Annotated in this window: 111 protein-coding genes and 2 pseudogenes (1 of these 113 cut by a window edge); 62 read left to right on the forward strand and 51 right to left on the reverse strand. The window is 60.0% G+C overall.

Annotated elements, in window-relative coordinates:
* The 3 genes from tssH to WFM45_RS11065 form a co-directional block, all read left to right on the forward strand.
* Positions 1-79, forward strand: partial view of a type VI secretion system ATPase TssH gene (gene tssH, locus WFM45_RS11055; RefSeq protein ID WP_336955555.1) — the 3' portion only. It extends 2,579 nt beyond the left edge of the window; the window shows 79 of its 2,658 coding nt (coding positions 2,580-2,658); the start codon falls outside the window, past its left edge; its stop codon occupies positions 77-79.
* Positions 80-128: 49 nt separating this feature from the next.
* Entirely contained in the window at positions 129-1,574 is a 1,446-nt protein-coding gene (locus tag WFM45_RS11060) for a serine/threonine protein kinase (RefSeq protein ID WP_286093400.1), read from the forward strand.
* Between the two features lie 141 nt (positions 1,575-1,715).
* Positions 1,716-3,644: a type VI secretion system Vgr family protein gene (locus tag WFM45_RS11065; protein ID WP_015378296.1), complete on the forward strand. Its 1,929-nt coding sequence runs from the start codon at positions 1,716-1,718 to the stop codon at positions 3,642-3,644.
* A 188-nt stretch (positions 3,645-3,832) separates the two neighbouring features.
* On the opposite strand, the gene sbmC is transcribed toward WFM45_RS11065, so the two are convergent.
* Both sbmC and kynA read right to left on the reverse strand, forming a co-directional pair.
* Positions 3,833-4,300, reverse strand: a complete 468-nt coding sequence (gene sbmC / locus WFM45_RS11070; protein ID WP_336955559.1) for a DNA gyrase inhibitor SbmC — start codon at positions 4,298-4,300, stop codon at positions 3,833-3,835.
* A gap of 22 nt (positions 4,301-4,322) precedes the next feature.
* On the reverse strand, positions 4,323-5,165 hold the full coding sequence (gene kynA / locus WFM45_RS11075; RefSeq protein ID WP_004935005.1) for a tryptophan 2,3-dioxygenase: 843 nt from the start codon (positions 5,163-5,165) through the stop codon (positions 4,323-4,325).
* 296 nt (positions 5,166-5,461) lie between these two features.
* Between kynA and WFM45_RS11080 the strand changes: the two genes are divergently transcribed.
* The 4 genes from WFM45_RS11080 to WFM45_RS11095 all read left to right on the forward strand — a co-directional run bounded on the left by WFM45_RS11080 (position 5,462) and on the right by WFM45_RS11095 (position 9,256).
* Positions 5,462-6,499 carry a LacI family DNA-binding transcriptional regulator gene (locus WFM45_RS11080; RefSeq protein ID WP_261238686.1) on the forward strand — a complete coding sequence of 346 codons (1,038 nt, stop codon included), beginning with the start codon at positions 5,462-5,464 and terminating at the stop codon, positions 6,497-6,499.
* Positions 6,500-6,708: 209 nt separating this feature from the next.
* A complete protein-coding gene (locus WFM45_RS11085; RefSeq protein WP_336955564.1) occupies positions 6,709-8,004 on the forward strand; it encodes an MFS transporter in 1,296 nt (431 codons plus the stop codon).
* Positions 8,005-8,025: 21 nt separating this feature from the next.
* Positions 8,026-8,790 carry an SDR family NAD(P)-dependent oxidoreductase gene (locus tag WFM45_RS11090; protein ID WP_021505753.1) on the forward strand — a complete coding sequence of 255 codons (765 nt, stop codon included), beginning with the start codon at positions 8,026-8,028 and terminating at the stop codon, positions 8,788-8,790.
* A gap of 49 nt (positions 8,791-8,839) precedes the next feature.
* The gene (locus tag WFM45_RS11095) at positions 8,840-9,256 is read left to right on the forward strand and encodes an RbsD/FucU domain-containing protein (protein WP_060559840.1); all 417 of its coding nucleotides are present in this window, start codon (positions 8,840-8,842) and stop codon (positions 9,254-9,256) included.
* Between the two features lie 52 nt (positions 9,257-9,308).
* On the opposite strand, the gene WFM45_RS11100 is transcribed toward WFM45_RS11095, so the two are convergent.
* Entirely contained in the window at positions 9,309-10,652 is a 1,344-nt protein-coding gene (locus WFM45_RS11100; protein WP_336955567.1) for a colicin-like pore-forming protein, read from the reverse strand.
* A gap of 305 nt (positions 10,653-10,957) precedes the next feature.
* Here WFM45_RS11100 and WFM45_RS11105 point away from each other — a divergent pair, with 305 nt between their 5' ends.
* Entirely contained in the window at positions 10,958-12,037 is a 1,080-nt protein-coding gene (locus WFM45_RS11105) for a transketolase-like TK C-terminal-containing protein (RefSeq protein ID WP_015378304.1), read from the forward strand.
* On the opposite strand, the gene WFM45_RS11110 is transcribed toward WFM45_RS11105, so the two are convergent.
* Positions 12,038-12,475, reverse strand: coding sequence for a MarR family winged helix-turn-helix transcriptional regulator (locus tag WFM45_RS11110; protein WP_028128123.1), 438 nt, complete (start codon positions 12,473-12,475; stop codon positions 12,038-12,040).
* A 154-nt stretch (positions 12,476-12,629) separates the two neighbouring features.
* Here WFM45_RS11110 and aceE point away from each other — a divergent pair, with 154 nt between their 5' ends.
* Positions 12,630-15,305 carry a pyruvate dehydrogenase (acetyl-transferring), homodimeric type gene (gene aceE, locus WFM45_RS11115; protein ID WP_336955569.1) on the forward strand — a complete coding sequence of 892 codons (2,676 nt, stop codon included), beginning with the start codon at positions 12,630-12,632 and terminating at the stop codon, positions 15,303-15,305.
* Between the two features lie 27 nt (positions 15,306-15,332).
* Here aceE and umuC read toward each other — a convergent pair whose 3' ends face one another.
* The 6 genes and pseudogenes from umuC to WFM45_RS11145 form a co-directional block, all read right to left on the reverse strand.
* On the reverse strand, positions 15,333-16,649 hold the full coding sequence (umuC, locus tag WFM45_RS11120; RefSeq protein WP_250602462.1) for a translesion error-prone DNA polymerase V subunit UmuC: 1,317 nt from the start codon (positions 16,647-16,649) through the stop codon (positions 15,333-15,335).
* Positions 16,650-16,651: 2 nt separating this feature from the next.
* On the reverse strand, positions 16,652-17,086 hold the full coding sequence (gene umuD / locus WFM45_RS11125) for a translesion error-prone DNA polymerase V autoproteolytic subunit (protein ID WP_015378308.1): 435 nt from the start codon (positions 17,084-17,086) through the stop codon (positions 16,652-16,654).
* A gap of 188 nt (positions 17,087-17,274) precedes the next feature.
* A pseudogene (locus WFM45_RS24660) lies at positions 17,275-17,454 on the reverse strand (SOS response-associated peptidase family protein); the annotation flags it as partial.
* 313 nt (positions 17,455-17,767) lie between these two features.
* Entirely contained in the window at positions 17,768-18,139 is a 372-nt protein-coding gene (locus WFM45_RS11135) for a hypothetical protein (RefSeq protein ID WP_126171699.1), read from the reverse strand.
* 75 nt (positions 18,140-18,214) lie between these two features.
* A complete protein-coding gene (locus WFM45_RS11140; RefSeq protein ID WP_336955726.1) occupies positions 18,215-18,724 on the reverse strand; it encodes a resolvase in 510 nt (169 codons plus the stop codon).
* 152 nt (positions 18,725-18,876) lie between these two features.
* Positions 18,877-19,056 (reverse strand): annotated as a pseudogene (locus tag WFM45_RS11145) (DNA polymerase V); the annotation flags it as partial.
* A gap of 301 nt (positions 19,057-19,357) precedes the next feature.
* Between WFM45_RS11145 and fdhD the strand changes: the two are divergent.
* The 3 genes from fdhD to WFM45_RS11160 are packed head-to-tail and all read left to right on the forward strand — an operon-like array spanning position 19,358 to position 22,173.
* Positions 19,358-20,200: a formate dehydrogenase accessory sulfurtransferase FdhD gene (fdhD, locus tag WFM45_RS11150; RefSeq protein WP_048324064.1), complete on the forward strand. Its 843-nt coding sequence runs from the start codon at positions 19,358-19,360 to the stop codon at positions 20,198-20,200.
* Between the two features lie 58 nt (positions 20,201-20,258).
* Complete coding sequence (locus WFM45_RS11155; protein ID WP_004935069.1) at positions 20,259-21,176, forward strand: bestrophin family protein; 918 nt, start codon at positions 20,259-20,261, stop codon at positions 21,174-21,176.
* A 34-nt stretch (positions 21,177-21,210) separates the two neighbouring features.
* Positions 21,211-22,173, forward strand: coding sequence for a Dyp-type peroxidase (locus WFM45_RS11160; RefSeq protein WP_033632709.1), 963 nt, complete (start codon positions 21,211-21,213; stop codon positions 22,171-22,173).
* Positions 22,174-22,183: 10 nt separating this feature from the next.
* On the opposite strand, the gene WFM45_RS11165 is transcribed toward WFM45_RS11160, so the two are convergent.
* Entirely contained in the window at positions 22,184-23,017 is an 834-nt protein-coding gene (locus WFM45_RS11165; RefSeq protein ID WP_033632708.1) for an IclR family transcriptional regulator domain-containing protein, read from the reverse strand.
* 243 nt (positions 23,018-23,260) lie between these two features.
* On the opposite strand from WFM45_RS11165, the gene WFM45_RS11170 reads away from it, so the two are divergent.
* The 11 genes from WFM45_RS11170 (at position 23,261) to benD (ending at position 32,820) form a co-directional block, all read left to right on the forward strand.
* On the forward strand, positions 23,261-23,947 hold the full coding sequence (locus WFM45_RS11170; protein WP_021505764.1) for a 3-oxoacid CoA-transferase subunit A: 687 nt from the start codon (positions 23,261-23,263) through the stop codon (positions 23,945-23,947).
* Positions 23,948-23,957: 10 nt separating this feature from the next.
* Positions 23,958-24,638: a 3-oxoacid CoA-transferase subunit B gene (locus WFM45_RS11175; RefSeq protein WP_033632707.1), complete on the forward strand. Its 681-nt coding sequence runs from the start codon at positions 23,958-23,960 to the stop codon at positions 24,636-24,638.
* Positions 24,616-25,818, forward strand: a complete 1,203-nt coding sequence (gene pcaF / locus WFM45_RS11180) for a 3-oxoadipyl-CoA thiolase (RefSeq protein WP_015378317.1) — start codon at positions 24,616-24,618, stop codon at positions 25,816-25,818. The genes WFM45_RS11175 and pcaF (WFM45_RS11180) overlap by 23 nt, the downstream gene beginning before the upstream one ends.
* Positions 25,819-25,826: 8 nt before the next feature.
* Positions 25,827-26,588: a 3-oxoadipate enol-lactonase gene (gene pcaD, locus WFM45_RS11185; RefSeq protein WP_336955577.1), complete on the forward strand. Its 762-nt coding sequence runs from the start codon at positions 25,827-25,829 to the stop codon at positions 26,586-26,588.
* Between the two features lie 3 nt (positions 26,589-26,591).
* The gene (locus WFM45_RS11190) at positions 26,592-27,707 is read left to right on the forward strand and encodes a muconate cycloisomerase family protein (RefSeq protein ID WP_336955579.1); all 1,116 of its coding nucleotides are present in this window, start codon (positions 26,592-26,594) and stop codon (positions 27,705-27,707) included.
* A 17-nt stretch (positions 27,708-27,724) separates the two neighbouring features.
* The gene (gene catC, locus WFM45_RS11195; protein WP_015378320.1) at positions 27,725-28,015 is read left to right on the forward strand and encodes a muconolactone Delta-isomerase; all 291 of its coding nucleotides are present in this window, start codon (positions 27,725-27,727) and stop codon (positions 28,013-28,015) included.
* An 83-nt stretch (positions 28,016-28,098) separates the two neighbouring features.
* The gene (gene catA / locus WFM45_RS11200) at positions 28,099-29,028 is read left to right on the forward strand and encodes a catechol 1,2-dioxygenase (RefSeq protein WP_021505768.1); all 930 of its coding nucleotides are present in this window, start codon (positions 28,099-28,101) and stop codon (positions 29,026-29,028) included.
* A 107-nt stretch (positions 29,029-29,135) separates the two neighbouring features.
* Positions 29,136-30,500, forward strand: coding sequence for a Rieske 2Fe-2S domain-containing protein (locus WFM45_RS11205; RefSeq protein WP_261438165.1), 1,365 nt, complete (start codon positions 29,136-29,138; stop codon positions 30,498-30,500).
* Positions 30,497-30,994 carry a benzoate 1,2-dioxygenase small subunit gene (gene benB / locus WFM45_RS11210; RefSeq protein WP_033632703.1) on the forward strand — a complete coding sequence of 166 codons (498 nt, stop codon included), beginning with the start codon at positions 30,497-30,499 and terminating at the stop codon, positions 30,992-30,994. The genes WFM45_RS11205 and benB overlap by 4 nt, the downstream gene beginning before the upstream one ends.
* A gap of 15 nt (positions 30,995-31,009) precedes the next feature.
* Positions 31,010-32,035 (forward strand): benzoate 1,2-dioxygenase electron transfer component BenC, encoded by a 1,026-nt coding sequence (gene benC / locus WFM45_RS11215; protein WP_336955583.1) that lies wholly within the window; start codon positions 31,010-31,012, stop codon positions 32,033-32,035.
* Between the two features lie 2 nt (positions 32,036-32,037).
* Positions 32,038-32,820, forward strand: coding sequence for a benzoate diol dehydrogenase BenD (benD, locus tag WFM45_RS11220; RefSeq protein ID WP_060559844.1), 783 nt, complete (start codon positions 32,038-32,040; stop codon positions 32,818-32,820).
* A 22-nt stretch (positions 32,821-32,842) separates the two neighbouring features.
* On the opposite strand, the gene arsC is transcribed toward benD, so the two are convergent.
* The 3 genes from arsC to WFM45_RS11235 all read right to left on the reverse strand — a co-directional run bounded on the left by arsC (position 32,843) and on the right by WFM45_RS11235 (position 34,974).
* Positions 32,843-33,274, reverse strand: a complete 432-nt coding sequence (gene arsC / locus WFM45_RS11225; RefSeq protein ID WP_033632701.1) for a glutaredoxin-dependent arsenate reductase — start codon at positions 33,272-33,274, stop codon at positions 32,843-32,845.
* Between the two features lie 14 nt (positions 33,275-33,288).
* Complete coding sequence (locus WFM45_RS11230; RefSeq protein ID WP_004935077.1) at positions 33,289-34,578, reverse strand: arsenic transporter; 1,290 nt, start codon at positions 34,576-34,578, stop codon at positions 33,289-33,291.
* 69 nt (positions 34,579-34,647) lie between these two features.
* Positions 34,648-34,974 (reverse strand): metalloregulator ArsR/SmtB family transcription factor, encoded by a 327-nt coding sequence (locus tag WFM45_RS11235; protein WP_033632700.1) that lies wholly within the window; start codon positions 34,972-34,974, stop codon positions 34,648-34,650.
* 151 nt (positions 34,975-35,125) lie between these two features.
* Between WFM45_RS11235 and WFM45_RS11240 the strand changes: the two genes are divergently transcribed.
* The 4 genes from WFM45_RS11240 (at position 35,126) to WFM45_RS11255 (ending at position 38,096) form a co-directional block, all read left to right on the forward strand.
* Complete coding sequence (locus WFM45_RS11240; protein ID WP_004935083.1) at positions 35,126-36,235, forward strand: YbdK family carboxylate-amine ligase; 1,110 nt, start codon at positions 35,126-35,128, stop codon at positions 36,233-36,235.
* Between the two features lie 95 nt (positions 36,236-36,330).
* Positions 36,331-36,510 (forward strand): hypothetical protein, encoded by a 180-nt coding sequence (locus tag WFM45_RS11245; protein ID WP_004935085.1) that lies wholly within the window; start codon positions 36,331-36,333, stop codon positions 36,508-36,510.
* A gap of 213 nt (positions 36,511-36,723) precedes the next feature.
* Complete coding sequence (locus tag WFM45_RS11250; RefSeq protein ID WP_015378329.1) at positions 36,724-37,320, forward strand: hypothetical protein; 597 nt, start codon at positions 36,724-36,726, stop codon at positions 37,318-37,320.
* 2 nt (positions 37,321-37,322) lie between these two features.
* Positions 37,323-38,096 (forward strand): DUF3307 domain-containing protein, encoded by a 774-nt coding sequence (locus WFM45_RS11255; RefSeq protein WP_004935091.1) that lies wholly within the window; start codon positions 37,323-37,325, stop codon positions 38,094-38,096.
* A 48-nt stretch (positions 38,097-38,144) separates the two neighbouring features.
* Here the strand turns inward: WFM45_RS11255 and mgtA are convergent, their stop codons facing one another.
* Positions 38,145-40,844 (reverse strand): magnesium-translocating P-type ATPase, encoded by a 2,700-nt coding sequence (mgtA, locus tag WFM45_RS11260; protein WP_033632698.1) that lies wholly within the window; start codon positions 40,842-40,844, stop codon positions 38,145-38,147.
* Positions 40,845-41,088: 244 nt separating this feature from the next.
* A complete protein-coding gene (locus tag WFM45_RS11265) occupies positions 41,089-41,787 on the reverse strand; it encodes an MgtC family protein (RefSeq protein ID WP_004935097.1) in 699 nt (232 codons plus the stop codon).
* Positions 41,788-42,221: 434 nt separating this feature from the next.
* Here WFM45_RS11265 and WFM45_RS11270 point away from each other — a divergent pair, with 434 nt between their 5' ends.
* Both WFM45_RS11270 and WFM45_RS11275 read left to right on the forward strand, forming a co-directional pair.
* On the forward strand, positions 42,222-42,383 hold the full coding sequence (locus WFM45_RS11270) for a hypothetical protein (RefSeq protein ID WP_162837997.1): 162 nt from the start codon (positions 42,222-42,224) through the stop codon (positions 42,381-42,383).
* A 61-nt stretch (positions 42,384-42,444) separates the two neighbouring features.
* Entirely contained in the window at positions 42,445-43,830 is a 1,386-nt protein-coding gene (locus tag WFM45_RS11275) for a CoA transferase (protein ID WP_048324071.1), read from the forward strand.
* Here WFM45_RS11275 and WFM45_RS11280 read toward each other — a convergent pair.
* Entirely contained in the window at positions 43,827-44,702 is an 876-nt protein-coding gene (locus tag WFM45_RS11280; RefSeq protein ID WP_048324074.1) for a LysR substrate-binding domain-containing protein, read from the reverse strand. The two genes, WFM45_RS11275 and WFM45_RS11280, sit on opposite strands and share 4 nt — an antisense overlap.
* Before the next feature lie 101 nt (positions 44,703-44,803).
* On the opposite strand from WFM45_RS11280, the gene WFM45_RS11285 reads away from it, so the two are divergent.
* Entirely contained in the window at positions 44,804-46,219 is a 1,416-nt protein-coding gene (locus WFM45_RS11285; protein ID WP_033633632.1) for a pyridoxal phosphate-dependent decarboxylase family protein, read from the forward strand.
* Between the two features lie 13 nt (positions 46,220-46,232).
* Here WFM45_RS11285 and WFM45_RS11290 read toward each other — a convergent pair whose 3' ends face one another.
* Positions 46,233-46,874 (reverse strand): GNAT family N-acetyltransferase, encoded by a 642-nt coding sequence (locus WFM45_RS11290; RefSeq protein WP_079007628.1) that lies wholly within the window; start codon positions 46,872-46,874, stop codon positions 46,233-46,235.
* A gap of 797 nt (positions 46,875-47,671) precedes the next feature.
* Between WFM45_RS11290 and rcsA the strand changes: the two genes are divergently transcribed.
* Positions 47,672-48,301 (forward strand): transcriptional regulator RcsA, encoded by a 630-nt coding sequence (gene rcsA / locus WFM45_RS11295; RefSeq protein ID WP_004935115.1) that lies wholly within the window; start codon positions 47,672-47,674, stop codon positions 48,299-48,301.
* Positions 48,302-48,518: 217 nt separating this feature from the next.
* Here the strand turns inward: rcsA and dsrB are convergent, their stop codons facing one another.
* Complete coding sequence (gene dsrB / locus WFM45_RS11300; protein ID WP_004935117.1) at positions 48,519-48,719, reverse strand: protein DsrB; 201 nt, start codon at positions 48,717-48,719, stop codon at positions 48,519-48,521.
* A gap of 320 nt (positions 48,720-49,039) precedes the next feature.
* A complete protein-coding gene (gene cspE, locus WFM45_RS11305) occupies positions 49,040-49,252 on the reverse strand; it encodes a transcription antiterminator/RNA stability regulator CspE (protein WP_004935122.1) in 213 nt (70 codons plus the stop codon).
* Between the two features lie 377 nt (positions 49,253-49,629).
* Here cspE and WFM45_RS11310 point away from each other — a divergent pair, with 377 nt between their 5' ends.
* The 3 genes from WFM45_RS11310 to WFM45_RS11320 all read left to right on the forward strand — a co-directional run bounded on the left by WFM45_RS11310 (position 49,630) and on the right by WFM45_RS11320 (position 51,888).
* Entirely contained in the window at positions 49,630-50,007 is a 378-nt protein-coding gene (locus WFM45_RS11310; RefSeq protein ID WP_336955600.1) for a hypothetical protein, read from the forward strand.
* Positions 50,008-50,517: 510 nt separating this feature from the next.
* Complete coding sequence (locus WFM45_RS11315; protein WP_004935132.1) at positions 50,518-50,727, forward strand: hypothetical protein; 210 nt, start codon at positions 50,518-50,520, stop codon at positions 50,725-50,727.
* Positions 50,728-50,880: 153 nt separating this feature from the next.
* Complete coding sequence (locus WFM45_RS11320) at positions 50,881-51,888, forward strand: NAD(P)H-quinone oxidoreductase (RefSeq protein ID WP_044030943.1); 1,008 nt, start codon at positions 50,881-50,883, stop codon at positions 51,886-51,888.
* A gap of 44 nt (positions 51,889-51,932) precedes the next feature.
* Here WFM45_RS11320 and WFM45_RS11325 read toward each other — a convergent pair whose 3' ends face one another.
* Positions 51,933-52,985 (reverse strand): SDR family oxidoreductase, encoded by a 1,053-nt coding sequence (locus WFM45_RS11325; RefSeq protein WP_049277529.1) that lies wholly within the window; start codon positions 52,983-52,985, stop codon positions 51,933-51,935.
* 110 nt (positions 52,986-53,095) lie between these two features.
* Between WFM45_RS11325 and WFM45_RS11330 the strand changes: the two genes are divergently transcribed.
* The gene (locus tag WFM45_RS11330) at positions 53,096-54,028 is read left to right on the forward strand and encodes a LysR family transcriptional regulator (RefSeq protein ID WP_033632694.1); all 933 of its coding nucleotides are present in this window, start codon (positions 53,096-53,098) and stop codon (positions 54,026-54,028) included.
* Positions 54,029-54,031: 3 nt separating this feature from the next.
* Here the strand turns inward: WFM45_RS11330 and WFM45_RS11335 are convergent, their stop codons facing one another.
* The 3 genes from WFM45_RS11335 to WFM45_RS11345 form a co-directional block, all read right to left on the reverse strand.
* Complete coding sequence (locus WFM45_RS11335; RefSeq protein ID WP_004935144.1) at positions 54,032-54,424, reverse strand: YidB family protein; 393 nt, start codon at positions 54,422-54,424, stop codon at positions 54,032-54,034.
* A 95-nt stretch (positions 54,425-54,519) separates the two neighbouring features.
* Positions 54,520-54,768, reverse strand: coding sequence for a GlsB/YeaQ/YmgE family stress response membrane protein (locus tag WFM45_RS11340; protein ID WP_004935146.1), 249 nt, complete (start codon positions 54,766-54,768; stop codon positions 54,520-54,522).
* Positions 54,769-54,782: 14 nt separating this feature from the next.
* Positions 54,783-54,980, reverse strand: a complete 198-nt coding sequence (locus WFM45_RS11345; RefSeq protein ID WP_004935148.1) for a glycine zipper domain-containing protein — start codon at positions 54,978-54,980, stop codon at positions 54,783-54,785.
* A 629-nt stretch (positions 54,981-55,609) separates the two neighbouring features.
* Here WFM45_RS11345 and WFM45_RS11350 point away from each other — a divergent pair.
* Both WFM45_RS11350 and yjdN read left to right on the forward strand, forming a co-directional pair.
* A complete protein-coding gene (locus WFM45_RS11350) occupies positions 55,610-56,530 on the forward strand; it encodes a Kdo(2)-lipid IV(A) acyltransferase (protein WP_085336718.1) in 921 nt (306 codons plus the stop codon).
* 176 nt (positions 56,531-56,706) lie between these two features.
* Complete coding sequence (yjdN, locus tag WFM45_RS11355; protein ID WP_004935154.1) at positions 56,707-57,126, forward strand: VOC family metalloprotein YjdN; 420 nt, start codon at positions 56,707-56,709, stop codon at positions 57,124-57,126.
* Between the two features lie 15 nt (positions 57,127-57,141).
* Here yjdN and WFM45_RS11360 read toward each other — a convergent pair whose 3' ends face one another.
* Positions 57,142-57,336 (reverse strand): hypothetical protein, encoded by a 195-nt coding sequence (locus tag WFM45_RS11360; RefSeq protein WP_004935157.1) that lies wholly within the window; start codon positions 57,334-57,336, stop codon positions 57,142-57,144.
* Positions 57,337-57,496: 160 nt separating this feature from the next.
* Here WFM45_RS11360 and WFM45_RS11365 point away from each other — a divergent pair, with 160 nt between their 5' ends.
* Positions 57,497-59,050: a sensor domain-containing diguanylate cyclase gene (locus tag WFM45_RS11365; RefSeq protein WP_015378345.1), complete on the forward strand. Its 1,554-nt coding sequence runs from the start codon at positions 57,497-57,499 to the stop codon at positions 59,048-59,050.
* A gap of 479 nt (positions 59,051-59,529) precedes the next feature.
* The gene (locus tag WFM45_RS11370) at positions 59,530-60,423 is read left to right on the forward strand and encodes a Kdo hydroxylase family protein (RefSeq protein ID WP_048324083.1); all 894 of its coding nucleotides are present in this window, start codon (positions 59,530-59,532) and stop codon (positions 60,421-60,423) included.
* A gap of 43 nt (positions 60,424-60,466) precedes the next feature.
* Here the strand turns inward: WFM45_RS11370 and paaZ are convergent, their stop codons facing one another.
* Entirely contained in the window at positions 60,467-62,533 is a 2,067-nt protein-coding gene (gene paaZ, locus WFM45_RS11375; protein ID WP_085336719.1) for a phenylacetic acid degradation bifunctional protein PaaZ, read from the reverse strand.
* Between the two features lie 317 nt (positions 62,534-62,850).
* Here paaZ and paaA point away from each other — a divergent pair, with 317 nt between their 5' ends.
* The 13 genes from paaA to paaY all read left to right on the forward strand — a co-directional run bounded on the left by paaA (position 62,851) and on the right by paaY (position 74,144).
* A complete protein-coding gene (gene paaA / locus WFM45_RS11380) occupies positions 62,851-63,789 on the forward strand; it encodes a 1,2-phenylacetyl-CoA epoxidase subunit PaaA (protein ID WP_015378348.1) in 939 nt (312 codons plus the stop codon).
* Between the two features lie 21 nt (positions 63,790-63,810).
* Entirely contained in the window at positions 63,811-64,098 is a 288-nt protein-coding gene (gene paaB, locus WFM45_RS11385; protein WP_004935173.1) for a 1,2-phenylacetyl-CoA epoxidase subunit PaaB, read from the forward strand.
* An 8-nt stretch (positions 64,099-64,106) separates the two neighbouring features.
* Positions 64,107-64,865, forward strand: coding sequence for a 1,2-phenylacetyl-CoA epoxidase subunit PaaC (gene paaC, locus WFM45_RS11390; protein WP_033632688.1), 759 nt, complete (start codon positions 64,107-64,109; stop codon positions 64,863-64,865).
* A gap of 9 nt (positions 64,866-64,874) precedes the next feature.
* Positions 64,875-65,372: a 1,2-phenylacetyl-CoA epoxidase subunit PaaD gene (paaD, locus tag WFM45_RS11395; protein ID WP_015378350.1), complete on the forward strand. Its 498-nt coding sequence runs from the start codon at positions 64,875-64,877 to the stop codon at positions 65,370-65,372.
* 13 nt (positions 65,373-65,385) lie between these two features.
* The gene (gene paaE / locus WFM45_RS11400) at positions 65,386-66,444 is read left to right on the forward strand and encodes a 1,2-phenylacetyl-CoA epoxidase subunit PaaE (RefSeq protein ID WP_015378351.1); all 1,059 of its coding nucleotides are present in this window, start codon (positions 65,386-65,388) and stop codon (positions 66,442-66,444) included.
* Between the two features lie 8 nt (positions 66,445-66,452).
* Positions 66,453-67,226, forward strand: a complete 774-nt coding sequence (paaF, locus tag WFM45_RS11405) for a 2,3-dehydroadipyl-CoA hydratase PaaF (RefSeq protein ID WP_336955604.1) — start codon at positions 66,453-66,455, stop codon at positions 67,224-67,226.
* A 3-nt stretch (positions 67,227-67,229) separates the two neighbouring features.
* A complete protein-coding gene (gene paaG, locus WFM45_RS11410; RefSeq protein ID WP_336955607.1) occupies positions 67,230-68,021 on the forward strand; it encodes a 2-(1,2-epoxy-1,2-dihydrophenyl)acetyl-CoA isomerase PaaG in 792 nt (263 codons plus the stop codon).
* 2 nt (positions 68,022-68,023) lie between these two features.
* Positions 68,024-69,556 carry a 3-hydroxyacyl-CoA dehydrogenase gene (locus tag WFM45_RS11415; protein ID WP_260952733.1) on the forward strand — a complete coding sequence of 511 codons (1,533 nt, stop codon included), beginning with the start codon at positions 68,024-68,026 and terminating at the stop codon, positions 69,554-69,556.
* Positions 69,553-69,993, forward strand: coding sequence for a hydroxyphenylacetyl-CoA thioesterase PaaI (gene paaI / locus WFM45_RS11420; protein ID WP_015378355.1), 441 nt, complete (start codon positions 69,553-69,555; stop codon positions 69,991-69,993). The genes WFM45_RS11415 and paaI overlap by 4 nt, the downstream gene beginning before the upstream one ends.
* The gene (gene pcaF / locus WFM45_RS11425) at positions 69,990-71,195 is read left to right on the forward strand and encodes a 3-oxoadipyl-CoA thiolase (protein WP_336955612.1); all 1,206 of its coding nucleotides are present in this window, start codon (positions 69,990-69,992) and stop codon (positions 71,193-71,195) included. Before paaI ends, pcaF (WFM45_RS11425) begins: the two co-directional genes overlap by 4 nt.
* Before the next feature lie 15 nt (positions 71,196-71,210).
* Entirely contained in the window at positions 71,211-72,518 is a 1,308-nt protein-coding gene (paaK, locus tag WFM45_RS11430) for a phenylacetate--CoA ligase PaaK (protein ID WP_015378357.1), read from the forward strand.
* 78 nt (positions 72,519-72,596) lie between these two features.
* Complete coding sequence (paaX, locus tag WFM45_RS11435) at positions 72,597-73,535, forward strand: phenylacetic acid degradation operon negative regulatory protein PaaX (protein WP_033632684.1); 939 nt, start codon at positions 72,597-72,599, stop codon at positions 73,533-73,535.
* Between the two features lie 12 nt (positions 73,536-73,547).
* Positions 73,548-74,144: a phenylacetic acid degradation protein PaaY gene (gene paaY, locus WFM45_RS11440; protein WP_021505794.1), complete on the forward strand. Its 597-nt coding sequence runs from the start codon at positions 73,548-73,550 to the stop codon at positions 74,142-74,144.
* A gap of 37 nt (positions 74,145-74,181) precedes the next feature.
* Here paaY and WFM45_RS11445 read toward each other — a convergent pair whose 3' ends face one another.
* The 5 genes from WFM45_RS11445 to WFM45_RS11465 all read right to left on the reverse strand — a co-directional run bounded on the left by WFM45_RS11445 (position 74,182) and on the right by WFM45_RS11465 (position 79,075).
* On the reverse strand, positions 74,182-75,579 hold the full coding sequence (locus WFM45_RS11445) for an amino acid permease (RefSeq protein WP_021505795.1): 1,398 nt from the start codon (positions 75,577-75,579) through the stop codon (positions 74,182-74,184).
* A 20-nt stretch (positions 75,580-75,599) separates the two neighbouring features.
* A complete protein-coding gene (locus WFM45_RS11450) occupies positions 75,600-76,787 on the reverse strand; it encodes an amino acid aminotransferase (RefSeq protein WP_274850301.1) in 1,188 nt (395 codons plus the stop codon).
* A gap of 58 nt (positions 76,788-76,845) precedes the next feature.
* Positions 76,846-77,217 carry a RidA family protein gene (locus WFM45_RS11455; RefSeq protein ID WP_082996646.1) on the reverse strand — a complete coding sequence of 124 codons (372 nt, stop codon included), beginning with the start codon at positions 77,215-77,217 and terminating at the stop codon, positions 76,846-76,848.
* A 1-nt stretch (position 77,218) separates the two neighbouring features.
* Entirely contained in the window at positions 77,219-78,016 is a 798-nt protein-coding gene (locus WFM45_RS11460) for an alpha/beta hydrolase (protein WP_048324116.1), read from the reverse strand.
* Between the two features lie 147 nt (positions 78,017-78,163).
* A complete protein-coding gene (locus WFM45_RS11465; protein WP_033632680.1) occupies positions 78,164-79,075 on the reverse strand; it encodes a LysR family transcriptional regulator in 912 nt (303 codons plus the stop codon).
* A 98-nt stretch (positions 79,076-79,173) separates the two neighbouring features.
* Here WFM45_RS11465 and WFM45_RS11470 point away from each other — a divergent pair, with 98 nt between their 5' ends.
* Together WFM45_RS11470 and WFM45_RS11475 are read left to right on the forward strand one after the other, a co-directional pair.
* Positions 79,174-79,791, forward strand: a complete 618-nt coding sequence (locus WFM45_RS11470; RefSeq protein WP_033632679.1) for a glutathione S-transferase family protein — start codon at positions 79,174-79,176, stop codon at positions 79,789-79,791.
* A gap of 4 nt (positions 79,792-79,795) precedes the next feature.
* Positions 79,796-80,710 (forward strand): pyridoxamine 5'-phosphate oxidase family protein, encoded by a 915-nt coding sequence (locus WFM45_RS11475; protein WP_336955622.1) that lies wholly within the window; start codon positions 79,796-79,798, stop codon positions 80,708-80,710.
* Between the two features lie 37 nt (positions 80,711-80,747).
* Here the strand turns inward: WFM45_RS11475 and WFM45_RS11480 are convergent, their stop codons facing one another.
* The gene (locus WFM45_RS11480) at positions 80,748-80,963 is read right to left on the reverse strand and encodes a glycogen synthase (RefSeq protein ID WP_004935234.1); all 216 of its coding nucleotides are present in this window, start codon (positions 80,961-80,963) and stop codon (positions 80,748-80,750) included.
* A 210-nt stretch (positions 80,964-81,173) separates the two neighbouring features.
* Here WFM45_RS11480 and gabD point away from each other — a divergent pair, with 210 nt between their 5' ends.
* The 3 genes from gabD (at position 81,174) to WFM45_RS11495 (ending at position 83,555) form a co-directional block, all read left to right on the forward strand.
* Positions 81,174-82,649, forward strand: coding sequence for an NADP-dependent succinate-semialdehyde dehydrogenase (gene gabD, locus WFM45_RS11485; protein WP_015378365.1), 1,476 nt, complete (start codon positions 81,174-81,176; stop codon positions 82,647-82,649).
* Positions 82,650-82,750: 101 nt separating this feature from the next.
* On the forward strand, positions 82,751-83,164 hold the full coding sequence (locus WFM45_RS11490; protein WP_085336725.1) for a GyrI-like domain-containing protein: 414 nt from the start codon (positions 82,751-82,753) through the stop codon (positions 83,162-83,164).
* Positions 83,165-83,186: 22 nt separating this feature from the next.
* Positions 83,187-83,555 (forward strand): glyoxalase/bleomycin resistance/extradiol dioxygenase family protein, encoded by a 369-nt coding sequence (locus WFM45_RS11495; RefSeq protein ID WP_025159860.1) that lies wholly within the window; start codon positions 83,187-83,189, stop codon positions 83,553-83,555.
* Positions 83,556-83,561: 6 nt separating this feature from the next.
* Here WFM45_RS11495 and WFM45_RS11500 read toward each other — a convergent pair whose 3' ends face one another.
* Positions 83,562-83,957: a (R)-mandelonitrile lyase gene (locus WFM45_RS11500; RefSeq protein ID WP_015378368.1), complete on the reverse strand. Its 396-nt coding sequence runs from the start codon at positions 83,955-83,957 to the stop codon at positions 83,562-83,564.
* A gap of 173 nt (positions 83,958-84,130) precedes the next feature.
* Here WFM45_RS11500 and WFM45_RS11505 point away from each other — a divergent pair, with 173 nt between their 5' ends.
* The gene (locus WFM45_RS11505) at positions 84,131-85,024 is read left to right on the forward strand and encodes a LysR family transcriptional regulator (RefSeq protein ID WP_048325047.1); all 894 of its coding nucleotides are present in this window, start codon (positions 84,131-84,133) and stop codon (positions 85,022-85,024) included.
* On the opposite strand, the gene WFM45_RS11510 is transcribed toward WFM45_RS11505, so the two are convergent.
* Complete coding sequence (locus WFM45_RS11510) at positions 85,021-86,010, reverse strand: aldo/keto reductase (protein ID WP_049278899.1); 990 nt, start codon at positions 86,008-86,010, stop codon at positions 85,021-85,023. The genes WFM45_RS11505 and WFM45_RS11510 overlap by 4 nt on opposite strands.
* A gap of 305 nt (positions 86,011-86,315) precedes the next feature.
* On the opposite strand from WFM45_RS11510, the gene pqqU reads away from it, so the two are divergent.
* From pqqU to WFM45_RS11530, 4 genes are all read left to right on the forward strand, one after another.
* Positions 86,316-88,454, forward strand: coding sequence for a TonB-dependent receptor PqqU (pqqU, locus tag WFM45_RS11515; protein ID WP_443005604.1), 2,139 nt, complete (start codon positions 86,316-86,318; stop codon positions 88,452-88,454).
* Between the two features lie 147 nt (positions 88,455-88,601).
* Positions 88,602-90,974, forward strand: a complete 2,373-nt coding sequence (locus WFM45_RS11520; RefSeq protein WP_260952729.1) for a glucose/quinate/shikimate family membrane-bound PQQ-dependent dehydrogenase — start codon at positions 88,602-88,604, stop codon at positions 90,972-90,974.
* Between the two features lie 226 nt (positions 90,975-91,200).
* Positions 91,201-91,386, forward strand: coding sequence for a hypothetical protein (locus WFM45_RS11525; RefSeq protein WP_071796820.1), 186 nt, complete (start codon positions 91,201-91,203; stop codon positions 91,384-91,386).
* Entirely contained in the window at positions 91,383-91,562 is a 180-nt protein-coding gene (locus WFM45_RS11530; protein ID WP_004935260.1) for a hypothetical protein, read from the forward strand. The genes WFM45_RS11525 and WFM45_RS11530 overlap by 4 nt, the downstream gene beginning before the upstream one ends.
* A 30-nt stretch (positions 91,563-91,592) precedes the next feature.
* Here WFM45_RS11530 and WFM45_RS11535 read toward each other — a convergent pair whose 3' ends face one another.
* The 17 genes from WFM45_RS11535 to WFM45_RS11615 all read right to left on the reverse strand — a co-directional run bounded on the left by WFM45_RS11535 (position 91,593) and on the right by WFM45_RS11615 (position 114,084).
* Positions 91,593-93,026 (reverse strand): EmmdR/YeeO family multidrug/toxin efflux MATE transporter, encoded by a 1,434-nt coding sequence (locus WFM45_RS11535; protein WP_004935263.1) that lies wholly within the window; start codon positions 93,024-93,026, stop codon positions 91,593-91,595.
* Between the two features lie 114 nt (positions 93,027-93,140).
* A complete protein-coding gene (gspS, locus tag WFM45_RS11540) occupies positions 93,141-93,539 on the reverse strand; it encodes a type II secretion system pilot lipoprotein GspS (RefSeq protein WP_085336728.1) in 399 nt (132 codons plus the stop codon).
* Positions 93,540-93,615: 76 nt separating this feature from the next.
* Positions 93,616-93,816, reverse strand: coding sequence for a hypothetical protein (locus WFM45_RS11545; protein ID WP_015378375.1), 201 nt, complete (start codon positions 93,814-93,816; stop codon positions 93,616-93,618).
* Between the two features lie 116 nt (positions 93,817-93,932).
* Positions 93,933-96,068, reverse strand: coding sequence for a peptidase domain-containing ABC transporter (locus WFM45_RS11550; RefSeq protein ID WP_336955631.1), 2,136 nt, complete (start codon positions 96,066-96,068; stop codon positions 93,933-93,935).
* Positions 96,055-97,350, reverse strand: coding sequence for an HlyD family secretion protein (locus WFM45_RS11555; RefSeq protein ID WP_004935276.1), 1,296 nt, complete (start codon positions 97,348-97,350; stop codon positions 96,055-96,057). The genes WFM45_RS11550 and WFM45_RS11555 overlap by 14 nt, the downstream gene beginning before the upstream one ends.
* Before the next feature lie 73 nt (positions 97,351-97,423).
* The gene (locus tag WFM45_RS11560; protein ID WP_004935280.1) at positions 97,424-97,783 is read right to left on the reverse strand and encodes a hypothetical protein; all 360 of its coding nucleotides are present in this window, start codon (positions 97,781-97,783) and stop codon (positions 97,424-97,426) included.
* Positions 97,784-97,920: 137 nt separating this feature from the next.
* On the reverse strand, positions 97,921-98,862 hold the full coding sequence (locus tag WFM45_RS11565) for a fimbrial protein (protein WP_004935283.1): 942 nt from the start codon (positions 98,860-98,862) through the stop codon (positions 97,921-97,923).
* A gap of 42 nt (positions 98,863-98,904) precedes the next feature.
* The gene (locus tag WFM45_RS11570; RefSeq protein WP_033632667.1) at positions 98,905-101,481 is read right to left on the reverse strand and encodes a fimbria/pilus outer membrane usher protein; all 2,577 of its coding nucleotides are present in this window, start codon (positions 101,479-101,481) and stop codon (positions 98,905-98,907) included.
* Between the two features lie 54 nt (positions 101,482-101,535).
* Positions 101,536-102,219 (reverse strand): fimbrial biogenesis chaperone, encoded by a 684-nt coding sequence (locus WFM45_RS11575; RefSeq protein ID WP_033632666.1) that lies wholly within the window; start codon positions 102,217-102,219, stop codon positions 101,536-101,538.
* Between the two features lie 56 nt (positions 102,220-102,275).
* Positions 102,276-102,815 (reverse strand): fimbrial protein, encoded by a 540-nt coding sequence (locus tag WFM45_RS11580; protein ID WP_004935293.1) that lies wholly within the window; start codon positions 102,813-102,815, stop codon positions 102,276-102,278.
* A 638-nt stretch (positions 102,816-103,453) separates the two neighbouring features.
* Positions 103,454-104,962, reverse strand: a complete 1,509-nt coding sequence (locus WFM45_RS11585) for a PhoPQ-activated protein PqaA family protein (RefSeq protein ID WP_261238120.1) — start codon at positions 104,960-104,962, stop codon at positions 103,454-103,456.
* 70 nt (positions 104,963-105,032) lie between these two features.
* The gene (locus WFM45_RS11590) at positions 105,033-105,431 is read right to left on the reverse strand and encodes a hypothetical protein (RefSeq protein WP_015378381.1); all 399 of its coding nucleotides are present in this window, start codon (positions 105,429-105,431) and stop codon (positions 105,033-105,035) included.
* A gap of 84 nt (positions 105,432-105,515) precedes the next feature.
* Positions 105,516-105,749, reverse strand: a complete 234-nt coding sequence (locus tag WFM45_RS11595) for a hypothetical protein (protein WP_004935304.1) — start codon at positions 105,747-105,749, stop codon at positions 105,516-105,518.
* Between the two features lie 131 nt (positions 105,750-105,880).
* Entirely contained in the window at positions 105,881-106,708 is an 828-nt protein-coding gene (locus WFM45_RS11600) for a Cof-type HAD-IIB family hydrolase (protein WP_004935307.1), read from the reverse strand.
* Between the two features lies 1 nt (position 106,709).
* The gene (locus WFM45_RS11605) at positions 106,710-112,496 is read right to left on the reverse strand and encodes an amino acid adenylation domain-containing protein (RefSeq protein WP_336955641.1); all 5,787 of its coding nucleotides are present in this window, start codon (positions 112,494-112,496) and stop codon (positions 106,710-106,712) included.
* A gap of 34 nt (positions 112,497-112,530) precedes the next feature.
* On the reverse strand, positions 112,531-113,400 hold the full coding sequence (locus WFM45_RS11610; RefSeq protein ID WP_033632663.1) for a hypothetical protein: 870 nt from the start codon (positions 113,398-113,400) through the stop codon (positions 112,531-112,533).
* A gap of 108 nt (positions 113,401-113,508) precedes the next feature.
* Positions 113,509-114,084, reverse strand: coding sequence for a helix-turn-helix transcriptional regulator (locus WFM45_RS11615; protein WP_004935315.1), 576 nt, complete (start codon positions 114,082-114,084; stop codon positions 113,509-113,511).
* Positions 114,085-114,100: the final 16 nt, after the last annotated feature.

Below are 114,100 nucleotides of genomic sequence, written 5' to 3' on the forward strand. Positions count from 1 at the left end.
CAGCGCCAACGACCAGCGCTATCGCCAGCTGCATATCGCGCTGCAGAACCACGAATTCATTTGTCAATTTCAGGCATAACGCCGCGGCCGCCGAGACGGCGGCCCTTTGAACACAGAGAGTCATCACTATGTCGGGAACCGGGATAACCAAACCGAATTCGAACAGCCTGCCGAGCGGCTATCGATTCAACGAATTCGAGATCCAGGAAGCGATCGGCGAAGGCGGCTTCGGCATCGTCTACCGCGCCTACGATCACCAACTGGAACGCACCATCGCCATCAAGGAGTACATGCCGACCTCGCTGGCGAAACGCAACGACGATCTCAGCATCGGGCTGCGCGGCGAGCGCTTCGGCAAAACTTTCCAGGCCGGGCTGAACAGCTTTATTCAGGAGGCGCGTCTGCTGGCGCGCTTCTCGCATCCCGGCCTGCTGCACGTATTGCGCTTCTGGGAAGAGAACGGCACCGCCTATATGGGCACCCAGTTTTACAGCGGCACCACGCTGAAAAACCTGCAGGCGCAGCAGCCGGAAAAAATCGACGAGGCGTGGATCCGTCGGCTGCTGCCGCCGCTGTTCAGCGCCATCAACACCATCCATCAGGAAGGCTATCTGCACCGCGACATTTCGCTGGATAACATCCAAATCCAGGAGAGCCAGCTGCCGGTGCTGCTGGACTTCGGGTCGGCGCGCAAAGAGATCGGCAACCTGTCGGACGAAACGGAGATCATGCTCAAACCGGGCTTCGCGCCGATCGAGCAGTACACTGAGAACAGCGACGGCGAACAGGGGCCGTGGACCGATATCTACGCGCTCGGCGCCGTGCTGCACACGCTGATCGTCGGTTCGCCGCCGCCGGTCAGCGTGGTGCGCAGCATCGAAGACAGCTACCAGCCGCTGGCCGAGCGCCGCCCCGCCGGCTACTCGCCGGAGCTGTTGCGCACCGTCGATCGCGCGCTGGCGCTGAAGCCGGAAGACCGCCCGCAGACCATCGATGAAATGGCCGAGCTGTTGCATCTGCCGATCGCCGATGAAAACGAAATCATCAGCACCCCGGCCGCCGCGCCGGAGAACTTGCTGGTCGCCGCCAACCCGGCCGCCGCTGCGGCCGCCGCCGGCGCCGTTACCGCGCGCGGCACCCAATTCTCGCGCCCGATGATGGCCGGCGCCGGCGTCGCGGCGCTGCTGGTGATCGGCGCCGTCGCCTGGCTGAGCGGCGGCAAGGACGACGCCCAGGCCGTCGCCCAAAACACCGTAGCGTCACCGGCGCAGAAAACCCTGACGGAGCAGCCGAGCGCGCCGCAAACCGCGCAGCCTGCAGCGACAGAACCTGAAAAAGCGGCGCCGCCACCGCAGCCGGTGGCGCTGGTGTACTTCAAACTGCAACCGGGCGAACAGGTCAGCCTCGACGGCAAGCCGCAGCAGGTCACTGCGGGCGAAAACGGCTTCGCCAGCCTGAACCTGGCGCCGGGCCGTTATCAGTTGGAGATCCGCCACAACGATCGGCTGCGCCGCCAACAGCTCAGCATCGACACCGCCGGCACCTGGCTGGTCAACCCGGCCACCGCCGGTTAATCCCGTTCTGAAACTCCGCCACGGCGGGGTTTTCCCTATTTCATGAGACTGACGAGCAACTGCCCCCTCATTGGCCGCGCGGCAAGGCGGCTGCAACGCCGGAGTATGCAGGGCATGACGTCAATCACAGAGGATGTTCTCATGTTGGATCGCATTATTGCGCACACGCCGCTGGGCCAGGAGCAACTGCTGTTCCGCTCGCTGGACGGTATCGAAGCGCTTTCCACTCCTTTCGACTTCTCTATTGAATTGCTGAGCACCGACGCGCGGCTCGATCGCAAAGCGCTGCTCGGCCAACCGCTGACGCTGGAGATCCCTACCCAGGGCTTTCTCAGCGCCCCGCGCTACCTGAACGGCAAGATCACCGCCATCGCCGTCAGCAGCGAAGAGATCGGCGGCACGCGCTACGCGGTGTATAACCTGCACGTGCAGCCGGATCTGTGGCCGATGACCAAAGACCGAAACTTCCGCATCTTCCAGGAACAGACGGTGCCGCAGATCGTCAAGACCCTGCTGGCGGAGCACAACGTGCAGCTGGAAGATCAGCTGACCGGCGACTATCGCCTGTGGGGCTACTGCGTGCAGTACAACGAAAGCAGCTTCAACTTCATCAGCCGCCTGATGGAGCTGGAGGGCATCTATTACTATTTCAAACACGAGATGGGCAAGCACACGCTGGTGCTCGGGGATGCGCCCCACCACCACCAGCCTTATCCCGGCTACGAGATGATCCCCTACCATCTGACGCCGTCCGGCGGCAGCACCAGCGAGGAAGGCATCAGCCAGTGGACATTGTCCGATCGCGTCACGCCGGGCATCTACAGCCTGGACGACTATGATTTTCGCAAACCGAACGCCTGGCTGTTCCAGGCGCGGCAGAACCCGGTCTCCCCCACGCCGGGGCAGATCGACGTTTACGACTGGCCAGGCCGCTATACCGAACATCAGCAGGGCGAGTTCTACGCCCGCGTGCGCCAGGAAGCCTGGCAGGCCGAGCATCAGCAGATCCGAGGCACCGCCACCGCCATGGGCATCGCCCCCGGCAGCACCTTTACGTTGTATAACGCCCCGCACGCCGACGACAACCGCGAGTACCTGACGCTGCAGGCCAACTATCACCTGAAAGAGAACCGCTACGCCAGCGGCGACGATCAGAGTAGCGAACACCGTATCGACTTCACCGTGCTGCCGGCGGACGTGCCCTGGCACCCGCCGCAGCAGGCCAGCTGGCCGAAAACCCACGGGCCGCAGACCGCCCGGGTGGTCGGCCCGGCCGGCGAATCGATCTGGACCGATAAATACGGCCGCATCAAGGTGAAATTCCACTGGGATCGCTTCGGGCCGAAAGACGACGGCAGCTCCTGCTGGGTGCGCGTCTCCAGCGCCTGGGCCGGCCAGGGCTACGGCGGTGTGCAGATCCCGCGCGTCAACGACGAAGTGGTGGTGGACTTTATCAACGGCGATCCGGATCGGCCGATCGTCACCGGGCGCGTCTATAACGAAGCCAGCATGCCGCCGTGGGCGCTGCCGGCCGCCGCTACCCAGATGGGCTTTATGAGCCGCACCAAGGACGGCACCGCCGACAACGCCAACGCCCTGCGTTTCGAAGACAAGGCCGGCGCCGAACAGGTGTGGATCCAGGCGGAGCGCAACATGGACACCCAGGTGAAAAACGATGAAAGCCACACCATCGCTAACGACCACACGCATCTGGTGGGCGGTAACCAGATCAAACGGGTGGTGCTCAATCAGGCGACCGGCGTCAAAGGCGAATCCTCCGCGCTGACCGGCAAAACGCGCAGCGACGCCGTGGTCAATGCCTTTACCCTCGGCTCCGGCGAATCGCTGCGGCTCGAGTGCGGCGAAAGCGTGATCGAACTGCTGGCGGACGGCCAAATCAACATCACCGGCACCAGTTTCAATATCACGGTGAAAGAGGATGGCGCGATCAACACCGGCGGCCAGCTGGATCTCAACCAGCCTGGCGGCGCCGCACGCACCGCCGCACCGGGTGGCGGCCATCAGGCGGCAATCCAGAGCGCCGTCGATCAGTTGTTCCCTAAAGAGTAGGTAATTGGTACGCCGGGAAAGCCGGTTAACGCCGCCCCCCGGGCGGCAGTACCGGCAAAAACGCCGTCCGCTGTAACCCCTTTTGGCAAGGAGATGAATAGGCTGGCGGCAAAATCACCGACGTTAAGCCAACACAACGGGCTGAATCTGTACCGCCCATCGATTCAGCCTTCTTTATCATTTCCCCTTCACCACTTCTTCACCGTCTGGTAAATCTCGAGGTCGAAATAGCCGTCGGCTTCGCAGTCGTTGAGATAGTGCTCATAGCTCCCCCCCTCAACCGGCTGGTAGCCGCTGGCCGGCAGCAGCTTCTGATAGAACTCGCCCCACACCCGCTCGAAATCGCCATCGCTGATGCGCACGTGGTAGACCGCATACTGCCCGGCGGGCAGCGTCTGCACGGTGACGCCCTCGCTGCCCGCCGGCAGCGCGAAATCGTCCGCCACGCTCATCACCACGTCGGCGCGCAGCTTTTCCGGCGCCACTTCCGCCGGATCGTCCCAATACAGCACCAGCCATTTGCCGAACGGCACGTCGTGGCGCTGCCGCCATGCCAACAGTTGCTGCGAGCCCTGCGGGATGGTCTGCGGATACGGCCCCACGACTCTCACTCCCACCACCTTCTCCGCCGCCTTATCGATAATCCTCACGCTCATCGCCCTTCCCCCTCACAATGTCTCAGGCACCGATTTCGGTACGCACGTCCAGCAACTCGGGGAAAAAGGTCAGATCCAACGCCTTTTTCAGGAAGCTGACGCCGCTGGAGCCGCCGGTGCCCGACTTAAAGCCGATGATCCGCTCCACCGTTTTCATATGGCGGAAACGCCACAGATGGAAACTCTCTTCGATATCCACCAGCTTCTCCGCCATTTCATAGGCTTCCCAGTAGGTTTGCGGGTTGTCGTAGATCACTTTAAACGCCGGCAGCAGATCCGGGTTGCGCTGGTAGGGCTGCGTCCAGTCGCGCTCGAGACACTCCTGCGGGATCGGCAAGCCGTGGCGCGCCAGGTACAGCAAGTATTCGTCGTACAGGCTCGGCGCTTCGAGGATCGCCTTCAGCGCGGCGTGCCTTTCCGCGTCGTTGCTGAACACCGCCAGCATGGCGGCGTTCTTGTTGCCGAGCAGGAATTCGATCGACCGGTACTGGTGCGACTGGAAGCCCGACGAACTGCCCAGCACGTCGCGAAACTCGACGTATTCCGACGGCGTCAGCGTTTCCAGCACCGCCCACTGCTCGAACAGCAGCCGCTGGATCTGTTTGACGCGCGCGAGGATTTTAAAACAGTGGCTGAGTTTGTCCTGCTGCACCAGCCGCAGCGCCGCCTGCAGCTCGTGCAGCATCAGTTTCATCCACAGTTCGGAGGTTTGATGCTGTATCACGAACAGCATTTCGTCATGATGCGGCGGGTTGGAGAGCGGGTGCTGGCAGTCCAGCAGTTGGTCCAGGCACAGGTAGTCGCCATAGCTCATGCGTTTGGAAAAATCGGTGACAATCGCGCTTTCTAATTCCCGTTTGTTCATCTGTGATCTCCGTTGCGCCCAGCGCCCCATCGGCCTGGAACGTGCCGCAAAGAGAAAACAATAGTACAGAACCCGCCGCCCCGAAGGGCGATAAACGAGAGATGCTTCGCAGATCTCACTCATCTGCGTTAACACAGTGCCCCCACCCCCGCTGTTGTTTAGTAAACAACACGGCTGCCGCCTGACGACTCTCACAAATGCGCGATCCCATGCACGCGGCGCCCTGGTTGCAGCTTGCCTGCGGCCGGCTTCCCTTATAGATTGCAGGCTAACGGCAGGCAGCAAGGTATCGGCAAATGGCAAATATTCGTGATGTGGCGCGGTTGGCCGGCGTGTCCATCAGCAGCGTGTCGAACCTGCTGAATAATCGCAGTCACCAGATGAGCGCGCAGACCCGTGAGCGCATCGAACGGGCGATGGCGACCCTGGGCTACCGGCCGGCTCAATCGGCGGCGGCACCCACGCCGCAGGCGAAAATCATCGGCCTGCTGCTGCCGTCGATCGTTAACCCGAGCTTTTCGGCGCTGGCGCATGCCGTCGACGGCGCGGCGCGGGCTCACCGCTACCGGGTCTTGCTCGGCAACGCCTACCGCCAGGAGCAGGAGGAGGCCGCGTTTATCGACGATATGTTTCTGCATGGCGTGCGCGGCATCATCGTGGCGGCGAGCGACATTCGCCAGACCCATTTTGTTCGGGCCGCCGAGCGAGGCATGAAGATTGTCAGCTACGACAGCCCGTTTGCCGAGCAGATGGCCACCGATAGCCGGCTGTTCGACAGCGTGTCGATGGACAATATCGCCGCCGGGCGCCTGGCCGCACAGCATCTGCTCGAACGTGGCTGCCGACACATCGTGTTCGCCACCGAAGCGACGCTGACCGTCGGGCGCAGCCACAAGATCGACGGTTTTCTGAGCGCTCTGGGGCACAGCCTGAGCGAACGCCAACGGGTGATCGAAGGCAAGGCCACCAGCGCCTACGGCGACACGGAAATGTTCGAATTGGGGCTGACGCTGGCGCCGCGCGTTCTCACGCTGGCGCCGCGCCCGGACGGCATCGTGGCGATTAACGATGCGTTGGGCATCGGGCTGATGGTGGGCCTGCGCGCCGCCGGCGTCCAGGTGCCCGCAGACATCTCGGTGATCGGCATCGACAATATCGCGCTGGCCGGCCTGGCCGAACCGGGGCTGACGTCAGTCCGGCCGCCGCTGGCGGAGATGGCGCAGCTGATGGTCGAACGCCTGATCGGCCGCATCAACAATGATTCGCAACCGCCCGGCGAGTTTCTCTTCCCACCGACGGTCATCAGCCGGCGCTCGGTCAAAACCGCCGGTTAATAGAGTAAAAACGGCTTTCCCAGACGATGCGCAGTCGGCATCGTCCGGACCGTTACAGCTAAAGCAGAAAAAATAGAATCGTCGCAATAAATAAACGGCGCGACGCTTTTATGCACGCAACGTCGTTATTCAGCTCTCCGCTCATTGCTTTGGGCCGGGCCGCTATTATTCCGATTAACCACATGGGAAAAACCATGATGAAAAAAATAATGCCAAAGGATATTGAACGCAGCGCCATCAGGAAATTGACGCTGCATATTGTCCCCCTCATGATATTGTTGTATTTCCTGGCCTTTCTCGACCGCAACAATATGGCCTACGCCGCCAAAGCGCTGGAAGATAATTTGGGATTGACCGCCTCGGCCTTCGGCTTCGCCTCCGGGATTTTCTTTATCGGCTATTTCCTGTTTGAAATACCCAGCAACGCCGGCACCATAAAATTCGGCCCGCGCATCTGGTTCGCCAGAATATTAATTTCCTGGGGCATCTTCGCGACCCTGCTCGGTTTTGTGCGCACGCCGCTGGAGCTGTATATTTGCCGTTTTATGCTGGGCGTGTGCGAAGCCGGTTTCTTTCCCTCGGTGGTGTATTACTTCACGGTGTTTTTCCCGGAAAAGTACCGCACTAAAATTCTCGGCATGTTCATCATCGTCCAACCGCTGTCCAACGCGGTCGGCTCGCCGATTTCCGGCTTTATTCTCAATATTCAGCATGACTGGTTCGGGTTCGCCCCCTGGCAGCTGCTGTTCATCCTCGAAGGGCTGCCGCCGATCGTCATCGGCCTGTTGATCCCATTCCTGATCAAGAACTCGCCCAAGGATGTCGGCTATCTGAACGTGGAGGAAAAGGCCTGGCTGATGAGCAACGCCGGCCGCTCCAAATCCGGCTCTAAAATCACGCTGGGCGACTTCCTGAAAGGGATTAAAAACAAGAAATACCTGCTCTACGCGCTGCTCAACTTCGGCATGGTGTGCGGCATTTACGGCTTCAGCACCTGGCTGCCGTCGATCATCAGCGCCATTTCCGGCGGCGATATCTTCCGCGTCAGCCTGCTGGCGCTCATTCCCTACGGCCTGGCCGCGCTGCTGGTCTATCCGTGGAGTCTGTGGGCCAGCAAAACCAAAAAACTCGGCGTGTTCGCCGGCCTCAGCATGGTGATCGCCGCCATCGGCCTGATGGGCGCGGTGACATTTTTTAAATACGACCCGTTCGTCGCGCTGTCATTCCTGTGCATCGCCGCCATCGGCATCTATACCGCCGTGCCGCCGTTCCTATCCATGCCCGCCAACATTTCCACCGGCGCAGCCGCGGCCGCCGGGCTGGCGGTGGTGAGCTGCATCGGCAATATCGGCGGTTTCGTCGCCCCCTATGCGGTGGGCGTGCTGAACGATCTGACCGGCAGCAGCGCGCCGGGGCTGTTTTTCCTGGCTTCGTGCCTGCTGGCCACCGGGTTGATCTGCATTTTCTACTGCGCCAAACAGCGTGAAGGCGTCATCAATTCTTAACGAACCAATAAGGAGTCAATCATGGGCGATCTTGCGGGCAAAAAGGTCTTTATCACCGGGGCGGAACAGGGCATCGGCCGCGCCACCGCGGAGCGGCTGATCAAGGCCGGGTGCGACATCTATTTTCACTATCACAGCGACGAAAGCGGCCCCAAAGCGCTGGTGGCGCTGGCCCATTCATTGGGGCAAAAGGCCGCCTACGGCTACGCCGATCTCATCGACACCGACGAAACGCTGCGCTGCGTCTCGGCCGGCGCCGAGTTGCTCGGCGGCATCGATATCCTGATCAATAACGTCGGCGGCATCGTCGGGCGCAAATGGCTGGGCGAGATCGACCGCGCCTTCTGGCAAACCGTGATCGACGTGAACATGACCACCATGCTGAACGTCACCCAGAGCGCGCTGCCGCACCTGAAAGCGGCGCCGGACGGCGCCAGCATCGTTAACCTGGCCTCACAGGCGGGCCGCGCCGGCGGGCACGCCGGCTCGCTGGTCTATTCCGCCACCAAGGGCGCGGTGCTCACCTGGACGCGCTCGCTGGCGGCGGAGCTGGGCGAGCACGGCATCCGGGTGAATGCGGTGGCGCCCGGCCTGATCCTCGGCACCCGTTTCCACAATCGCCACACCACCCAGGCATCGGCGGAGGAAACCGTTCGCGCCATCCCGCTGGGCCGCGCAGGCACACCGGACGACGTGGCGCGCGCCATCGCCTTCCTTGCGGCGGAATACGACGGTTTCATCTCCGGCGCGACTCTCGACATCAACGGCGGCATCTACCGCATGTAATTCAGCTGCGGGCGGCGCGCTTGCCGCCCGCCCATTCAGGAATCGCTTTATGATCAAATCCGCCATCACTCACCCGCCGCTGCTCGCCGCACTGGCGCAATGCGGGCATAAAACCCAGGTGTTGATCGCCGACGGCAACTACGCCTGCGTGACGCACGCGCCGAAAGACGCCACCGTGGTCTATCTGAACCTGGCGCCCGGCACGCTCGCCGCCCCGCCAATCCTGGAAAAACTGCTGGCCTGCATCAACGTGGAAAGCGCGGCGCTGATGGCCTGCCCGCCGGACTTCACCAACACCATCGAAACCGAATACCGGCAGCTGCTGCCGGCACATTGCCCGGTCGAACACCTGCCGCGCGAGGCGTTTTACGCCGCGGTCAAATCGGATCGAACGCTGCTGGTGATCGCCTCCGGCGAACAGCGCCGTTTCGCCAATCTGCTGCTGACGGTGGCGCCGGTGGTGTAAAAGAGGTAGAGGGTGTGAGGGGTAAAATGAGGGGGCCAGCCCCCTCATGCCGTTACAGGTCAGCGACCCACTTCTCCAGCTCCCCCGCACGTTCCGCATCGATATAGCTGGTGGCCCAGCCAAACAGGTAAGCGAAGGCGAAAATGCCCACCGTCGACGACACCAGCGTCGGCGCGAAAAACGCGGCGATAGCGGAGAGCGTATACCCTGCGCCGATCGACAACCCGAGCGCTTCGAGCTGGTTGCGGAACGCTTTCCAGTTGCCGGTTGAGAAACCTTCAATCGCGGCGTTTACCAGATCCGCGCCTTTGATCGCCCAATCCACCCCGGTGAAGACCTTGCCCAATACCCGCGCATTGCGGGCATACTGTTCCGCATCGATCATTTTCAGCCAGGTGACAATCGCCGCTTTGTCCTGCGCCTTAAGCTTTTTGTTCAGGCCCTTCGTCAATTGCTCGTAGGTTTTCTCCGCATCTTGCACGTTGCGGATATATTTTCCTTGTATTCCCGCCTCCAAATCCTTGGCGAGTTTGGCGTATTTCGCGCCGATCTTTTCCGCAATATCTTTATTGATACCTGCGGCCAGGCTGACGCCATCCTTGATGGCTTTTAATTCCGCATTTTGATATTCGACGAATTCCTTAACGATCGTTTTTACCGAGCCGGGCGATTTTACCGGTTTGCCGTTGGCATATTTCACCTCCATGGCATTCAGGTTATCCCCTCTCACCACGGCGATAAACGCGGGCCGGTTCTTATTGGCCTTATAGTAGAGGTTGTAGGTCGCCACTCCGTCTTGCTTTTCCACCTTCAAATGATGAAAACCGTAGTAACTCCCGGTCGTGCGGGTCGTCGAGAATTCGCCGGTTTTGCCGTTGCCATGCCAGCCGCTGACGGGCCGATCGCGATGCGAGTCTGTCACGAAACTGCCTAACGAAGAGGCGCCGATCTGCCCGGCATTCAGGCCATTGTTGCCGCCTTTGCCAGGGGTTGAGGGCTTGCGCGCATGGCCGGTTTCGATATCCCCGATCGCCACTGTCACCCCCTTGGCGTTGACCCCCATCACCAGCCCCCCCAGGCCAATGTGCTTCGCCTGATCGGCCGTCAAACCGGTGGCGGAAAGGCTCAGCGTGCCGGATGGGCTGACGCTTTCAATATGCAATTTCGCAGCCGGGTTAATTCTGCGCGCCGCCTTAATCACCGCCTCCAGCTTCATGCGCAGCGCCGGATCGTTTTGGATCGCCGTTATCTGTTGCTGTTCCGGGCTGTTGCCAACGCCGGCGCCGCCGCGATCGCCGGAATGGCCTTTATCGCCGCCCCCCGGCTCAGGGCCCGTACCGCGTTCAGAACTCCAGTTAGTCCCATCTCCTTTACCGCCATAATTAAATCCAGGCATATGCTTTCATCCTTATTTCGTTTTATTTTTAAGATGCCGATATTCTCGTTTAACGCGGATTGACACGCGCATTATCCCTATCGGCAAACCGTTTTTAGCTGCCCGTCATTTATAAAAAACTGCAGAAATAAGGACAACGGATGGCGGCTGTCTGGTCGGTGAAACAAATAGGATCGCGTCTGCAGAACCTGAATATATCGCCGCGGGACACACCTGGATGGCTGCGACCTGTTCAGAAGTCATTGGCACACGCCATGAATTGCAATTACAATCATTGCACTTGCAACTTAAAGAGAATGCTCCGCATGTCGCCTCAACGTATAACACTGCCAGCCGCCTCGGCCAGAACCCAAACCCTGGCCGAAGCCTGTATCCGCAAGATGACCTCCGCCAGCCAAAAAGCCGGCGCTTCGCGCCCTTCTGCCAGCGCCTGGACGGCGCAAACCCTGGGCGAACTCAACGCCAGCGGCGACATCTGGCTTATCGACGGCAGAAGGCGCGCCGAGCCGCCGATTTCCCGCTACGCCACCGCCTGGCCGCTCTGGTTTGGCCATCAATCAGAGCGTTATGAGAAGCCGCTGTTTTACTTCGTCAACACCCCCTCGGTGGACATGCTCCGCGGGCTTGAGCCGGAAACCAATCGCAAGGGGATTTTCATCAGCGATGCAGATACCGGCAGTGCCGATTTGCCGAAAGGCGTTCAGGCCTGGTTCCCGCTTCAGCTCACGGCCATGCCGGGCTGGTTGCCTTTCGATCCGGCCAATGCCAGAGAAACCGGCGCGATACTCCATCACGCCCTGCGCGCGCTCTATCTGGAGGGAACGAGAAAGATGGTGTATCTCGCGACCAACGCAGACAATGGCCCCCTCTCTTCAGGGGAGCCGTTTGTCGCAGAACAGGCGTTCAGGGGAATGTATCGCGTCGCCACCGCGGCGGACTCGCCGTTGCAGGTTCGTCTGTGCGGCGCCGGCCGTGCGCTCGCCCGCGTTCAGCAGGCGGCCGAGGTGTTGAAAAACTGGGGGATTGCGTCTGAAATCTGGAGCTGCCCCAGCTACACGCGGTTGGCGCAGGACGCCGAACTCGCCGACATGCAGCGCCAGGACAGCGGCGGCAAATGCCATCTGAAAACGTGCCTGGGTGCCGGGAATGCCCCCGTCGTCGCCGTCACCGACTACTCGCACCTGATTGCCAATCAGCTCAAGCGATTCATTCCCGCACGCTTTGCCGCGGTGGGCTCAGATTCACGGGTGCGCGGCGAAATCCACTACCCGCAGGCGGAATGGATTGCGCTCTGCGCCCTCAAACTGCTGGCCGACGAGCAGAAAATCCCTTCGGCGCTGATCGCCGATGCGCTGCGCGTTCTGCACATCACGCCCGATGCCTGATCATTCTCTGGCCAGCTGCATCGCATTGTTCAACGCGTCGGAGAAGCGTGCGATCTCTTCTTCGCTGAACTGGTTGAGAAAGTGAGTGTTGACCACCGAACGGTAGATCTCCCACATCTTTTTCCGCAGGGCCTTGCCTTCCTCGGTGATAGTCGCGAAGGAGGCCCGGCGATCGTCATCCGATCGAAAACGCGTGACCAGCCGCTCTTTTTCCAGGCGATCCATCAGGCGGGTCAGGTTGTAACGCTCAATCACCAACACGTCCGCCAGCTCATGCATGCGGCGTGTGCCGTTTTCCCCGCTTTCCAATCCCCATAACACGTCATACCAGGCGTAAACCGGCAGCCCCGCTTCCGACAACTTCGCCTCTATCTTTCTGATCATCGCCCGATGCGCGCGCACAAAGGAGAACCACAGGTCGGGTTGTTTATCTGTCATGTCATTTTTCTCGTCAAAAGCGGTGAGTTGCAATTGCAATTGTAAAGGGATAGAGTGGCTTTCGCCATTATTGCATTTGCAACTCTTGCACTTGCAATTCAATAAATCCCTGTATCGCTCAGCGCCTTATCAGGTAAGTACATTTGGAGCTTTTATGAACCAACCCGTGGTTAAAGCAGATCTTGACCCGCAAGAGACGGCTGAATGGCTTGAGGCATTTGAAGGCGTCACCGATATCGACGGCCGTGAGCGCGCGCATTTTTTACTGGAGAAAATGGCCGAAGCCGATCAGCGAAAACACGGTGATTTCTTCAGCCTGGTCACCACGCCCTACGTGAATACGATCCCGGCCTATAAGCAACCGACGTATCCCGGCGATCTGGCCGCTGAAGCGCGCATCAATGCGTTTATTCGCTGGAACGCCATGGCGATGGTGCTGCGCGCCGGCAAACATTCCAACGTCGGCGGGCATATCGCCACCTATCAGTCGGCCGCGGTGCTTTACGATGTGGGATTCACGCACTTTTTCCGCGGGCGCACCGATGAGTTTGCCGGCGACATGGTGTATATCCAGGGCCACTCCGCCCCCGGCATTTATGGCCGCGCCTATCTCGAAGGCCGCATCGACGAGGAACTGCTCGACAACTTTCGCCGCGAATCCACACGCCGTGGCCTCTCCTCCTACCCACACCCGCGGCTGATGCCGGATTTCTGGCAATATCCCACCGTTTCGATGGGGCTGGGGCCGCTGACCGCCGCCTACCAGGCGCGCTACATGCGTTATCTGGAATACCGCGAGCTGAAACCTCACCAGGGAAGAAAGGTGTGGGCGTTCCTCGGCGACGGCGAGATGGATCAACCGGAATCGCTGGCGGCGATTGCGCTGGGCGGGCGAGAAAAACTCGATAACCTGATCTTCGTCGTGAACTGTAACCTGCAGCGGCTGGATGGCCCCGTGCGCGGCAACGGCAAGATCATTCAGGAACTGGAGGGCACCTTCAAAGCCGCCGGCTGGCAGGTAATCAAGGTGATCTGGGGCAGCGGCTGGGACAAACTGCTGCAAAAAGACCGCTCCGGATTGCTGATGCAGCGCATGATGGAGTGCGTCGACGGCGATTACCAAACTTTCAAGTCGCAAAGCGGCGCCTATGTGCGGGAGCATTTCTTCGGCAAGTACCCGGAATTGCTCGAGCTGGTCGCCGACCTGAGCGACGATGAGATCTGGGCGCTGCACCGTGGCGGCCACGATCCGCAAAAGGTGTACGCCGCCTACCATCAGGCGGTGCATACCACGGGCAGACCGACGGTGGTGCTGGCCAAAACCGTCAAAGGGTTTGGCATGGGGGAAGCCGGTGAAGGGCAGAACATCAACCACCAGCTGAAAAAAATGAGCCAGGATGCGGTGAAAGCCTTCCGCGACCGTTTAGGGCTGACAATCTCCGACGCCCAACTGGCAGAGATCCCTTACCTGAAGCCTGAACCCGACAGCGCGGCGGCGAAGTACATCACCGCGACGCGCACCGCGCTGGGCGGCTACATCCCTGCCCGCTTCGGCCAATCCGCTCCGCTGGCGATACCGGAACTATCGCGCTTCGACGGCCTGCTGAAGGGCAGCGGCGAACGCAACATGTCGACCACCATGGCTTTCGTCAATATCCTCGGCACGCTGCTCAAAGACGCCAACATCGGCAAACTGATTGTGCCCATCGTGCCGGACGAATCGCGCACGTTCGGCATGGAAGGCCTGTTCCGCCAGATTGGCATCCATTCCTGGCTCGGCCAGCTGTATACCCCGCAAGACGCCGGGCAGCTCAGCTACTACAAAGAGGCCAAAGACGGCCAGATTTTGCAGGAAGGCATCAACGAATCCGGCGCGATATCGACCTGGATCGCCGCCGGCACCGCCTACAGCAACCACGATGTCGCGACAATCCCGTTCTATATCTTTTACTCCATGTTCGGGCTGCAGCGGGTGGGCGATCTCGCCTGGGCAGCGGCAGACGCGCGCACCAAGGGCTTCCTGCTCGGCGCCACCTCCGGCAGAACCACCCTGATGGGCGAAGGCTTGCAGCATGACGACGGCCACAGCCACGTGCTGTCTTCCGTCATTCCCAGCTGCGTCTCCTACGATCCGACCTATGCCTATGAACTCGCAGTGATCGTTCAGAGCGGCATGCGCAGGATGTTCGTTGAACAAGAGGATATTTACTACTACATCACCTTGCTCAACGAAGGATACCCGCAGCCGCCGATGCCGGCGGGCGTGGAGGACGGGATTATCCAGGGCGCCTATTTGCTCAAACAGAACGAAACGGCAAACCAAGAGAGCCCGCGCGCTCAGCTGGTCGCCAGCGGCGCCATCATGCGCGAGGCGCTGGCGGCGGCGGCGCTGTTGGCCGAGGACTTTGGCGTCGCCAGCGATATCTGGAGTGCCACCAGCCTGAGCGAACTGCGCCGTAACGGCATGGCGGCCGAACGCTGGAACCTGCTGCACCCGGAAGACCCGCCGAAAGTCCCTTATATACAGAGTCTGCTGGCGGCGCATCCTGGCCCGGTGGTGGTGGCGACGGACTATATGAAGATCGTCGGCGATCAGATCAAACCGTTCTTGCCGGACCGCGCCTTTATCACCTTGGGCACCGATGGCTTTGGCCGCTCGGACACCCGCGAGGCGCTACGTGAGTTCTTCGAGGTCAACCGCCATTTCATCGCGCTCGCCGCGTTGAAACTGCTGGCTGACGAAGGCCGTATCGCCCGCAGCGAGGTCAACCGCGCCATGGCGCTGTATGGCATCACCCCCGATAAGCCGGATCCGGCGGCGGTGAAGTAACGCATAGCCTACCCACGCCGCCGGCTGTCACCCGCGGCGTTTTTCCTCCTTCGGCTCGGCGGCGCGCGGCTCCCGCTCCCCCAGCCGCACCAGCGGGATATCCGCCAGCCGGGTGGTGTAGGCCGGCGACAGCATTTCGCGCTTCATTTGCCACGGTTTGACGATCCCCTGCCCGGCGAACCATACGCGCCCGCGCCCTTCCTGATTCAGGCGATCGAGGGTCGCCATCAGCCGCTCGCTGTTGCGGCGCGGCGGGCAGTCGTCGAACAGGTCGATCTGCGCCATGGCGGCGGCGCTGAAATCCCCCAGCACCACGCCGCCCTTCAGGTAACGTCGCCCCTCCTGCCAGATGCTCTCCAGCGCGCGCACCGCCATGGCGATGATGTCGCGGCTGTCGTTGCTCGGGGTTTGCAGCCGGGCGGTGCCCATATTGCTGTAATAGCCTTCGCCCGCCGAATGCGGGCTGGTTTTGATAAACACCGACACGTTACGGCAGTAGCGCTTTTCCTGCCGCAGCTTTTCGGCGGCGCGTTCGGCGTAGCTGCAGATCGCCTCGCGCATATGCGGGTAATGCGTCAAGCGCTGGCCGAACGAGCGGGAACAGATGATCTGCTCTTTCGCCGCCGCCTCATCTTCCCACCGCAGGCACGATTCGCCGCGCAGTTCACGTATCGTGCGCTCCAGCACTACGCTGAAGGTTTTACGCGCCAGCCGGGTATCGCAATCCGCCAGCTGCAGCGCGGTGTGGATCCCCATCGCCTGCAGCTGGCGTGTCAGGCGGCGCCCCACGCCCCACACCTCTTCCACCGGGATCAACGCCAGCAGCTTGCGCTGGCGCACCGGATCGGATAAATCCACCACGCCGCCGGTGCCGCGCCATTTCTTGGCCGCGAAGTTGGCCAGTTTAGCCAGTGTCTTGCTCGGCGCAATGCCGACCCCGACCGTCAAATGCAGCTCGCGCCGGATGCGATCGCGCACCCGCCGGCCGAACGGTTCCAGCGCTTCGCAGTGCGCCACGCCGTCCAGCCGCAGAAAGGCTTCGTCCAGCGAATAAATCTCCACCGCCGGCGCCATCTCCTCCAGCGTGTCCATCACCCGGCGGGACATGTCGGCGTACAGCGCGTAGTTGGAGGAAAACACCGCGACGTTGCGGCGGCGCATCTCCTCTTTGATTTTGAAATAAGGCGCGCCCATCGGCACGCCCAACGCCTTCGCCTCGGCGCTGCGGGCGATCACGCAGCCGTCGTTGTTGGACAGCACGATCACCGGCCGCCCCCGCAGGTCGGGCCGAAAGATGGTTTCGCAGGAGGCGTAGAAGCTGTTGACGTCTACCAGGGCAAACATGGTTACAGCGCCGCGTAGACGATAAAGGTCACCACGCCGAAGATCTCCAGCTGCGCCTCGTCGTTGAACACGATCGGCGCATAGGCGGGGTTCATCGGCAACAGCCGCACGTCGGGATAGCGCTGCAGTTTTTTGACGGTGAATTCACCGTCCACGGCGGCGATCACGATATTGCCGTGTTCCGGCGTCAGGGCGCTGTCGACGATCAGCAGATCGCCGTCCTGAATATTGCCGTCGATCATCGACTCGCCGCTGGCGCGTACAAAGTAGGTGGCGTTGGGATGCCGCACCAGCAGCTTGCCGATATCCAGCCGGCTCTCGACATAGTCCTGCGCCGGGGAAGGAAAGCCGCAGGCCACGCGATCGGCAAACAGCGGTAACGTCAGAGACTCACCTGGTGAAAAAGCATACAACCTTGAATTGCTCAGCATAATCATAACCAAACTGTATATTTATACAGTAAAGCATAAACAAAACGCGAACGCGCGCAACCCCAAATCCCCCTGCGGATCGCGCTTTCCCGCGTAATATAATAATTTTCTGAGTGATTTTTCCTGCAGCTTTTGGCGTTCTTCACGTGTGTTTGCACACATGATACCCACCAAAACTGTGGATAATGCGGCACTCAGACCGTTGGCGTATCGATGGGCAGGATGAGTGAGGGATTGTCATTGCGAACGGCGCCGACGGCGGGCGATACCGGTTGCCAGACGAAATCCTCTGCCTGCAGGCTGTACACGTCAGCCTGCATTTGACCAGAGGGCGGGACTAAGCGGGTGTCGAGCCAGTCGCGCGCGGCCGTCGGTCTCTGCTGCGTACAGCGCCGCAAAGAACAGCGGCAGGCCTTGCCTCAGCAAGAGCCCGCGGGAGGAACGGCGGACGGCCTTACAAAATGACGCCAATAAAATTGCAACTGGCAATGGCATCAATGGGACGGCCAGAGACGAAAGTCAGTACGTTATGCCAGGAGCTTGGGATAACCCGACAAACGCTGTACCGCCACATTTCCCCTGATGGTCCACTGCGAGCTGACGGTATAAAGCTGCTCAACCGGGGATAATTTTAGCGGACGGAAAAATCTGGGGTTCCGGCGTAGAACCCCGAATAAGGAATAATCCTTAATTCATTTCAGGATTATTAATTCCATCTAAAACCTCTCGGCAATATTCTTTTTTATAGGCTTCATCATTACTTAATGACTTAACCAAAAAATCAGCATTTTTCCAACCATTATCCCAATGCGTATCGAATCCTGACTGTTCATACTTTAATGTTCTAGTTAATGAGTCTTTTATTTGTTTTTTATATTTATCAATTTTCTCATTGGTTGCCCCACAAACATCATGTGCAACACGAGCATTTGAGCCAGAAAAACCTATTGCTGAAATTGCCATCGCTTCATTTGATTTGTCGAAATCATTCGCATATGCCACAGCATTAGATAAAGCGAATATGACAAGAGCAGGTATGGTTTTTTTGTATGAAATCATCTTTCACCTCTCACTCATTGATTGTTCATGGGGTCAGCTTGGATATCGAAAATTATTGTACATTAAGGCTGCTTTTTAATCAGTCTCAACTTCTTTATAGAAGGCCTGAATGCGACAAACTTGGGAAGTACTGTAGCCTGTCGCGTCTGCTGTTTCTCGGATGCTCAGTTTCTTAATCTGTCGGTAGTACAGGACTTTCTGATGTCGTTTCTGATCTGCCTGCTTTCCCCGGTATCTACCCAACGTATGCGCCCGTTCAATTCCCTGCTTTTGCCGTTGGCGGCGACTCAACCAGTCCTTATGTGACATCGCGGCCATCAGGTCGATTAGCATGTTATTGATGGCGGTTATTACTGCACGGGTGATCGGGTCCGCCTGTGAAGGATCTTTCTCTGACAGCGCCTGCCATGAGGTAGGGACATCCAGGCTGACAATCCGTAACTCATGCTGCTCAATCTGCTTTTTCAACGTCACCCAGTCACTGTTGCTGAGACGGGTCAGGCGGCCTATCTGCTCAACCAGCAAAATATCAGTTACCGTTTGGGGGCGGCATACTTCCGCATCAGTCTCCAGCAAAGCGCCGATGAGGACAGGCTCCAACCCCAGCGTCTATTCCTTTGCCCGGATACGGCCGTGATTCATCTGGATCTGCACCGGCAGTCCGGCATCATACGCGGCCTGATACCCGCCGGCGACCTGCAGCGCGTCACCTTCCAGCTTTATGATCGTTCCGTCCGCGCGCCACGCACGAAATAAGTGGCATTAGGATGCCGCACCAGCAGCTTGCCGATATCCAGCCGGCTCTCAACATAGTCCTGCGCCGGGGAAGGAAAGCCGCAGGCCACGCGATCGGCAAACAGCGGTAACGTCAGAGACTCACCTGGTGAAAAAGCATACAACCTTGAATTGCTCAGCATAATCACAACCAAACTGTATATTTACACAGTAAGGCATAAACAAAACGCGAACGCGCGCAACCCCAAATCCCCCTGCGGATCGCGCTTTGCCGCGTAATATAATAATTTTCTGAGCGATTTTTTTTTACGCCTGCTAACGGTTTCACTCTGCCTTGCGCACACGTTATCCACTAAAACTGTGGATAACCTGCAGGGCGTGATTCCCTACGCGAGCGGGATCAGAATCCTGTATAATGCCCACACCTGCTCAATAAGCATTCATCCCCGTCGGCGCCTCGTCACCGACGGTCACGAGAACGTTATGAACAAGCACCTACTCCTCGCAGAAACCGACGACATCGAACAGGCCTGCCTGTCTCGCCATGCGGTCTGGCAGCGCAACGATCTGGCTCAGGCGCAACAAGATTGGCTGGCGGAAGAAGTGCCGGTTGCCCTGGTGTACAACGGCATTTCACACGTGGTGATGATGGCGACGCCGAAAGACCTGGCGGCCTTCGCCATCGGTTTTTCGCTGTCCGAAGGCATCATCGCCTCCCCCGACGATATCTACGACATCCGCCAGCAACCGGCCTGCAATGGCATTGAAGTGCATGTGGAACTCTCGAGCCGCCGCTTTATGCAGCTGAAAGAGAAGCGCCGCAGCCTGGCCGGCCGCACCGGCTGCGGCGTCTGCGGGGTCGAGCAACTGCAGGAGGTCGCTCAGCCCATCGCGCCGCTGCCTTTCACGCAGCGTTTCGATTTGGCGCTGCTCGATCGGGCGTTGGCGCAGCTGCAGGAAGTGCAAACGGTGGGGAAACTGACCGGCTGCACCCACGCGGCGGCCTGGATCCAGCCGGACGGCGCGCTCAGCGGCGGATGTGAAGACGTCGGCCGCCATGTGGCGCTCGACAAACTGCTGGGTTATCGCAGCCAACAGGCGTGGTTGCAAGGGGCTGCGCTGGTGTCGAGCCGCGCCAGCTACGAAATGGTGCAAAAATCCGCCATGTGCGGCGTCGAGATCCTGTTCGCCGTTTCCGCCGCCACCCGCCTGGCGGTGGAGGTGGCCGAGCGCAGCAACCTCACGCTGGTGGGCTTCAGCAAGCCGGGGCGCGCCACCGTCTATACGCACCCGCAGCGGCTCTGGCAATCGACAACGGCGGCCTAACCCCGCCGGATAAGAATCGACTATTCTCAATAGCAGGACACCAGGAAGCGCCCACGTTATGATAATCCGCCCGCACCAGAACTGGTTTTTTCGCCTGTTCGCCTGGCACGGTTCCGTGCTGTCAAAGATCACCTTTCGCCTGTCGCTGAACGTGCTGATGTCGATAGTGGCGGTGATCAGCTACCAATGGTACGAACAGCTCGGCGTGCATTTGACCATCGCGCCGTTCAGCCTGCTGGGCATCGCCATCGCGATTTTTCTCGGCTTTCGCAATAATGCCGGCTACAGCCGCTTTGTCGAGGCGCGCAACCTGTGGGGCTCGCTGCTGATTACCGAGCGATCCCTGCTGCGCCAGATCAAAAGCCTGCTGCCGGACGAACCGGCGGTGCAGCAAAAGGTCGCCAAGCTGCTGATCGCCTTCAGCTGGAGCCTGAAGCATCAGCTGCGCGCCACCGATCCCACCGCCGATCTGTACCACAATCTCAGCAGCAAAGAGCTGGCCGAAGTGATCGCCAGCCCGATGCCGACCAACCGCATCCTGCTGATGCTGGGCCAGGAGATCGGCAAGCTGCGCCGACGGGGGCTATTGAGCGACATCACTTTCGAGCTGCTCGACAACAAGCTGAGCGAGCTGTCCCACGCCCTCGGCGGCTGCGAACGGCTCGCCAGCACCCCGGTGCCGTTCGCCTATACCCTGATCCTCCAGCGCACCGTTTACCTGTTCTGCAGCCTGTTGCCTTTTGCCCTGGTGACCGATCTGCATTACATGACACCGTTTGTTTCGGTGTTCATTTCCTATACCTTCTTATCCTGGGACTCACTGGCCGAAGAGCTGGAGGATCCGTTCGGCGTGTCGGCCAACCATCTGCCGTTAAACGCCATTTGCAACACCATTGAGCGCAACCTGCTGGAAATGAATGACCAAAGCCCGCTGCCACCGCCGATGAAACCCGACGAGCACTTTAATTTGATCTGAGCTATTTCACCCGAACACACTGGAGCCGAATGCAATGAATGCAAATACCCCCCTGCCGCAAGCCGTATTCACGCCGGTGACGCGCCATGCCATCTTTATCGTCGCCACCCTGTCGCCCGTTCCCGCCCATCTGGCGGCGGTTCGCGCCTGGTGCGGCGACATCGCCGCCGTGGTGCGTTCGGTCGGCAAACGCGCGCCGGCGGGCAACCTCACCTGCGTCTGCGGCTTCGGCTCCGAGGCCTGGGATACGCTGTTCGGCGCGCCGCGCCCCCGCCAGCTGCATCCGTTCAGCCCGATCGGCAGCGGGGAACGCGTCGCCGTTGCCACGCCCGGCGATATCCTGCTGCATATCCGCGCCGATGAAATGGATCTGTGTTTTGAACTGGCCTCTCAGCTGATCGGCAAGCTAGGCGACGCCGTGACGGTGATCGAGGAGGTGCACGGCTTCCGTTACTTCGATCAGCGCGCCATGATCGGCTTCGTCGACGGCACGGAGAACCCGGAAGGGCATGAAGCCTTCGATTACACGGTGATCGGCGACGAAGACGCGGCGTTCAGCGGCGGCAGCTATGTGCTGGTGCAGAAATACCTGCACGACATGCAGGGCTGGAATTCGCTCAGCGTGGAAACGCAGGAGAAGATCATCGGCCGCCATAAGCAGTCCAACATCGAGCTGGATGAAGCGGTCAAACCGTCGTCATCGCACAGTTCGCTGACCACCATCACCGACGAGCAAGGCAACGAGGTGAAAATTCTGCGCGACAACATGCCGTTCGGCCGCCCCGGCCTGCGCGAGTTCGGCACCTACTTTATCGGCTACGCGCGCTCTCCGCAGCCGATCGAGCAGATGCTGGAAAACATGTTTATCGGCCGCCCGGCCGGCAACTACGATCGGCTGCTCGATTTCAGCCGCGCGGTGACCGGCACTCTGTTCTTCGTGCCTTCCGCCCCGCTGCTGGAAGCGCTGGCCGACCGCAGCGGCGCCGAACTGCATTAATCCGCTCGCCCTACAGCAGCAGCGCCAGCTCCATCGCCGTGCGCTGCAGCTGCGGCAGCACTCGTTCGCGCAGCTCCGCCGCCGAGATCTGCGACGCATTGACGCCAACGTTCATTGCCGCCACAACCCCGCCTTTGCGTGAATGCATCGGCACCGCAATGGAACGCAGGCCGATCTCTAACTGTTGATCGTTGATGGCATACCCCTGTCTGCGAACTCTGGCTAACTGTTCCTGCAGCTGCTCCGCACAGGTGACGGTAAACTCGGTCAGCGGTTCGAAAGTGACCCGCGACAGATAATCCTCCAGCTCTCCCTCGTCCAGCGCGCTGAGCAACACCAGCCCCATCGACGTCGCATAGGCCGGCAGACGGCTGCCGCGCCCCAGATCGATAGTCATGATGCGTTTAACCGAGGCCCGGGCGATATACAAAATGTTATCGCCATCCAGCGTCGCCACCGAGCAGGATTCATTAAGCAATTTGCTGAGATAGTCCAGCGAGTTTTGCGCCGCCTTCGCCAGCTCGGAAGAGGAAAGATAAGCGTGACCGATAGTTAGCACACGCGGCAGCAAGCGATAGTGGCGCCCATCGGGACAATGCACGAATCCCAGCGCTCGTAGGGTATACAAACAACGGCGCACCGCTGCGCGCGGAATGCCGGTTTGTTGACTGATCTCTGACACCGACATCTGCGAATACTGTGGCTTGAAGGCCTGCAACACCTCCAGCCCTCTGGCCAGCGAGGCCATAAAATTAGGATCGCCCTTGTACTGGTCGTTGCTTAAATCACCGATCTCCTGCAGCCGACGCAGTTCTTCGGTGCCAAATTCAGGAACTTCACTCATTCAGGCCTCCCATTAGTATCTGCTCTCAATTTACACGCTCAATACGGCAGCAAAGTCCTGCGTATCGCATCCGATGCCAATTTAGCCGCCTGCATCACAAAATGCAGACCTAAAACCTCAATGCACCGATAATCGCACAATGTTCTGATATTCGCACTTGCTGATGCTTTTTTCATCCTCTAGGTTAATTTCAAACCCGCTGGTTGTTGGCGCAACGTCCTAACCGAGCCTTGAGGAGAACTGATGATCGATAAAAGCATGGCGTCCGCAGACGCCGCCGTCGCAGATATTCCGGATGGCGCCACCCTTATGGTCGGAGGATTCGGTCCGGCCGGGCAGCCCTACGCACTGCTGGATGCGCTGATCCGTCGCCGGCCACGCGCGCTTACGCTGATCAGCAACAATGCCGGTAACGGCGATTTTGGCCTGGCGGCTCTGCTGAAAGCCGGCTGTGTGCGCAAAGTGGTGTGTTCTTTCCCACGGCAGGCAGATTCTTGGGTGTTTGACGACCTCTACCGCCGTGGCGAGTTGGAGCTGGAGCTGGTTCCGCAAGGCAATCTGGCGGCGCGCATCCAGGCCGCCGGCGCCGGGATCGGCGGTTTTTATACCCCGACCGGCTATGGCACCCAATTGGCGGAAGGAAAGGAAACCCGCGAGATCGACGGCCGCCGATACGTTTTCGAACTGCCGCTGAAGGCCGACTTCGCGCTGATCAAGGCTGAACAAGCCGACCGTTGGGGCAACCTCCGCTATGACAAAACCGGGCGCAACTTCGGGCCGATTATGGCGATGGCCGCCAACTGCACCATCGTCGAAGTCAACCATATGGTGCCGTTGGGCGAACTGGATCCGGAAAACATCATCACGCCCGGCATCTTCGTGCAGCGTCTGGTGCCCTCTTCTCCCCGTGCAGCCCAGCTTTCGGCTTAAGGAACGCATCATGAGCAAACTGACCCATCAACAGCTGGCTGAGCGCATCGCGCGCGATATTCCCGAAGGCGCCTACGTCAATCTCGGTATCGGCATTCCAACCCAGATCGCCAACTATCTGCCGGCCGATAAAGAGATCTTCCTGCACAGCGAAAACGGCATTCTCGGCATGGGCCCGGCGCCAACGCCGGGCGAAGAGGACCCGGAATTGATCAATGCCGGCAAACAACCGGTTACGCTGCTGAAAGGCGGCTGCTTTTTCCACCACGGCGACTCTTTCGCCATGATGCGCGGCGGCCACCTGGATATTTGCGTGCTGGGCGCCTATCAGGTCTCCGAACGCGGCGATCTGGCGAACTGGAGCACTGGCGCACCGGGGGCGATTCCGGCGGTCGGCGGCGCGATGGATCTGGCGATCGGCGCACGCCAGGTGTTTGTGATGACCGAACACCTGACCAAAACGGGTGAATGCAAAATCGTTCGCCAATGCAGCTATCCGTTAACCGGCGTCGGCTGCATCGACCGCATCTACAGCGATCTGGCGGTGATGGACGTCACTCCCCAGGGACTGGTGGTGCGTGAAATATTTGCCGGCCTGACCCCGCAACAACTGCAGGACGTCACCCCGGTCGAACTGACTTTCACCCTTCAACACGGGGAACCGCGCCATGAATCCAGCTTATCTGTGTGACGCCGTCCGCACGCCCTTCGGTCGCCTCAATGGGAGCCTGGCCGGCATACGCGCCGACGACTTGGCCGCTCTGCCGTTGAAAGCGCTGCAGGCACGCCATCCGACGCTCGACTGGAGCCAGGTGGACGACGTGTTGTTCGGCTGCGCCAATCAGGCGGGGGAAGACAACCGCAATGTCGCGCGCATGGCGCTGCTGCTCGCCGGCCTGCCGGTGCAGGTGCCCGGCTGCACCATCAATCGCCTGTGCGGATCCAGCCTGGATGCGGTAGCAGCTGCGGCGCGCGCCATCAGAACCGGCGAGAGCGAGCTGATGATCGCCGGCGGCGTGGAAAGCATGTCGCGGGCGCCTTATGTGATGGGCAAGGCGGAAAGCGCCTTCAGCCGCACGATGAAGATTGAAGACACCACCATGGGCTGGCGTTTTATCAACCCACAGATGCAGGCGCTGTACGGCGTGGACACGATGCCGCAGACCGCCGAAAACGTGGCGTCGCAATTCGGTATCAGCCGTCGCGATCAGGACGCCTTCGCCCTGCGCAGCCAGCAACGCACCGCCGCCGCACAGGAAAGCGGCTTTTACAGCGACCAACTGATCGAGGTGCTTATCCCGCAGAAGAAAGGCGAGCCGCTGACCTTCAACCAGGACGAACATCCGCGCGCCACCACCTTAGCCGCACTGGAAAAACTCAGGCCGGTGGTCGCCCCGCAGGGCAGCATTACGGCCGGCAACGCATCCGGCCTGAACGACGGCGCCTGCGCGCTGCTGCTGGCCGGCGAGCGCAGCGTGGCTCGCCATGGCCTGCGGCCAATGGCACGCATCGTTGCCAGCGCCGTCACCGGCATCGAACCGGCGATCATGGGCTTTGCACCGGCGGCGGCGGTGCGCAAAGTGTTGCATATTGCCGGCCTGACCCTCGAACAGATGGACGTGATCGAACTGAACGAAGCCTTCGCCGCGCAAGCGCTGGCGGTGACCCGCGAGCTGGGACTGCGCGACGATGCGCCGCAGGTGAACCCGAACGGCGGCGCGATTGCGCTCGGCCATCCTCTGGGCGCCTCCGGTGGCCGGCTGGTGATGAACGCCGCCTGGCAACTGCGAAAAACGCGCGGGCGCTACGGGCTGTGCACCATGTGCATCGGCGTCGGCCAGGGCATTGCACTGATTATCGAACGGGTATGAGGTCAATCATGGATATTGAATATCGCCTCGACGGCCCGGCCGACGCACCGCTACTGGTGCTGTCCAACTCGCTGGGCACCACCTTCGAGATGTGGCAACCGCAGTTGGCGGCGCTGACCGAACGCTTTCGCCTATTGCGCTACAACCAGCGCGGCCACGGAGCCACCCCGTTGGCGAAAGCGCCGCTGCAACTGCAGCAGTTGGCTGAAGACGTCATCGCCCTGCTCGACCATTTGGATGCGCCGAACGCCCATTTTTGCGGCATTTCGATGGGAGGATTGACCGGGCTCTGGCTCAGTCGTTATCACCCCGAGCGCATCGGACGGCTGGTGGTCGCCAATACCGCCGCCCGCATCGGCGACGCCGAAGGCTGGCGACAACGCGCGCAGCAGGTACGGGAACACGGGTTGGCGCCGATCGCCGCCGCCTCACCCGCGCGCTGGTTCTGCGCGGCATTCGCGCAGCGCCACCCCGAGCAGGTGGCTGCGCTGGTGGCGGCCCTGGCGGCCGGTAATCCGCAGGGATACGCCGCCTGCTGCGAGGCGCTGGCGCAGGCCGACCTGCGCGCCGAGGTTGCCTTGATGACGCGGCCGATGCGGGTGATTGCCGGTGAGCAAGATCCGGTCACGACGGTGGCGGACGCCGAGTTTTTAGTCGTCAATGCGCCACTCGCCGATCTGCGGCGGTTGCCGACATCGCATATTTCCAACATCGCCTGTCCGGATCTCTTCAACCGCTGCGTTGTCGAGTTTCTTACTGAAAAGGAATGAAGCATGGAACTTCGCATTGAACGCATCGACAGCTGGCTGGTGGATATTCCCACTATTCGGCCACACAAATTGTCGATGGCCACGATGGGCTGCCAAACGCTGACACTGGTGCGCATGACCTGCGCCGACGGCCTGATCGGCTGGGGGGAAGCCACCACCATCGGCGGGCTGAGCTACGGCCCGCAAAGCCCGGAGGGGATCAAGTCGGCGATCGACGGCTACCTCGCGCCGCTGCTGAGCGGCAAAAGCTTCAGCGGTCTGGCGCCGTTGGTTGCGTTGATGAATGGCCAGGTCCAGGGCAATACCTTTGCCAAGTCGGCGCTGGAAACCGCCTTTCTCGATGCCCAGGGCAAACGCCTCGGCCTGCCGGTCAGCACCCTGCTCGGCGGCGCGCTCAGCAACACCCTGCCGGTGCTGTGGACGTTGGCCAGCGGCGATACGCAGCAAGATATCATCGAAGGGCAACGCCTGTTGGCGGAAGACCGTCATCGCGCCTTCAAGTTGAAGATCGGCGCCCGGCCGCTGGAGGAAGATCTGCGCCACACCCAGGCTATCAAGCAAGCGCTGGGGCCGGAGATCAGCATTCGCGTCGATGTTAACCAGGCCTGGGATGCCGCCACCGCCGTACGCGGAATGGCGGCGCTGCAGCAGATCGGCATCGATCTGGTCGAACAGCCGGTGCCGCAATGGGATCGCACGGCGTTAATCCGGCTCAGTCAGCGCTTCACTCTGCCGATCCTGGCCGACGAAGCGGTGGCCGACGCTCACGACGGTTATGCATTGGCTGCGGGCGGCTTTACCGGCGCCTACGCGCTGAAGATAGCCAAGGCCGGCGGCCCGGCGCAGGCGCTGAAACTGGCGCAGGTCGCACAGGTCGGCGGAGTCGGCGTCTATGGCGGCACCATGCTGGAAGGCACGCTGGGCACCGTCGCCTCGCTGCACGCCTGGTCGACGCTGAAGCTGGACTGGGGCAGCGAGATGTTCGGCCCGCTGTTGCTGAAAGACGACGTGGTCACCACGCCGCTGCGTTTCGCCAACGGTCACGTCAGTCTGCCGTCAGGCCCGGGCCTGGGGGTCGATATCGATGAAGACAAACTGCGCTTTTATCGACGCAAATAACCACGAGGGACTACGCCATGCTATTCAAAGTTGAAATGGTCGTGAAATTACCGCTCGATATGCCTAAAGCGCTCGCCGACGAAATAAAAACGCGCGAAAAAGCATATTCGCAAACCCTGCAGGCGAGCGGAAAATGGCGACATCTTTGGCGCGTAGCCGGTAGCTACGCCAATGTCAGCATTTTCGATGTGGAAAGCAATGCCGAGCTGCACGAGCTGTTATTCGCCCTGCCGCTTTACCCTTATATGAAAATTCGCGTAACGGCGTTATGCCGACACCCGTCATCGATCCGCGACGATGACAAATAAAATACCGGGATAATAACCCGCAAGGTTAGCTGTTAATTCCTGTTCTCTGTATAACCTACATTATAAGCAATGAGGAATTCGCAATGTCTATATCCTTCAATCAACGTCAAGACATTATCAAATTGCTGGAAATCAGCAGCGGTTTTACTAATGACAACGGTGATCCGCGTTTCAAAAAAATCATGCATCATCTGCTGGGCGATATTTGTCAGCTCATCGATCGCTATGATATTTCCCCTGAAGAATTCTGGCAGGCGATCAACTATCTGCACGTCTTGGGCGAACGTCAAGAGGCGGCGCTCCTGGCCGCCGGCTTGGGGCTGGAACACTACCTCGATCTGCGCGACGACGAGCGCGAGCGCCAACAAGGGCTGAGCGGCGGTACGCCACGCACCATCGAGGGGCCGCTGTATGTGGCCAATGCGCCAGTGAGCGCCGGCTTCGCGCGGATGGATGACGGCGACGACGACGGCGAGGTGATGTGGCTGCACGGCCAGGTCAAAGGCGCCGACGGCAAGCCGCTGGCGGGGGCGGTGGTTGATATTTGGCACGCCAACACGTTGGGCAACTACTCTTTCTTCGATAAATCGCAGAGCGGCTTCAACCTGCGCCGGCGGATAACCACCGACGCAGATGGCCGCTACGCGGCGCGCAGCATCGTGCCGTCGGGCTACGGCTGTCCACCCGACGGGCCCACCCAGGCTTTGCTCAATCGACTGGGGCGCCACGGCAACCGTCCGGCGCATATTCATTTCTTCGTCTCCGCACCGGCGCATAAACACCTGACGACGCAAATCAATCTCAATGGCGACCGTTATCTGTGGGATGACTTCGCTTTCGCTACCCGCGATGAGCTGATCGCCAACCCGGTGAAAATCACCGATCCGGCGCTGGCGGCAAAACGCGATCTGCCCGGCCCGCATACCGAAGTGCAGTTTGATTTTACGCTTTATGCCGCGGCGGATCGCATCGAACAGAACAGAATAAATCGCCCTCGCGCGCTGCAAGATTAATATTTTTCGCACAAAAGAATAGCGACGCTAATAACGGGCAATCGGTTATTGATTGCCCACCGCCCCGTCTATCCATTTTCTATGAGGCCATGAATATGCATTCATTATTGAATCCGACAATATCCAAGCTGAAAGAAAAAATAAATCACGCTTTAATTATTGATAAAGAAAATGGCATATATCAGTGCAATCGCGGTATTTTTACCGATGAGGCGCTGTTTGAACTCGAAATGAAAGCCATTTTCGAAGGCAATTGGATTTATCTGGCGCATGAAAGCCAAATCGCCAACTCAGGCGATTATTACACGCTCACCATTGGGCGTCAGCCGGTGATCATCACGCGCGACAAAGACATGCGGCTGCATGCCATGATCAATAGTTGCTCGCACCGTGGCGCGATGTTGGCCAGCCGCAAGGCCGGCAATAAAAGTACCTTCACCTGCCCCTTCCACGGCTGGACCTTCAATAACGCCGGCCACCTGCTGAAAGCCAAGGACGAGAAAACCGGCGCTTATCCTCCCTGTTTCAAGCAGGACGGCTCACATGATGTGAAGCAGCTGCCGCGTTTTGAGTCTTATCGCGGATTTCTGTTCGGCAGCCTGAGTGATGAGGTGCAACCGCTGGAGGACTATTTGGGCGAAACGCGGCAGATCCTCGATCTCATCATCGATCAGGCTGAGAGCGGGCTGGAAGTTCTGCGCGGCTCATCCTCCTACACCTTCGACGGCAACTGGAAACTGCAGATGGAGAATGGTGCGGACGGTTACCACGTCAGCGTGGTGCACTGGAACTATGTCTCCACCATGGCGCATCGGGATGCCGCCAGCGGCATCCAAACCATGGACGCCAACTGCTGGTCATCAAAAAACGACGGCGGCGCCTATGGCTTCAAGAATGGTCATCTGCTGTTGTGGACCCGGGTGCTGAACCCGGAGTCGCGCCCCATTTATCGGCACTTCACCCGTTTGAACGACGCGTTCGGCGCACACCGTGCCGACCTGATGGTGAACCAAACCCGCAACCTGTGCCTTTACCCCAATCTGTACATCATGGACCAGCTTTCCAGCCAGTTGCGCGTAGTGCGCCCGATTGCCGTCAATAAAACCGAAGTGACCGTATTCTGCTTTGCGCCGAAGGGCGAAAACGCCGACGAGCGAGCCTTGCGCATTCGTCAGTATGAGGATTTCTTCAACGTCAGCGGCATGGGTACGCCGGACGACCTGGAGGAATTCCGCGCCTGCCAGCTGGGGTTCAACGCCGGCAACATGCCCTGGAGCGATCTGAGCCGCGGCGCTACCCGCTGGCTGGAGGGCCAGGCTGACGACAACGCCAAAGCGCTGGGGATCGTGCCTGACATGACCGGCCCCCGCCCGGAAGATGAAGCCCTGTATCTCAGTCAGCATCATCATTGGCAAAACATTCTGCTGCGCCAGCTGGAGCGCCAGCAACGAAACGACGAGGTGGCGCAATGAGTACATGTAACCTGCAACAGCGGGTGGAACAATTTCTGTACCGCGAAGCACGCCTGCTGGATGACCGGCAGTGGGATGACTGGCTGGCCTGCTACCATCCGCAGGTCGAATATTGGATGCCGGCCTGGGCTGACGACGATCGCCAGACGACGGATCCCCACAGCGAGATTTCGCTGATTTATTACGCCAATCGCGAAGGCCTGGAAGATCGCGTTTACCGCATAAAAACCGAACGCTCAGCCGCCAGCAGCATGCCGGAGCCGCGTACGGTGCATCTTATCAGCAATGTGGAGCTGTTATCCTCCGGCGCGGAACAGGCCGAGGTGAACTACCACTGGGCCACCTTCTATCACCGCTACAACCACACGGACACTTATTTCGGCTCAACCCGTTTGTGGATAGATCTTACCGGGGATGCGCTGCAAATTAAGCGCAAAAAAATTCGTCTGGATAATGACTATATCAATCATGTTATTGATATTTATCATCTTTAATACAGGAGGTGAGGTATGTCTTTTACCGTTGCCCTTAATTTTGAAGACGGTGTCAGCCGCTTTATTCAATGCAATCCGAATGAAAGAGTACTCGACGCCGCCTACCGACAAAAGATCAACCTGCCGATGGACTGCTCGGACGGCGTATGCGGCACCTGTAAATGCCACTGTGAGCAAGGAGAGTATCAGTTGGGCGATGACTACCTGGAAGAGGCGCTGTCAGAGCAGGAAGCCGCACAGCGGCGGGTATTGACCTGTCAGATGGTGCCGCTCTCGGACTGCGTCATTGAGGTGCCGATGCCCTCGACGATGTGTAAAACCGCCAGCGAAATGTTTACCGCCACCGTCACCTCCGCCACCGCCCTGTCGGACAGCGCCATCGAGTTCTGCCTGACGCTGGATGATGAGCGGGGCATCGCGTTCCTGCCGGGACAATATGTGAATATCGACGTTCCCGGTAGCGTGGTCAGCCGCGCCTATTCGTTCAGTTCGCCGCCCGGCAGCCGGCAACTCTCTTTTCTGCTGCGTAACGTGCCCGGCGGCATAATGAGCCGTTATCTGACTGAACAGGCGAGACCCGGCGACGCGATCCGTCTGCGCGGCCCGCAGGGCAGTTTCTATTTGCGCACGCCGGTACGGCCAATGTTATTTCTGGCCGGCGGCACCGGGCTGGCGCCGTTCCTTTCCATGCTGGAACATCTGGCACTCGGCGGCAGCAAACAGCCGGTGCATCTGATCTACGGCGTCACCCATGACCACGATCTGGTCAAGCTGGAACAGCTGGAAAGCTATCGCCGGCGTCTGCCGAATTTCAGCTACCTGACCTGCGTGGCCAGCGAAGCGTCGCTGTCGCCGCACAAGGGCTACGTCACGCAGCACCTCGACGAAAATCTGCTCAACGACGGCGATCTGGACGTGTACCTGTGCGGGCCGCCGCCGATGGTGGAAGCGGTGCTTGGCGATTTCCAGCGACGCGCCTTTATCCCGAATAGCTTCCATTATGAGAAGTTCGCCCCCAGCCAGGCCGATCAGAGGAGTTGACCATGGATAAGTCACGTTTCAGCGGCCAGGTAATGGCGATAACCGGTGCCGCTCAAGGCATCGGCAAAGCGGTGGCCGAACGCGCGGCTCGGGAAGGGGCGAGTTTGGCGCTGATCGATCGCTCCCCCTATCTGGAGGAGGTCGTAGCCGTTTTACGCGAGCGCGGCACCGATATCATCGCCCTGCAGGCCGATTTGGAGCACTGGGAAGAAGCACGCGAGGCGCTGGATCAGGTGCAACAGCACTTTGGGCGCGTGGATATTATGGTGAACAATGTGGGCGGCACCATCTGGGCGCGACCATTTGCCGACTATGCGCCGCAACAGATTGAGGCGGAGATTCGGCGCTCGCTGTTCCCGACGCTATGGGGTTGCCGCGCCGCGTTGCCGCATATGCTGGCGCAGGGGAGCGGAGTGATCGTCAACGTTTCTTCGGTCGCCACGCGCGGCGTCAATCGCGTTCCCTACTCCGCAGCCAAAGGCGGCGTCAATGCCCTGACCCAGTCACTGGCCTTTGAATACGCTGGAGCCGGCATTCGCATCAACGCGACGGCGCCGGGCGGCACCGAAGCGCCGCCGCGGCTGACGCCACGCAACCGCGAATCCCCGACGCAGCAGGAGGAACGGTGGTATCGACAGGTGGTTGAGCAAACGCTCGACAGCAGTCTGATGCACCGCTACGGCAGCGTCGATGAACAAGCCGCCGCTATTCTGTTCCTCGCCAGCGCCGAAGCCAGTTACATTAACGGAACGGTGCTGCCGGTCGCCGGCGGCGATTTGGGATGAAACAGGCGCAGGGCCGCAGCGATCAGCCTTTGGTTATCCTGCGGCCCTGCGCGTCGATCACCGGCTCGCCGTCCTCTTTGCTGAAGGCGCCGCGCTGCGGATCCGGCAGAATCTCCAACACCGCCTCCGACGGACGGCACAGGCGCGTGCCAAGCGGCGTCACCACGATGGGGCGATTGATCAGGAGCGGCTGTTGCACCATGAAGTCGATAAGTTGATCGTCGCTCCAGGCGCCGTCGTCCAGCCGCAGCTCGGCGTAAGGCTCGACGTTTTTACGCAACAACGCGCGCGGCGTCATGTTCATGTCGGCCAGCAACGCAATCAACCGTTCGCGGCTGGGGGGCGTTTCCAGATACAGAATCACCTCCGGCTCAGCGCCGCTGTTGCGGATCAGCGCCAACGTATTACGCGACGTGCCGCAGGCCGGGTTGTGATAAATTTTGATGTCGCTCATGTCAGTTGCTCCGGTTATGGCAAAACGGACAGCCGCAGCACCAGCGCGGCCAGGGTGACGAACAGAATTGGCAGCGTCATCACCAGTCCCACGCGGAAATAATAGCCCCAGGTAATGACGATGTTTTTCCTTGCCAACACATGCAGCCACAGCAACGTGGCCAGGCTGCCGATCGGGGTGATTTTGGGGCCGAGATCGCTGCCGATGACGTTAGCGTAAATCATCGCCTGCCTGATGACGCCTTCCGCGCTGCTGCCGTCGATCGACAACGCCCCTACCAGCACCGTCGGCATGTTATTCATGACGGAAGAGAGAAACGCGCTCAGGAAGCCGGTGCCGAGCGTCGCCGCCCACAGCCCCTGCCGCGCCAGCGCATCCAGCACGCCGGACAGCAGATCGGTCAGGCCGGCATTGCGCAGCCCATAGACCACCAGATACATACCCAGCGAGAAAATCACGATCTGCCAGGGCGCCCCGCGCAGCACTTTGCCGGTATCGATCGCCCGCCCGCGTTTCGCTACCGCCAGCAGCACCAGCGCGCCGCAGGCGGCGACCAAACTCACCGGCACGCCGAGCGGTTCCAGGGCGAAAAAGCCGATCAGCAACAGCGCCAATACCGCCCAACCGGCTCGAAACGTCGCGCGATCGCGGATCGCTTCCCGCGGTACCGGTAAACGCGTCAACGCGTAGCCCGGCGGAATATCCTTGCGGAAGAACAAATGCAACATCACCAGCGTCGCCGCCACGGCGACGAGGTTGACCGGCACCATCACCGCCGCATACTCCGTAAAGCCCAAGTGGAAGAAATCCGCCGAAACGATATTCACCAGGTTGGACACCACCAGCGGCAGGCTGGCGGTATCGGCGATAAAGCCCGCCGCCATGACGAAAGCCAGCACCGCCGCAGGACGAAAACCGAGCGCCGACAGCATGGCGATCACGATCGGCGTGAGGATTAACGCGGCGCCGTCATTGGCGAACAGCGCCGCCACCGCCGCGCCCAACAGGAGCATATAGGTAAACAGCCAGCGGCCCTTGCCGTTGCCCCAGCGCGCGACGTGCAAGGCGGCCCAGGCAAAAAAGCCGCTTTCATCCAGCAACAGGCTGATGATGATGACGGCGATAAAGGTCGCAGTCGCATTCCATACTATCTGCCATACCACGGGGATGTCGCCGACGTGCACCACGCCGCTCAATAATGCCAATCCCGCCCCGATCGACGCACTCCAGCCAATACCCAGCCCCTTCGGTTGCCAGATGACCAAGATCAACGTCAGAATAAAGATCGCCCCTGCCACTATCATCGCTGTCCTTCCGCCCCTTTAAGTTTACATATTCGATTTTTCATATGTGTTTGCGTAAATTTTTTACCGTTACGGGCAACCTTTCGCCACGCGTTGCGCTAACTCCGTCATCTGTTCTGGCCGGCACTGATAAGCCTGCTCAATAATCGCCGCCGCCCAGGCCGGCATATGCGGCGACAGGCGATAATGTATCCATTTACCCTCGCGCCGATCGAGCAGCAGCCCGCTTTCACGCAGCATCGCCAGATGCCTTGAAATCTTGGGTTGCGGCAGCGCCAGTGCGCCCGACAGCTCGCACACGCACAGTTCACCGGCGTGGCGCAACAGCAGCACCAAGGTCAGACGCGTCTCGTCAGACAGGTTTTTAAACAGCTTCAGCGGCGTCAATGACGACATGTCACACTCCCGTTAACCTTTCTCTTCACTACAACTCGCTCGTGAAGATACCAGCCTCACATGCGAAAAAACAAATATAAAATGCAAAACGTTGCCCTCCTCACCGAGACATATACTTATCTTTATGCCGTTCTTGCAGGAAGGAGGTACCATGCCGCTCACATTCAAACGTTCGGAAAGGCTCTCCATCGGCACCGAAATAGAGTTACAGCTGGTCGATGCCGAGCACTACGACCTTACGGATCGAGCCGATCGGGTGGTCAGCGCGGTCGGCGACCGCCGGCGCGTCAAGCATGAGCTCACCAAATCGATGGTGGAGCTGAACAGCTCGGTGCACCGCGATCTCGATGAGCTGCACACCGAGCTGCGCGCCCTGACCCATACCGTCCGACGCAGCGCGCAGCGCCTGGGCTGTGACGTCTGCGGCGGTGGCCGCCACCTGAGCAACGACTGGCGCAAGCAGGTCATCAGCGACAACGCGCGCTACAGGCAGCTGGCCAGCCGTTTTGGCTATCTCTCCAAGCTGGCCTGCGTGTTCGGCCAACACATTCACCTCGGCGTCAACGACGGGGACGAAGCGATGTACCTGTGCCATGCGCTGACGCCCTACTTTCCGCAGTTGATCGCGCTCAGCGCCTCGTCGCCGCTGTATCAGGGGGTCGACACGTGCTTTGCCAGTTCCCGCTTCAGCGCCCAGAACTCCTTCCCCAACTACGGATGCCTGGAACACATCTACAGCTGGCATGAATTCAACGCCTACTACGAACGGTTGAATGCCGCAGGCGTGATTGAAAGCGTCAAGGATATTTACTGGGATGCGCGGCCAAAACCGGAGCTGGGCACGGTAGAGATCCGCATCTGCGATACGCCGCTGCGCCTCACCCACGCCGTGCTGCTGGTCGGTTACTGCCGCCTGCTGGCCGATTTTCTGTTGCAGCACCGCTCACCGATCGCGCCGGAATACGATGCCTTCACCAATTACAACAAGATCAACGCCTATCGCAGCGGCTTTGCCGCCGAATACGTCGATCCCGCGACGCTGCGCCGCAGCAGCCTGACCGCCCACATCCTGCACACTCTCGAAGCGCTGAGCGGTTTTGCCGAGCGACGGGAGGATCGTGCCCTGCTGCAGGCCGTCGAGCGCCATGTCCGCCAGGGCATCAGCGATTCGGAGCATATCCGCCAGATGTTGCACAACGGCCTGCCGCAAGCTCAGGTCATCAAACGCCTGTGCGATGAGCTGTTGCAACCGGCAAGTTAAGTTTCGGCTATCGATTCCATACGCCAAAGCGGCTGTTCATTATGTGCTCTTTCGCTACAATCGTGAGCACTGACATTCACCGTATCGAGGACACCATGTACAACTTCTCCCGCTATCAGGCAAAAGAACTGGCGCTGGCTTACATGAGCGGCAAAAAGCACGATCTGTCGCCGCAGGAGTTTTTGCAGCAGCTGAAAAGCAGCGAGCGATCGTTTGAGCATCTGCTGAAACACGGCAGCGAAATGCCGCGTGACGTGCTGGTTAAAAGCTTCTGAACAGCCGGTTGCCGGCCATTTTCCCTCTACGCCGCCGGTGGCGAGCCTGGCAGGCCCGCGCATTCCCGGCCGTTCATCCCACGTTCCTCATCCTGCCTCGTTTCGCCCTCACAGGCGAAAACCCCATAAATTCGCACCTAAAGGCGAATTATTGACATATTCGTATCCAGGTGCGAATTTATAGTCATCCCTCCGCAAATAATGGAACACGCCATGCCGACGCCAATCAGCGTAATCAGCGGCGATCTGGTCGATTCCCGCCGATCAGACACCGTCAACTACCTCAATGGGCTGCATAACCTGCTCGATCGGCTGCGGCGTGACGGGCGGCTGCATCAGGTGGAAATCTTTCGCGGCGATGCCTTCCAGGCGCAGGCCGCCCCGGAGGACGGGCTGTTGCTGGCGGTGTACATACGCCTCGCGCTGCGGGCGATGGGCGCCGCGCACTGGGATGCGCGCATCGCCGTCGGGCTGGGTAGCCAACGGCCCGACGCCGCCGGTTACGGCAGCGCCTTTATCAACTCCGGCAGCGCGCTGGACGCCATGGCAAAAAATTGCCGGCTGGCTCTGAAAACCGACAACGATCGGACAAACGCCATTGTCAGCGATCTGCTGCCGATGTTAGATCATGTGATTGGCCGCCTGTCACAGGCCGAAGCGCGCATCGTTCAGGCGAGAATGTTCGCCGACAGCGGCGCCGCCGTGGCGGACCAGCTGCAAAAAGCCGCCTCCACGGTCTCCGCCGCGCTGAAACGCGCGGCCTACGAGGAAATCATGCGGTTTATTCACGCCATTAACAGGATCGTCTGACCATGGATCTGACCTATGCGCCTTTGCTGGCCTGGCTGTTGCTCGTCCATCTGCTGGCGGATTTTCCGCTGCAGCCGCTGAGTTGGGTGGAAGATAAAATCCAACATCGCGCGCGTTCGCGTTTTCTGCTGTTGCACGCGTTGCTGCACGGGGTGCTGGCCGCCTGGGCGGTGGCCGGTTTCGGCCTGCTGCACGGCGGACTGTCTTCACTGCAGGTGCTGGCCAGCCTGCTGGCCATCGCCGTCAGCCACTACCTGATCGATTTGCTGAAAGTCACCGCGATGAACCGTCTGAGCCCGGCCCGCAGCTTTCTGCTCGATCAGGGATTGCATCTGGCGGTGATCGCCTTGCTGTGGCTGGGGCTGACGCCGAACGCCGGTGAACTGCTCGCCGCGCTGGGGCGGCAGCTGGGGCGTTGGCAAACCGGCCTGGTGCTGGTGGCCTACAGCCTGATTTATCTGCCGATGAGCCTGCTGATTGGGCAACTGCTGGCGCACTGGACGCCGCAAATGCCGCCTTCGGCCAAGGCCGACAACGACTCGTTGCTGCGCGCGGGCAAACAGATTGGCTACCTGGAAAGAACGCTGATCCTGACCTTCGTGCTGCTGGGGCAAATTCCGGCGATCGGTTTTTTACTGGCGGCCAAATCTATCTTCCGTTTCGGCGATCTGCGCCAGAGCGACGATAAGATGCGTACCGAGTATGTGCTGCTCGGCACGCTGTTTTCCTTCACGCTGACCATCATGCTCGGCCTGCTGGTCAACAAACTGCTGTAGCGGTGCGGGGGCGAAAAATTTCGCCCCCGAAGTGAACGCCGAGGCGGCTTAGAGCCACTCGCCAAAGCGGCGGATATAGAAACGCTTCATCAACTGCGCGACCACGCAGTAGCTGACCAGCGTTGCGGCCAACCACGGGAAGTATTCCCACGGCAGCGGCTGCAGGCCAACCAGGGCGCCGAGCGGTGAGAACGGAATGTAGATGCCGAGCGCCATCACCAACCCGGTGGTCAGCAACACCGGCAGCGCCGCGGTGCTCTGAATGAACGGGATCTTCTGGGTGCGCAGCATATGCACCACCAGCGTTTGCGACAGCAGCCCCTCAATGAACCAGCCGGACTGGAACAGCGCCTGGTGTTCTACGCTGTTGGCGGCGAACACGTACCACATCAGCGCATAGGTCGTAATATCGAAGATCGACGAGGTCGGCCCAATCCACAGCATAAAGCGCCCGATGTTTTTGGAATCCCACTTGCGCGGCTTGCGCAGGAACTCTTTGTCCATCTTGTCCCACGGCAGCGACAGCTGGGAAATGTCGTACATCAGATTTTGAATCAACAGGTGGATCGCCAGCATCGGCAGGAACGGGATGAAGGCGCTGGCCACCAGCACCGAAAACACGTTGCCGAAGTTGGAGCTGGCGGTCATGTTCAGGTACTTGATGATATTGCCGAAGGTCTCGCGCCCTTTGATCACCCCCTCTTCCAGCACCATCAGATTCTTTTCCAACAGGATGATGTCCGCCGACTCCTTGGCGATGTCGGTGCCGGTGTCGACCGAAATGCCGACGTCGGCATCGCGCAGCGCCGGCGCATCGTTGATGCCGTCGCCGAGGAAGCCGACGGTATGGCCGTTGCTCTGCAGCATTTTCAGCACCCGCGATTTTTGCAGCGGCGTCAGCTTGGTGAAGACCGTACGCTGTTCCACTTCGCGCGCCAACTCTTCGTCATCCATCTGTTCAATCTGCAGCCCGGAGAGCGGCTCACCCGGCTCCAGCCCGACATCGCGGCAAATCTTGCAGGTGATCACCGGGTTGTCGCCGGTCAGCACCTTCACCGTCACGCCGTTTTCCTGCAGTGCGGCGATCGCCTGCTGCGCGCTCTCCTTCGGCGGATCGAGGAAAGTCAGCAGCCCTTGCACCACCATGTCGCGCTCGTCGGCCACGCTCAGCGGTTCGGCCGGGCGCTGCGCATCCAGCTCGCGCGTCGCCAGCACCAGCACGCGGAAACCGTCTTCGTTATACTCGCGGGCCAGCGCCTGCAGCGCCGCACGGCGCGCGTCGTCCAGTTCCAGCGTTTTGTCGCCTTCGCGCACGTGGGTGGCGATCTCGAGCATCTCCTCTACCGCGCCCTTACAGATCAGCTGCTGCGTGCCATTTTCGTCCGCCACCACGATCGACAAACGGCGGCGCACGAAATCGAACGGCAGCTCATCCACCTTGCTGAAACGGCCCAGGGCTTCGATCCCCGGTTTGCCGCGCCCAAAACGGATCACCGCCTGGTCCATCAGGTTCTTCATGCCGCTCTGATGGAAGCTGTTCAGCCAGGCCAGGTGCAACACCTCGTTATCCCTGGCGCCAGTGACGTCGATGTGGTGCTCGAGAATGATGCGATCCTGGGTCAGGGTGCCGGTCTTGTCGGTGCAGAGCACGTCCATGGCGCCGAAGTTCTGAATGGCGTTCAGGCGCTTCACCACCACCTTGCGGCGTGACATGGCGATCGCCCCTTTCGCCAGGTTGGAGCTGACGATCATCGGCAGCATTTCCGGCGTCAGGCCGACCGCCACCGCCAGTGCGAACAGCGCCGCCTCGCTCCAGTCGCCTTTGGTGAAGCCGTTGATCAGCAACACCACCGGCACCATCACCAGCATGAAGCGAATCAGCAGCCAGCTGACGCTGTTCACCCCGCGATCGAACGCGGTTTGCGCCCGCGAACCGACGATCGACTTGGCCAGCGAGCCGAAGTAAGTGCGCCCACCGGTTGCCACCACCACCGCCGTGGCGGTGCCGCTGGCGACGTTGGTGCCCATCAGGCAGATATTGGACAGCTCAAGCAGCGCGTTCTCGCTGGACACTTCCCCTTCGCTCGACTTCTGCGCCACGTTGCCCATGGCATCGTATTTCTCGATCGGGATCGCTTCGCCGGTCAAAATCGCCTGGCTGATGAACAGATCGCGCGAGGCGATAAGACGCACGTCGGCCGGCACCATGTCACCGGCGGAGAGCTGAATGATATCCCCCGGCACCAGTTCGCGGATCGGCACTTCCAGCGTCAGCGGATGCGCGCTGTAGCTGCTGCGGCGCAGTACAGTAGCGGTGGTGCGCACCATCGACTTCAACGCTTCCGCCGCTTTGTTGGTGCGGTATTCCTGCCAAAACCGCAGCAGCCCGCTCAACGTGACCATGGTCAGGATGATGATGACGCCGGTGAGTTCAGTTTCTTCACCGCTCTGGAGCGGCAGCCAATAATCGGTAAAGAAACTGATCGCAGCCAGCACCATCAGCACGAAGATAAACGGGTTGTTGAAGGCCTTGATCAACTGAATCAAGGCATGCGGCGCCTTGTCGTGGGCGACCTGGTTGGCGCCGAACTGCTCCAGCCGCTCATCGGCATCGTCCTGGGTCAAGCCGTTGCGGTTGCACTTCAGGTTCGCCAGCGTTTGGGCGATGCTGTTGGTCGCCTCTTGCGCAATGGCGTAGGTCACCGCGTCTTTATCACGGCGACGCATTCTTTCATTAATCTGAGTCATAACGCTATTCTCTTATTTTCGTTCTGCGCACAGGGAGATCCCGCCCGATAAACAGGTGACTCTGCGCAGAGTGGAATTTTTTAATTAGCGTGACTGAATAGCGTGATTACCCTGTCAGCCACGCAAGAATCATTTCCCTTCCGGGGTCATCGTCCATAACGCCTCCTTAATGCTCCGCGTTATTCAAGGCACTCATGAATAAAACCGAACATATAATCAAGTTAATCAATATTTATATTATTACTCAGACCGGTAATTCGGACGCGACGCGCCAACGCACGGCACTCACGCTTTTTTCCAGACTGACGCGGCAAACAATACCCTCAATTTCTTTTTGCGCGGCCGGCGTAGCGGTAATTTCCGCGCACACTTCCAATTGCCCAGGGCTGGCAATATCGGCGCTGCGCAAGGATTGCAGCCGCAAGGCGACGCCGTTCAGCGCCTGCAGAATCAGGGTGCGCACCAGAATTTCATCCTGCTCGCCGCAGGTCACCTGAATGCGATAGCACAGTTCCAGATCGGTCGCCTGCTGGTGCGGCTGCAGGTTGATGCGCTGCGCGGCCTCGCGCAGCAGGATATTGGCGCACAGGATCACCAGCGTGGCGACCACCGCATCCCAATGCTGGCCCAGGCCGCACAGGACGCCGATCCCCGCCGAACACCACAGCGTGGCGGCGGTGTTGAGGCCGCGAATGTTCAGCCCTTCACGCATGATTACGCCGGCGCCGAGGAAGCCGATACCCGAGACGATCTGCGCGGCCACCCGGCCGGCGCTGGCCGGATCGGTGGACATAGAGCTGAGAATGAAGACCGCCGCACCGGTCGCCACCAGCGCATTGGTGCGCAGGCCGGCCATGCGTTGGCGCCACTGGCGCTCGGCGCCAATCACCGCGCCCAGGCACATCGCCAGCAATAAATTTAAAACGAAAGGAGTCATAGCCATGACTTTCCCCTTAATTAACCACAGGAGATAAAATCATGTGCTGTTTAGCACACGCGAAAACGCGCTGAAAATAAATCAGCGAATCAGCGTGTCATGCCTGGAGGGAAAAGGCTGTGGCTGCAGAATACCATAATAACGTCCAACTCAATTCGCCTGAAGCCACCTGGCATCAGGAAACGTTTTCTTATTCGGGTATGCACAGCTCAGAAATAACTGGAGAGGGGTGCTGCCCGCCGATAACGGCAAGCAACAAATCAGAAGAGAATTGGTCAGCTTGCCTTATTTATTTTATTACAACTACAACTGTCCAATTGGGTTTCTCCACCGAAATTTTGGCTGAGTATAGTGACGTCGGGTAATGAAGTAAAGGCCAATTTATTAAACGAAAAATAAACTGGAATACCGCAATGATATTCCAATGTCACAAATAGAAGATGGCGACATTGGGCGCCGACGCCGCCTTCCGACCGCTGCATCAGGCCCTGTGGGACAAAGCGCTGACCGCCAACTTCAGCGCGCAGCCATTCGCCGGCGTAGCGGCCCGCAGCCTGCGCGCCAAACTGGCCGATGGCCGCACGTTCGACGTTGCGCCTTAGCAAGGTCGCCGGCGGTGGGCTACGCTAGGCTATATTTCCGACGACCCGCAAGGAGTGGCCGATGACGCCTCTGATCCACACTCTGCTCGACGAAATTTGGCAAAGCCTGGGGCAGCGCCCCGCCCCCGCCGACCGGCTAACCGTAAGCGGCACCGGCGCATTGCCTTCGGCTTTTCCCGTAACCGAATTGGCTACCGCCGCCTGGAGCGCCGCCGGTTTGGCCTGCGCCGAGTTGCTTCGCCGCGAGGCAGCCAACGCGCCGCAGGTCTGGGTCGATCAACGCCTGGCCTCGCTCTGGTTCGGCTGGACGCTGCGTCCGCTGGGGTGGACGCTGCCTGCGGCCTGGGACGCGCTGGCCGGCGACTATGCGACGACGGATGGCTGGATACGCCTGCATACCAATGCGCCGCACCATCGGCGAGCGGTGGAGCAAGTGCTGGGTTCGGCATCGGATAAAGGCACGCTGGCGGAACGCGTGCTGGGCTGGAAAAAAAGCGAGCTGGAGGAAGCGGTGATCGAAGCCGGCGGCTGCGCGGCCCAAATGCGCTCGGCGGCCGCGTGGCGACAACATATTCAGGGCAAAAGCGTAGCGCTCGAACCGCTGATCCACGCCTCGCTGCAGCCGGAAGCGCCACCGCCGGGCTGGGCGCTTCCCGTCGCCCGGCCGCTGCACGGCGTACGGGTGCTGGATCTGACGCGCATTCTCGCCGGGCCGATCGCCACGCGTTTTCTTGCCGGTTTGGGTGCCGACGTGCTGCGCATCGATCCCTACGGTTGGGATGAGCCCGGCGTTGAACACGAAGTCATGCTGGGCAAGCGCAGCGCGCGCCTCAACCTAACCAATGCGCACGATCGCCATACGTTTGAACATCTGCTGAGAAACACCGACGTGATCGTGCACGGCTACCGTGCCGGTGCGCTGGAGAAGTTGGGTTATGGCGCGGAGGAAAGGCGCGCGCTGGCGCCGGGCCTGATAGACGTCTGCCTGAATGCCTACGGTTGGAGCGGGCCGTGGCGCACCCGGCGCGGTTTCGACAGCCTGGTACAGATGAGCTGCGGGTTGGCGGAGGCGGGCATGGTTTGGCGTAGCGCCAGTTTGCCGGTGCCGTTGCCGGTACAGGCTTTGGATCACGCCACCGGCTATTTGATGGCGACGGCGGTGCTGACCGGTATGGCGCAGCGCCTGAGCCGCGGCACCGGCTACCACGCGCGGCTGTCGCTGGCGCGTACGGCGCAGCTGCTGCTGGCGCATCCCTGTTCGGCAGATTATCGGCCGGAACCGCTGGCGCCGGCCGGCCCCGCCGACGAGAACCCGGAAACGGAATTGACTTACTGGGGGGCCGCGCAACGCCTGCGCGCCCCGTTAAGCCTACAGGGTACGACGCTGCAATGGGCGCTGCCGGCGACCACGCTCGGCACCGCGCAGCCGGTGTGGCTGCGCCGTTAAACCGCCGCCAACTGTTGCTGCAACCACTGCAGCAAGCGGGTGACCGCCGGCGTCAGCCCAGCGGTCTGCGGCCACACCAGATAAACGTCGTCATCGCTCAGGCGACAGGGCGCGGCCAACGCCACCAGTCTCCCGGCGTCGAGAGCATCCTGCACCAGCAGCTTTTTCGCCAGCGCGATGCCGAACCCCTGCTCCGCCGCGCGAATCAACAATCCGGCATCGTTGAACAACGCCTGTTGCCGCCCGCACAACGAGCGCCCTTGTGCATTGAACCAATCGCGCCAGGGACTGACGTCGTGTTCCAGCAAGGGAACTTCGCCACCGTTCTCGAACGCCGCCCCCCATTCTCGCGCCATATCCGGCGAAGCGACAGGCAGCACGTCACCCGACGCGATGCGCTGCGCCTGCAGCCCCGCCCATTGACCGCTGCCGATGCGGATCGCCGCATCGAACCCTCGCTGCGACAGATCCTGCAGCGTCAGCGACGCATCGATATCCAGTGCAATATCGGCGCAGGCTTCATGGAATGCCGGCAGACGCGGCAACAGCCAATAGTGGGCAAAAGACGGCAACACGCTGATGCGCAGCGTCTGGCTTGTCGCCGCACGCCGGGCGCGGGCGATACCCTGCTGCAGAGCCTGCAGCGCCGGTTCCACCGCCGCCAGCAACTCTCGACCGGCGGCATTCAGGCGCACGCCGCGCCCGCACCGTTCAAACAGCGGATAGCCGACCGCCTGCTCCAGCAGCTGAATTTGCTGGCTGACCGCACCGTGCGTCAAATGCACCTGCTGCGCCGTGGCGCGCAAATTTTCCAACCTGGCGGCGATCGCAAAGGTCGGCAAGACATGCAGGGGAATGCGTTCATTCATCATTGGTTAACCAGGCTATCCAAAAAGGTTATTTTTCATCGATTTTGACCGGCAGGCAAATGTTCTATGTTTACCCCATCATCCCTGACGCTTTCGGAGCCACCATGCACCCACGTTTACAACAGGATCTCGCGCAGTTTCCGCAGATCCTCGACCACACCCGCCAGTTGGCGGAAGATTTTCTGACCGGGCTGCAGCAACGCTCGGTCTGCCCGCCGCTCGAGCATCAGCAGCTGCAACCGGGCGACGATCGACTAGATGAAAACGGCGAAGGCGCCCTGGCGGCGCTGGAGCGCTTTTGGCAACGTTATCAGGCCGGCATTTCCGCCAGCGCCGGCCCGCGTTATTTCGGCTTCGTCACCGGCGGCGGCACCCCGGCGGCGGTCGCAGCGGACTGGCTGGTTAGCGTGACAGACCAAAATAGCCTACTCAGCCATGATACCATCGCAGCCACGATCGAGCTGGCGGCCGTGACACAGTTGAAATCCCTGTTGGGCCTGCCGGAAACGTTCAGCGGCAGCCTGGTCAGCGGCGCGACCATGGCCAATTTCACCGGGCTGGCCATTGGCCGGCAGTGGCTGGGACAACAGCACGGCGTAGATATCGCCCAACAAGGCCTGGCGGCGCTGGGTTCCATCCGGGTATTGTCGGCCAATCCACATTCCAGCAGCGTGAAGGCGCTCAGCATGCTCGGTATCGGCCGCGAGGCGCTGACGACCATCGCCAGCCTGCCGGACTCGGAAGCCATGGATATGGAAGCACTGGAACGGCAGCTCGCCGCCGGCGCCGGCCAGCCAACGTTGGTGCTGGCCAGCGCGGGTACGGTCAACACCGTCGCGTTCGACGACCTGCCGCGTCTGCTGACGCTGCGGGAACGTTATCCATTTTGGCTGCATGTCGATGCGGCATTTGGCGGCGTGGCGGCCTGCTCGCCGCTATACGCTCCAAGGCTTGAGGGCTGGCAGCATGCCGATTCCATCACTGTCGACGCACACAAATGGCTGAACGTGCCTTATGACAGCGCGATCCAATTTACCCGCCATTTGGATCTGCAAATGCAGGTATTTCAGAACCATTCGGCCTACCTGGAAGCACCGACATTGCGGCCAGACAACTATCTGCATCTGACGCCGGAGAATTCGCGCCGCTTCCGCGCCCTGCCGCTCTGGCTGACGCTGAAAGCCTATGGCCGCAGCGGCATACGGGATATCGTCGAGCGCAACGTCCGATTGGCGCAGGCGCTGGGGGCGGCGCTGGCAGCCGATGACGGTTTCCAGCTGCTGGCGCCGGTGAATTTGAACGTGGTCTGCTTCGCACTCAGCCATCCACAGGGCGACAGCGAGGCGGCGCGCGATCGCTTTCTCGAGCGCCTGAGCCGACACGGCGTGGTGTGCTGCACCCCTACGCGTTATAACGGTCAGCCGGGGATCCGAGCCGCACTGGTCAACTGGATGACGGAGGAACAGGACATCCGGCTGGCGTTGGACTCGCTGCGCCATTGCCTGGCGGAAACGGCCTAACGCGCGCGGCGTATTACCCGAGTTGGAAGGCCTGCAAACGCCGTTCTTGCCGCCCGTCATCGCCGATATTATCCGGCGACAGCCAGGCGGCAAACGCCGCGCGCCGCGCCGGCCATTCCCCGTCGACGATCGACAGCCAGTCGGTGTCGCGCGTGCGTCCTTTGACGACGACGGCCTGGCGGAAGGTGCCTTCATAGCGAAAACCCAAGCGCTCGGCGGCCTGGCGTGAAGGAAGATTGAGGCTATCGCATTTCCATTCGCATCGCCGGTAGCCAAGATCGTCGAACAGATGCCGCAGCATCAGGAAAATCGCCTCGCTGCCCAGCGCGCTGCGCTTCATCAGCGGCGACCAGTTGATGGTGCCCAGTTCGGCCACGCCGTTGGCAGGATCGATGCGCAAAAAAGCGCAGCTTCCCACCGCACGCCCGTTTGACTGATCGATCACTACCATCGTGTTTCTGTCAGCGCTGGACGCCTGAGCCTGAAGATAACGCTGGAAATCTGCGCGCGACTGCGGCCGTTCCCAGAACAGATAAGTCCAGTCGCGATCGTCCTCGGCGGATTGATAAGCCTGATAAAGCGCCTCCCCCCAGCGCTCGAGGTTAAGCGGTTCGAGGCGGCAAAACCGCCCTTGCAGTGGCGAGTGCCCGGGCATGCCTGCCGGCTGCCAATGAGGGAGGGCTACGCCTATCGGCTGCCCATACTGATTCCGTCTCACCGCGACATCCTGTTTTTGAAAGGTGGAGAGGCAAGTTAAAACCAACGCGGGCCAGAGACAACTCCGACCTGCCATTCCTCCCCTGCGGATCGGGCAGCAGGATGATAGTTTAGAGAAATCACTCAATCACCGTTAAACATTCACGAAAATTATTTCATGTAAAATAAATATCCAGATAACTCATTGTAAAACGGTGATTTATAGCAACAAATAAGCTACACATTCCGGCCATAATGTTAACTTTCGTTTGCCGTTATGATAAAAAAAGAAGTGCTAATCATTAGCATGGAAAGCAGAAAACCAACACAACTCAATGATTTTTAAACAAAAAAATAAAATAACCTCAGGAAGGGTATTTTTTAATCACTCAAAAAATGCGCTGAAAGACTTCAAAAAAACGACACATGAATTTTTTTTAAGACTTTTCCTAGCAAACTAAAATTTTGTTTCGTGACATGATGAACAGATTCGCGGCAAGCAATGCAGACAGGCACGGGCGCCAAGCGCAGATCAGGCTCAACATGCCAAAGCTGGACGAGCAGCAGATCGCTCTGACTTAAGCCAAACTTATAGATTCATGCAATTAATAAGTTTAGTATGAAAATATCATTGAGTGACGCCGTGTTTATTGATAGAACACTCGCTACACTGAATTATTGCTCCATTTTGCCTTTCGGCTTTTTAGGCTTTTTTTCATATTACCGCAGTAAAACGGATTTAAGTGGGGGTGCGATATGCCAACGATTATCATGGATTCATGCAGCTATACCAGATTGGGGTTAACCGACTATCTGACTTCGCATGGCGTGAAGAAGCGCCATATTAATGCCATCGAGGACATTGACAGCCTGCATGAAAAATGCAGCAAGTTGAATCCGAGCCTGGTGTTTATTAACGAGGACTGCTTCATCCACGAAGCAAACGCCACCGAGCGAATAAAACGGGTGATTTCACTGCACCCGGATACGTTATTCTTCATCTTCATGGCCATTACCAACGTACATTTCGACGATTATTTATATGTTCGCAAGAACGTCATCATATCGTCAAAATCCATCAAGCCAGAGACTATGAATCAGCTACTTAGCCACTATCTCGAGAGAACGTCCCTCCGTACGGAGAAATCCTCTCTGGATCAAACGCCGGTAACGCTGAGCCAGACTGAATCAAACATGTTACGCATGTGGATGTCCGGTCAAGGCACCATCCAGATATCAGACCAGATGCAAATAAAGGCCAAAACGGTCTCTTCCCACAAGGGAAACATCAAGCGGAAAATAAAAACGCACAACAAGCAGATCATTTATCACGTTGTTCGTCTGACCGATACATTGACCAGTGGAATATTCGTCAATAGCCGCTGAACCACAGAGAACGCCCCCGCTCTGTTTTACCAGCCGTTAAATACCCGGTGATAATGTCATCTGGATAGCAGCCGCTGGAACCACAAAAAAATACCTGTTGCGTTATCCCCCGCTAGCGCAACGGGTATTTTTTTGCCGTCGATAAAAAAAATCTTACCGCAATGAAATAATCTCAAAATGGACAATTTCATTAGCAAATTAATGAGATTAGCCCAAGTTACTGCCCGTGCTCGCGACAGGGCTCCACAAACGTGCCGTCACGGCTGTCGATCTCATTAAAAAACCATACGCCCGCCGGGTAGTCGTCAAGAGAAACCAGGTACATGGTGCCTTCGTTGAACACCTCTACGGCCAGAATGACGCCTTCACGCCGCGGGCCGCCGTCTGTTTTTACCGTCACTCGATCGTTAACTTGCATACCCTTCTCCCTTATTTGCGATTGCCGTCAGTGTATTACAAAACCGGAGGCGATGGACACCGCTCCAGCCCTGCCGGCCTCTGCTATCAGCGTAGCAGCCGCCTGGATTTTCACTTTCTTAACGGTTTGGCCGCAGAATCTTAAGCCGGCCTCGCGTAGTCTGTCTTCAGGCGTTTCCCCCCCAGAGAAGCGCTCGCAAATGAAGAAGTAACAAGGAACTTTTGCCCGCAGACTTGCGGGCTTTTTTTGCGCGCTGCCAAATTGCAGGCATAAAAAAACCCGCCGCAGCGGGTTTTTTTTCAATCAGCGCCAGGCGCCAATTAGATAGCGGTAACGTTAGCCGCAGATGGACCTTTCGCACCGTTCTCGATAGAGAACTGTACGTTCTGGCCTTCAGCCAGGGTCTTGAAGCCTTGATCCTGGATAGCAGAGAAGTGTACGAATACGTCTTTGCTGCCGTCTGCTGGGGTGATGAAACCAAAACCTTTAGCTTCGTTGAACCACTTCACTTGACCTTTGATCATGTTAGACATGTCTAATTTCCTTCAATAATAAATGTAAGCCGCCATGGGCGAGGTAGCCGGTCATCAGTTACTTATGGAGGCACTGGAAAGGAAATTCGTCAGAGAAGGGCTATCCGGGATAACGCTTTAAATTTGAACTACTTTACTCAAAATGTCGTGCATAAATAGGTCTGTACCACAGGCCGACATCATTAACTCATGAGCGAGCGGCAATAGCAACCTTTTTCGCCGCGATGGGACGCTAATCTCGGCTAAACGCACAGGATTTGACCCTGTCTGCCGATAGGGCCGCCGCCTGGCTCGCCCGTAACGCCCAAGGCAAATGATAGTAATTCTCGTTCTGCTGTTTTATAGTTGCCTGACGAAATCATTCAGGGAGATTCACCATGCCGAGATGGCTTACATTATCGGCTGTCAGTGCCGCCGCTCTGCTGGCCTTTGCCGCTTACAGCGCTCCGCAGAGTGCACTGGAGCTCAATTATCAAGCCCCCGACCCCAGCATGGTTCCCGCGCCTAAGCCGCCTGCCCCCTCAGGGCCGGCACCCAAAACGGGAAAACCGCCGATTGCCTGGACAGAGGCGAGAGATAAAAGCGGTTTTCGCGTCGATATTGAGTGCGATCATCCTGGCTGCAGCAAACCGCGCGCCAAACCTTATCCCGCGTATGAAGGCCCGGTGAAGAAAACCGATCGCCGCCGCCAGTCTGATCCCTATTCCACCAATAAGGATCCCGATTACAACATTCAGTTGGGGTATGAGTGGTAGTGGCGCTTTCGGAGTAATACCTATATCAGCCTCCTTTGCCGCTGCATAGAATATGCCTCAGTTCACCACTCCTCCTGGTGTTGAACACAACAAGCTGTGTTGCAAATCTTTATGCGCCTCCCTATAGGCGCTTTTTTTTTGCCTATCCCTCAAAGCGTCTTCCGATTACAGATTGCTCTCATTGCCCCACAAAGTGATGAATGTCACAAATACGCCTCCTTGCCATTCTTATTCGGAGGTAACGTTCATGGCCACAGGATCCCTTGCCCTCCTGGCCGTCTTGGCCGGCATTACGGGCTTCGCCCTCTACAAACATTTAAAATCTCAGAAAAAAAGCACACTCGTCCGCCCGCACGATCGGTAACCGACAGCGCGCTTTCACCGCGAAGGCCCGGCACATCGCGCGCCGCGCCTTCGCGGGCTGTCATGCTTTCATCACAAAATTGTCACATTATGGCCATATGATGATTCGCGTTTATCCGCTCTGGCTTAACACCAAGGATTTCGCCCATGACCATAATTAAAGCTGCAAACCATCAGGAAGCAGAAAAACTCATCCGCGCCGGCACCGCCAAGAAAATCGAACTGGCTTACGATATCGGCAGCGACGACTTCTTCCAGCTTGCCAGCCTGTGGTGCGATAAAGGCGCCAAAATCTCCAAAGGAAAAGAACACTTCATCGTCTCGTTAAAAGGGTTCCGCATCCCGCCTAACGATTAATGCCCTGCCGCCCATCGCGGCGGCTTCGCCTCTTCCTCGCAAAACCGCTCTATTCAACCACGCGCGCCTCATTCGATTTCGCTAAGCTAACAGCAGACTTTATTGCGGACATTTCGCCTGATAACCACGTCCGCCACGATGAGGAGAGTAACCATGTCAACAAATGCAGCGCTGCCCGGCACGATGAAAGCGATTGAAATCAGCCAACCGGGCGCTCCCGACGTTCTGGTCGTTACCGAACGCCCGGTGCCCGCTCCGCAAGCGGGCGAACTGCTGGTGAAAATCGCCGCCGCCGGCGTTAACCGCCCCGACGTACTGCAGCGCCAGGGGAACTATGCGCCACCGCCCGGCGCCTCGGATATCCCCGGCCTGGAAATTGCCGGCGAAGTGGTGGCCATCGGTGAAGGCGTGACCCACTTCGCGCTCGGCGATCGGGTTTGCGCCCTTATCGCCGGCGGTGGCTATGCGGAATACTGCACCGTGCATGAAAGCAATGCGTTGCCGGTGCCGGCGGGGCTGAGCCTGACCGAGGCCGCCGCGCTGCCGGAAACCTTCTTTACCGTCTGGGTCAACGTGTTCCAGCGCGGTCATCTCAAAGCCGGCGAAACCGTGTTGATCCATGGCGGCACCTCCGGTATCGGCACGGTCGCCACCATGCTGGCGAAGGCCTTCTGCGCCCAGGTGATCACCACCGTCGGCTCAGAAGAGAAACGTCAGGCCAGCCTGGCGCTGGGCGCCGACGTGGCGATTAATTACCGCAGCGAAGACTTTGTCGCACGCACCAAAGACGCCACCAACGGTAAAGGCGCCGACGTCATCGTCGACCTGATCGCCGGCGATTATGTCGCCAAAAACTATCAGGCCGCAGCGATGGAAGGCCGCATCGTACAAATCGGCACGCAAAACGGCGTGGTGAAAGAGCTCAATCTGATGCCGCTGCTGTTGAAACGCCTGACCCATACCGGGTCGACGCTACGCTCGCGCAGCGTGGCGGACAAAGCGCAGATTGCCGCCGATCTGCGCGAAAAGGTTTGGCCGCTGCTGGAACGCGGCGTGCTGAAACCGCAAATTTTTAAAACCTTCCCGCTTGAGCAAGCCGCCGCCGCGCATACGCTGATGGAGTCCAGCGAGCACATCGGCAAGATCATGCTGACGTTCTGAGCCCATTCCCCGCGGCCGGTGCTGCGGGGAAACCAATGCCACGTTCAGGGAATGATGCCGCGGCGGCGGAACTCATCGAACAGTGAGAAAAACATGGCTTCGGTTTCGACAAACTGGTGGAAACCGAAGCGCCGCGCCTTGCTGCCATCCGCGAACATGTCATAGTCCCAGGAAAAGACGAAATCGGCGAAACGCCAGCCGGCCACCGCGCGATAGTCCGGTTCGGCCAATTGGTGCCGCTGCGCCAGCTCCCGCCACAGCGACGCTTTGTCCGTCATCATGATCTCCAGCGACATCGGCAGCGGCGGCGCGCATTCCAGCCCAAAGTAAGCGGCGATTTTCGGCCACATCTCGCTCCAGCGAAACAGATCGCCGTTGTTGATATTAAACGCCTGATTGGCCGCCGCAGGTTCGGTCGCCGCCCACAGCGTGGCGCGCGCCAACAGCCCGGCGTCGGTCATTTCCAGCAGGCTGTGGTAAGCGCCCGGTTTACCCGGGAAGCGCAACGGCAGCCCGAGCGCTTTGCTGATCGACGCGTAAACCGCGATGCTTAACGCCAGATTCATCGGGTTGCCGAGGGAGAAGCCCCCCACCACGCTTGGACGGATGGCGCTCCAACGCCAGCGTTTGCCGGCCTGCCGCTGCGCCAGATACTGCTGCTGCGCCACGTTAAACTCCGGCGGCATATGCCCGGCATCGCTTTCGCGCGCCGGCGTTTTAAACGGCCCCAAATGCGCGCCATACACCTTATAACCCTGCATCAAACTGATGTGCTCCAACGCCGGCGCGATCGGCTCCAGCCCTTCGACAACGTGTTGCAACATCTGCAGGTTCGGCGCCACCAGCCCCGCCCAGTCCGGCGCATCCTGATAGGCGGCATAGAAAACGTGGCTAATCGCGCTCAGCGGCCGCAGCGCGTCGCGCGTCGCCGCCGCATCCAGCAGATCAACCTGAAGGTGGCGCACCCCCGACGCCGATTGTCCCCCCCGGCGCGAGACGCCCACCACTTGCCAGCCCTGGCCGGTCAGCTCCTCAATCAATCGGCGCCCAATCACGCCATTGGCGCCGATCACCAATGCCTGTCGCTTTGTATTCATCTTGCCACTCCTCAGGTTGTCGATACCCTGAGTGTCATTGATTAGTAATGCTTGCGGTAGAAGAGTGTTTACACTAACACTTATAAGAAAAATCTAGAGGCAAGATCGACATGGATAAGCTGAACGCAATGAAAACCTTTATGCGGGTGGCGGAGCTGGGCAGCCTGTCGGCCGCCGCTCGCGATCTGCGTTTGACGCAGCCGGCGGTCAGTCAGCAAATCGCCGGCCTGGAGCAGCAACTGAGGGCACAACTGCTGTTTCGCAGCACCCGGGCGGTCACCCTGACCGATGCCGGCAGCAGTTATTATCAGCGCCTCAAACCGATTCTGGCGGCGGTCGACGAAGCGGAAGAATCGCTGCACGGCCAGCACCACCAGTTACAGGGCAATCTGCGCATTCATGCCCCGACCGGGTTCGGGCAGTTGCACGTCACGCCGCTGGCCATCGCTTTCCAGCAACGTCATCCGAACCTCGCCATCGAGCTGCTGCTGGACGATCGTCGCGCCGACGTGATCGGCGAAGGCATCGACGTGGCGCTGCGTTTCGGTGAACTGCATGCGCCCGGCATGGTGGCTAAACGTTTGGGCGAGCTGCAACGCCTGCTGGTGGCGTCACCGGCCTACCTGGCCAAGTATGGCGCTCCACGTTCGCCGGCGGAGCTGGCTAAACATGCGCACATTCGTTACAGCGGTTTGAACGACGGCGATACGCTCACTCTGTTCGGGCCGCACGGCCCCGAGATGGTTGCAGTGCGGCCCACGTTCCGCGCCAACAATACGCTATCGCTGCTGGCCGCCATTGAGGCTGGAGCCGGTATCGGCGGCGCCCAACGGCCGTTAATCGCCGAGCAGCTGGCGACGGGGGCGCTGGTGCCCGTTTTGCCGGAATACCGCTACCCGCCCATGGCGCTGCACGCGGTCTACCCCGCTTTACGTTTTATTCCGGAGAAAGTGCGCGCCTGGGTGGCGCATCTGCAGCAGGCGTTGACGGCGATCGAGGGAATTAACGGAGTGAATGCTCCCGGCCAGACGCCGGGAGCCTAATCATTATTTGAACAGTTTACCGACCATATCGCCCAGCTCGTTGCTGTCTTGCTGCACTTCACCGTTTGGTGAGGCGGCATCCGCGACCGTTGGCAAGAACTGTGCAATGGTGCTGGACGCCTGTGCAGGATCGATGCCCAGCTTTTCAGCCAGTTGGTTGATGGCGTCGCTACCCAACGCCTGCTGCACATGGTCGCCGGTAATCGGCTGATTTTCGCCATTGCCGAGCCAGGAACCGACGATATCGCCGAACTGCCCCTGACGGAACTTGTCCAAAATGGCCTGCAGGCCGCCTTGTTGCTCGACCCACTGCATAATGGCGATGTAGTCGATACCTTTACCACCGTTGGCGCCGCCGCCCAGAATGTTACCCAATACGCTATCGAACAGACCCATGATATTCCCCTTTCAGCGGGTACGGCCCGCGCCGCACCGCCGGATTGATTTCACGAAAAAGGGCCGCCGCGGCGACCCTGTTGAGCAACGGCTGCTTAGCCTTTGATCTTCCTGTAGACAAAAAGCACCACCAGGGCACCGATGACCGCCACCACAAAGCTGCCCAGGTTAAAACCGTCAACGCGGCCCATACCGAAGAAGGTGCTGATATAGCCGCCGACGACGGCGCCCACGATCCCCAATATAACGGTCACAATAAAGCCGCCGCCGTCTTTGCCCGGCATAATCCACTTGGCCAGGATACCGGCGATTAAACCAAAAATGATCCAGGAAATGATGCCCATCTTTACTCTCCCTATTACCTTTTGCCTAACAGAAATCCTATTACCAGGCCCACGACGGCGCCGGCGCCTATCCCCGCCCAAGGGTTATCCTTGAGGCAGGCACATGATTGCTCGAGCGCTGCTTTTACACCGCTGCTCACTTCGCAGGCGGTGGTTTTCACGTAGTCGCTCGGTTGCTCAACACCGTTTAGATCGTCATTTTCATATGACATGTCAAATCCTTACAGACCAACCCTCTGAGAATTTCGTCACATGTTTCGCGCCAGGCGCCATCCGCTCCGCGATCTTGCTCTGGGCAATCTGCCCGCTGCCGCTCAATGCGGAGGCTTCCGGCGGCAAACGCACAACTTCACACTATGACTATAGTAAAAAATCAGCGGTTTACCTATTTCCGTCCGTCTGAATTTCACCATACAAAAAACGATCTGATTTCATCCCGCTGTCATCTTGCAAGGCTAAACTTTAAACATATCCTCCGGGAGGAAACGCCGATGTTCAATGCACCTTTTGTCCTGATCCTCGCGCTACTGTACGCACTGGCCGCCGCTTGGGACGGTTCCGTAGCGTTACTGTTTCATTAAGGTTACATAGCCGTTGTCACTTTTGCGATGCGCTTAATTGTGTCTTTATTTTTCAATTTCGCCAGCCAATTGAAATAGCGGAAAATATCCCCTCATCCCTCGGTAAAAATCCTATTTCGCTTCGTTTTTCGCCTGCGTTTAAATAAAGCGTAAAAAAAAGCATTAATGGAAAATCCTGTTTAGCACAAAATATTCTATCATCTTCCTCATGACAATTTGGGTTAAGGTCCCATTGGCAAAGAAAAGGAATAACAGGAAAAATGCTTTCTAACCAACGCTTTGAGCGCGAATTCTTGCGCCCTCGTTATTGGTTGTTGTGGATAGGACTGGGAATACTCTATCTCTTGGTATTACTGCCCTACCCGCTCATTTATCGGCTCGGACACGGCCTTGGCAGAATAGCCATGCGCCTAATGAAACGCCGGGTAAAAATAGCGCGCCGCAATTTAGAACTCTGCTTCCCCGCAATGCCCGCCGCCGAGCGCGAGGCGCTGATCGTCAAAAATTTTGAGTCCGTCGGCATGGGCCTGTTCGAAGTCGGCATGGCCTGGTTCTGGCCCGACTGGCGCATCGCCCGCTGGTTCAAGGTGAGCGGCATGGAAAACATGCGGCTGGCGCGTCAGGACGGCAAAGGCGTTCTGCTGATCGGTCTGCATTTCCTGACGCTGGAACTGGGCGCGCGCATTTTCGGCATGCAAAACCCCGGCATCGGTGTGCATCGCCCGCACAACAACAAGCTGATGGAATGGGTACAGACCCGCGGCCGGCTGCGCTCGAATAAATTCATGATCGATCGTAAAGATATCAAAGGCATGATCCGCAACCTGAAACAGGGCGAAATCCTGTGGTACGCGCCGGATCACGATTATGGGCCGCAAAGTAGCGTATTCACACCGTTCTTCGCCGTGGAAAATGCCGCCACGACCACCGGCACCTTTATTCTGGCGCGCATGGGGCGGCCGTCGATCGTGCCTTTCGTGCCGCGCCGCCTGCCAAATGCTCAGGGCTATGAGCTGATCGTGCAGCCGCCGTTGACGGACTTCCCGCTGGATGATGAAACGCGCGCGGCGGCCAAGATGAACCGCGTGGTGGAAGAACAAGTGCTGCTGGCCCCCGACCAATACATGTGGCTGCACCGCCGCTTTAAAACCCGCCCACCCGGCGAACCGTCGCTGTATTGACCCCTTCGCGCCTTTGCCCGTCACACCGCCGGCGAAGGCGCGCTCACCTCGCACAAGCATTCTGCGCCAGGGGAACTACACTAGTAAGTCACCGACGGCAATTATTGCCGCCAGCAATCATTTCGTCCGCCCGAGAGCCGGTCGTTGCCTGTCGGGCCATAATCGAGGTCAATGTCATGCTGGTACAACCCTATCTGTTTTTCAGCGGTAACTGTGAGCAAGCGATTAACTTCTACGTACAGCAGTTGAATGCCAAAGTTGAAATGGTCATGCGCTTTAAAGACATGCCCGAAGAAGCCCGGCAAGGCGGACCGCAGGACGTCAATCCGGAAGCGATAATGCATGCGCGCCTGCTGATCGGCGACGGCGTGCTGATGGCCTCCGACGGCTGTCCGCAAGATGACAGCGGCGGTGCTTCTCACAAAGGTTTCTCGCTGTCGCTGAACCCCAGCGATGCGGAACAAGGACGCAAACTGTTCGACAATCTGGCGCAGGGCGGCCAGGTGACGATGCCTTACCAAGCCACCTTCTGGGCCAAAGGTTTTGGCATGCTGACCGACAAATTCGGCGTCAACTGGATGATCAACGTCGAATAACCCCGCATGGCGCCGCTAGCCATAGCGGTGCCAGTCATACGCCGCCTTGGCGAACAGCACGAACAGCAGCGCCAACAGCGCCAATCCCAACCGCCAATAGGGCGATCGGCGGCGGCGCCAGGCGAAGTACATCATCACCGCCAGCGTTCCCAGCGTAAGGGGGTAATACACCGCCAGCGTCAGTAAAGCGATAATGATGTAATCAGACATGGCTCTTTCACTCCGAGGTGTTCACACCGCCGCTGATGCGGGCAGCGATCGACCTTTCGCCTTATCGCCTCGTTAAAGGCTAGAGGTCTGACGCATTTATGCATAAAATATAAGATTGCTCTTAACTCAAACTGAATAGTAATCAAACAACAAGGGTGACATGACTCAGCAGCAACCCATACAGGATGCCGTGCCGGCGCGCAGCGTTAAAAGCTCCCCATTATTATTTCAGGCCGGCGTGTTTGTCATCATCGTTGCCGCCACGCTGATCCTCTTTAACAGCTGGCAAATCTGGAACGCACACCAGCGCGATCTGCGCAGCGCCGAGCATGAATCCGCCAACCTCGCCCGCTCGCTGGCGCAGCATGCCGACGATACTTTCATGCAGGTGGACGGCAATCTGCTCGATCTGACCGAACGTCTCCAGAACGACGGACTGGGGCCATCGCAATTGACCCGGCTGCAGCGGGTGATGCAAACGCAGGTCGGCAACCTGCCGCAGCTGCATGGGCTGTTTCTCTACGATGCGCGCGGCCGCTGGCTGGCGACCTCCTCGGGCAAGTTCATCAAGAACGCCAACAACGCCGATCGCGAGTACTTCATATACCATCAAAACCGCGACGACGGCGGCCTGTACATCGGCAAGGTGATCCGCAGCCGCACCACCGGCGATCTGATCATTCCCGTTTCGCGGCGTTTCAACAACCCGGACGGCAGCTTTGGCGGCGTGGTGCTGGCGACGCTGTACATCGATTATTTCCGCCAGTTTTACGATAGCTTCGCCCTCAACACCGACGCCTCACTGAATCTGCTGCTGGCGGACGGCACCATCCTTTACCGCCGCCCTTACTCGGCGGCGTCGATCGGTAAAAACATCGCCAAGGGTGTGCTGTTCAGCGAAATTTTGCCGCATTCGGAATTCGGTAACGCCACCATCACCTCGCTGTACGACAAAGTAGAGCGCATCTACGGCTATTCGCGGGTCAACCGCTTTCCGCTGGTGATCGCCGCCGGGCTGTCGAAACGCGACGCGTTGGCGGACTGGCGCACCGACGCCGGCCTGTTCGCCGTCGGCGGCCTCTCGCTGCTGATGATCCTGTTGGCGATGGGCATGGTGCTGCTGCGGCAAATCAAGCACAGCATGCAAACCGAAGCCGAGCTGATGCGCACCCGCGATCAGCTGACCAGCATCAACCAGATGCTCGAAGAGCTGGCGCTGCTGGACGGCCTGACCGGGCTGGCCAACCGCCGCCAGTTTGATATCGCGCTGAAGAACGAGCTGGCACGGGCTTCGCGCAACTACCGCAGCGTGGCGCTGCTGATGCTGGATATCGACTATTTCAAACAGTACAACGACAGCTATGGCCACGTCGCCGGTGACCAATGCCTGCAGCAGATTGGCCAAACGCTCAAAGGGTTGGCGTGCCGCAGCAACGACGTTCTGGCGCGTTACGGCGGCGAAGAGATGGGGATCATCCTGCCGGATACCGACGTCCAGGGCGCACTGATTTTCGCCGAACGCGTCATCAACGCGGTGCGCGATCTGAAAATTCCGCATCAGGGTAATCCGCACGGCATCGTCACCATCAGCATCGGTATCTGCGCCAAAGTGCCACATATGTATAACGATACGCCGATCAGCTTTATCAATGAGGCGGACAGTGCGTTGTATCAGGCCAAGAAAAAAGGCAAAAACTGCATTTACGGCGCTTAATCATTAATCGGGCCACCAAATTTTGGCGGCCCGATTTATTACCAACCAAAATGAAATAATTCCTCTCCGCAACATTATTTTCCCGGGTTACCCTGCGCTCTGAATAAAATAACGCCAATAATAAGCGTAATATTTATTTCCATTAAAATTCAACAAGATAAAAAATCACCATTCCGCAGACAATTCGTGCCATTTTTGATTATTCGTGCCTACGCGCAGCCCCGTTTAGCCCTCGTTTACTTTTCATTGGTATTGCCGGTGATATCCTTATCAGGACTATTCTCTATATCAGGAAGCCATCGCACGCTTCGGCGCACTGCGCCCTGCTGATACATCCATAATAGAACCCACAAATTTCACGTTGCAATTGAGCGGCCTGCTGACGCCGCTCCAGCCAGCCACTGCGCAAGCCAGTGCAGCCAATCACGCGGCAACCTGAAAGACGGGAATAAAGCGATATAGATTTGCGAGGAGATCTCATGCCTACTGGCGATATTATGCGTGAACAGGCCGTCCTGACGCTGCCGTTGCGACAATGGGCGGCAGCGGAAGCATCCAGCGCGGTCAGCGAACTGGAACAGGGCAAGGTACTGTTTCTGCCCGAACTGGCCTTCACCCTGTCTGAACAGGAAATGCCGCTGCTGGATCCAACGCTGGTCGATCCGAAGCGCAAAAACATCAGCTATCAACCGCTGTCCGGCAAACTGAGCGGCGTCGCCGTCGCGGAACGCCGTCAACAGGTTCAGCAACTGCTGGAGCGCTATTATCAATCTTGCCGCCAGCTGATCGCCGGGCTGCTGCCCGAGTATCAGGAGGCGCTGCACCACCCGACCGGCAGCCTGCGTTTGCACCCGGTTTCCGCCTGGCGGGCGACCAGTTCCTGGCGCAAAGACGACAGCCGCCTGCACGTTGACGCTTTCCCGTCGCGCCCGAACTACGGCGAACGCATTCTGCGCATTTTCACCAACATCAACCCGCACGGCGAGCATCGCCAATGGCGCGTCGGCGAGCCGTTCCCTGAGCTGGCGGCACGCTTTATGCCGCGCCTCGCACGCTACTCCGCCCTCAGCAGTTGGCTGCAGCATCAGGTGCGCATCACCAAGACCCGCCGCAGCCATTATGACCACCTGATGCTGCAGTTGCATGACGCCATGAAGGCCGACGGCGATTATCAGCAACGGGGTCCGCAGCTGGCGCTGGAATTCCCACCGGGCAGCAGCTGGATTTGCTTCTCGGATCAAACGCCGCACGCCGCAATGGGCGGCCAGTTTATGCTGGAACAGACCTTCCTGTTGCCGGTGAACAAGATGCAGGATCCGCAGCGTTCGCCGCTGAAAGTGCTGGAACAGCTGCGCGGGCAGCCGCTGATCTGAATGGCTCGCCGCCGCCGGGATGCCGGCGGCGGCGAAACGCGCATTATGCCTCGAAGTCCCCTTGCTGGCGCGCCACCAGCGTCAGAATGCTGTACAGCGCCACCGGTTGCTGTTCCTGATTCAACACCTGAACATCCCACACCACCACGCCGTGCGGCCGATCTTCGGCGGTTTTTTGCGGCTTGCGGATTTTCTTTTTGCAAGTCAGCCGCACCTGAATGGTGTCGCCGATCTTCACTGGTTCGATAAAGCGCAGATTCTCCATGCCATAGTTGGCGATCACCGGCCCGACGGCGGCGTCGACAAACAGCCCGGCCGCAGCGGACACCACAAAGTAACCGTGCGCCACCCGCTCGCCGAACAGCGAATCGGCAGCGCCGATCTTGTCCATGTGCGCGTAAAAGTGGTCGCCGCTCAGGCAGGCGAAGTTGACGATATCCGCTTCAGTCACGGTACGGCGCGCGGTCAACAGGCTGTCGCCCAGCTGCAGCTGCTCGAAGTATTTCCGGAACGGGTGCACCGGATGTTCGGCGACCGGCGCGCCGCGCACCCATTCGCCGCCGATGGCCGCCAGCATCGCCGGGCTGCCCTGGATCGCCGTGCGCTGCATATAGTGCTTCACCGCGCGCAGTCCACCCAGCTCTTCACCGCCGCCGGCGCGCCCCGGGCCGCCGTGCACCAGCATCGGCAGCGGCGAACCGTGGCCGGTGGATTCCGCCGCCGCCTGTTCATCCAAAATCAACATGCGGCCATGGGCGCACGCCGCCGCGCGAATGAAGCGCTTGGCCACCGCCGGATCGGCGGTCACCAGCGATCCCGCCAGGCTGCCCTGCCCCAGCAACGCCAACGCGATCGCCTGCTCGGTATCCGCATACGGCATCAGCGTCGCCACCGGGCCGAAGGCCTCAGTGCCGTGTACCGCCTGATGGGTGAACGGATCGGCGCAATACAGCAGGGTCGGCGGATAAAACGCCCCGCCGCGCGCGCTGTCGCCCATCACTTCCAGCTTATCCAACGACGCGCCGCACAGCGGTTCGCAGCCGTTGCGCAGCAGGAACTCCACCTTGCTTTGCACATCATCACGCTGCTCGTGGCTGACCAGCGCCCCCATGCGCACCTGCTCCAACTGCGGGTCGCCCACCGTCACCCCCGCCAGACGCTGCAACAAGGCCTGACGCACCGCCGCCACCTGCGCCGCCGGCACGATGATGCGGCGGATCGCGGTGCACTTCTGCCCCGCCTTGGCGGTCATTTCACGGCACACTTCTTTGATAAACAGCGCAAACTCCGGCATCTCCGGCGTCACGTCTTCCGCCAGCACGCAGCAGTTGAGCGAATCCGCCTCCATGGTGAACGCGATCGATTTCTCCAACAGGCGCGGATGCGCCCGCAGCCGCTGCCCGGTCTGCGCCGAACCGGTGAACGTTACCGCATCCTGATAATCCAGGTGCGCAAACATGTCGCCGACGCCGCCGCATACCAACTGCAGCGCGCCTTCCGGCACCAGCCCGCTGTCGACGATCAGCCTGACCATCGCCTGCGTCAGCTGCGCGGTGGCGGTGGCCGGTTTGATGATGGCCGGCATGCCCGCCAGCCAGGTCGGCGCCAGTTTTTCCAGCATGCCCCAGCAAGGGAAGTTGAAGGCGTTGATATGCAGCGCCACGCCGGGGCGCGAGGTCAATACGTGGCGGGCGGCGAACTGCGCCTGCTTCGACAGCGGGATCAGCTCATCTTCCGGCCACAGCGTATCGTCCGGCAGATCGCGGCCGGCCATGCCGGCATAGGCGAACAGCGTGGCGATGCCGCCTTCGATATCGACCCAGCCGTCGCTGCGCGTCGCCCCGGTTTGATAGGAAATCTGATACAGCGTCTCTTTATGCGCCAGCAGGTGTTTCGCCACCGCTTTCAGCATCTGGGCGCGCTGCTGGAACGTCATGTGCGCCAGCGCCGGGCCGCCGTGGCTGCGGGCATAGCTCAGGCTCGCCGCTAACGGCAGGCCGTCGGAGCAAACCTGGTACAGCGCTTCGCCGGTTACGGCGTGACGGATCTCGCGCGCCTCTCCCTGCCCGTACACCCAGGCGCCAGAAAGATAACTGTGTAACTGCTGCATGTGCCCTCCGGAATTCATAAATTTTCACCATACAGCTTAATTACGTATCACATAAATGCCAGTCAACGCCAAACTCAATTTTAACAAAAAGAGAACAAGAAGCGCTTTCAAGCCGTTCCCTCTGGCATTAATACGGAGTCACCTCTTAAATTTATCAATTAGAATCATAAAATTAACAAAAACACTTGTGAGTGCGCTCGCAAAACCACATAAATCTCGTTTGATCTTTTTGTTATCAGTTTGTAGCCTTATGGTTAGTTAAAGTGATTCACATTTTTATATTTAATGTGAAAAATACGAATCACCAAGAGGCAAGCATGACAACTGACGCACAGTATCAGCAGCATTTCGACGACAAGATCGCGGCGGATATCGCCATTGAGGCTAAAGACTGGATGCCGGACGCCTATCGTCAGAACCTGATTCGGCAGATCGGCCAACACGCCCACTCGGAAGTCATCGGCATGCTGCCGGAAGCCAACTGGCTGACGCGTGCCCCCACGCTGCGCCGCAAGGCGGTGCTGCTGGCCAAAGTGCAGGATGAGGCCGGCCACGGTCTGTACCTCTACAGCGCCGCCGAGACCCTCGGCTGTTCGCGCCAGGACATCTACCAAAAGATGCTCGACGGCAAGATGAAATACTCCTCTATCTTCAATTACCCCACGCTCAACTGGGCGGATATCGGCGTGATCGGCTGGCTGGTCGACGGCGCCGCCATCGTCAACCAGGTGGCGCTGTGCCGCGCGTCCTACGGCCCCTATGCGCGGGCGATGGTGAAGATCTGCAAAGAGGAGAGCTTCCACCAGCGCCAGGGCTACGAGGCGGTAATGGCGATGGCCAACGGCAGCGACACGCAGCGCGCCATGCTGCAGGACGCCATCGATCGCTTCTGGTGGCCGGTGCTGATGATGTTCGGCCCGAGCGACGCCGACTCCCCCCACAGCGCCCAGAGCATGGCGTGGAAAATCAAACGCCACAGCAACGATGAGCTGCGGCAGAAGTTCGTCGACAACACCGTACCGCAGCTGGAAGCGCTGGGCATGACGGCGCCGGATCCGGATCTGCACTGGGATGCCGCTGCCGGCCACTATCGCTTCGGCGAGATCGACTGGAGCGAGCTGCATGAGGTGATCAAAGGGCGTGGCCAATGCAACCACGAACGCCTGCAGGCCAAACGCCGCGCCTGGGAAGACGGCGCCTGGGTGCGTGACGGCGCCATGGCCCACGCCGCGAAAAACGCCGCTTCCGCCGCATAGCCAACATAAGGAACCGAGATCATGAGCCACGTTGAATGGCCGCTGTATGAAGTGTTTATCCGCAGCAAACAAGGGCTGGCGCATCGCCACGTTGGCAGCCTGCACGCCGCCGACGACCAAATGGCGCTGGAAAACGCCCGCGACGCCTACACGCGCCGTAATGAAGGCTGCTCGATTTGGGTGGTGCAATCGCGCCATCTGATCGCCTCGCAGCCGGAAGATCGCGGCGCGTTCTTCGATCCGTCCGAAGACAAGATCTACCGTCATCCGACGTTTTACACCATTCCCGACGGCATCAAGAACATGTAGAGGCGACCATGACGGTTAACGATCCGCGCATCAGCTATTTGCTTCGCCAGGGCGACACGCCTCTGATCCTCGCCCAGCGCCTGTGCGCCTGGTGCGGCCACGCGCCCGAGCTGGAGATCGATCTGGCGTTGGCCAACATCGGGCTCGATCTGCTCGGCCAGGCGCGCCACTTCCTGGGCTACGCCGCCGAACTGGCCGGGCCGCCCTGCAGCGAAGACAGCCTGGCCTTCGGACGCGACGAACGCCAGTTTCATAACCTGCTGCTGGCGGAACAGCCGAACGGCGGTTTCAACGACACGTTGGTGCGCCAGTTCCTGCTCGACGTCTACCACGTGCAGCTGCACCAGGCGTTGAGCCGCAGCGGCGATGCGCAGATCGCCGCCATCGCCGCCAAGTCGTTGAAGGAGGCCGATTACCACCTGCGCTTCAGCCGCGGCTGGATGATCCGCCTCGGTGACGGCAACGACATCAGCCACCGCAAGATCCAGCAGTCGCTGGATAACCTGTGGCGCTTCACCGCCGAGCTGTTCCACGCCGACGCGCTGGAGCTTGAGCTTGCGGAACAGGGCATCGCCGTCGATCCGCGCGAGCTGCAGGCTCCCTGGCAAGCGCAGGTGGAAGAGACGCTGCGCCAGGCGACATTGACGCTGCCCGCCGAGCAGGCGTTCCGGCACGGCGGCAAACAAGGCCGACACAGTGAACACCTCGGCCCGCTGCTGGCGGAGATGCAGTTCCTGCAACGCGCCTATCCAAACGGCCAATGGTAGGAGGCCGCGATGAACGTCACTCGTTTGCAACCCGCTGAAATCCCGCAGATTTGGCACTGTCTGCAACAGATCAGCGATCCCGAGCTGCCGGTGCTGTCGATCACCGATTTGGGCATGGTGCGCGACGTGGCGCGCGACGGCAACGGCTGGCGCGTGACCTTCACCCCCACCTACTCCGGCTGCCCGGCCACCGAATTTCTGCTCAACGCCATCGAGCAGCGGCTGACGGCCGCCGGCTTCAGCCCGGTGCAGGTGGACATTCGCCTCAGCCCGGCCTGGACCACCGACTGGATGAACGCCGACGCCCGCGAACGGCTGCGGCAATACGGCGTAGCGCCGCCGCAGGGCCACACCTGCGATCGGCCGCATGCCCACGGCCCGGTAGCCTGCCCGCGCTGCGGCAGCACCCACAGCGAGAAGATCAGCGAGTTCGGCTCCACCGCCTGTAAAGCGCTGTACCGCTGCTGCGACTGCCGGGAACCGTTCGATTATTTCAAATGCATATAGGAGCGCTGACACCATGACGGTCTTTCATCGCCTGAACGTCGCCGCCATCGAGCGCGAAACGCCGGACGCCGTAGCCATCACCCTGCGGGTGCCCGAAGAGCTGCAAAACCAATACCGCTACACCCCCGGCCAGCACCTGACGCTCAAGGCGCTAGTCAACGGCGAAGAGCTGCGGCGTTGCTATTCCATCTGCAGTTCGCCGCAGGAAGGCCTGCTGCAGATCGGCGTGAAAGCGATTGATCAGGGCCGTTTCTCCGGCTTCGTCAACCGCATGCTGAAAGTCGGCGATGCGCTGGAAGTGATGGTGCCGCAGGGGCGCTTCGGCTATCAGCCGCAGGCGGAGCGCCGCGGCAACTATCTGGCGATCGCCGCCGGCTCCGGCATCACGCCGATGCTGTCGATCATCAAGGCGACGCTGCAGCTTGAGCCGGGCAGCAGCTTCACCCTGATCTACGGCAACCGCAACAGCCGTTCAATGATGTTCAAAGAGGCGCTGTCGGATCTGAAAAACCGCTATCCGCAGCGTTTTCAGCCGCTGTACCTGTTCAGCCAGGAGAGTCTCGACAGCCCGCTGCTCAGCGGCCGCATCGACCGCGAACGCCTGGCGGCGATCGGCGGCGCGCTGCTGGATTTCCGCGACTATGACCACGCCTTCATCTGCGGGCCGGAATCGATGATGGACGACGCGCAGACCGTGCTGGAACAGGCCGGCGTACCGGCCAATCACATCCACAGCGAACGTTTCAACACCAGCGGCCTGGTCGCCCGCCCGCGCCACAGCGGCGATCGCAATGCCACCCGGGTGGCGATCCTGCTCGACGGCCGCCGGTTGGATATCGAGGTCGGCGAACAGGACGACAGCATTCTCGATGCCGCGCTGCGCCAGGGCGCCGACCTGCCCTACGCCTGCAAAGGCGGCGTATGCGCCACCTGCAAATGCCGTCTGAAGGCCGGCCAGGTGGAGATGGGCGTCAACTACAGCCTGGAGCCGGATCAGTTGGCGGCGGGCTATGTATTGAGCTGCCAGTCGTGGCCGAAAGGCGACGGCGTGGTATTGGACTTCGACGTCTAGGAGCCGCGATGGATACCCCCTTTATTTTGCGCCAGCAGCAGCACCGCGTGGTCACGCTGACGCTGTACCGCCCGGAGGCGCGCAATGCCCTGAGCACCCCTTGCCTGGAGCAGCTGGTGTTTCTGCTGGATCAGGCCGATGCCGACAGCGGCGTGGGTGCCGTGGTGATCGCCGGCGCGGCGCGTTTCTTTGCCGCCGGGGCCGATCTGCACGAGCTGCAACGGCAGGATCTGCCGGCCGCGCTGGCGGATCGCCGTCCGCAGCTGTGGCAGCGGCTGTCGCAGTTCAGCAAGCCGCTGCTGGCGGCGGTGAACGGTTATGCCCTGGGCGCCGGCTGCGAGCTGGCGCTGGCCTGCGACATCGTCATCGGCGGTGAAAGCGCCCGCTTCGGCCTGCCGGAGATCACCCTTGGTCTGATGCCGGGCGCCGGAGGCACTCAACGCCTGATCCGCTGCGTCGGCAAATCGCGCGCCAGCCAGATGGTGCTGACCGGCGAAGCCATCGACGCCCGCATCGCGCTGCAGGCCGGCCTTATCAGCGAAGTGTGTGTCGATGCCCTGACGCTGGAACGCACGCAGCAGATTGCCGATCGCATCAGCCGTCAGGCGCCGCTGGCGCTGCGCGCCGCCAAACAGGCGCTGAAACAGGCCGAGGAAATCGGCCTTAGCCAGGGGCTGGCGATGGAGCGTCAGCAGTTCGTCACCCTGGCCGCCACCGACGATCGCCGCGAAGGCATCGCCGCCTTTTTCGAAAAACGTACGCCAAACTATCAGGGGCGCTGATTTATGGATAACGCATTGATTCTCAGCCATCTCGACGCCGGCGTGTTGACGCTGACCCTCAACCGGCCGGATCGGCTCAACAGCTTTAATGACGAGATGCATCGCCAGCTGGGCGAAGCGCTGACGCAGGCCGAGCGCGACGACAGCGTGCGCTGCCTGCTGATCGCCGGCGCCGGGCGCGGTTTCTGCGCCGGGCAGGATCTCAACGATCGCAACGTCAGCGCCGATCAACAGGCGCCGGATCTCGGCCTGTCGGTCGAACGTTTCTACAACCCCCTGATCCGCCGCCTGACCGCCCTGCCGAAACCGGTGGTATCCGCGGTCAACGGCGTGGCGGCCGGCGCCGGCGCCGCGCTGGCCCTGGCGTGCGATATCGTCATCGCCGCCGACAACGCCAGCTTTATTCAGTCGTTCTGCCGTTTGGGGCTAGTCCCTGATTCCGGCGGCAGCTGGTTCCTGCCGCGGCTGGCCGGCCACGCCCGCGCCATGGGCATGGCCTTGCTGGGTGACAAAATCAGCGCCCAGCAGGCGCTGGAGTGGGGCATGATCTGGCAGGTGGTATCGGCGGAGGAGTTGGCCGACCGCACGCAAACGCTGGCGCGCCATCTGGCCACCCAGCCGACTTACGGTCTGGGTCTTATCAAGAAAGCCATCTACAGCTCGGCCACCAACAGCCTCGATCAGCAGCTCGATCTGGAGCGCGATCTGCAGCGATTGGGCGGCCGCAGCGACGACTACCGCGAAGGCGTCAGCGCGTTCTTCGCCAAACGCACGCCAAACTTCAGCGGGAAATAGCCATGAACGCGCCCCTTCTTAACGGCCAGGTGGCGGTGATCGGCGCCGGCACCATGGGCATCGGCATCGCCCAGGTGGCCGCCGCCGCCGGCCACCCGGTACGGCTGTTCGACATCGCGCCCGCCGCTGCCCAGCGCGCGATAGACGAACTCGCTCGCCGCCTGCGGCAGCGGGTCGACGGCGGCAAGGCCGACGCCAACGCCACCGAGGCGCTGCTGGCGCGCCTCGAACGCGCCGACTCGCTCGAGCAACTGGCCGACTGCACGCTGGTGATTGAAGCGGTGGCGGAAAATCTGGCGATTAAGCAGAGCCTGTTCCGCGATCTGGAAGCGGTCTGCTCGCCCACGGCGCTGTTCGCCAGCAATACCTCCTCGCTGTCGATCACCGCCATCGCCGGCGCCTTGCAACACCCGGCGCGCATGGCCGGGCTGCACTTCTTCAACCCGGCGCCACTGATGAAGCTGGTGGAGATCGTCAGCGGTCTGGAGACCGGGGCAGAGACCCTCGCGGCGCTGCAGGCCCTGGCGCAGCGCTGGGGTAAGCAAAGCGTCGTGTGCCGTTCAACGCCGGGATTCATCGTCAACCGCGTGGCGCGGCCGTTCTACGCCGAAACCCTGCGCGCGCTGGAGGAACGGGTGGCCGACGCCGCCACCCTGGATGCAGTCATGCGCGATGCCGGCGGCTTCGCCATGGGCCCGCTGCAGTTGACCGATCTGATCGGCCAGGACGTCAATTACGCCGTGACCGACTCGGTGTATCAGGCCTTCTACCAGGATCCGCGCTTCACCCCCTCTCTGGTGCAGCAGGAGTTGGTGGCCGCCGGACATCTCGGCCGCAAATCCGGCCGCGGCTTCTACCGCTACGACGCGCAACGCCCCGCCGCAGGGATGATCGCCTTTGCGCCGCCGGCGCAGGCCGCGCCGCCGCAACGCGTCACGCTGCACGGCGACTGGTCTTCGCTGGCCGATTTAGCGGAACTGTTGATCGAAAATGCGGGGGCGATCAAACAACCTGGCCAGACCAGCCCGTACCTCACGATCGACGACGTTACACTGATGTTAACCAATGGTAAAACCGCCGGCCAACTGGCCGACGAACGTGGAACGCCTGTGGTGCTGTTCGATCTCTGTGCCGACTATGCGCATGCCTCCGCCATCGCCATCAGCTGCGCGGCGCAAAACGGCGCGCAACACAATGCCAACGCGATTCGCCTGCTGCAGTCCCTCGGCAAGCAGGTCATTCAACTGCCGGATTATCCCGGCCTGCTGACGATGCGCACCCTGGCCATGCTGGCCAACGAAGCGCTCGACGTGGTGAACAAAGGCGTCGCCGGCGCCGAAGATACCGATCTGGCGATGCTGCGCGGCGTCAACTATCCGCGCGGCCCGCTGGCCTGGGGCGCCGCACTCGGCTGGCGTCACATTCTGACGACGCTGGAAAACCTGCAACGCTATTACGGCGAAGCGCGCTATCGCCCGATGCCGCTGCTGCGCCGCTACGCTTCCCCCGCCTCTTTCCCAGGAGCCGAACGATGAACGCCAATACGCCGCGCGCGCTGGCTCAGCGCTGCGCCGAACAGATGTTCCAGCAAGATACCTGCGCTCAGGCGATGGGGATGCACATCGACGCCGTCGACGCCGGGTACGCGCAGGTCAGCATGACCGTCGGCCCGCAGATGCTCAACGGCCACCAAACCTGCCACGGCGGCCAACTGTTCAGCCTGGCGGACACCGCCTTCGCCTACGCCTGCAACAGCCAGGGGTTGGCGGCGGTGGCCTCCGGCTGCAGCATCGACTTCGTCCGCCCGGCGCTGGCCGGCGATCGCCTCACCGCCAGCGCGCAGATGCGCCATCAGGGCAAAGCCACCGGGCTGTATGACGTCGAAATCGTCAATCAACAGGGCAAAACCGTCGCCTGGTTTCGCGGCCGCGCGCACCGCCTTGGCCACAGCATTTTAGGAGATCAGGCATGAATCAGGCATTTATCTGCGACGGCGTGCGCACCCCGATCGGCCGCTACGGCGGCGCGCTGGCGCAGATGCGCGCTGACGACCTCGCCGCCCTGCCGCTGCGCGTGCTGCTGGAGCGCCATCCGCAGGTGGATTGGGCACAGCTGGACGACGTGATCCTCGGCTGCGCCAACCAGGCCGGGGAAGACAACCGCAATCTGGCGCGCATGGCGCTGCTGCTGGCCGGATTGCCGGTCGGCGTTTCCGGCACCACGGTGAACCGCCTGTGCGGTTCGGGCCTGGATGCGTTGGCGATGGCGGCGCGCAGCATCAAAGCCGGCGACGCCGGGCTGCTGCTGGCCGGCGGCGCGGAGTCGATGACCCGCGCGCCGCTGGTGATGGGCAAGGCCGACAGCGCCTTCAGCCGCCAGGCGCAGCTGTACGACACCACCCTCGGCTGGCGCTTCGTCAACCCGCGCATGCAGGCCGAGTTCGGCACCGATTCGATGCCGGAGACCGCCGAAAACGTCGCGGCGCAGTTCAATATCAGCCGCGCCGATCAGGACGCCTTTGCGCTGCGCAGCCAGCAGCGCGCCGCCCGGGCGCAGGCGCTGGGCCACCTGGCGCAGGAGATAGCCCCGGTCAGCCTCACCGGTAAAAAAGGCGCGGTCACCCTGTTCAGCCAGGATGAACACCCGCGCGCCGACACCACCTTCGAGCAGCTGCAGGCGCTGAAAACCCCGTTCCGTCAGCCCGGCAGCGTCACCGCCGGCAACGCCTCGGGCCTGAACGACGGCGCGGCGGCGCTGATCGTCGCCTCCGAAGCGATGGCGGTGCGCCAGGGGCTGACGCCGCGCGCGCGCATCGTTGCCACCGCCACCTGCGGCGTGGAGCCGCGGCTGATGGGCATCGGCCCGCTGCCGGCCACCCGCAAGGTGCTGGAGATCGCCGGGCTGAGCCTGGCGCAGATGGACGTCATCGAACTGAACGAAGCGTTCGCCGCCCAGGCGTTGGCGGTGATGCGCCAGCTTGGCCTGCCGGACGATGCCCCGCAGGTTAACCCCAACGGCGGCGCGATCGCTCTGGGGCACCCACTGGGCATGAGCGGCGCGCGCCTGGCGCTGGCCGCCCTGTTTGAACTGGAACGGCGAGCCGGCCGCTACGCGCTTTGCACCATGTGCATCGGCGTGGGCCAAGGCATCGCCATGATCATTGAGCGTGTCTGACCCCTGAGGCTAACCATGACAATAAATCCACAGCCCCTCGAAACGATCGAATTCGCCTCGCGCGATGAGATTGAAGCGTTGCAGTTGGCGCGTTTGAAGTGGACGCTGCACCACGCCTACAACAATGTGCCGATGTACAAGCGCAAGTTCGATCAGGCGGGCGTACACCCCGACGATCTTAAGCAGCTGAGCGATCTGGCGCGCTTCCCCTACACCACCAAGCAGGATCTGCGCGACAACTACCCGTTCGACACCTTCGCGGTGCCGATGGAGCAGGTGGTGCGCATCCACGCCTCCTCGGGCACCACCGGCCGCCCGACGGTGGTGGGCTACACCCAGCGCGACATCGATAACTGGGCCGATATCGTCGCCCGCTGCCTGCGTGCCGGCGGCGCCACCGCCAAAGACAAGGTGCACGTCGCCTACGGCTACGGCCTGTTCACCGGCGGCCTGGGGGCGCACTACGGCGCGGAGCGGCTCGGCGCGACGGTGATCCCGATGTCCGGCGGGCAGACGGAACGCCAGGCGCAGCTGATCCTCGACTTCAAACCCGACATCATCATGGTGACGCCGTCCTATTGCCTGACGCTGATCGACGAACTGGAGCGCAAGATGGGCGGCGACGCGCGCGGCTGTTCGCTGCGGCTCGGCGTGTTCGGCGCCGAACCCTGGACCGAAGCCCTGCGCCACGAAATCGAATCCCGCATGGGCATCAAGGCGCTGGATATTTATGGCCTGTCGGAAGTGATGGGGCCGGGCGTGGCGATGGAGTGTCTGGAAAGCGGCGGCGGCCCCACCATCTGGGAAGACCACTTCCTGCCGGAGATCATCTGCCCGGAGACCGGCGTCGCCCTGCCGGACGGCGAGCACGGCGAACTGGTGTTTACCACCCTGACCAAAGAGGCGCTGCCGGTGATCCGCTACCGCACTCGCGATCTCACCCGGCTGCTGCCGGGGGACGCGCGCCAGATGCGCCGCATGGGCAAGATCACCGGCCGCTCCGACGACATGCTGATCATCCGCGGCGTCAACGTCTTCCCGTCGCAGGTGGAAGAGCAGATCATGCAGTTCGAGCAGCTGTCGCCGCACTATCAGCTGCAGGTCAGCCGCAGCGGGCACCTGGACACGCTGGCGGTGCGCGTCGAGCTGAAAGAATCGGCGCTCAGCCTCAGCCACCAGCAGCGTTGCGACATCTGCCACCAGCTGCGCCACCACATCAAATCGATCGTGGGCGTCAGCACCGACGTCAGCATCGCCAACTGCGGCGATATCCCGCGCTCGGAAGGCAAGGCGCAGCGCGTGGTCGATCTGCGGCCACGCTGAGGCGCACGGCGTCACGGATGACGCCGCCCCAAATTATGTTAATGTTGTGGCTCATCGAAGGCTAACCCATGGAAAAATATGGAACATAAACTGGATGAGTTCATTCGCCACGCCGTCGACGCGCAGCCGATCAGCGGCACCTCGCTGATCATTTCGCTGTACGGCGACGCGCTCAGCCACCGCGGCGGCGAAGTGTGGCTCGGCAGCCTGAGCGCGCTGCTGGAGGCCTTCGGCTTCGGCGATCGTTTCGTGCGCACCTCGGTGTTCCGCCTGCAAAAAGAAGGTTGGCTGGCGGTGGAGAAAATCGGCCGCCGCAGCTTCTACCGCGTGACCGAGCAGGGGATGCGCCAGTTCCGCCACGCCGAATCGAAGATCTATCTGCGCGAGCAGCCCGCCTGGGACGGCAAGTGGGAGCTGCTGCTGCTGGAATGCGCCGAAAAAAACGCGCGCGCGCGGCTGAAAAAAGAGCTGGGCTGGCTCGGGTTCGGGCAGATCGCCAACAACCTGATGGCCGCCCCCACCCATGCGCAGACCGACGTGACGGCGCTGCTCGGCGAACTCAACGCCAGCGAACAGGTGATCTACTTTCGCGCCGATTACCCCTACAACCGCTCCGAGCAAACCCTGCAGAAACTGGTGGCCGACTGCTGGTCGCTCAGCGACGTGGCGGCCGGCTATCACGAGTTTATCGTCTCCTTCCGGCCACTGATGACGCTGTTGCGCGAAGTCGACCCGGCGGCGCTGACGCCGCTGCGCTGTTTCCAGATTAAGCTATTATTGATTCACTTCTTCCGTCGCGTGGTGTTGAAAGATCCGCTGCTGCCGGATGCGCTGCTGCCCGCGCAGTGGGAGGGCCAAATCGCCCGCAACCTGTGCATCAATCTCTACCAGCAGGTCGATCGCGCCGCGACGGACTACGTCAGCGCGCTGGCGGAGACCACCATCGGCGCCCTGCCCGCGCCGGCCGCCGGTTACTATCGGCGCTTCGGCGGCCTGCCGCGCGACCCTACATATTAAGGAGCTCACGCTATGCCTGTGTATCAGATTGACGGCCTGACGCCGGTCGTTGACCCCAGCAGTTACGTGCACCCGACGGCGGTGCTGATCGGTGACGTGATCGTCGGCAAACACGTGTATATCGGCCCGAACGCCAGCCTGCGCGGCGATTTTGGCCGCCTGGTGATTTGCGACGGCGCCAACATTCAGGACAACTGCGTGATGCACGGCTTCCCGCAGCAGGACACGGTGGTGGAAGAAGACGGCCATATCGGCCACGGCGCCATCCTGCACGGCTGCCGCATTCGCCGCAACGCGATGGTGGGCATGAACGCGGTGGTGATGGACGGCGCGGAGATCGGCGAGAACACCATCGTCGGCGCGATGGCGTTCGTCAAAGCCGCGGCGGTGATCGAAGCCAACAAGCTGGTGGTGGGCAGCCCGGCGCGCGTGCTGCGCGATCTGACCGAACAAGAGCTGGCCTGGAAGATTGCCGGCACCCGCGAGTATCAGGATCTGGTGCAGCGCTGCAAATCCTCGCTGCACGAAGTGGCGCCGCTGACCGAAATCGAACCGGGCCGCCAACGCCTGAGCTTCGGCGATCACCTGATCCCGAAAAGCCAGCTTTAATCCCCAGGGCTGAGGCGCGCCTCAGCCCCTCCCCGCATTACTCCACTTCCGGCGCCTTGAGCGGCGACGGCGCAGCCGCGCGGCGGCTCTGGAAGTGATAAGCTACCACCAGCAGCAGAGTGAACGGAATACCGAACCACAACGTCATGCGGAAAAATTCGGTAAACGCGGTCGAGATCATCAGCGCCGTCATCAGCCCGGCGCCCAGCAAGGTGGTATAGGGGAACCCCCACATGCGGAACTTCAGGTGAGTCTGCCGATGCCGGCGGCGGAAAAACAGGTGGGTGACAAAAATCATCAGCCAGGTAAAGCAGGCGCCATACACCGAAATAGACATCATGGCGGCAAACGACGTTTCCGGCGCCACCAGGCTCAGCACGATAGACACCACGATGCCGATGCATGACATCGCCAGCGCATTGACCGGAATGCCGCGTCGGCTGACGCGCCCCAACGCCGCCGGCGCCTGCCCGGCGCGCGACAGCGAGAACATCATGCGGGTGGTGATATACAGCTGGCTGTTCATCGCCGACAACGCCGCCACCAGCACGATAAAGTTGAAAATACCGGCGGCGGCGGGCAAATGGATCACGTTCATCGCCATCAGGAACGGGCTTTCGCCGGTGCCGGACTGGCGCCAGGGCACGATGGCCAGCATCAGGGCGATCGACAGCATGTAGAAGATGAACAGCCGCACGATGGTGCCCTTGAACGCCGCCTTCACCGCAATCACCGGATTCTTTGCCTCGCCGGCGGCCACCGCGATCATTTCAATGCTCAGGTAGCTGAAGATGGACACGATCACCGCAAACCACATGCCCTTGACGCCAAACGGCATGAAGCCGCCGGCGGTCAGGTTGCGCAGGCCGTAGGCCGGGTTGCCCGAGAATGCCAAAATGCCGATGCCGATCAAAATAAACGCCACGATCGCCGTCACTTTGACGGTGGACAGCGCGTATTCCACCTGGCCGAACGACTTCACGCCGATCACGTTGACGACGATCACCGCCGCCGAGAACAGCAGCACCCACGGCCAGGTCGGCGTCGCCGGGAACCAGAACTGCATGTACATGCCGATGGCGGTGACTTCGGTGCCCACCGCCAACACCACGCAGGACCAGTAAGAATAACGCACCAGAAAACCGAACAGCGGGCCGAGATAGAATTCGGCGTAGTCGCCGAACGAACCAGGCGTCGGGTGTTCGGAGGTCATTTCCGCCAGGCTGCCCATCAGCAGCAGCGCAATGACGCCGCCGATCAGGTAGCTCAGCAATACCGACGGCCCCGCCATCTGAATGGCGTAGGCGCTGCCGAGAAACAGCCCGGTGCCGATGGCGCCGCCGATCGCCAGCATCGACATCTGCCCGGCGGTAAGATGCTTGTTCAACCCGCCCTGGCGGCGGGCGATATGCTCAAAATCATTCATCTGTGGCATGGCTGGGTTCCCGAGCGGAGTTAGGCGGTGCGAGTGACGTCGAGGATCGCGGCGGTCACATAGTCGATGTTGCCGGGGTTAAGCCCCGGCAGACACATGCGGCCGGGCGAGACCAGATAGATGGCGTAGCGCTGCCGCAGGGTCTGCAACTGCGCTTCGTTCAGGCCGGTATAGCTGAACATGCCGCGCTGCTCGCGAATGCGCCGGTGGTCCAGCGAAGAGCCGCCCTGCGCCAGCCCGGCGGCCAGCTGTTCACGCATTTGCTTGATGCGCGAGCGCATTTCCGCCAGCTCATTGCGCCAAAGCCGGCCGAGTTCGGCGTCGCCGAGCAGGGTTTCCACGATCTGGCTGCCGTGCGTCGGCGGGCAGGAGTAGCTGCGGCGGATCAGCGTTTTTAACGCCCCTTTGACGTTGGCGGCATTTTCCGCATCGGCGCAGCGCACCGACAGCGCGCCCAGACGCTGGCCGTACAGCGCGACGTTTTTGGAAAACGAGTTGCAGACCAAAAACGGCAGATCGGTTTTCAGCGCTTCGCGCAATGCAAAGCAGTCCTCCTCCAGCCCATCGCCGAAGCCCTGATAGGCGATGTCGAACAGCGGCAGCAGGTTACGCCGCTGCAGCACGGCGAGCGTGGCGCGCCACTGCTCCGCCGTCAGATCGGTGCCGGTCGGGTTATGGCAGCAAGGATGCAGCAGGACTACGCTGCCGGGCGACAGGCTGTCCAACGCGTCGAGCATGGCGGCGAAACGCAGGCCGCCCGCCGATTCATCAAAGTAGGGATAGGTATTCACCCGCAGCCCGGCGCCTTCGAAAATCGCCCAGTGATTGGCCCAGGTGGGATCGGACACCCAAATTTCACCGCGCGCCAGAAAGTGGCGCAAAAAATCCGCCGCCAGCTTCAACGCGCCGGAGCCGCCGACGGTCTGCACCGTGGCGATCTCGGCCGCCTGTTGTTCACCGAACAGCAGCGTCTGCACCTGGCGAGCGAACTGCGGCGAACCTTCGATCGGCGGATAACCGTGCGGGCGACGCAGCGCCAGCAACCGCTGCTCGGCGGCCTCAACCGCCTGCATCAGCGGAATATTCCCCTGCCGATCGTAATAGAGCCCAATGCCTAAATTCACTTTGTTCGGATTGTGATCCTGCAAATAGGCTTCCATCAGCGACATAATAGGATCGGCGGCGGAAGGTGCAATCTGTTTAAACATGACGCATCCTTAACTCGTTATTGAATTAATATGAAGACTGACTTAAGAAGAAATTAAATCAGGCGATGGCGCTGACGGTAATTTCTATTTTCATTCCCGGCACCACCAATTTTTCGACAATGACCGTGGAGCGATTGGGATAAGGATAATTAAAGTATTTCCGGTAAATATCATCGAGTAATTTAACGTCGTTGACGTCGGTGAGATACACGATCACCTGCATCACCTTATCGCTGTGGCTGCCCGCCGCTTCCAGCGTCTGCGCCAGGTTATCGAAGGTCAGCGTAATCTGTCGCTCCGGCGCGCCGGTCTCGATGCTGCCGTCCGCCCGCACCGGGCCGTGAGCGGTAAACAGCATGCCGCCGCCCCGGGTGGCCCAGGAAAAAGGCTGGCCGATCTCCGGCAGCCCGGTCTCTACGATCTCGCGCATGTCAGTGGTTCCCGTGGTGGTTAAGTTGGTGAAGCAGCGCGCCGTCGGCGGCGAACAACGCATCCAGAATGGTAAAATGATTGGCGCCGGGCACCGCGACCAGATCGGCCGGCAGCCCACGTTGGCGCAGCGCCGCATGATAGTGTTGCGACTGACCTCTCAGTTCCGGCAGCTCCAATGCGCCGTAATACAGCGTAAGCGGTTTGCCGCGCGTCGGCAGGCGGCGCGCCGGGCTAAGCGTTTCAATTTGCCGCGCGCTCAGCTGCAGCGCCCGATTGACATAGCTTTGTTGCAACGGCGCCAGCTCGAACAGGCCGCTGATGGGAAAGACGGCATCCACCAACGCATGCTGCTGCCAGAGCGCCGCCAGATGCCCGCCGGCGGAATGGCCGCACAGATAAACCGGATGGGCGTAGTGCGGCGGCAGGCGGCGCTGAATGGCATCCAGCGCCATCCCGATCTGTCGGCATATTTCGTCGAGATCCACCGCGGGCGCCAGCGCATATTCCACCAGCACCACGTCAAAACCCAACGCCAACGGCCCGGCGGCGATAAAGGCGAAATCCGCCTTATCGCAGAATTGCCAATAGCCGCCGTGAATAAAAATTAACGTCCCCTGATGCTGCTTGGCAGAATAGAGCCAATCCAATGTTTCTCGTTCGCCGTTGCCATAAGCAATATTATTTTCATGGCGCGTCTGTTTATAAACAGACGCGCTGCGAGTTTGAAATGAAGTCAAAATAGCCGCTTCATTATCCACCGTGGCGCCGTTATCATAACTCCCCGCAAGTGGTTTCATATATTAAACTTCGTTTATTATTTAAAATGTAAATTAACTATTAGCACCGGCAAAATTATTGTCAAGACGGGCGCATCAGCAATGCGCGCCCGGTAAAATAAAACCTGATGAATAATGAAAAAGTTTAACCCATGAAACTTTTTGCGCTTATTTCCCCCGCCCGTCCGGCTGAATTTGCGGCAAGGCGCTGAGCCGTTCAAATGCATAATCCCAAAAGGCGCGCACCTTCAGCGGCATGTGCTGCGCCTGCTGCGCCACCAGCTGTACCGGCATCGGCAACGGCTCATGATCCGTCAACAGCCGCACCAGCGTACCGGCGGCCAAATCGTCCGCCACCTGATACGAGAGCAACCGGGCGACGCCCTTGCCGGCGCGCACCGCCAGCAGTTGCGCTTCCACGTCGTTGAGCAACAGCCGGGGAGCCAATCGCACGCGCTCGCCGTTTTCCTGCGGGCCGAAGCGCCATTCGCGCAGCGACGGCCGCTGGGTGCCGACGATGGTGGCATGCTCCGCCAGCTGCGCCGGCGATCGCGGCTCGCCGCAGCGCGCCAGGTAATCCGGGCTGGCGACCGTCACCCGGCTGACCTGCCCCAGCCGCCGCGCCACGCGGGAAGAGTCCTGCAGATGACCGATGCGCACCGCGATATCCAACCCTTCGTCAATCAGATCGAGATTGCGATCGTTCAACACCATTTCGATCTGCATCTGCGGGTAGTCATCGAGAAACGCCATCACCACCGGCGCCACGTAGCGGCGGCCGAACTGCACCGGCGAAGTAACGCGCAGCAAGCCGCTCAGCTGTGCTTCGGCGGTATCCTGCACCACCGCCTGATAATCCTGCAGCAGCTGTTGCGCGCGCTCCAACAGCCGCGCGCCCGCTTCGGTAGGCGCCAGCCGCCGGGTGGTGCGCTCCACCAATCGGGTGCCAAAACGCTGTTCCAGTGCGGCGATCGCCCGGGTGATCGCCGGCGCCGAACGCCGCAGTTTGCGCCCGGCCGCCGCCAGGCTGCCCTGCTGCACCACCGCCACGAAGATGGCCAACTCGTCTAGCCGATCCATAGATTCTTCCGAAAAGTGAAATTATCAATTTCCACATTGCCGGATTTCGTTCGTTCAACGCAAGAGTATGCTGACAAAAAGCACTGAGGAGAAACGCCATGTCCACCATCACACTCTACGGCACCCCGCTTTCCGGCCACGTTCACCGCGTAGCGTTGTTGCTGCGCATGCTGGCGCAGCCCTATGCATGGGTCGAAGCCTCGGCGGAGGTGCGGCAGAGCGCAGCCTTTCGCCGGCTCAACCCGTTAGGCCAGATCCCGGTCTTGCAGGACGGCGATCTGACGCTGGCCGACAGCAACGCCATTCTGGTCTATCTGGTGAAACGCTATGCGCCGGACAGCCACTGGCTGCCGGAACAGCCGGCCGCGGCGGCGCGGGTGCAGGCCTGGCTTTCCAAAGCCGCCGGTGAAGTTCGCTACGGCCCGGCCTCTTGCCGATTGATCGCCCAGTTCGCGGTGCCGGAGGACTATCAGGCGGCGCGGGCGGTCAGCGATCGTTTCCTGCCGCAGATGGAACAGCATCTGAGCGAGCGGGACTACCTGGCCAGCGAACACCCGACCATCGCCGATCTGGCCTGCCACAGCTACGTGGCGGTCGCGGCCGAAGGCGGCATTTCGCTGGCGCCTTACCCTGCGATACGTCGCTGGGCGGCGCGCATCGCTGCACTGCCCGGCTTCTTTGCCATGCCGGCCCTGCCGGAACCGGCGGGGAACTGACGCCATGATCCCGCAACTGTTCCATCCCGATGAGCTGCGCGCGCAGACGCTGGCCGGGTTTGGCGGCGTAGGCGGTGGCATCTACCCTGCGATGCCGGATCAGCACCGCGCGTTTTTCGCCGCGCTGCCCTACCTGTTCGTCGCTACGCTGGATGAACAAGGCTGGCCGATCGCCACCCTGTTCACCGGCCCGCCCGGATTTTTACGCACGCCGGACGACACGCACCTGCGTATCAGCGCACCGCGTCGCAGCGACGATCCCGCCCAGGCGCTGTTGCTGCCCGGCAAACCGGTCGGCGCGCTCGGGCTGGATTTCAGCAACCGGCGGCGCAACCGCGCCAACGGCACCGTCGGCCGCACCGACAAAAACCGGGTGGAGATCGTCGTTCAGCAAAGCTTCGGCAACTGCCCGCAGTACATTCAACGCCGCGAACTCTACCCGGTGGACAGCCGGCCGCAGCCGGTTGAGCATTTAGCCTCGCTCGATGCGGCGGCGCAGGCGCTGATCCGCGCCGCGGACACCTGCTTCGTCGCCAGCTGCGCGCATCTGGCGCTGGCGCAGGGCGGCGTGGATATTTCCCATCGCGGCGGCCGCCCCGGCTTTATCCACCTGGAAGGTGACACGCTGTGGATGCCGGACTTTCGCGGTAACCGCTACATGAACACGTTGGGCAATCTGCTGGCCGAACCGCGGGCGGCGCTGCTGTTCATCGATTTTGAACGCGGTGACGTGCTGCATCTGCAGGGGGAAACGCAGATCCTCTGGCAAGCGCAGGGGCATCCCGGCGTTGAAGGCGCAGAGCGCTATTGGCGGTTTGACGTTCGCCGCGCCTGGCGTTTTACGGCGGCGTTGCCGTGGCGGGGGCGTAATCTGGAGTATTCGCCGGCGACGCTGGCGACCGGGGTGTGGCAGCGCTGAAATGAAAAGCCCCGCTGCGGCGGGGCTGGATCGGAAATTACAGGCTGTGTTCGGCCGCCGATGCGGCCTGATAAAGCTGACGAAAATAATTCAACCGCGCAAAGAACAGGCGGCTTTGCTGCTCCGACATATTGCCGGCCACCTGCCCGGCGTCAATCTGCCGCCCTTGCCATTCCATCAGGGCGATGCTCGACGCCAAAAAATCCATTTCGCTGCCGTAGGCCGCGAGATGTCTGTCCACTGATTTCATCATTCGCACACTCCTTTTAATTACATCGAAAAGGGTCATATGCCTGCTCTTTCAGTATCGGCCCGGTGAAGGATATTTTTTGTACAGAAGGTGCGCATAAAGAAAACCACCATCTTGTTGCCGCGTGGGCAAACGGCGGCGGCAAAATTTGCTAGGGTAAAGGGAGCCGTATGGGATAGACCACTCTGTTGAACTCAGCAAAGGAAGAGACTCATGAGCACCAGTATCTGCGCTACCCTCAAGGATCCCACGCTGTTCCGCGAGGCCAACTACATCGACGGGCAATGGTTGCCGGCCCAGGAAGGCCGTTCGATCGCCATTCATAATCCCGCCAACGGCGAACGGATCGGCCACGTACCGGCCTTCGGCGCCGAAGAAACCGCACGCGCCATCGCCGCCGCCAAAAAAGCGCTGCCCGCCTGGCGCGCATTGACCGCCAAAGAGCGCGCCGGCAAGCTGCGGCGGCTGTTTGAGTTGATGATGGAAAATCAGGAAGATCTGGCGCGCATCATGACGGCGGAACAGGGTAAACCGCTGGCCGAAAGCCGCGGTGAAATCGCCTATGCCGCCTCCTTTATCGAATGGTTCGCCGAGGAAGGCAAGCGGGTGTATGGCGACACAATTCCACAGCCCCAGGCCGGTCGCCGCATCATCGTGCAAAAAGAGCCGATCGGCGTGTTCGCCGCCATCACCCCGTGGAACTTCCCGGCGGCGATGATCACCCGCAAAGCCGGCCCCGGCTGGGCCGCAGGCTGCACCGGGGTGATCCGCCCCGCCAGCCAGACCCCGTTCTCGGCGCTGGCGATCGCCGTGCTGGCGGAGCGCGCCGGGCTGCCCGCCGGGGTATGCAACGTGATAACAGGCCCCAGCAAAGGCATCGGCGGCGAACTCACCGCCAACCCGGACGTGCGCAAACTCTCCTTCACCGGCAGCACCGAAGTCGGTGCGCAGCTGCTGGCCCAGTGTGCGCCCACCATCAAGAAAACCAGCATGGAGCTGGGCGGCAACGCGCCGTTTATCGTGTTTGACGACGCCGATCTGGACGCCGCCGTGGCCGGCGCTGTCGCCTCGAAATACCGCAACGCCGGCCAGACCTGCGTCTGCACCAACCGTTTTCTGGTGCAGGACGGCGTATACGATGCCTTCGCAGCCAAACTGAAAGCCGCCGTCGCCAAGCTGAAAGTCGGCAACGGCCTGGATGACGGCGTCACCATCGGCCCGTTGATTAACCCGGACGCGGTGGAAAAAGTGCGCGAGCATATCGCCGACGCCGTCGAGCACGGCGCCTCGGTGCTGCTGGGCGGCAAGCCTGACGCGCTGGGCGGCAATTTCTTCACCCCGACTATCCTGACCGATGTGCCGCGCACGGCGAAAATCTTCCGCGAGGAGACGTTCGGCCCGGTGGCGCCCCTGATCCGCTTCAGCCAGGAGGCCGACGCCGTCGAACTGGCCAACGACACGCCGTTCGGCCTGGCCGCTTACTTCTACAGCCGCGACATAGGCCGAGTGATGCGCGTGGCCGAAGCGCTGGAGTACGGCATTGTCGGCATCAACGAAGGGTTGATTTCCACCGAGGTGGCGCCGTTCGGCGGCATGAAACACTCCGGTTTGGGCCGCGAAGGATCAAAATACGGCATCGAGGACTATCTCGAAATCAAATACCTGTGCCTTGGCGGCGTGGATGCCTGATGCGTTCGGCCCCCGCACCTGCGGGGGCCATACCTGGCGGAGCCGGCAAGCCTTTGCTACCTTTAGGCATCTCTTTCAAGCGGTTAAAAGGAATTTCCCCTATGCAGCCTACCTCGGTGCACCTGCCCGGCTTTTACGTCGCCGGCCAAACGGTCAGAACCACCAACCAGAACGAAACCCAAGCCGAAACGGCAAAGATTCCCGCGCTGTGGTCGGATTTTTTCGCTACCTCGCCCGCCCTGCCGGTATACGGGGTCTATTCCAATTACGCTTCCGACGCCAGCGGGCCGTTTGACGTCACCGCCGGCAGTGAGGCACAGAGCGGTTTGCACATCCAACCCGGCCGCTATCTGGTCTTCTCCGCCCGTGGCGCGATGCCGGCGGCGGTCATCGCAAGCTGGCAGCGCATCTGGGCCTACTTCGAACAACACCCTGAGATCGAACGCCGCTTCCTGACCGACTTCGAAGCCTATACCGGCCCCGACGCGGTCGATATCCACATCGGCTGCCGCTAACGCGACAATGAGGTCAACGATGATCGCCTTCTCGCCCGCCATTCCGATCCTGCGTATCTTTTCGGTCGACAAGGCCAAAGAGTTTTACCTGGATTTTCTCGGTTTCACGCTGGAATGGGAGCACCGTTTCAGCGAAGACCTGCCGCTGTACATGCAGATTGCCCGCGCCGGGCTGACGCTGCACCTGAGCGAACACTACGGCGACAGCACGCCCGGCGCCGCCATTTTCATTCCGATGCAGGACATCGATGCGCTGCACCGGGAGCTCACGGCCAAAAACTACCGCTATGCACGGCCGGGCCTGGAGATTGTCGATTGGGGCAAGGAACTGAACCTCACCGATCCGTTCGGCAACCGCCTGCGGTTCTGCGAACAGAACCGCAGGTCCTGAGCGCCGTTATTGCCGGTACTCCGCCTCGCTGACCGGCTCCAGCCAGGTCACCGGAGTGCCGTCCAGCGCTTCGGCGATGGCGATATGAGTCATGGCGGAGTCCGGCGTCGCACCGTGCCAGTGTTTGACGCCAGCCGGGATCCAGACGATATCGCCGGGGTGCATTTCCTGCGTGGCCTCGCCCCACATCTGGATCCAACCGCGCCCCTGAGTGACGATCAGCGTCTGGCCGAGCGGATGCGTATGCCAGGCCGTGCGGGCGCCGGGCTCAAAGGTGACGGTTGCGCCGCCCACTCTGGCCGGCGCTTCGCCGGCGAACGGCGCGTCGATGCGCACCTGCCCGGTAAAATAATCCGCCGAACCGCGCTGTGATGGGATCGAACCGCTGCGTTGTATTTTCATCTGTTTTATCCTCCGCGCCGGCTCTCACAACCGGCGCTGATAGTCATAAGTGAGTGATGCCAAGATAGCGCCATGCTTTTCCGCCGACTAGCGGGTAAAATGCGCAAGGAGCTATGAGCTGAATTCATAAATCTACGCGCGGCCGCGCCCTAACCTTGCTCTTCGGTGCCGATATGTTGAAAGAAAACGTTAACGACCTGATCGCTTTCCTGATGGTGGCCAGAGAACGCAGCTTCACCAAAGCGGCGGCGCAGCTTGGCGTTTCCCAATCAGCGCTCAGCCACGCTATACGCGGGCTGGAAGAGCGCCTGGCGCTGCGCTTGCTCACGCGCACCACCCGCAGTGTCGCCCCTACAGAGGCCGGTGAGCGGCTGCTCAACAGTATCGGTCCGCGCTTTGCGGAGATAGAAAACGCGCTGAACGCGCTGGGTGAAATGCGCGATCGCCCGGCCGGCAACATCCGCATTACCGCCGGCGAACACGCGGTGGATGCGGTGCTGTGGCCGGTGCTGCGCACTTTCCTCATCGATTACCCGGACATCAACGTGGAAATCACCGTCGACAATAGTCTGGCCGACATCGTCGCCGGGCGTTTCGACGCCGGCATCCGGCTGGGGGAACAGGTGGCGAAGGACATGATCGCGGTGCGCATCGGGCCGGACATGCGCATGGTGGCCGTCGCCTCCCCGGCCTATTTCGCCCGTCACGGCCTCCCCGCCACGCCGCAGGCATTACAAAACCACCGTTGCATCAACATGCGTTTGCCCACCCTCGGCGGGCTGTACGCCTGGGAATTTGCCCGCGATGGCCGGGAGATCAAAGTACGTGTGGAGGGGCAACTGACCTTCAACAGCCTGCGCCAGCGGATCGACGCTGCGCAGCTCGGCCTCGGTATCGCCTTTGTGCCGGAAGACAGCGTCGCCGAGCCGTTGGCCGACGGGCGGTTGCAGATGGCGCTGGACGACTGGTGCCCGCCGTTTCCCGGTTATTACCTCTATTATCCAAGCCGCAGGCAACACACCACCGCCTTTGCGCTGCTGATTGAGGCGTTGCGGCGCGGGGCTTAACGCCCGACGTTTTTCTGCAGATGCGCCGGGTAACGATCGCCGATCACGTCGATAGCGGAGAGCACGCGCTCAATCTCGCCCAGTTCGTCCGCCGCCAACACCACCGACGCCGCCGCGAGGTTCTCTTGCAGCCGATGACGCTTGGTGGTTCCCGGGATTGGCACGATCCACGGCTGTTGCGCCAACAGCCAGGCCAAGGCGATCTGCGCCGACGTCACGTCCTTGCGCTGCGCTATCTGCCCCAGCACGCTCACCAGCGCCTGATTGGCCCGGCGCGCTTCGGCGCTGAAGCGCGGCACCAGGTTGCGAAAATCGCCGCTGTCAAAGGCGGTGTCTTCGGTGATGGCGCCGGTGAGAAAGCCCTTGCCGAGCGGGCTGAACGGCACCAGACCGATGCCCAGTTCCGCCAGCGTCGGCAAGATTTCACGCTCCGGCTCGCGCCACCATAGCGAATATTCGCTTTGCAGCGCCGTAATCGGCTGCACCGCATGGGCTCGCCGGATGGTTTGCGCTCCGGCTTCCGACAAGCCGAAGTACTTCACTTTCCCTTCGCGAATCAGTTGCTGCACCGTACCGGCCACCTCCTCGATAGGCACTTCGGGATCGACGCGATGTTGATACAGCAAATCGATCGTCTCTACCCGCAGGCGCTTCAACGAACCTTCCACCGCCCGGCGAATATGCTCCGGACGGCTGTTCAACACCTGTTGCCCCGCCGGCTGCGGCAGATCGAAACCGAACTTGGTGGCGATGACGACCCGATCGCGCACCGGCGCCAGCGCTTCGCCCAACAATTCCTCGTTGGTGAACGGACCATAAATCTCGGCGGTATCGAAGAACGTCACGCCCTCGTCAACCGCGGCGCGGATCAGATCGATCGCCTGCCGTTTGTCGGTGGCCGGGCCGTAGCCAAAACTCAGCCCCATACAGCCCAGACCCAACGCCGAGACTTCCAGCCCTTCGCGCCCTAACTTGCGTGTTTGCATCTTCACTCTCCCACTGAATGATACCGGCTCCGCCTGACGCGGCGCCGCTCCGGTGTGGTGACTGTAAAAGGCGGCTGCCGCCATGACTATGGGGCAAAATACGCTTGAGCTTATGAACCAGGCTCATGAATCCGTTAACCGTTGCTGGGACCAGCGTTTTTGCGGGAACGTTCCTGCCCGAGATACTCTATACTGATGTCAGGATGCCTTACCCTTTTCGTTTAGCGTCATGTAGATGGAGCGACAGATGGCTAACTCTGAATCGACCTGCGATTCCCTTTCAATACCAGTGGCAGATTTATTCCATGACCAATAAGAAAAGCGCCGTGCTTACCCCGGCTGCAATGCTATTGCTACAACCCATGTTTGCCAGCCAGGCGCTGGCGGCAGAAAATAATGAAGAAAAAAGCGACACCCTGGTGGTGATGGCACAACCCACCGGATTGACCGAACTGGGATCGCCGGTGTCCGTCAGCGTGATCGACGGGCAAGACCTGCGCAACGCCGCCCCGCAGATTAACCTGTCGGAAAACCTCGGCAGCGTGCCGGGCCTGCAGCTTCAAAACCGGCAAAACTATGCGCAGGATCTGCAGCTGTCGATACGCGGGTTCGGCAGCCGCTCGATGTTCGGCGTGCGCGGGGTGCGCATGTACGTCGACGGCATTCCCGCCACCATGCCCGACGGCCAGGGGCAAACCTCCAATATCGACATCAATTCCGTCGAACGCATCGAGGTGCTGCGCGGCCCCTATTCCGCGCTGTACGGCAACGCCTCGGGCGGGGTGATCAATGTTGATACGATTACCGGCACCCAGCCGCCGACGCTGGAGGCCGGCGGCTATTTCGGCAGCGACAACACCTGGCGCTACGGGGTGAAAGCGACCGGCGCCACCGGCGACGGCACCCAGGCCGGCGACGTCAACTACGCCATCTCGGGCACCCGCTTTACCACCCAAGGCTACCGCGATCACAGCGCCGCGCGCAAAAACCTCGGCAACGGCAAGCTCGGCGTGCGGCTGGACGACGTCAGCACCCTGACGCTGATGTTCAACAGCGTCTCGATTGACGCCGGCGATCCGGGCGGCCTGACCGAAGCGGAATGGAAGGAAAACCCGCGCCAGGCGCCGCGCGCGGATCAATTCAACACCCGCAAGTCGCTCGATCAGACCCAGGCCGGCCTGCGCTATCAGCGCCAGATGAGCGAGCGCGACGAACTGACGCTGATCGCCTACCACGGCGAGCGCCACACCACGCAGTACCAATCCATTCCACGCGGGCCGCAGCTCAACCCCACCCACGCCGGCGGGGTGATCGTGCTGGAAAGAAAATATCAGGGCATTGACACTCGCTGGAAGCATGAGGATACTCTCGCCTCGTTACCGGTAACACTGATCGGTGGTCTGGATTATGAAACCATGACCGAACGCCGGCAGGGGTTCGAAAACTTTATTCTGCGAGACGGCACAGTGGACTACGGCGAGAAAGGCGACCAGCGGCGCAACGAGAAGAACCGCATCTGGAACCTGGATCCTTACCTGCAAACCTCCTGGCAACTGACGCCGCACTGGACGCTGGACGCCGGCCTGCGCTACAGCACGGTCAGCTTCGACTCGACCGACTATTACATCACGCCGCGCAACGGCGACGACAGCGGCAGCAAACGTTACCACCAGTGGCTGCCGATGGGCTCGCTCAACTATAAAATCAACCCGGCGTGGAACGTTTATCTCTCCGCCGGCCGCGGCTTTGAAACCCCGACCATCAACGAACTCTCCTACCGCCCCGACGGCCAGACGGGTCTCAATATTGGCCTGCAGCCATCCACCAGCGACACCGTCGAACTGGGCAGCAAACTGCGCCTCGGCAACGGCCTGGTGAGCGCCGCCCTGTTCCAGACCGATACCGACAACGAGCTGGTGGTGGCGGAAAGCAGCGGCGGACGCACCAGCTACGCCAACGCCGGCAAAACCCGGCGGCGCGGCCTGGAGTTGGCGCTGGATCAAGAGTTTGCGCTGGACTGGCGCCTGCATATGGCCTGGACGCTGCTGGACGCCACCTACCGCAGCGAGATGTGCGGCAAAGCCGTTTGTACCCCCGCCGGCAATCGCCTGCCGGGCATCGCCCGCAACATGGGCTACGCCTCGCTGGCCTATGCCCCGCCGGAAGGCTGGCACGCCGGCGCGGAGCTGCGCTACATGAGCGACATTCAGGCCAATGACGCCAACAGCGCGCAGGCTCCCGCTTACACCGTGGCCGGCGTAAACGCCGGTTATCGCTTTACCTGGAACCGCTGGGCGCTGGACGTGTTCAGCCGGGTGGACAATGTTTTCGATCGCCGATACGTCGGTTCGGTGATCGTCAACGAAGGCAACGGCCGCTACTTCGAGCCGGCGCCGGGGCGCAACTGGGGTGGCGGCGCCACCTTGTCTTATCGCTTTGAATAAGGCAAAGCACCTTAAGGTTAAAAAACGGGATGGGTTTTACGTCACCCTAGCGGCTTCTCGCTGAAATAGTAGGGAGAAACCGCGTGTTTTTTCCGATTTGGCTTAATCTCTAAATCGGGGACTTTCATTTTTGGTAAGGGTATTGCTATGCAAAATAAAGCGTCACTATCGCCGCTTATCGTCATAACGGCGCTGTTTGCCGCGCTGAGCGGGCTTTATCTGCTCGGCGGCGGCATCTGGCTGGCCAAGTTGGGCGGTTCGCTGTATTACATCATCGCCGGGCTGGTGCTGCTGGCGACCTCCTGGCTGCTGTTCCGCCGCCGCGCCACCGCGCTGCTGCTGTACGCGGCATTCCTGTTGGGCACCACCATTTGGGCCCTGTGGGAAGTGGGCCCGGACTTCTGGGCGCTGACGCCGCGCCTGGACGTCACCTTCTTCTTCGGCCTGTGGCTGGTGCTGCCGTTTATCTACCGCAAGCTGGTGGCCAACGGCAAATTCGCCTACGGCGCGCTGAGCGCGGCGCTGGTCATCACCGTCATTGCGCTGGCCTATGCCGTGTTCAACGATCCGCAAGAGATCAACGGCACCCTCGACGCCGCGCAGGTACAGCCGAAAGACGCCACCGGCGCCGACTGGCCGGCCTATGGCCGCACCCAGGAAGGCACCCGTTACTCGCCGCTGAGCCAGATCAACGACAAAAACGTTGGCCAGCTGCAAGAAGCCTGGCGTTTCCAGACCGGCGATCTGAAGACCGCCAACGATCCGGGTGAGATCACCAACGAAGTCACGCCGATCAAAATCCGCGATACCCTTTACATGTGTACGCCGCACCAGAAGCTGTTTGCGCTGGATGCCGCCACCGGTAAAGAAAAATGGAAGTTTGATCCGCAGCTGAAATACAACCCAACCTTCCAGCACATCACCTGTCGCGGCGTGTCTTATCACGAAACCGCCGCAGCCGCAGGCGCCGCCGGCGACGCCGCTCCGGCGATGTGCGCACGCCGCATCATTCTGCCGGTCAACGACGGCCGCCTGTTTGCGCTGGACGCCGAAACCGGCAAACCCTGCCCGGACTTCGCCAACAACGGTGAGCTGAACCTGCAGAGCAATATGCCGTATGCGACGCCGGGCCACTACGAGCCGACCTCACCGCCGGTGATCACCGATAAAGTGATCGTCGTCGCCGGCGCCGTGACCGACAACTACTCCAACCGCGAGCCTTCCGGCGTGATCCGCGGCTTCGACATCAACAGCGGCAAGCTGCTGTGGGCCTTCGATCCGGGCGCGAAGGATCCGAACGCCATCCCGGCGGACGAGCACCACTTCGTGCCGAACTCGCCGAACTCCTGGGCGCCTGCCGCCTATGACGCCAAGCTGGATATCGTTTACCTGCCGATGGGCGTTTCCACTCCGGACATCTGGGGCGGCGATCGCACCCCGGAAATGGAACGCTACGCCAGCGGCCTGCTGGCGCTGAACGCCTCCACCGGCAAACTGGCCTGGTTCTATCAGACGGTCCACCATGACCTGTGGGATATGGACGTGCCGGCGCAGCCAACCCTGGCGGACATTACCGACAAGAGCGGTAAAAAAGTGCCGGTCATCTACGTGCCGACCAAAACCGGCAACATCTTCGTGCTGAACCGCACCAACGGCGAACTGGTGGTGCCGGCGCCGGAGAAACCGGTACCGCAGGGCCCGGCCAAAGGCGATCGCCTGTCGCCGACCCAGCCGTTCTCCGAGTTGACCTTCCGTCCTGAGAAGAAACTGACCGGCGCCGACATGTGGGGCGCGACCATCTATGATCAGCTGGTCTGCCGCGTGATGTTCCACAGCCTGCGTTATGAAGGCACCTTCACCCCACCTTCCGAGCAGGGCACGCTGGTGTTCCCGGGTAACCTGGGCATGTTCGAATGGGGCGGCCTGGCCGTCGATACCGACCGCGAAATCGCCATCGCCAACCCGATCGCGCTGCCGTTCGTCTCCAAACTGATCCCGCGCGGCCCGGGCAACCCGATTGAGCCGCCGGAAGGCGACAAAGGCGGCAGCGGCACCGAGTCCGGCGTACAGCCGCAGTATGGCGTGCCGTTCGGCGTCACCCTGAACCCGTTCCTGTCGCCGTTCGGCCTGCCGTGCAAACAGCCGGCCTGGGGTTACATTTCCGCCGTGGATCTGAAAACCAACGACATCGTGTGGAAAAAACGCATCGGCACCGTGCGCGACAGCTCACCGCTGCCGCTGCCGTTCAAAATGGGCATGCCAATGCTGGGCGGCCCGGTGACCACCGCCGGTAACGTGTTCTTCATCGGCGCCACCGCAGACAACTACCTGCGCGCCTTCAGCGTGACCAACGGTGAAAAACTGTGGGAAGCGCGCTTGCCGGCCGGCGGCCAGGCGACGCCGATGACCTATGAGGTCAACGGCAAGCAGTACGTGCTGATCTACGCCGGCGGCCACGGTTCCTTCGGCACCAAGCTGGGCGACTACGTGGTCGCTTACGCCCTGCCCGATCAGAAGTAACCACCGCCGTTAGTACCCCGCAAAGCACGCCGCAAGGCGTGCTTTTTCTTTTCCCGCCTCGCCGGCTGTCCCCTCGCAATACCCTTAATTTTTTCACTCGCATTATTGATAATGGTTATTATTCTCAATATTATACCTCTGCGGCCCCGGCAGCGGCCGCGATCCTCTCCAGCTTAATGGGCAATACAACGATCGGCCGCCTTCGGGCGGCCCTATTCGGAGGCGCATGGTCGACCATACTCGGAAGCATCGAAAGAAGATCCTGCAAGCGGCGGTGAAGACGCGGCGTGCCGGTCTGCCGTTCACGGCGGACTCCCCAGCCACGCCGCCCTTTATTGGTTTGCCGCATCAGCCGAAGGCGGTGCTGGTGCATCTGGTCGGCCATGATGGCGCACAGGAGGAACATGAATGAATCTGCAGCCCTTTACCGCCATGTTGATGTTCGCCTATGTGCTGCTGATGGTGCCGCTGCTCTACGTCATCGACAGCCGCCTGAGCGCCAGCAAGCTGGTGCGCAAAGCCACGCAAAACGTCATCATCATCGCGTTGACGCTGCTGTTCTTCAGCGCGATGACGCTTTTATACTGAGGCCATCTCGCCGGTGCCCCGCGGCCGGCGTTACCCGGCCTCCCGGCGTTTGGCCCGCGGATATTTCCACAGCCAGCGCCCGCTGACCATGCGCCAGTAGAACAAGGCGCCGCGCACCGCCCAATCGAGGAACATCCCCAACCAGACGCCCACCACGCCCATGCCCAGTTCGATACCCAGCGCGTAGCCCGCCACCACGCGGCAGCCCCACATGCCAAGCATCGTCACCCACATGGCGAAGCGGGCGTCGCGCGCGCCTTTCAGTCCGGCGGGCAACACCCAGGAAGCGGCCCAGATCGGCATAAAAGCGGCGTTGAGCCAAATCAGGGTTTTCACCACCGTTTTCACGTCATCCTGCGAGGTATAAAACGCAGCGAACACCCCGGCCAACGGCGCCGTGCCCCAGGCGATAGCGGTCAGCCCAAGGGTCGACAGCCAGAAAATATGGCGCAGCTGCCGTTCCGCCTGACCGATCTCGCCTTTGCCGAGCCGCCGGCCGACGATGATGGTCGAAGCCGAGCCCAGCGCGTTGCCCGGCAAGTTGATCAACGAAGCGATGGAGAAGGCGATGAAGTTACCGGCGATCACGTTGGTGCCCATGCCGGCGACGAACATCTGCGTCAACAGTTTGCCGCCGTTGAACAGCACCGACTCGACGCTGGCGGGAATGCCGATCCCCAGCACTTCCCACAGGATGCTCATCTTCAGCGGCGTGAAATAGCTTTTCAGCGTGATGTGCAGCGCCGGATTAAAGCCGATCGCCAGCACATAGAGGATGGCGATGGCGCCGATATAGCGGGAAATCGTCAGCCCCAGCCCGGCGCCGACGAACCCCAGCCCGTGCCAGCCCAGCATGCCGTAAATCAGGATGCTGCTGATGATGATATTGAGGATATTCATGCCGCCATTGATAAGCAGCGGGATCTTGGTGTTGCCTGCGCCGCGCAGGGCGCCGCTGCCGATCAGCGCAATCGCCGCCGCCGGGTAGCTCCACACCGTGGTTTGCAGGTAAGAGAGCGCCAGCGCTTTCACCTCAGGCGAGGCCGCGCCGGCGATCACATCAATGATCGGTTCGCCCGCCAGGTGAATGCCCGCCGCCAACAGCAGCGCCACGCCGGTCATCAGCACCAGCGACTGACGCGCCGCCGCCCGCGCCCGCCGGCGATCGCGCTTGCCGAGGCTAAAGGCCACCACCACGGTGGTGCCGAGATCCACCGCGGCGAAAAAGGCGATGATCACCATGTTGAAGCTGTCCGCCAGCCCCACCCCGGCCATCGCCTCTTTGCCGAGCCAACTCACCAGAAAGGTGCTCAGCACCCCCATCAACAGAACGCAGGCGTTCTCCAGAAAAATCGGCACCGCCAGCGGCGTGATTTCGCGCCAGAACAGCACGCGGTAGCTTTTCCGTTTGGCGTACCAGGGCGTATTTTCCACGCGCTGACGCAGTGCGGCATACAGGTTCAAGGTGGGCTCGATGGATAAAAGTGAAACATCATTTCAAATGATGAGCGATAAATCGTTATCCTGCAAAGAATTTTTGGGCGCCCGTGGCGAACGCCCGACAGGCACACCGCAGCGCTACTCCATGTAGTCTTCCTGATCGGCCTGCGCCGCCGCGATAAAGCGCGCGGTGCTGCGGCTGAGCGTGGCGCATTTGTCCGTCAGCAGTTGACTATCCTGTTGCAGAGTCAGGTAACGCGCCTGGGTGAGCGCCGGCAACTGCCGATACCCTGCCGCCTGCGTGTCCCAGCCGCGGTGCTGCGCCGCACGCATTGCGGTGCGCTGCAGCTTCACGTCGTCCGGTATCTCGCTGCGCCCGCAGTCCACGCGCAGGAAATGCCCGCCGGCCAACATCAAAGCGATGTGATCCAATTGCGCCTGCAGCGGCGGCGCCGGTTGATGCGCCGTCTGCTGACAACCCGCAAGCAGCAACAACGCCGCTACGCCGCAAAGAGACGTGCGAAACAGAGTAGACATGGACGCTCCCGGAAACCTGTGGGTGATGCAATGATCTTAGGTGAGCGGATGCCGGGCGGCAAGGCGGGCAGCACGCTTAGCGCCGGCCGCTGCTGACCTTGGTGGCGCGGGCGGGGTTGCCGGCGACGAATTCCAGCGTGGGGGAATAGTAAAACGGCAACCAGGCGTTATAGCCGCTCTCCCACTCCCATTTGACCGGGCAAGGCCACAGCATGTCTTCATGCAGGATGTAATAGATCCACCGCCCGGGCGGGCGGCGCGGTTTGCGCGTTTTCATAGCGGGTTCGACGGCCTGATGGAGTGCGATAGGGTCAACTGCTGCATTTTACCGCGATTTGGGCCGCGGGGACAGCCTGCGTTGCCGGCTTCGCCTCCGGCGCCGGCAAGCGCCCTTTATTCACCGCCGCCTGCCGGCGCGCCGCTCCCGGCCCCCAGCACCACCACCCTGTCGGCCGAGTCGATGGTCGACTTTCTGTGGGCGACGATCACGCGCGTAATATTCAGCGAAGATATCGCCCGGTTGATCGCCGACTCATTCTCAACGTCCAGATGGCTGGTCGCTTCATCCATAAACAGCACGCTCGGGCGGCGATAGAGGGCGCGCGCGATAAACAAACGTTGCTTTTGCCCGCCGGAGATGCCGTTGCCCAACTCGCCGATCAGGGTTTCGTAGCCCATCGGCATCTGCATGATTTCATCGTGGATATTGCTGTGTATCGCGCAGGCCATGATCAGCTCTTTATTGGCATTGACCTCAAACCCGCTGATGTTTTCCGCAATGGACCCGGAGAACAGCCGGTCGTCCTGCAGCACGCAGGCGATCGCGTTACGGTAGTTATTCACCCCGACTTTATGGATATCCATCGCGTCGGCCAAAACCTGGCCGGAAGTGGGGCTGAGCAAACCGCACATCACCTTCAGCAAGGTGGTCTTGCCCGCGCCGGAGGCGCCCACGACGGCCACGCTTTCGCCGGCCGCAATGCGCATGTTCAGGTCTTTGAAGATCGGCCGCGACAGCGCGTCATATTGATACGTAAGATTTTTTACCTCAATGGCAATCCCCGTGCCCGAGGGGAAAACCTGTCGCGGCGCGGACTCCGTCTCCGCATCGGTAAAGACGATGTCGGATATCCTCTCATTGTGCAGCGACAGCATGCGCAAGCCGATCGCCAGATCGATCAGGCTCGAGGCCCGCTGAGAGAATTGGCCGCGATAGGCATTGAACGCCATGAACATGCCGAGCGTCATGGAATTGTCGATGACCATCATGGCGCCAAGCCACAGGATCGCCACCTGATCGAGCGTCGTGATAAAGGTATTGATCCCGCCGAACATCATATTGAATCGGGTGATTTTGATATTGGTATTGGCGGCGTCGACGTTCAGATTGAGCCAATAGCTGGAGCGCGTTTCCTTGATGCCCAGCGCCTTGACGGTAGAGATGCCGTACAGCGTCTCCATGAAATGCGAGTTGGCCTTGGCCGCCTTGACGATCTGCTCCTCCGAGAATTGACGGTAGGTTCTGTAAGTCATCATCCTGATGAGGATGTAGATCAGAGTGAAGCCCGCCACGACCCAGACCAGCCAGCCGCCGTAGACCATCATCATCGCGAACAGCCCGACCGTCATGATGCCGTCGATGATCCCGCTGACGATATTATTGGTAAAGGTGGTTCTGATCGCATCCAGCGAGGAAAAGCGCGATTGAATGTCCCCCAGGTGCCGTTTTTCGAAAAAATCCAGCGGCAGCTTCATCAGGTGTTCAAACAGCGTCGTCTTCCACTGAATATCGGTCAGCGTCCCGAGCACGATGGAGATCCAGGCCCTGGCGATGCTGACCACCGCGCGGAACAAGGTGAAGAAGATCAGCCCCAAACAGATGACCGTCAGCAGGCTGTAGTCATGCGCCTGAATGACATGGTCGGTCACCAGTTGGGTTCCCACCGGCAGCAGCAGGTTGACCGACTCGATGACTATCGATAACGCAAAGATCTTGAGCAGCGTCCCCGGCAGGCCCTCGATGTTTTTCATCAAATCCAGCAGGCGCAAACGGGTCTTGAGGGTCTCTTTTTGAAAGGCTCTGTCGGGCCACAGCTCCAACGCGATGCCGGTAAAATGATTCGACATCTCCTGCAGCCCGATCACTCGGCGCCCGAAGGCCGGATCGTGAATGACAAAACCGGCGCGCTGCACCTTAACCAACACCACGAAGTGATTCATATTCCAGTGCAGTATGCAGGGCGTTTTCAGCTGATTGATTTCGTCGATGTCCAGGGACAAGGCGCGCGTCTTCAGCTGGATTTGCGACGCGATTTGAGAGATCGTCCCCAGGGGCGCGCCCTGGGTGGAAATGCCGAATCGCTGCCGCAGGCTCAGCATATCCACATTAAACCCGTAATAGGAGGCGATCATGGCGAGGCACGCCAGGCCGCATTCCGATGACTCCGACTGCAAGATGCTCGGCACCCGCTTGCGCAGTGAGAAGGTTAACTTCTCGTTGATCCGTTCAAAGAGATTATTGTCCTTCATCGACTCGCCCCACGACGCTGTTTTTTATGTCATACAAAGGCGCGATCGCCCACTGATAAAGCGGTTTCTTATCCAGGAAGACGATGACCCTGGCCTGCAGCCCGCTGCTGATTTCGAGATATTTGCCTTTATCGCTGAATTGCGTGTCGCTGATGGACGCCAGCACTTTGTAGTAGGCGTTCCTTTCCCTTTTATTTCCGCTGCTGTATTCCGACATTTCCTGCGGGGAGGCGGGGACCGACGAGATGGATTCTATTTTTCCCGGAAACTGACCGAATTTATCCGACGGGAAGGCTTCATAGCGAATGTTGATGCCATCGCCGATTTTCACGTAGGGCAAACTGTTATTCGGCAGCCATAAAACCAGATAATATTTGATGTTATCAATCGGTTTGATTTGCGCCAGACTGCTGCCGCTCTCGACCACCTGCCCGGCGGTCACGCTCAACGACTCGATTTTCCCCTTGAGCGGCGCTTTGATAATGACCTGGCCGCCGGCATTGGACTCCGCCAGCTGGCGTTGTAAATCACTGCGTTGCGATTCGCTTTGCGATATCTGATTGTCGTAATCGGCGGCGCGAATCAGCAAATCGCTGCGCAACTGCGACAGCTGAATATTTTGCTGGATCTTTTGGCTGTAGAGCGCCTGATACGAGCTTTGCTGTTGTTGAAAGAGCGAACGCTGATAATTTAACTGATCTTTGGTGATCAGGCCTTTCGTCAAATAGTGCTCGTAATTTTTCAGGCTATCCCGCATTTTATCCATCCCCTCTTTGGCGCTGAGGTTCAGTTTCTCGGTTTCTTTATAGGCGTTTTCATAGCTATTTATCTGTTTGCGCAAATTATCCAGCATGGCGGTTTTATTTTTATTCAGCTTGCTGATTATCGAATCCAGATTGCTAATCTGTTTGCTTATTTCGCTGGCCGCGATATGGCTGACATTGCCGGACGTGGTGCTTCTCGAGACATCAATCACATACAGCGGCTCGTCCTTTTCCACGACGTCACCGGCTTTATGAAATGCCTGGCTCACGTAGCCGTATTGGGAGGAAAACACATTGGTGGAATGCGGGATGCTGATCACCTCGCCTTCAACATCGACCCGGCGCGTGTACTCGCAAAAATAGAGTGCGCCCGCCAGGATCAGAATAAAAGTGAAACAGGTGGCGGCAATCACATGGCTCGACGCGCCGGAAATTAACAGCGCCCTGCCGGTCCATCTTTGACGTTGATAATTGACCGCCTCCTGGCGGAAAATATTCCTGCTCTTATTATCACTCATAGGAAGAACCTGCGCTTGCCTGACCGGGAGACAGCCGCAGCGAGAACGCTGCGGCTTTGGACCGCATATGGATTTAGCTGATGGTGCCGTTAATCAGCCCATCGAGGCCTTTTTTGGAGTATTCCAGCGTGGTGTCCCAGCCAATAACGGCTGCGGCCACGCCGCTGGCTACGCCGCCCAGGATGCCGCCGGCGACCATGCCGACGCCCTGGCCAATCGAGCCGACGCCCAGCAGGCCGCCGCCGTCGCCGCCGTGCTTACCGCCGATGACGGCGCCCGCCATGCTGCCCACGGAGGCGCCCAGAGCGATGGATGAAACGGCTTCCGCGGCATTGGAAACGGCGCTGCCAATCAGCCCCGACAGTCCATTGCTCATATCCCAGGAATAAGCGCCTGACACTTCGTTCATTTCGATAACAGACAGTTCTTTCATTGGTTAATCTCCATATTTAAACGGACAAACACGGCCATACATGCGTGTTGTCATTGCATTGGCATCGGCCTGCAGCGCCTGATGCCACCAATAATGTCGCGCGAACAGACGACATTATATTTTTAATGGGGGTCTCTTTAATTCTGCGTAATGGTGAATGTCATCACCGCGTCAGCCTGTCCGGGGCTAATGGCTCCCGTTTGCTTATAGCGCGCCATCAAGGGGATCCTGATCTCTTTTTCAGCCGCGGTGTGGTAATTGATCGGTCTGGAAAACGTTAATGGATTACGGTTCTCATCCAACACTTCCACGGCGACGCCCTTCGCCGCATCAGCGCCGTCGGCGATATCAATCATTCCCACGCCTGGCGAATTTCCGGCCGCCTCGAACGTGACCTGAACCGGAATATTGTCCTCCTGACATTGCAGAACCACGGAAAAATTGCGTTCGGAAGACGCCGCCGTGCTGCCGACGCCATTAAACTCGCTGCGTTTAGGGCTGCCCAGATTCACCGTTTGATTTTTATAGTTCAAATCAACCAGGCAACTTTTCTGAATGACCTTCATGCCGGAAATACTGAGATCCAAAATGGAGGTCGAATCCAGATAATATCTGGCGATAATTTTCCCGCCCATATCGCCGCCGGTTTTGATCGGGCCGGTTTTAATAAACGTCAGCCGAACATCGTTTCGATTGATCCATGGCGTCAGCAAGTTGGGCGAAATCGCCGTGTTGACGGGCACGTTCTTATTGCTCTGCCATAAGTCTGAAATCGTCACCCCCACGCCCTCGATGCCCGTTTCAAATACGCCGGGCAGCGCGCTCGGCGTCAGCGGCGACATGGAGCGATAGGCGACCGAGCCGGAACAAAGAAAAGAAAACGTCGTGCCGTTCATGCTGTTCTCGGTTCGAACAGCCAGCTGCTCGCCGACTTCGATGCGCGGATCCACGGCCAGCGTCAGCAACCCCATGCGGGCGGTTTTCGCGTTGGTGGTACAGGTGCCGGCATAAACCGCCGTCGTGAGCGTCGCCAGCCACACCAGGGCGCCGTAACCGAATATCCTGAGAAAAACGTTCATTTTCACTCTCACTTAAAAGTCATGATGGAGATAGAGCGAGATCTATTGGCAAACGCCGTTTAGGGTTTGGAGACCCGCTGACGGCGGCTCCGCCGGCAACTGATAACGGATGCGGCATTGGTTCTCGCCATTCCTGCCCCACTGCGCGATGAGCAGGCCCTTTTCCGCCATGCCGCTCAGATAGACCACGCCGTCGCCGCCGACCAGGAACGGCTGAGTCGCCCCCTCGGCAAGACGCAGGCTGGCGCCCAGCGGCAGGGGGGCCCCCTGCGAGTCCGTCACCTTCATCAAAATCCGTCTGCCGACGTTGGCTTTGAAATTCGCCCGGCTCACCGCGCCGCGAGTCGGCGTGACCGACTGGTTCGTCAACTCGAGATCGACATCATCCGGCAAGCTGTCGACATCGAGGCGAATCGAATTGTTGCGATAAGGCGTGGCGTAAGGAACGATCGCGTAGCCGCGCCAGTCGGTTTTCACCCCGACCTGATTGCCGACCGCCACATCGCTCGCGCCGGCCGCCTGCACCAGGGCGACGGTTTCGCCGAACGGTTGACCGAAGGTCACGCCATCTTCATGGGCGATCACCCCGCCCTTCACCCCGTAGTTGACGCGCTGTTGACTGCGATCGTAGGCGTAGCCCGCCGTGAGTTCGCCGTACGTCGCGCGCCAGTCGGCGTTGGCGTTGCCGCTGTTGCCCTGGCCCTGGCTGCCATACCCTTCCTGTACGCTCCAACTGAGGTTGCCGCCGGCCAGCGCCGTGCCGTTGAGGCCCGCCGTATGGCTGGTATTGCCTTTTTTGCTGGTGTTGAGGTTGTAGGTGGCGTAGGTGTTGCTCAGCCATTTCTCTAATGGCACGCTGATGTTGAAAGCGAAGATCTGATCGCGATCGTAAATGCGCCCGCGGTTCGAATCGCCGTAAATAGCCTGTGAATTCCGGCTGTAGCTGTAGTTAAAACCGTAGCTGATGCCATTCCAGCTATTGTTGTAACCCGCGCTCAGCGACTGCATATTGCGCTCGGAGCCCCAATAGTCTTCTGAGACCGCGCTGAGTGAAAGCGACCCCGCCCCTTCCCATAAATTCTGGTTCAGCGTGATTTCGCCGCGATTTTTGCGGCGGTCTATCGGGGCGTAACGGTTGCCGCTGCGATAGGTGTCCAGCACTTCCTGCAGCCCATAGTAGCCGCTGGTCGAATAGCGGTAGCCGGCGATGGCGAAGTTCGTCCCCGTCTCGACGATATTTTTGCTGTAGCGCACGCGCCATGACTGACCATCGCTTTTCGGTTGATGCTCCTGCTTTGCCCACGCCTGGGTGACGTCGGCCGACAGGGCGCCGAACTCGCCCAGGTTCTTGCCCAGGCCCAACGCCAGCGATTGATACGGCCCGGCGAATTGGCCGCCGCCATACAGGGTGAAACCGGCGGGCAAGCCATAAATCAGGCTGGCCTGCGAGAAGATCTTTTTATCCACGCTGTGATCGTAAGTGCGGTATTGCCCCGAGGTCAGCGCATATTTCAGCCGCCCTTCGCGTTGCAGCACCGGCAGGCTGGCGAAGGGAACGGTCAGGTGCTGTTCGCTGCCGTCCGCCTCCTTGATAGTCACCTCCAAATCGCCGCTGCCGCCGGTCGGGTACATGTCCGAAATTTCAAACGCGCCCGGCGCAACGTAACTCTGGTAGATGACATAGCCGTTTTGGCGAATGACCACTTGCGCATTGCTGCGCGCGATGCCGCGCACCACCGGCGCATAACCACGCAGGCTTTCCGGCAACATGTCGTCATCGGAAGCCAGCTGCGCGCCGCGAAACGACACGCTGTCAAACACATCGGACGGGCTGCTGCTTTCGCCGAGCGTCAGCAAGCTTTTCAGGCGGATGATATTGCGCTGGGCGTAGGTATAGACGGAGTCCCAACGATCCTCCGACGCTCGCCCGCCGCCGGCGCTGTTGTAGCTCCAGGTGGTGTAGTTCCGCACTCGCCAGGCGCCCAGGTTGAAGCCCGGCCGCAGGTTGAGGTAATAACTGCTTGCGCTCTGGGTGAATCGATCGCGCCCCTTGCTGTTGCTGCCGGTGAAGCCGTAGTTCAGCAGCATCGCCGGCAGGCCTTCATCCCATTGTTCCGGCGGAACGTATCCGCGCACCTTATTTTCCAACGCCGCCTGGGGGATACTCAGCATCAGGCGTTGGCGGTTAAATTGAAATTGCGCCGAGGCCTGTGGGATCGCGGCCAAATTCGCGCAGCGATCGGCGCCGGCCAAACCGGGAAACAGCTCAACTTTCACCCCAAGCCGTTTCAGATCTTCCCGCGTCAGACAAGGCTGCAGATCGGCCTTCTCGTCGCTGCCGGCTCGCAGAGCGAACGACACCTCGCGCGTTTCCAGCAGCATGTCGTTCACCCAAATATCGACCCGATACGTGCCGGGAACCTGCTGGCCATTTTCAAAAATCGACAGATCGACGTGCTGCTGGCCTGAGCGCCCGGTTTCCAGCAACGCCGGATTAAAATAGTCACGAGAGAAGGCGGGATTAGCCATATTGCCGCATACCGCCGTTGTTACCGTGAATAAGGCTATGCGTTTCAGCCAAGCATCCCGCTTCGCTAATATACGCTTTTGAGTTATCATTCATTAGCTCCATTATTGAAATGTTTTATCCCTTTTTCTGCCTTCCCTTACAGATTAAATACCTGACTGATGTTCTTTACCTGTGCCGCCATAATCATTAATTAATTTCCAGCTTACCGACGTTGCGCCCGCCACGGGCAATGCAAACATTTCGCTGCTCATCGGCGCGATATACGCCACCTCTTTCATTTCCCGCCCCCCGATACGGACATAATGGAAGTTCATATAATAAGGCGTTGGGTTGGTGAGTTTTAATTCTGAACCGACACGCTGCCATTTCAGCTGCTGCGTCACCTCTTCGGGTACCTGGCGGAGCAGCGGCGCCGGCCGATAAATCAATTTAATGCGGGTCTTGACCGCTATTTGCAGCGTATTCGATTTACCCGCCTGGGTTGTTGAAGGAATGGATTTAATATTCATCCAATACAAGCTTTCTTTATCTTTCGGTAAGTCATCGCCCACTTTCACGATGCGCAGCATATTTTCCTGGTTGCCGTCCAGCCGAAATAAAGGCGGCGTAACGATAAACGCGATTTTATCCACCCCGCTTTGTTGATTCTCCAGCCAGGACTGAATCAAATACGGTTCTTTATCCGGATTCTCCACGCTGATTGACGCTTCTTTTTTTTCGCCGTTGAATATCACCCGCGTCCCGCCAATCACCACGCCGGCGTGAACCGTAGACGCAAACAATAAAATAATGAAAGCCGCTAAGGCGCCGTAGCGATTAAAACGCATAATATTATCTCCGAGGCAATACAGCCCGCTGTGAACCAGCGGGCAAGAAAATATTATCAGTTATAATTCAGCGTAAAGGTGGCGACGCTATTGGCTTTACCGGCGGTCACATCTGCCTGCGTGGAAATATAGCGGGCGGTAAAATCGAGGTTATTTTTCACGCCGCTGCCGGAAGCCAACGGATAAGCCGTCGACGCCGTGTAAAGCGGCAGAACACTGTTAGAAATATCAGACAGTTGGATACCGACGCCGGTAGCGACATCCGTTTCCTGAGTCAGCTGTAATACGTTGCTGTCGCCGTTATCGGCCGCGCCGTCAAACTTAACGGTGGCGCTTTTTACCGTATCCGGACAATCGGTGACTTCCAGCGTGAATTTTGTCGCGCTGGACGTTGATCCCTTGCCACCCGCAAATGCCGTTCGGGCCACATCACCCAAAACAACATTTAATGGATTACTCAAGTCATTCGTGACCTTGCACGCAGCATCGACAATATTCCCGGTAAAATTAACCTGACCATCTGCTGCCAGAGCAGGTAAAGCGCTTGAACACGCTGCCGCGACAAATGCCAACATAATCACTTTTTTTTCCATCATGGGTACTTCTCCTTTTGATTAGACAGACTTCAAAATATCCCCGCCACGGAGAACCCGGACAGGGAGAATAGGAGCCCCGCTCCTTTCACAGTTAATTATGCTTAGCTTTCCCCCTTTAGCAATACATAAAATCAATGTAAAGATGAGAAAAGATAATTACCCCAAATAGAATTAGCATCATTCTTAATTTTATTTTGAAAAAACCGCCAAATCGGCGTTTCTTGATTCATTCATCTGGCCGCAAGGGAAGTTATTATCGCGCTATTCGAAGGCGCTTTCGCCAGATCCTCCTCATTTTCCCCTCAGCCGGAAAATCGGGCGACATCGCCGTAAAATGAAAACCTGGCGAAAAAATCGCACTGAAATAAATGACATTTATATTACGAAAGACATCACGACACGGCGGCAGCGAGAGGGGCGGCAGAATAGCAAAAGCATGGCGATAACGGTTTATCGAACAGGAGGGAGAATAAGGCATTCGCCGTTCGTGAAACCGGCGCGGTCATGTGACAACGAGAAAATGGCGTTACGCAGAAATATTCTGTCTGGCGCCGTTCACTATTTCGAAAACAAGGCGGCAATGCGCTCTGTCGCGCAGAATAACGCATTGCCGCCTTATTGTTTTTCAGCGCCGCTAATTAATCGTCATGGCGATAATCTTCACCCAACCCTCTGCCGGGTAGGGTTTCACACGCCAGACCATCGCCCGCGGGAACGGCGGACGGATAGTTATCGTCCGGCGTGATAAAGACCGGCGTGGTCGCGATAAACCCATCGTTGAACACCGCCTCGATAAAGGTGGCCTCCCAGCCTTGCGCCGGGGCGGCCAGACGAAACTCGCCGCGATCGGCCTCCGCTGCGGCCAACGGCTCCGGGGTAAAGCGTACGCCGCACGAATAACGAAAATCTCGGGCCGTGCGGTTGTGCGCGCTCCAGCGCCGCACGGTGGCCGGCGGTTCGGAAAAACGCAGCGTGCGCACCGCAGCATCCGCGGCGCTGCCTTGCACCTCGATCGTCGGCAACGCGATATCGCGCTGGCGGCGCTTGATCATCGCCAGTATGGCGCGTTCGGCGACCGGCCGGCTTGCCGCGCGATCCCCGTCGGCAATCGCGCGCAGCGAAGCCTCTCCCGCTGAGGCGCTGAAATAGAATCGCGTGCTGTCCGGCGGATAACGTTCGTCGCCGCTGGCGATGATGACATATTTCGGTACCGCTGGCCGCGCTCCCGCCGTCGGCGGCGGATAAGCGGTGGGATCCGCTATTTGCATCAGTTTGTCGAACGCCGGCGTCTCTATGCGCCGATCGATGCCGAGTTGGTAATAAGGATGAAACGCCAACGGCCAACGGCCGCCATACGTACGATAGGTATGCTTCAAGACCTGCCGCGCCGCGACCCCATCCGGGAACATGGCGACGACGGCATCGATGCGCTCATCCGACAATGACGCCAGCCACGCCGCGGTTGCGCCGCTCGCCGCGCCCGCCACGATGAATTTATCTATCCCCCACCGGCTCAATTCGCGCTGCGCCAGCGTCATGGTTTGCGACAAGGCCGCCGTCATGGGGATCGCCAGCGGCATCATCAAGTATTCATCCGCATCGTCCAGGAACAATCGCCAGCCTCTGGCCTGGCTATCCTCCCCCGCACGACGCCGCCCCTCATTTTGATATTCCAGGTACGGATAAGGCAGCCGGTTGACGACAATCACGACGGTGTGACTTTCCGCCGCCAAGGCCGCCGGCATGGCGACGGAAAACGCCGCATTTTGCTTGCCTGGCCCGCTCGCCCCTGCGGCGGCGCAAGCGCAGTCATCGCTCATCAGCACCAACGCTTTACGGGCAAGCGCCCCGTTGGGGATATAAATATCCACATCGTGCCACCATTGCGTCGGCCGGATGGCGTCTTGCGGCGACCAGGATTGCGACATCAACCGATAATGACGTATCGACACGTCATGGCCGTTATCCACGCCCTTTAACGAATATGACAGAGGCAATATCGCCAACTGATTGTTATAACAAGGAATAACGGTGTGCAAGGCGGAATGTTCGTCCGCAAAGCAGCGATCTTCCTCTGCCGCCATGGCCTGCCGGCCGCCGATTAAGGCCAGGCAAATCAGCGCGATGTATCCGATGCGTTTTAGCATTTTTTCCTCCCCCCTTTGTCCGTGGCAAATCCCTTTTACGCCGCCTGGCGGCAGGAAACCTTCCGCGCGCCTAGAGCACCTGATGAAAGCGTATCGGATAGCCAAAGCTGTCCTTTTCGAACGCCACGTCCCTGTCGTTCTCGCCCAGCAATAGGCTGTAAACGCCGTTTTCCTCATAACGGCTCATGGCGATATACAGCACGACCTCCCGATGGTCAGCGATCGTAAACTGTTTGCGCCTGGCGTTGATTTCCAACGTAAACGCCACCACAGGATTGTTGTTCAGAAATACCGAGGTCTGCTGCATGGAGACGATCCTGCCCTGCGCTTTCTCGGTCACCTGAAAGGGCGTGGCGTCATTGGGGGCGCGTATATCCACCTTCTTTTGGATATAGATAAAGTTAAACACCGCCAACGCCACCGCCACGAACAGATTGATGGTCATGATCAAGATGATTTTATTCGCCATGAACTCCCCCTTTGCCGTTCTTCCGGCTCCCGACATGTGCGAGGTAAAAGTGCCCTTGCGGGCACTTTTCATTAAGGGCCGGGCTTATGACGATTTACGGCCAAACAGCTGCGAGAAGGCGCTAATCCCGGCATCGATGACGGCGCCAATGCCCTCACCGAGTTTGGCGCCGGCGCCCGCCGCATCCGCGTGGATCCCGAATAGACCGGTACCGGCATCTACGATGGCGCCAATGCCATTGCCCAGGATTTTGCCGGCATCGGAAGCGATGCCTGCGCCGGAAACCGCCATGACTTCTGCTTCAGTCAGTTCTTTCATACTGTCTCCTTTGTATTTATCGACATGTTTAGTAATGAAAAAATGAAACCCTCACTGTTTGTTCACCTCCTTGTTATCTGCTCACGAAAGACCCTGTTGCCAATGCGTTCACCCGCGCGGCGGTGACAATGTCAGAACAGGCCGAACTCACGGCAGAGATAATCGGCAACGCCATTGCGGCTGTTGGGCAACGCAATCGGGTTAAACGGCAGCGCGCGCTTCAATTCGCCCATCGCATTGCCCATCACCACCCCCGTTCCGGCCCAGCGCAGCATGTCCAAATCGTTCATCGCATCGCCGAAAGAGAGGCAATCGCGCATCGCTATCTGTTTGGCGCTCAGATAGTCGGCCACGCTCCTGGCCTTGGAAATATGCTTATCCATGATGTCTATCGTTTCCGCAGAGGACTTACAGATGGACAGCGTTTTTCCGAAAGCCTGACTGACCTCGTCGTAAAACCGCTCGATCAGCGCCGCTTCCCCCTGCAGCAGCACTTTCAGGATCGGTTGCCGTTTCATCGCCTCCGGCTCGACATAGCGGCAAGCGACGCCCGAGGTTTTGATATAGTCGGCAAAATGCGGATTCTCTTCGGCCATCATCCATCCTTCCTGGGTGAACAACGTCACGTGGAGCGGACAGGCGAAGAGGTAATCCATCAACATCATTTGGCTGTCGCGAGGCAGGAAATAGCTTTTATCCGCCACCGGCCTCCCCTCGATATTGACCATCGCGCCATTGCAGGAGACGATCGCCGGCGAGAACCCCAAGCCATCCACAATCCCGCGCGCATCCGCATCGCAACGGCCTGTCGCGATGACGATTTCCAGCCCGCGGGCATGCAGAATATTGAGCGTTTCCACCGTCAGATCAGACAGATTCCCGGCAGGATCCAGTAAGGTTCCGTCAAGATCGCTCACGATCGCCCGGTATTTTATTTTGCCGTCGATAGCAAGCCACATATCACGCCTCCTCCGCCTGGATAATCCCGTCTTCGGCGCGGATTTCGCTGTCGGGCGGAAGGTGGGCGATCGCGAGCGCAATGGCCTGAAAACGGCGCCCTACCGCACCGATGGTCTCCTGAGCTATCTCGTGAGAATCATAAAACAGTGAAATGGCGAGCCGTTCCGCTTCGGGGAACAAGCACAGCACCGTCTGGTGGTTGCTGCCGCTGACGATATCCGTCACCTGGAACGTAAACGGCAAGCGCGGATCCTTCTGCGGTTGCGGCATGTTTTCAAACACAAACAGGCTGCCGAACGGCGAAGTGGGCACCCATTGTTCGTCGTAGCGGTTCAGTTCGGAAAAGGCGTACTTCTGCCTCAGCGTCTGGGAATCCGCGATATCGGCCAGCAACGCATAAATGGGCCGGCGGCGAATCGCCTGCAGGCGCAGCACCGGGCTGGCGACACACAGGCCAAACAGCGTCTGCACCTGCTCAATGTCCGCCGGGCGCTCGCTCATGGTCGTGCCGATCGCGATATCGTCACAGGCCAGCGCTTCGGCCAGCGCCAGCATCCAGGCCAGCTGCGTCAGTTGATTGACCGTGATCCCCTGGCGCCGGCAAAACGCAGTGAGGCTTGCCACCTGTTCCGCGCTGAATTCCGCGCCATATTGCCGCATGCGTCGCCCCTGCGGCGCGGCATCCGGCGAAGCGCTCAACGGCAAACGTTGGTTGACCGGCGCCCCGCGCAAATAGTCCGCCCAGAACGCCTGCGCCTCGGGATCGTCGCCGTGCGCGCGCACATAAGCGGCGAAAGGCTCAAATCGGTTAATTTCCAGCGCCGGCGCGCCCCCTTCCAGCAAGGTGAGGTAGTCGTTGAACCAGTGTTCGAACAGAACGCCGAGGGACCAACCGTCGAACAAGATATGGTTAAAGGTCTGCACCAGATAGTGCTCATCGGCGTTCAACTTGATCAGGCGCCAGCGGATCAACGGCGGCGCATCCAGCTCAAACGAGGTTTCTCGTTCCCGGGCCAACAGCGCTTCCATCCTTTCTTCCAGCAAGGACGGCGGCGCGTCGGTCCAATCCTCGATCGCGATCGGCGCCTGCAGCGTCTCGCAGATGAAGACGTTGGGCCGCCCACGGCGGGTTTGATCGCCAAACCCGGCGCGCAGCATTTCAAATCGCTGCAGCGCCAGCGACCAGGCCTGATTCAACACCTCCGGCTGCAGCGGGCCGGCCACCTCATAAACGGCCTGATCGATCTGATACTCGCGGTTAAGCCGGTTGAAATACATCAGTTCCCGCTGCGTGACCGTAGCCTCGAAAACGGCGGCGATGCGATGACGTTGCTGCCAGCGGTCCAACTCGGCGAGGCTGACGTTGGCATGGGGGAAGTCCCCCGGGCTGGCGAGGCGAACGCCCTGGCTCGCCTCGTGGCAACAGTGTGCGACCAGCGCCGACAGGCTCTCCCGATAGTGCGAACCGATCCGGGCCAGCGTCGCCTGCGGCAATAAGCCCGACATCACGATGCTCAGCCGGTCGCCGTGCACGTAGAGCACCAGATCCAGCACATTGTCGCTCGCCGGCAGCGCGCCGTTTTCCAGATCCGCCGTTTGGTCGATCAAGGCCCACAAGGCGTCGTCAGTCTGTTCGTTAAAGACCCCGAGATAGTTGAATGAAATGGCCGGCAAGCGGTGACGCCGCAGACAGGCTATCGCTTCGTCGTCCGACGCCGAACCGTATTTCAGCGCCGAATAGCCGATGCCGTGATCCGGCATCTTTCTTAATGCGTCCTTGATAGCGCGCAGCGTGTGTTTTGGGCTCTGATGCGCGGTGATGCGCAAAGGCAGTAAGGCGGTGAACCAGCCTACGGTGTCGTCGAGCTGGATCTTATCGTCATTGATATCGCGGCCATGGTGTTCGAGCGTCAGGTAACTGTCCGCACGGCCATGCCAGGCCTGCAGCACCGGCGCCAGCGCCGCCAGCAACACATCGCGGATCGAGGTGCGGTAGGCCTGATGACAGGTGTCCATCAACGGCGTCGTCAACGCCGCGTCGCACTCGAAGCGGCAAAACGCCGGACTCTGCGCCCCCTCGCTGAGCGTGGCGTAATCGGGTTGCCCGGCGATCATCGCCAACCAGTAAGCGCATTGGTCATGCCGGCTCGCCGCGTAGTGCCTTAACGTCTCGCCCCACTGCCGGTAGCTGGTGCCTTTCGCCGACAGCGATTCCCCCTGATGCAACCGTCGCATGTCTCTGACGATGATGCGCCAGGACACCACGTCGATGATCAGATGATGGAATGCGCAGAACATCAGCGCGTAGCCGGGCGCGCTGCTGTCGAAAATGTAGACGAAGCGGCACAGCGGCCCTTCTACCGGATCAAACCCCGATTGCCATTGATGCAGAAGTTCGGCGCGGCTTTGGCGACAAAGCGCCAGGTCATAGTATCCCCATGAAGGGCCGCCGTCGGCCACCGACAGATAGCGCTGCGCGACCAGCGCGCCGGCGTCGTCGGCGCTAAACCGCGCGCGCAGCATGTCATGGCGCGACGCCAGCCCGTTCACCAGATCGGCCACGCGCTCGGCGGACATCGGCGGCACCCGCACCAAAAAAGTCTGGTTGAAGAAGGCGCGATGTTGCGGCGGCTGCTCGTTGTACCAGCGCTGAATCGGCAGCAATTCGAATTCGCCCTGCAGCTCGCCCTGTTCATTGAGCGGCGCAATCGCCTCCCGTTGCTGCAAGATGCGCTTGGCCAGCGCCCGCGCATTCCGGGTTTCAAACACCGCACGCGAGTTGCTGTGATAGCCCGACTTGCTCAATTCGCTGGTGAACACGATGCTTTGGATCGAATCGCCGCCCAGACGAAAGAAGTCGTCATCCACCCCAACCCGTTCAACGCCGAGGATCTCCGCCCACAGGGCGCAAATCAACGCCTCCAGCGCATTCTGCGGCGCGGCATATCGCTCGCTTTGCGCGAATTGCGGCGCGGGCAGCGCCGTGCGATCCAGCTTGCCGTTCACCGTCAGCGGTATCTCGTCGAGCGCGACATAGCTGGACGGCACCATGTAATCCGGCAGGATCCGCTCCAGCCGGGCGCGCAAATCGGCAGGATCCAGCGGCTCGCCCCGCGCCATCAGCACATAAGCGGCAAGGCGCTTGCTATCGCGATGGACGACATCCACCACGACGCATTTCTCGACGCCCTCCAGCGCATTGATCGTATTCTCTATTTCGCTGAGTTCAATTCTGAAACCGCGGATTTTTACCTGGCAATCGTTTCTGCCGAGATACTCCAGGTTGCCGTCGCGCAACTCTCGCACCCGATCGCCGCTTTTATACAAGCGTCGCCCGTTCAGCGTAATGAAACGCTCTTGCGTCTGCTGCGGCTGGTTGAGATAGCCGCGCGCCAGCGCGTCTCCGCCGATATACAGCTCGCCGGCCAGCCCTGGCGGCAACGGCTGCAGCCAGCGATCCAGCACATGAAGTTCGCGCCCCGGTATGGCTCGCCCAATCGGGATGCTGCTGCGGGTTTCGTCCGCCGCGATGGCGTACATCGTGGTGAACGTGGTGCATTCCGTCGGGCCATAGCCATTGATGACCTGCTGCGGGCGGTTGGCTTGCCGCACCAGGCGCTGCATCAGCGTGGCGGTCAGCGCCTCCCCGCCCACCAGCAGACAGCGCAGCCCGGCGAACAGGTCGGGGTGACTGAGGTAAAGATGATCGAACAGGCTGCGCGTCGCCCACAGAATCGATACCTGCTGCCGACGCAGCAAGGCTTCCAGCTGCGGCACATCGCCGGCGATATCCTCCGTGTCGCGCACGACGACCAATTTGGCGCCGTTGAGCAATGCGCCCCACACCTCGAACGTCGCCGCATCGAACGCCGGGCTCGAGAGGAAGAGCAACGCGTCATCGGGCGTGACAGCGATGCCGGACGCGGTCGCCAACCCGCACATCGCGTGTTGCTCGAGCATCACGCCTTTCGGGATCCCCGTCGATCCCGAGGTATAGATCACCGCGCCGAGCCGGTCGGCGCCGGTGACGGCCGGCAGATTCTGCCGCTCGTGTGGCAGGCGGTTCAGATCGCCCAGCGTGAGGACGGACACGGCGTGCGGCATCATCGCCGCCAGCGCCTCGGCGGCCGACTGCAGGCTTTCCCCGGCGATGAGCACCGGCGCGCGCGTTTCTTCGAGAATATGCCGAATGCGCGCCTGAGGATAATTGCAGGAGAGCGGCACATAGGCCGCACCGGTTTTCAGCACCGCCAGCAGCGCCACCACCATTTCCAGGCTTTTCTCGCTGTACAGCGCAATCAGCGTATCCGCCTGGGGGGCGCCCCCGGTCAGCGCTTGGTAGCGGAGCGCAATTTCGCGCGCCAGGCTATTCGCCATGCCGTTCAGCTCACGGTAGCTGACATGCAGCCCCTCAAACTCCAGCGCAATCTTATCCGGATAACGCAGCGCGATCGCCTCAAACCGGGCGCTGAGGGTTTCTCTCGGCAACGCGGGGGCCGCGTCGTCATCTGGCGGCATGTCGGCGGCGGGATAAAAGGCGAGGTGGCGTAAAGGCGCGTCAGGCGCGCGCATCGCCGCTTGCATCAAGCGCATGAAATGTTCCGCGCAGCCGCGCATATCTTCTTCGTCAAACATGTCCTGACGAAAACGCAGCCGGAACTGCAAGGCATCGCTGTCGGCCCGATCTTCATATTCCAGGGAAAGCGACGCGCTGGCCATATCGTGGTTGGCTTCAAACAGCGGCGAAGTGGCGCAATCGGCCAGCGCCAAGGCCGCATCGCGCAGGTTGGTCTGGGCAAAGGAAATCGGCATCGCGCGGATCCCCAGCGCCTGCACCACCTGTTGCGTGGGCAGTTGGTTAAACCGTTGGCGCGAGTGCGGTGCCGCGGCGGTAATAAACGCCAGCGCGCGTTGATAAACGGCGGCGAAGCCTTCGCCATCACGCAGCGAGAGGGGCATCACGCTGGTGTTTACATGCCCGCCAAGCGCAAATCTTTGCCCCTTTTTTATCGACACCGGATAGCTGATATAGACCGTTTCCTGATTGCCGCTGCGCGCCATCAAGATGCCCCACAGCACCAGCAACGCCAGAAAGTCATTCATTCGCCGTATTCCCGCGCCCTGCTTCAGCGCTTTCCATTGCGCTTTGGGCACCTGGAAACGCAGCTCGGCCGCCTCATCGTTTCGCACGGCGCCGCTTTTCTCAAAGGGCACGTCTATCGCGCCCAAATTTGCCGCTTCGGCCCGCCAGTGCGCCAGCGCTCCGTCGGCGGCCAGTTGTTCAACCTCGCGCTGCAGCTGCCGGTTGATGGCGGCAATCTCGGCCGCCTCGAGGCGTGTCGACAGCCGCTGTTGACCATAGTAATGGCTCACCAATGAGAAAAACTCGTCGGAAGACGCGCCGTCGATCACCAGATGATGGCCCACCAGCGCCAGGGTATAGCGCCCCGCCCCCTCGGCGAAAAGCGCCCAACGATAAAGCGGCCCGCGGTAAATGTCGAAGGGCTGGCGAATCACTTGGGTCAGCAGCGTGCGGTCCGTGTAATGCTGCAAAGGATGGATTGCGTCATTGCGACGCCAATACAGCTCGCCATTCTGTTCATGAATATGGCTGTTCAGCAGGACATGATCTTGCACCAGCGCATTCAGCGCAGCTTGTAATCTGATGGGATCCAGCGCGCCCTCAATACGCTGCAGCACCAATACGTTGTAATTACAGCCCTCTGGATGGCGGTCATATTCATCGATAAAAACTTTTGAATAGGGTGATACAGGAATCTCTTCCATGACAAACACTCCATTTAGAATACACGTGCCCTGCTTAACGGCGATCCATGCGGCATACCCAAACCTCTTTCGGCATCAGCTCGCTTATCTTTTCTGAGTAATAACCGATCAGCATGTTGATGCGTTTTTCTGCAATGACCTCCGCCGCCTGAGCGCAAATCGACTTGTAAAAACCAGTAGGGATCATCACTTTGCAACGGCTATGCAGGTGCCGACAAACGCCGATGGCCCAGGAAAAACACTCCCTGGAAGGATTGGAAATATCCAAAAGTTCGGCACACTCACTGGAACAGCCAATCACAGCGTAGAGATTGCCTTTATTGATATAATGAATTTTATGATACAGAGGATGTTTTTCAATATATTCAAATGCGCGATGATCTTTTTCTCGCCCCAGATTATTGATAAAACTGGCCTGCCGCGCTTGGCCGCCCTCGGTAAAACGAAAGGCCATAAACTTATCAGGCTTTAAGGTTAATTCGACGAAGGGATAGATTTGCGTATTGGTGGTTAAATACTTTCTGAAAATCTTTTCATAAACCCTGATCTTCCTGTCATCGGAAAAGCAGATATCCGCCGCCACATCCGAACGCTTAGCCTGCAGGAAAAAATCTTTCAAGACGGTGGAAGATTTGACCTGACGGTGGATCCCAAGATCGCCAAGCATATTGACATTAAAAGACAATTTGTTGATTTTAAAAGGATAAAAACTGGATACAAACATCCCGAGATAACGTTCTTGATCCTTGTAAAATATGCCCGTTTTTTCCATCGGCGCCCCACAATGCGGATCGAGCAAATGCTTCCAGTGCAGGAAACGCTCCCCGCCCAAATCTCTGCCATAAAGCTCCTGCAATAATTTGAAATGATTATGAGAAACCGCTTCCCTCACAAAGACAGCCATGTTTTATCTCCCTATAAAACCGATTCCATGCTAGGCGGAAATCAATAAAAGATGACCACTCAGCGCCGTTGATAATACGGCGCCGGACCGTTCGCTTCCTTTCCCTGATTAACAAGAGTCGCTGTGCATTTTTAGCCAGCGCAAAAATTCAATATTATTATCGATGTTCAGTTTTCTCATGGCCGAACGTTTATGAATACTCACCGTTTTCGGGCTGATGCCGAGCAACATCGCCGTTTGGTTTTGTGAATAGCCCAAATGGATCAAACGGCACACTTTCCCCTCGCTAAAGGTCAGCTGGGTACGACAACGCGGGCAATAGCTTGAAACCAAACTATTTTTCTTGCGATAGCAGAACATGACCTTGTCCACGATCGCCGCCACGCTGTCTTTGCGCGTAATACTTCCGGCCTCCAAATTGCAATGAATTTTAGGGAATGTCTTTTTATGCTCCAATATTGAAAAATAGAGCGGAATAGAAGAAAAGTTGCCCTGCAAAAGCTGGGTATGGCAAAAATTTATGGACACCCGCTTGTCCGGCGCCCTGAATATGATGTTGGCACGTTCTTCTCCCGTGATCTTGGCCTTAATGCCATTCGTGAGAAAACCTTCTTGCAAGGCAAGACTCAACCCCAGCTTGAAGAATTGATTTTTATCCACAATAGCGATATTGACGCGCTCCATTAACAAACCTCCCTTT

Source organism: Serratia sp. KG1D, assembly GCF_037150675.1.
In the GTDB taxonomy this organism is placed as follows: Bacteria; Pseudomonadota; Gammaproteobacteria; order Enterobacterales; family Enterobacteriaceae; genus Serratia; species Serratia nematodiphila.

Coding starts and splice junctions, on each gene's coding strand:
- WFM45_RS11060 (WP_286093400.1), top strand. CDS start 129: ATGTCGGGAACCGGGATAACCAAACCGAATTCGAACAGCCTGCCGAGC.
- WFM45_RS11065 (WP_015378296.1), top strand. CDS start 1,716: ATGTTGGATCGCATTATTGCGCACACGCCGCTGGGCCAGGAGCAACTG.
- sbmC (WP_336955559.1), bottom strand. CDS start 4,300: ATGAGCGTGAGGATTATCGATAAGGCGGCGGAGAAGGTGGTGGGAGTG.
- kynA (WP_004935005.1), bottom strand. CDS start 5,165: ATGAACAAACGGGAATTAGAAAGCGCGATTGTCACCGATTTTTCCAAA.
- WFM45_RS11080 (WP_261238686.1), top strand. CDS start 5,462: ATGGCAAATATTCGTGATGTGGCGCGGTTGGCCGGCGTGTCCATCAGC.
- WFM45_RS11085 (WP_336955564.1), top strand. CDS start 6,709: ATGCCAAAGGATATTGAACGCAGCGCCATCAGGAAATTGACGCTGCAT.
- WFM45_RS11090 (WP_021505753.1), top strand. CDS start 8,026: ATGGGCGATCTTGCGGGCAAAAAGGTCTTTATCACCGGGGCGGAACAG.
- WFM45_RS11095 (WP_060559840.1), top strand. CDS start 8,840: ATGATCAAATCCGCCATCACTCACCCGCCGCTGCTCGCCGCACTGGCG.
- WFM45_RS11100 (WP_336955567.1), bottom strand. CDS start 10,652: ATGCCTGGATTTAATTATGGCGGTAAAGGAGATGGGACTAACTGGAGT.
- WFM45_RS11105 (WP_015378304.1), top strand. CDS start 10,958: ATGTCGCCTCAACGTATAACACTGCCAGCCGCCTCGGCCAGAACCCAA.
- WFM45_RS11110 (WP_028128123.1), bottom strand. CDS start 12,475: ATGACAGATAAACAACCCGACCTGTGGTTCTCCTTTGTGCGCGCGCAT.
- aceE (WP_336955569.1), top strand. CDS start 12,630: ATGAACCAACCCGTGGTTAAAGCAGATCTTGACCCGCAAGAGACGGCT.
- umuC (WP_250602462.1), bottom strand. CDS start 16,649: ATGTTTGCCCTGGTAGACGTCAACAGCTTCTACGCCTCCTGCGAAACC.
- umuD (WP_015378308.1), bottom strand. CDS start 17,086: ATGATTATGCTGAGCAATTCAAGGTTGTATGCTTTTTCACCAGGTGAG.
- WFM45_RS11135 (WP_126171699.1), bottom strand. CDS start 18,139: ATGATTTCATACAAAAAAACCATACCTGCTCTTGTCATATTCGCTTTA.
- fdhD (WP_048324064.1), top strand. CDS start 19,358: ATGAACAAGCACCTACTCCTCGCAGAAACCGACGACATCGAACAGGCC.
- WFM45_RS11155 (WP_004935069.1), top strand. CDS start 20,259: ATGATAATCCGCCCGCACCAGAACTGGTTTTTTCGCCTGTTCGCCTGG.
- WFM45_RS11160 (WP_033632709.1), top strand. CDS start 21,211: ATGAATGCAAATACCCCCCTGCCGCAAGCCGTATTCACGCCGGTGACG.
- WFM45_RS11165 (WP_033632708.1), bottom strand. CDS start 23,017: ATGAGTGAAGTTCCTGAATTTGGCACCGAAGAACTGCGTCGGCTGCAG.
- WFM45_RS11170 (WP_021505764.1), top strand. CDS start 23,261: ATGATCGATAAAAGCATGGCGTCCGCAGACGCCGCCGTCGCAGATATT.
- WFM45_RS11175 (WP_033632707.1), top strand. CDS start 23,958: ATGAGCAAACTGACCCATCAACAGCTGGCTGAGCGCATCGCGCGCGAT.
- pcaF (WP_015378317.1), top strand. CDS start 24,616: ATGAATCCAGCTTATCTGTGTGACGCCGTCCGCACGCCCTTCGGTCGC.
- pcaD (WP_336955577.1), top strand. CDS start 25,827: ATGGATATTGAATATCGCCTCGACGGCCCGGCCGACGCACCGCTACTG.
- WFM45_RS11190 (WP_336955579.1), top strand. CDS start 26,592: ATGGAACTTCGCATTGAACGCATCGACAGCTGGCTGGTGGATATTCCC.
- catC (WP_015378320.1), top strand. CDS start 27,725: ATGCTATTCAAAGTTGAAATGGTCGTGAAATTACCGCTCGATATGCCT.
- catA (WP_021505768.1), top strand. CDS start 28,099: ATGTCTATATCCTTCAATCAACGTCAAGACATTATCAAATTGCTGGAA.
- benB (WP_033632703.1), top strand. CDS start 30,497: ATGAGTACATGTAACCTGCAACAGCGGGTGGAACAATTTCTGTACCGC.
- benC (WP_336955583.1), top strand. CDS start 31,010: ATGTCTTTTACCGTTGCCCTTAATTTTGAAGACGGTGTCAGCCGCTTT.
- benD (WP_060559844.1), top strand. CDS start 32,038: ATGGATAAGTCACGTTTCAGCGGCCAGGTAATGGCGATAACCGGTGCC.
- arsC (WP_033632701.1), bottom strand. CDS start 33,274: ATGAGCGACATCAAAATTTATCACAACCCGGCCTGCGGCACGTCGCGT.
- WFM45_RS11230 (WP_004935077.1), bottom strand. CDS start 34,578: ATGATAGTGGCAGGGGCGATCTTTATTCTGACGTTGATCTTGGTCATC.
- WFM45_RS11235 (WP_033632700.1), bottom strand. CDS start 34,974: ATGTCGTCATTGACGCCGCTGAAGCTGTTTAAAAACCTGTCTGACGAG.
- WFM45_RS11240 (WP_004935083.1), top strand. CDS start 35,126: ATGCCGCTCACATTCAAACGTTCGGAAAGGCTCTCCATCGGCACCGAA.
- WFM45_RS11245 (WP_004935085.1), top strand. CDS start 36,331: ATGTACAACTTCTCCCGCTATCAGGCAAAAGAACTGGCGCTGGCTTAC.
- WFM45_RS11250 (WP_015378329.1), top strand. CDS start 36,724: ATGCCGACGCCAATCAGCGTAATCAGCGGCGATCTGGTCGATTCCCGC.
- WFM45_RS11255 (WP_004935091.1), top strand. CDS start 37,323: ATGGATCTGACCTATGCGCCTTTGCTGGCCTGGCTGTTGCTCGTCCAT.
- mgtA (WP_033632698.1), bottom strand. CDS start 40,844: ATGACTCAGATTAATGAAAGAATGCGTCGCCGTGATAAAGACGCGGTG.
- WFM45_RS11265 (WP_004935097.1), bottom strand. CDS start 41,787: ATGGCTATGACTCCTTTCGTTTTAAATTTATTGCTGGCGATGTGCCTG.
- WFM45_RS11270 (WP_162837997.1), top strand. CDS start 42,222: ATGGCGACATTGGGCGCCGACGCCGCCTTCCGACCGCTGCATCAGGCC.
- WFM45_RS11275 (WP_048324071.1), top strand. CDS start 42,445: ATGACGCCTCTGATCCACACTCTGCTCGACGAAATTTGGCAAAGCCTG.
- WFM45_RS11280 (WP_048324074.1), bottom strand. CDS start 44,702: ATGATGAATGAACGCATTCCCCTGCATGTCTTGCCGACCTTTGCGATC.
- WFM45_RS11285 (WP_033633632.1), top strand. CDS start 44,804: ATGCACCCACGTTTACAACAGGATCTCGCGCAGTTTCCGCAGATCCTC.
- WFM45_RS11290 (WP_079007628.1), bottom strand. CDS start 46,874: ATGCCCGGGCACTCGCCACTGCAAGGGCGGTTTTGCCGCCTCGAACCG.
- rcsA (WP_004935115.1), top strand. CDS start 47,672: ATGCCAACGATTATCATGGATTCATGCAGCTATACCAGATTGGGGTTA.
- dsrB (WP_004935117.1), bottom strand. CDS start 48,719: ATGCAAGTTAACGATCGAGTGACGGTAAAAACAGACGGCGGCCCGCGG.
- cspE (WP_004935122.1), bottom strand. CDS start 49,252: ATGTCTAACATGATCAAAGGTCAAGTGAAGTGGTTCAACGAAGCTAAA.
- WFM45_RS11310 (WP_336955600.1), top strand. CDS start 49,630: ATGCCGAGATGGCTTACATTATCGGCTGTCAGTGCCGCCGCTCTGCTG.
- WFM45_RS11315 (WP_004935132.1), top strand. CDS start 50,518: ATGACCATAATTAAAGCTGCAAACCATCAGGAAGCAGAAAAACTCATC.
- WFM45_RS11320 (WP_044030943.1), top strand. CDS start 50,881: ATGTCAACAAATGCAGCGCTGCCCGGCACGATGAAAGCGATTGAAATC.
- WFM45_RS11325 (WP_049277529.1), bottom strand. CDS start 52,985: ATGAATACAAAGCGACAGGCATTGGTGATCGGCGCCAATGGCGTGATT.
- WFM45_RS11330 (WP_033632694.1), top strand. CDS start 53,096: ATGGATAAGCTGAACGCAATGAAAACCTTTATGCGGGTGGCGGAGCTG.
- WFM45_RS11335 (WP_004935144.1), bottom strand. CDS start 54,424: ATGGGTCTGTTCGATAGCGTATTGGGTAACATTCTGGGCGGCGGCGCC.
- WFM45_RS11340 (WP_004935146.1), bottom strand. CDS start 54,768: ATGGGCATCATTTCCTGGATCATTTTTGGTTTAATCGCCGGTATCCTG.
- WFM45_RS11345 (WP_004935148.1), bottom strand. CDS start 54,980: ATGTCATATGAAAATGACGATCTAAACGGTGTTGAGCAACCGAGCGAC.
- WFM45_RS11350 (WP_085336718.1), top strand. CDS start 55,610: ATGCTTTCTAACCAACGCTTTGAGCGCGAATTCTTGCGCCCTCGTTAT.
- yjdN (WP_004935154.1), top strand. CDS start 56,707: ATGCTGGTACAACCCTATCTGTTTTTCAGCGGTAACTGTGAGCAAGCG.
- WFM45_RS11360 (WP_004935157.1), bottom strand. CDS start 57,336: ATGTCTGATTACATCATTATCGCTTTACTGACGCTGGCGGTGTATTAC.
- WFM45_RS11365 (WP_015378345.1), top strand. CDS start 57,497: ATGACTCAGCAGCAACCCATACAGGATGCCGTGCCGGCGCGCAGCGTT.
- WFM45_RS11370 (WP_048324083.1), top strand. CDS start 59,530: ATGCCTACTGGCGATATTATGCGTGAACAGGCCGTCCTGACGCTGCCG.
- paaZ (WP_085336719.1), bottom strand. CDS start 62,533: ATGCAGCAGTTACACAGTTATCTTTCTGGCGCCTGGGTGTACGGGCAG.
- paaA (WP_015378348.1), top strand. CDS start 62,851: ATGACAACTGACGCACAGTATCAGCAGCATTTCGACGACAAGATCGCG.
- paaB (WP_004935173.1), top strand. CDS start 63,811: ATGAGCCACGTTGAATGGCCGCTGTATGAAGTGTTTATCCGCAGCAAA.
- paaC (WP_033632688.1), top strand. CDS start 64,107: ATGACGGTTAACGATCCGCGCATCAGCTATTTGCTTCGCCAGGGCGAC.
- paaD (WP_015378350.1), top strand. CDS start 64,875: ATGAACGTCACTCGTTTGCAACCCGCTGAAATCCCGCAGATTTGGCAC.
- paaE (WP_015378351.1), top strand. CDS start 65,386: ATGACGGTCTTTCATCGCCTGAACGTCGCCGCCATCGAGCGCGAAACG.
- paaF (WP_336955604.1), top strand. CDS start 66,453: ATGGATACCCCCTTTATTTTGCGCCAGCAGCAGCACCGCGTGGTCACG.
- paaG (WP_336955607.1), top strand. CDS start 67,230: ATGGATAACGCATTGATTCTCAGCCATCTCGACGCCGGCGTGTTGACG.
- WFM45_RS11415 (WP_260952733.1), top strand. CDS start 68,024: ATGAACGCGCCCCTTCTTAACGGCCAGGTGGCGGTGATCGGCGCCGGC.
- paaI (WP_015378355.1), top strand. CDS start 69,553: ATGAACGCCAATACGCCGCGCGCGCTGGCTCAGCGCTGCGCCGAACAG.
- pcaF (WP_336955612.1), top strand. CDS start 69,990: ATGAATCAGGCATTTATCTGCGACGGCGTGCGCACCCCGATCGGCCGC.
- paaK (WP_015378357.1), top strand. CDS start 71,211: ATGACAATAAATCCACAGCCCCTCGAAACGATCGAATTCGCCTCGCGC.
- paaX (WP_033632684.1), top strand. CDS start 72,597: ATGGAACATAAACTGGATGAGTTCATTCGCCACGCCGTCGACGCGCAG.
- paaY (WP_021505794.1), top strand. CDS start 73,548: ATGCCTGTGTATCAGATTGACGGCCTGACGCCGGTCGTTGACCCCAGC.
- WFM45_RS11445 (WP_021505795.1), bottom strand. CDS start 75,579: ATGCCACAGATGAATGATTTTGAGCATATCGCCCGCCGCCAGGGCGGG.
- WFM45_RS11450 (WP_274850301.1), bottom strand. CDS start 76,787: ATGTTTAAACAGATTGCACCTTCCGCCGCCGATCCTATTATGTCGCTG.
- WFM45_RS11455 (WP_082996646.1), bottom strand. CDS start 77,217: ATGCGCGAGATCGTAGAGACCGGGCTGCCGGAGATCGGCCAGCCTTTT.
- WFM45_RS11460 (WP_048324116.1), bottom strand. CDS start 78,016: ATGAAACCACTTGCGGGGAGTTATGATAACGGCGCCACGGTGGATAAT.
- WFM45_RS11465 (WP_033632680.1), bottom strand. CDS start 79,075: ATGGATCGGCTAGACGAGTTGGCCATCTTCGTGGCGGTGGTGCAGCAG.
- WFM45_RS11470 (WP_033632679.1), top strand. CDS start 79,174: ATGTCCACCATCACACTCTACGGCACCCCGCTTTCCGGCCACGTTCAC.
- WFM45_RS11475 (WP_336955622.1), top strand. CDS start 79,796: ATGATCCCGCAACTGTTCCATCCCGATGAGCTGCGCGCGCAGACGCTG.
- WFM45_RS11480 (WP_004935234.1), bottom strand. CDS start 80,963: ATGATGAAATCAGTGGACAGACATCTCGCGGCCTACGGCAGCGAAATG.
- gabD (WP_015378365.1), top strand. CDS start 81,174: ATGAGCACCAGTATCTGCGCTACCCTCAAGGATCCCACGCTGTTCCGC.
- WFM45_RS11490 (WP_085336725.1), top strand. CDS start 82,751: ATGCAGCCTACCTCGGTGCACCTGCCCGGCTTTTACGTCGCCGGCCAA.
- WFM45_RS11500 (WP_015378368.1), bottom strand. CDS start 83,957: ATGAAAATACAACGCAGCGGTTCGATCCCATCACAGCGCGGTTCGGCG.
- WFM45_RS11505 (WP_048325047.1), top strand. CDS start 84,131: ATGTTGAAAGAAAACGTTAACGACCTGATCGCTTTCCTGATGGTGGCC.
- WFM45_RS11510 (WP_049278899.1), bottom strand. CDS start 86,010: ATGCAAACACGCAAGTTAGGGCGCGAAGGGCTGGAAGTCTCGGCGTTG.
- pqqU (WP_443005604.1), top strand. CDS start 86,316: ATGACCAATAAGAAAAGCGCCGTGCTTACCCCGGCTGCAATGCTATTG.
- WFM45_RS11520 (WP_260952729.1), top strand. CDS start 88,602: ATGCAAAATAAAGCGTCACTATCGCCGCTTATCGTCATAACGGCGCTG.
- WFM45_RS11525 (WP_071796820.1), top strand. CDS start 91,201: ATGGTCGACCATACTCGGAAGCATCGAAAGAAGATCCTGCAAGCGGCG.
- WFM45_RS11530 (WP_004935260.1), top strand. CDS start 91,383: ATGAATCTGCAGCCCTTTACCGCCATGTTGATGTTCGCCTATGTGCTG.
- gspS (WP_085336728.1), bottom strand. CDS start 93,539: ATGTCTACTCTGTTTCGCACGTCTCTTTGCGGCGTAGCGGCGTTGTTG.
- WFM45_RS11545 (WP_015378375.1), bottom strand. CDS start 93,816: ATGAAAACGCGCAAACCGCGCCGCCCGCCCGGGCGGTGGATCTATTAC.
- WFM45_RS11550 (WP_336955631.1), bottom strand. CDS start 96,068: ATGAAGGACAATAATCTCTTTGAACGGATCAACGAGAAGTTAACCTTC.
- WFM45_RS11555 (WP_004935276.1), bottom strand. CDS start 97,350: ATGAGTGATAATAAGAGCAGGAATATTTTCCGCCAGGAGGCGGTCAAT.
- WFM45_RS11560 (WP_004935280.1), bottom strand. CDS start 97,783: ATGAAAGAACTGTCTGTTATCGAAATGAACGAAGTGTCAGGCGCTTAT.
- WFM45_RS11565 (WP_004935283.1), bottom strand. CDS start 98,862: ATGAACGTTTTTCTCAGGATATTCGGTTACGGCGCCCTGGTGTGGCTG.
- WFM45_RS11570 (WP_033632667.1), bottom strand. CDS start 101,481: ATGATAACTCAAAAGCGTATATTAGCGAAGCGGGATGCTTGGCTGAAA.
- WFM45_RS11575 (WP_033632666.1), bottom strand. CDS start 102,219: ATGCGTTTTAATCGCTACGGCGCCTTAGCGGCTTTCATTATTTTATTG.
- WFM45_RS11580 (WP_004935293.1), bottom strand. CDS start 102,815: ATGATGGAAAAAAAAGTGATTATGTTGGCATTTGTCGCGGCAGCGTGT.
- WFM45_RS11585 (WP_261238120.1), bottom strand. CDS start 104,962: ATGCTAAAACGCATCGGATACATCGCGCTGATTTGCCTGGCCTTAATC.
- WFM45_RS11590 (WP_015378381.1), bottom strand. CDS start 105,431: ATGGCGAATAAAATCATCTTGATCATGACCATCAATCTGTTCGTGGCG.
- WFM45_RS11595 (WP_004935304.1), bottom strand. CDS start 105,749: ATGAAAGAACTGACTGAAGCAGAAGTCATGGCGGTTTCCGGCGCAGGC.
- WFM45_RS11600 (WP_004935307.1), bottom strand. CDS start 106,708: ATGTGGCTTGCTATCGACGGCAAAATAAAATACCGGGCGATCGTGAGC.
- WFM45_RS11605 (WP_336955641.1), bottom strand. CDS start 112,496: ATGGAAGAGATTCCTGTATCACCCTATTCAAAAGTTTTTATCGATGAA.
- WFM45_RS11610 (WP_033632663.1), bottom strand. CDS start 113,400: ATGGCTGTCTTTGTGAGGGAAGCGGTTTCTCATAATCATTTCAAATTA.
- WFM45_RS11615 (WP_004935315.1), bottom strand. CDS start 114,084: ATGGAGCGCGTCAATATCGCTATTGTGGATAAAAATCAATTCTTCAAG.